The following is a 115,343-nucleotide window of genomic DNA, read 5'->3' as shown; positions in this document are numbered from 1 at the left end:
TTTGAAACGCTGAAGGGCTGGATGGAATCCATGCCGACGGGCATCGAGGGCCGCAGGCAGATGCCGCAATTCAACCTCACCGACGAGGAAATCCGGGATCTCGCCAATTTCCTGATCTGGACCGACAAGATCGACGCCCAGGACTGGCCGCCGAACGACGCCGGCTGATTTGAACGCTGAAGGAACCTCAAGATGAAATATCAATCTCAGAAGGTCGCACTGGCGTATTTCGCCGTTGCGCTCGGTCTGTTTGCCGTTCAGGTCCTGGGCGGTCTGCTGGCCGGATATATCTACGTTGCTCCGAACTTCCTCTCCGAACTGCTGCCCTTCAACATCGTCAGGATGCTGCACACCAACAGCCTGATCGTGTGGCTGCTGCTCGGGTTCATGGGATCGGCCTATTTCCTGATCCCCGAAGAGGCGGAGCGGGAAATCCACTCAACCAAGATCGCCTACCTGCAGCTCATCATCCTCGTGGTCGGCACGCTCGGTGTCGTGCTCACCTATGTCTTCAACCTGTTCGAAGGCAACTGGCTGCTGGGCAAGGAAGGCCGCGAGTTCATCGAACAGCCGAAATGGGTCAAGGTCGGCATTGTCGTTGCCGCGCTGATGTTCCTCTACAACATCACCATGACGGTCTTGAAAGGCAAGAAGACCGCCATCACCAACATCCTGCTTCTGGGCCTGTGGGGCCTGGCGCTGCTGTTCCTGTTCAGCTTCTACAATCCGAGCAACCTGTCGCTCGACAAGCAGTACTGGTGGAACATCGTCCATCTGTGGGTTGAAGGCGTCTGGGAACTGATCATGGCCTCCGTGCTCGCCTACCTGATGCTGAAACTGACCGGGGTAGACCGGGAGGTCGTCGAGAAATGGCTTTACGTCATCGTCGCCGCCGCCCTGTTCTCCGGCATCCTCGGCACCGGCCACCACTACTACTGGATCGGCACACCCGGTTACTGGCAGTGGATCGGCTCGATCTTCTCCTCTCTGGAAGTCGTACCGTTCTTCGCGATGATGGCCTTTGCATTCGTCATGGTCTGGAAGGGCCGGCGGGACCATCCGAACAAGGCCGCGCTGCTGTGGTCTCTCGGCTGTGCCACCCTCGCCTTCTTCGGCGCCGGTGTCTGGGGCTTCCTCCACACCCTGCATGGCGTGAACTACTACACCCACGGCACGCAGATCACTGCCGCCCACGGGCACCTGGCCTTCTTCGGCGCCTATGTGTCGCTGAACCTGGCAATCATCTCCTACGCGATGCCGCTTCTGCGCGGCCGGGATCCCTACAACCAGGTGCTCAACATGGCATCGTTCTGGCTGATGGCCGGCGGCATGTCCTTCATGACCTTCGTCCTGACCTTCGCCGGCACCATCCAGACGCATCTGCAACGGGTGATGGGCGAATACTACATGGACGTGCAGGACCAGCTGGTGCTGTTCTACTGGATGCGCTTCGGCGCGGGGGCGGCGTTCGTCCTTGGTGCGCTGCTGTTCATCTACGCGATCGCCTTTCCCAAACGTGAAGTCATCGAAGCGGGCGAAGCCACCAGCGTTGCAGCGGAGTAGACCTCATGGAAGGAAGTGTATCCCTGGCAAAGGGGGCGGCCACCGCCCCCTTCTACCTGCCGCAATCCGACGAATGCGGCGTGTTCGAAGCCGCGCATAAGAACGGCCTGCCGATGCTGCTCAAGGGACCGACGGGATGCGGCAAGACCCGCTTCGTCGCCCATATGGCGGCAAGGCTCGGCCGCAAGCTCTACACGGTTGCCTGCCACGACGACCTCGCGGCCGCAGACCTGATCGGCCGGTATCTGCTGAAAGGGGGCGAGACCGTCTGGGTCGACGGTCCCCTGACCCGCGCCGTCCGCGAAGGCGCGATCTGCTACCTGGACGAGGTGGTCGAGGCTCGCAAGGACGTCACGGTCGTCCTGCACCCGCTGACCGACGATCGCAGGACCTTGCCGATCGACCGTACGGGCGAGGAACTCCTGGCCGCGCCCGGCTTCATGCTGGTCGCGTCCTACAATCCTGGCTACCAGAACATCCTGAAGACGCTGAAACCGTCCACGCGCCAGCGGTTCCTTTCGCTGGAATTCGATTTCCCGGCTCCGGATCTGGAAATCGATGTCGTCGCCGAGGAAAGCGGCCTGGACCGGGAGCGTGTGACCGCGCTGGTCCGGCTTGCCGGCAAGCTGCGGGCTCTGAAGGGACAGGACCTGGAAGAAGGCGTTTCGACCCGGCTGGTCGTCTACGCCGCCACGCTGATTGCCCAGGGCATGCCGGTGAACCGGGCCGTTCTTGCGGCGATGATCGAACCTTTGACGGACGACGAAGACGTGAAACGCGGGCTCCTTGATCTTGTCACGGCCGTGTTTGGGTGAGGCCAGACCGATGGGCAGGATCGACTTCGAGCCATGGGAACCCGAAGAAACGGTCGGGAAACTGTGGCACGCATTTGCAAGCCGCCTGGATGCGCCCGAGGTGCATCATGGAGCCGCGGTCGACCTCTCCGAGGTCGGCGGGCGGCTTGCTGTCTTCTTCCGCGGACTGGGCGGGGGCCACTCAGTGGAGATCCGGCCCGTGTCCGCGGAAGTTTCACGTCACCGCCTCGGCTTCCTGAGGCGGCTGGGCACCGAAGTGGAAACCGTGCCCCGCGCCAGTTTTGACGGGGAGGTTCTTCGTCTGCCGGCCACCCTTGCCGTGTTTCCCTCACGAGAAGCCAATGCGGCGCTCTACGTCTGGCTGACGGCGCTGGCCGCCAATGCGCCGGCACATGCCGGCGACGCCGATCCTTTGCTTGCGGATCTGAAGATGCTGCAGGCGATCACCGGAATGATCACCAGGACCCTGGAGACCGCACCGGGCCTCCGCGCGCTTCATTCGGCGCTGTGCCATGGGAGCCTGCAACTGCGCCCCGCTGCCTCGCTGCCGTCCTGGGAAGCCCGGATCGAACGGCTGGTGCGCCGCATGCTCGGCGACCCGGCCGACCTGCCCGAGGACGTTCAGGTGCTGAAAGCCAGACTGGAACAGGACGACCTGGGGGGCATCCGCGCGCCTCGGGGCTACAGGCCGTTCCGGCCGGCTCCGGTCTGGCCGGACCTGCGGGATGTGGTCTTTTCCAGCGGTGACGAGGTGGAAAACAGGGAAACGGACGGCACGCCCGAAGAGGGCGGAGACAAGACGGTGCGGGCGCGCCGGCGCCAGGCCGACCAGGCGGAACGGCAGGACAGCCTCATCCTGCACAAGTTCGAGGCGATCCTCAGCTGGGCGGAATTCCTGAACCTCAACCGGCGTGTGGATGACGACGATAACGACGACGCCAAGAAGGCGGCCGACGACCAGGACGAGATCGGTCTCGGCCAGGTTTCCAAATCACCGGCGACCCGGCTGAAACTGCACCTGGACCTGGCACCCGAGGATGTCGACCGGGAGCGGCTGTCCGGAAAGATCCTCTATCCGGAGTGGGACACGCGCAGCGGCCGGTATCTCCCGGACCATGTCTGCGTGCTGACCAGCGTCGCCGAGGCCGACCCGGAACACGGGCAGGTCGCACGGGATCCCCGCGCGGTCCGGCGCATCCGCTCGGTGAAGAAACAGTTCGAGGCCCTCCGGCCGGGCCGCGTAACGACACGCGGCCATCTGGAAGGCGATCGCCTGGACATGGACACCGCCGTCCGCTCGGAGGTCGAACGCATCGCCGGCGGGTCCGGAAACGAAAGGATCTGGCTTCAGACCAGGCCGGAGGCGCGCGATCTGGCCGTCTCGATCCTGCTGGATGTCTCCCGCTCGACCGAAAGCGCGGTCACCGGCAGGGCCGTGATCGACATCGAGCGTGAAGCCCTGACGGCGCTCGCCTGGGGTCTCAATGCCTGTGGTGACGATTTCGCGGTATCGGCGTTTTCCTCCCTGAAGCGCCACCGTGTCTACCTGCAATCCTGCAAACGCTTCGACGAACCGATGAGCAATCTGGTCGAGCAGAGGATCGGTGGCCTGAAGCCCGGTTTCTACACCCGCCTCGGGGCCGCGATCCGCCACGTATCCAGGGATCTGGCCGAGCAGACACGCAAACGCAAGCTTGTGCTGGTGATCACCGACGGCAAGCCGAACGATCTCGACCATTACGAGGGTCGGCACGGCATCGAGGATACGCGCATGGCCGTCCGCGAGGCCCGGCGGCTGGGGCAATCCGTCTTTGGCGTGACCATCGACAAGTCGGCCAAGTCCTGGTTTCCCAGACTCTTCGGCCAGGGCGGCTTCGCCGTGATCCCGCACCCGGACAGGCTGACCCAGGCCCTGCCGCAGATCTACCGCCAGATCGTCGGTGGCTAGTTTGGACGGGCCTGCCCCGAAGCCAGCCTCTAACCCGGCCCCGGACCTTCTGGACCAACTGCCCGGCGAGCTGTTGATGTGGGTGCTGATCGTCAGTGAACTCCTGGTCTTCGGGGCGGGTCTGGCGGCATTTCTCGGCGTCAGGATCACCGATGCCGCAGGGTTCGCTGCAGCACGAGTGCAGCTTCATCCGGAGCTTGCCGGGATCAACACACTTGTTCTGATCACCAGCGGGTTTCTGGCCGCGCGGGCCCTTGAGGCCCGACTGGCCGGCAACCGGACCTCCGCGCGCCGGTGCCTGCTGGGCGCCATGGCGCTGGGGGCGGTTTTCCTGGCAATCAAGTTCCACGAATTTGCCGATCTCGCGGGGCAAGGCATCTCGACGGAGACACATCCGTTCTTCACTTTCTACTATCTGCTGACGGGCTTTCACGCGATGCATGTCCTGGCCGGCATGGCGATCCTGGGTCTGGTCGCCTGGAAGGACGATGCCGCGAACATCGAGACCGGCGCAGCCTTCTGGCACATGGTGGACCTGGTCTGGGTCCTGCTCTTTCCCGTCATCTACCTGCTTGCATGAGGTGGAGATGAAAACCGCCGCCGTTACCCGCGCCTGGCTGCAGCTTCTGCTCTTGAGCGCAGCTTCCGTTTTTCTTGCGGCCTGGAGCGGTGTCCTGCCGGGGCCGACCGCCACCGGCGCGCTCGTCCTTGTGATCGCGTGGCTGAAGGCACGCGTGATCCTGTCGCGCTATCTGGGGCTCTGGCAGGCCCCTTCCTGGCAATCGGGCTTCAACTGGGGGCTCGGCATATATTGTCTGGTGCTGCTCGGCCTTTTTCTCGCGCCAGGCCTTACGCGCTGAACGCGCCGGCCAGGGGAGCGGGCAGGTCGAACTCCTCCAGGACCCGCGCTCTGGATCCGTCAGACATCTTGCGGGCGGTCTTGCGCACGATATCCAGAACCTTGTCGTCCTCGTGCTTGGCGGCGAAGGGGGCGAAGTACCATTTCAGGAAAACGAAGCAGATGGTGTCCTCGAGCGCCTGAACCTCCGGATCCCGCTTGAGGCCTTCCTTGCGCAGCATTTTCGCCGCGGCCTCGATGTCCGTCTCCGGATAGCCCGCATCCCGCATGATACCGCCGACACGCTCCGCGTGGTGCCGCGCGAGGTCCCGGCGCCAGGCATGATACCCGGCCTTGCCCTCGGGGTAGGTTTTTCTCGGCTTGATCCATCTTTCGATATGTTGCCCGCGCGCCGCGATCGTGAGCGCTTCCGACGCGTTAGGAAAAAGCCGGCCGAGTTCCTCGCTCATGCGATGCCCGTAGATGAGCGCCGCCGGCTGGCCGTCCTCCTGGGTGGGATCGGCGGCATTCGCCTTGTCGATGGCTTCAAGAACGTTCTTCAGCATCGCCATCACCCCTTGTGCCAGGCTTCGACGGGATCGGATTCGGAAAAGTCGCGAAGACGTTCGATATCCGCAATCTCGGCATGGTTGCGATTGATATGTACGCCGGCGGCCTTGAGACGTGCAAAGGACCTGGACAGGCTTTCCGGTTTCATGCCCAGCCGGCCTGCGATCAGGAACTTGTCATAAGGCAGGGTCACCTCGCAGGGGCCGGTTTCCTGTTCGCACAATTCCAGCAGGAACTCGGCGACCCGTTGCGGTCCGGTTTGCGCCTTGAGCTGTTCAAGCTGGGACACCAGCGAATGAAGGTGGACAAAGGTGGACGCGACCACGGACACCGCGATGTCCGGGTCCTTGCGCATCGCCTCCAGAAGGGCAACGCTCGGGATGCGCATCACCTCGCAGGCCGTCACCGCCTCCGCCGAAACCGGATAGGCGTGGCCGCGGAAGGCGACGGCCTCGCCGAAGCTTTCCCCCTTTGCGAACACGTTGACGACGGCCTCGCCGCCATTGGGGGCAATCCGGTACAGCTTGACCCAGCCGTCCATGACGATGTGTATGGCCTGGGCGGTCTCGCCCTGCAGAAACAGGGTTTCGCCCCGGTCGTATTCCCGCCAGCTCGACAGGCTGAGCACCATGTCCCGTGTTTCCTGCGGAAAGCTCTTCAGCAGCAGCGAATTCTGGGCGATCTTGCTCTGGCGTTCGGTCGGCATTTTTTCGCATTCCTGGTCAGTACGGCAGCAGAGGTATGCTTTACCTTGTCATATTGCACAATAGGCAAGCGGGGTCACCAGCATTGAAATAGCGTCAGGCAGCCAGTCCGCTTGACTATTGTCATGTAACCCGGCGCAACCCGCAACTATCGTCCCGGCAGGATCGAAAAAGCGGGGACATCATGGACTATCAGGCATTTTTCAAGAACCGCCTTGCCGAACTGAAAGACGCCGGAAACTACCGGGTTTTCATCGACCTGCAGCGTGAATGCGGCAGGTTTCCGCGAGCGGCCTGGACCCACCCGAAAGGCGTCGGCGACGTCGCCGTATGGTGCTCGAACGACTATCTCGGCATGGGACAGCATCCGAAGGTGATCGCAGCCATGCACGAAGCGATCGACCGTTGCGGAGCCGGTGCCGGCGGCACGAGAAACATATCCGGCACGACACATGATCATGTGCTTCTGGAAGAAGAGCTTGCCGATCTTCACGGCAAGGAAGCTGCGCTGGTGTTCACCTCGGGCTACGTGTCCAACTGGGCCGCGCTCGGCACGCTCGCCTCCCAGGTTCCGGGCTGCATCGTCTTTTCCGACAGCCTGAACCACGCCTCGATGATCGAAGGCATTCGGCACTCGCGCGCCGAGAAGGTGATCTGGAAACACAACGACCTGGAAGATCTCGAGGCAAAGCTGAAAGCCGCGGATCCCGACCGGCCCAAACTGATCGCGTTCGAAAGCGTGTATTCCATGGACGGCGACATCGCGCCGATCGCCGCCATCTGCGATCTGGCGGACAGGTACGGGGCCATGACCTACCTGGACGAGGTGCACGCGGTCGGCATGTACGGGCCACGTGGTGGCGGCATCGCCGAGCGGGAAGGCCTGATGGATCGCCTGACGGTCATCGAGGGCACGCTCGGCAAGGCCTTCGGCGTCGTCGGCGGCTACATCGCGGCGTCGGCGGAGCTGTGCGATTTTGTGCGCAGTTTCGCCAGCGGGTTCATTTTCACCACGGCCTTGCCGCCGGCCATCGCCGCCGCCGCAACGGCGTCGATCCGGCACTTGAAGGAAAGTTCCGCAGAGCGGGAGGCCCACCAGGCGATCGTTGCCCAGGTCCGCCGCCGTCTCGACACGCACGGCATTCCCCATGTCGCCAATCCGAGCCACATCATCCCCGTCATCGTGGGCAATCCTGCCAAGTGCAAGTTCCTGTCGGACACGCTGCTGGAACAACACGGCATCTACATTCAGCCGATCAACTATCCGACCGTTCCGAAGGGAACGGAGCGGCTGCGGATCACGCCGTCGCCGGTGCATGATGCCGCCGATGTCGACAGGCTGATCGGTGCCCTTCACGCGCTCTGGAACCAGTGCCAGCTGGCACGGCAGATCCGGGTTGCAGCCTGAGTTTCCCCGCCCTTGACGGATGTCAAGGAGTGGGAGCGTGTTCACCCTTTTGGTGGACCGGCAACCGCAGGGGAACGACTTTCGGCCGGTCCGACACCGAGGCCACGGGACAGGCCGGAACAGCCGGGCAGGCCGGTACAAGGATCGGTCCTGGCCCGGCGCAGTTCGCCTCGAAACCATCGAAACGCTTGTGCCCGGAGATCCGGTCGAAGGCGTGCTTATGAACGGAAAGGATTGAACATGAGATATTCTGTTGCCTGCCTGGCCGCCGCCCTGGGACTGGCACTGGCATCGCCCGCCCTTGCCGACGGCGACGCCGCGGCCGGTGAAAAGGTGTTCCGCAAATGTCAGGCCTGCCATGCCGTCGGCGACGGCGCGAAAAACAAGGTCGGCCCGGCCCTCAACGGCATTGTCGGCGCTCCGGCCGCGCAGGTGGAAGGCTTCAAGTATTCCAAGAGCATGACCGAACATGCGGAAGACGGCCTGGTCTGGGACAAAGAAACCCTCGCCGCCTACCTGACCAAGCCCAAGAAGGTCGTCCCGAAGACCAAGATGTCCTTCGCCGGCCTGCGCAAGGAAGACGATGTCGCCAACGTCATCGCCTATCTGGAAACGTTTCAATAACGTCTGCGGAAAAGGAAGTCGGGACATTCACACCCAGGGCGTTTCCGGACGGAAGCGCCCTTTTCCGTTCCCCCTCCCCACGCGCGGAAACGGGTGTCAGGGCTTGGGCCGGCCTGACAGGGCGGCGGTCAGGCGGGCGTCCTCCAGATAGGGATCCAACCCGAACCGGATGGTTCCCTGGCGCTGGACCCAGACGGACTCATGCGACACGACCGCCATCAGCCCGCCCCGTGCCGGAAAGGTGACGGTATCCCTGCGCGCCATGCGCTGCGTAAGCCCCGCTTTCGGGAAGACGTGCGGTTCGATGATGTCTTCCAGCAGATCAAGGCCGTCCACGATGCCGAAGGCGGATTTCGGCAGATAGGGATTGCAGAACGTCTCTCCCGCGGGCACGTCGTCCAGGTCGAACAAGGACAGTTTCTGCTCCTGCCTGAGGCGATAGGCATACCGGCCGAGCGGGTTCTGCTCCGACGAGGACAGAAAAAGCGTTGCCTCGTCCACGAGCCTCTTGAGCGTGCGCGGACTGGCCTGGTGCCAGGGCAGCGCACTGAGCGGAACATCCGCCCCCTTGCGCCGGAGATAGAAACCTTCCGAGGCGACCAGATCGGGGTCCTCCTGCAGCCGTGGCAGCAGCTCCTGGCCGAGAAACTCCAGAGGCACCTGCCAGGTCGGGTGGAAGGTGACCGCTTCGATGGTCGTGGCCATGGTTGTGTAATTGCGGTCTGGACAGTTTGCGAAGGCCCGCCCCTCCCGGGCGACCCGGCCGTTTTCCAGAAAGACGAAGCGGTTCTCGCCCTTGTTGACGAGAAGCTGCAGCCTGGAAAACTCCGGCGGGATCCAGCGGATCCGTTCCATGGCGTTGGAGACCTGTTCGATACGCCGCCCGACCGGGATATTGAGCGCCCGCACGAGCGCAGGTGTCAGGTTCGCCGAAACGGGCAAACCATAGCGCTGTTGCGCCTGTGCAACCGCAAACGCCGTGCGCTTGTCGAGCACATCGCTGCCGGAAGCTTCCTGCAACAGACCGTCTTCGAGGAGCCTGCGGCGAAGCACAGGAACACGCGCATCGGAGGCACCTGCCAGGAGATCCTCGCCTGGTTCGATGAAGGTGAAGCCTCCTGCCGCGGCAGCATTCAGGAGCAGGCCCAGATGGCCCTTGAGCCGCCGATAGGTATCGTCTTGCGGCTGCCAGATCTCGATGAAACCGTCCAGCCCGTCCGACGCGGTCAGGCGTTCGAGCGCCTGCCGGGTATCGATTTCGTTTCGCGGCATGTAGGCATCTGGATAAAGCACACGCGGCGACACGCGCCCGGCCCTCAGGTCGCTGGCAAAATCCAGAAAATGGGCGGTGAACAGAAGCTCGATCCAGGCAGCTTCCGGCGCTGGCAGGGATGGCCCCATCCGTCGCGCCTCATCTTCGAGCAGCTCGAAGGGATAGTCCTCCGGTCTCAGGCCGTTTGCGGAGGCGGCCCGCATCTGTTCGACCAGATCCCCGCTGCGCGGGTTGCCGTACCAGAGCAGGCCGGCATCGTCGCCCCCGTAGAACCGGGCGATACCTCTCCGCCGTTTTTCGACAATGAGCGGCAGGCGGTCGGGTTGCGACAGGGTCTGGCGGACCGCGCCGAGCACGTCATCGGCCCTGCCCGGCAAGGTCGACAGCAGCAGGACGGGCAGGATCACCAGGACAAACAGGCCATGCCGGCGCGGACGCGATTGCGGTGAAAGCTCTGCAAGGGTCGCAATGTTCATTGAACCGTCCGCCTCCGACAAAACTCGCGAAACATGCGTCCGAGGACAACGGATCCCTCGGCGCCGGTCTCGCGTCTCCCGCATACCATCACCAATTGGGGGACCGGAGGCAACACCTTCGAACCATGCCAACACGGAAGGGAGCAGCCCGATGACACTTGTTCCGGGAAACGGAAGCATCGGGCAGGAAGCTGAGTGCCGCCCACGGAGGAGGCTCACTGTCGAAACGCGAAACAAAAAAGGCGCCCCGCCGGGCGCCCCTTGAGTTCACGGTGGGGTCAGTCACCGACCATTTGCCTTGCGCCAGGCCTCGAAGGCCGTGAGGTGCTCGTCCCGCGTCCGGGGATAAAGGCCGATGATGCTCTGGCCGGCCTTTACCTGTTCGACGACAAAATCCTCATAGGCCGTCATCTCGACCGCTTCATCGGCGACCTCCTCGGCCAGGTGGGCCGGGATGACGATGACACAATCATCGTCACCGACGACAATGTCCCCCGGGAACACCGGTGCATCGCCGCATCCGATCGGTTCGTTGATCGCGATGGCCTCGTTGTTGGTGAGGTTGGTCGGCGAGGACGGCCGTGTGTGATAGGCGGGGATATCGAGTTCGGCAATGACCGCCGCGTCGCGGAAACCGCCATCGGTGACCACGCCGGCGCCGCCGCGCACCATCAGGCGCGTGATCAGGATGTCGCCGGCCGAAGCCGCATTGGCCTGTTTGCGGCTGTCCATCACCAGGACGGACCCTTCCGGACAGGTCTCGATGGCCACCCGCTGGGGATGGTCCTCCCGGCGGAATTCAGTGAGCTGGTTGCGGTCCTCGCGCGCAGGCATGTAACGCAGGGTGAAAGCGGGCCCGACCATGTTCCGGCCCTTCCGGCCCACCGGGTGCACGCCCTGGATCACCTGGTTGCGCAGGCCCCGCTTGAACAGTGCCGTGGCAAGCGTTGCCACCGACACGCCCATCAGTTTGTCACGGGTCTCTTCGTTCATCGTCAAAGTCCTTGTTGCAGGTCGCCCGGCAGCAGCGCGTCAGGCAGGTTCTGGTAGCAGACCGGCCGCAGGAAGCGCCGGATCGAGAGCGTGCCCACGGATGTGGCCCCGAAATTGGTCGAGGCAGGATAAGGCCCGCCGTGAACCATGGCATCGCAGACCTCCACACCGGTCGGAAAACCATTGGCAAGCACCCGCCCCGCCTTGCGTTCGAGCACCGGCATCAGCCGGCGGGCCAGCGCCAGGTCGCCCTCGTCCAGGTGCAGGGTTGCGGTCAGCTGTCCCTCCAGGCTTCGTGCCAGATCTTCCATTTCGTCCGCGCCGCTGACGCGCACGACCAGGCCGAGCGGTCCGAACACCTCTTCGCCGAGCACATGGTCCTCGAAAAACGCGGAGGCATCGGTTTCATAGAGATTGGGATTGGCATTGCGGCCGGCGCTGTCGGTGACAAGGACAGGCCGGACGGCGTTGCCCGCCTCGAAGCGCGCCTTGCCGTCACGATAGGCAGCCGCGATCCCGTCCGTCAGCATGCATTGGCCCTGGACACTCTTGAGGGCTTCGGCCGCCGCCCGAACGAATGCATCGCCATCAGCCCCTTTCTCGACAACGGCAATGCCCGGATTGGTGCAGAACTGTCCGGCACCCATGGTCAGGGAGCCCGCCCAGCCTTCGCCGATCTTCGCGGCGCGGGCCTTTGCGGCCGCCGGCAGCAGGAACATCGGGTTGACGCTGCCGAGTTCGCCGAAGAACGGGATCGGGTCCGTGCGTGCGGCGCAAAGATCGAACAGCGCACGCCCGCCCCCAAGCGACCCGGTGAACCCGACGGCCCGGATCAGCGGATGCTGAACGAGTGCCTGTCCGACATCACGCCTGCCGCCCTGGATCAGGGAAAAGACCCCCGGGTGGACGCCGCATTTCGAAATCGCCGCTTGAACGGCCTCGGCGACGATTTCGCCCGTCCCGGGATGGGCGGAGTGGCCCTTGACCACCACCGGGCATCCGGCGGCCAGCGCCGACGCGGTGTCACCGCCCGCGGTGGAGAAGGCCAGCGGAAAATTCGAAGCGCCGAAGACGGCCACGGGCCCGATCGGCCGCTGAACCATCTTCAGGTCGGGGCGCGGCAGCGGTTGGCGGTCAGGCAGGGCCGCGTCGTGCCGCCGGTCCAGATAGGCACCTCCCAGGATGTGGTCCGCAAACAACCGGAGCTGTCCGGTCGTGCGGCCGCGCTCTCCCTGAAGGCGCGCTTCGGGCAGGCCGGTTTCCTGGCAGCCGATTTGCGTGATCGCCTCGCCGCGCGCCTCGATTTCATCGGCGATGGCGTTCAGAAAGGCTGCCCGCTCCTGCCGCGAGGACCAGCCATAGGTTTCGAACGCTTCCTCCGCCGCCCGGCAGGCGGCATCGACAAGGTCGGGTGTGCCGACACTGAAACTGTGTACCGGCCCGTGCGCGGGTTCTGAATCGAAGGTGGCCGTGCCGGCCAGCCAGGCACCCGCGATCAGGTGTTTTCCATGCGGTTTGAAGGTCTTGTCGAGCATGATCGCTCCTGTGCGATTGTGGGGAGGGCCGAGCCGGGCCCGGTCTGGTTCAATTCAGGGTGCCACCCCGCCGGGTGACCGTTTCAAGGTCGATGCCGAGGGCGTGCCGCACGGCAGGTTTGCGCGACCCGGCACCATCAGAAGATATCCGGCTCGCCCGCGCTTTTGCCGAAACCGCGCTCGAGAAAATCGAAGTCGCACCCCTTGTCCGCCTGGGTCACATGCTGAGAGAACATGTAGCCCCAGCCGCGTTCGAACCGCGCGGGAGGAGGTGTCCAGGCCGCGCGCCGCCGCTCCAGTTCCGCCTCGTCGACCAGCATGTCCAGGCTGCGGTTCGGGACATCGAGCCGAACCATGTCTCCGGTCCGCAGCAAGGCCAGGGGACCGCCGACGAAGCTTTCCGGGGCCACGTGAAGAACGCACGCGCCATAGGACGTGCCCGACATGCGCGCGTCCGAGATGCGCAACATGTCCCGGTGGCCTTTCTTGATCAGGGCTTTCGGGATCGGCAACATGCCCCACTCGGGAAATCCCGGGCCGCCCAGGGGCCCCGCGTTGCGCAGCACCAGGACATGATCCGGCGTCACGTCGAGCGTCTCGTCGTCGACGGCCGCCTTCATTTCCGGGTAGCTGTCGAAGACGAGAGCCGGCCCCTCGTGGCAGTGAAACTTGGGATCGCAGGCAGCCGGTTTGATGACCGCGCCGTCGGGACACAGATTTCCACGCAGAACTGCCAGTGATCCTTCCTGGTAGACCGGGTTCGACAGCGGCCGGATCACGTCGTCATTGTGGACCTGCGCCCCTTCCAGATTCTCTCCAAGGCTCCTGCCGGTCACGGTCAGGGCGGACAGGTCCAGACGCTCCTCGATCTGTTTCATCAGGCCGCGCAAACCGCCCGCATAGAAGAAATCCTCCATCAGGTAGTCCTTGCCGGAAGGGCGGACATTGGCGATCAGGGGCGTGGTCCTGCCAAGGGCATCGAGATCGTCCAGCGTCAGGTCGACCCCTGCCCGCCTGGCCATGGCGATCAGATGGACCACCGCATTCGTCGAGCATCCCGTCGCCATGGCGACCACCGCGGCGTTGCGGCAGGCCGCCTCCGTGACGATCCTGTCGGGCGTGAGATCCTCCCACACCATCTCGACGATCCTGCGACCGCAATCGGCACCCATGCGCTGATGGCCGGAATCGACGGCAGGGATCGACGACGCCCCCGGCAGGGTCAGGCCCATGGCGTCGGCGATCGCGGTCATCGTCGAGGCCGTGCCCATGGTCATGCAGGTCCCGGCGGAGCGCGCGATGCCGCCCTGGATGCCGAGCCACTCCTCGTCGGTGATGTTGCCGGCCCGGCGCTCGTCCCAGTATTTCCAGGCATCCGACCCCGACCCGAGAACCTTTCCGGCAAAGTTGCCCCTCAGCATCGGGCCAGCCGGCAGGTAGATCATGGGAACGCCCGCGGACAGGGCTCCCATCACCAGCCCGGGAGTGGTCTTGTCGCATCCGCCCATCAGCACGACGCCGTCCAGCGGATGGGAGCGGATCTGCTCTTCCGTCTCGATCGCCAGCAGGTTTCGGTAGAGCATCGATGTCGGCTTGGTGAAGCTCTCGTCCACGGACAGGGACGGCAGTTCCACGGCGAAACCGCCGGCCTGGAAAACGCCGCGTTTCACATCCTGCACGCGCTCCTTGAAGTGCGAATGGCAGGTATTGAGTTCCGACCAGGTGTTCAGAACACCGATGACCGGCTTGTTCCGGAAATCGTCCTCGGAATAGCCGAGCTGCATCATCCGGGAACGGTGGCCGAAGCTGCGCAAGTCATCGGGCGCGAACCACCGGGCCGAGCGCAGGTCTTTTGGTTTTTTTTGGGTCATCATTGTCATCCGGTGAAGGCAAATGTCAGCCACACGACGAAGATCGTGAACGCAAGTCCGGCAATCTCCGGCCAGTTGCCGAAGCGGTAATCCTGACGCTCCTCGGTTTCGAACTCGGCACTGGAGATGTCCTCGTCCTGCCGCGTGAGATCCTGATCCGATGGTTTCATGGGTTTCTCCTCAGTCCAGCAGGTTTGGCAGCCAGAGCGCCAGGTCGGGGAAGAACAGCACCAGGAACAGGCCGATGGCCTGCAACCCGATGAACGGCAGAACCGCGGCGAAGATTTCCTGAAGCTGTATATCCTTCGGGGCGACCGACTTCAGGAAGAAACAGGCTGGCCCGAACGGCGGCGACAGGTAGTAGATCTGGATGTTCATGGCGAACAGGACACCGAACCATACCGGATCGAAGCCGAGATCCACCACCACGGGGGCGAAGATCGGCACGGTGATGAAGATGATGGCAATCCATTCCAGGAAGGTTCCGAGCACCATGACGATCAGCATCATCGCGACGATCACCATGATCGGCGCAACGTCCAGCGACGTCAGCAAGCCGCGCAGGAACTCGCCGCCACCGATGCGGTTGTAGATCCCGATCAGCGACACGGCGCCGAGCACCAGCCAGATGATGGAGCCCACCGTGATCACCGTTTGCCGCATGGCGTCGCGGACCATCGTCCAGGTCAGCTCCTTGCGCACGCCGGCAACGACCACCGCGCCGACCGCTCCGACGGCCGCGGCTTCGGTCACCGTGGCGATGCCCGAGTAGATCACGCCCAGGACCGCTCCGATCAGAAGACCCGGCAACGCGACGCCTTTCAGGAACTTCAGGCGCTGGTGGAACGGCAGACCCGTCTCCGGAATGTCGAAGATGGGTGCCAGGGCCGGATTGAGCCGGACGCGGATGAGGATATAGGTGATGAACAGGCTGGCCAGGATCAGCCCCGGCACGGCGGACGCCGCGAACAGCTTGGTGATCGAGACCTGTGCCGCCAGACCGTAGATGATCAGCACGACCGATGGCGGGATCAGCGTCGCCAGGGCGCCTGCGGCACAGATGATGCCGATGGACAGCTTGCGGTCGTAACCGAGCCGCAACATCTGCGGCAGGGCGATCAGGCCGAGCATGACGATCTCGCCACCCATGATCCCGGACATGGCCGCCAGGACCACGGCCACGATGCAGGTCTGCACCGCGACGGAGCCACGGAATCGGCCGCCCATGATCGCCATGGAATCGAACAGGGATTTCGCAATCCCGGATCGCTCCAGCACATTGGCCATGAAGACGAAGAAGGGAACCGCGATCAGTTCATATTTGTGCAGGACCTCGCCGACATTGGCGGCAACGATGAAGAACCCTGCCCGTTCGCCGAAATAGAGGATTGCCGTTCCCAGCGACACGGTCAGCGTGGTGATGCCGAGCGGCACACCCGCCGCCATCAGCGCAAGAAGGGAGACGACGATAAGAAGGGTGATCAGCTCAATGCCCATCGCGCATCTCCCCTTCCGTTCCCTGTGCCCAGCGGATGATGTTTGCCAGAAGTTGCGCGATATAGAGACAGCAGCCGATCAACAGGAGAACCTTCAGATAGGTTGGCTGGAGCGAATTCAGGGCCGTACCCGAATGCTCGGTCCGCTTGAGGACCTTCACGGCCGGATCCCAGAGCGCCATTACGAGAATGGTCAGCGACCCGATCGCGACCAGCATCTGGAACAGCCGCAGGCGGCGCCAGGTTTGCGGGCTGACCAGCCCCTCGATCATGGTGATGGAAATGTGGCGGCGGCGTTCGGTCACGTAACCGACCGCGAGCACCCATGCCGACGCGCACAGGGTCATGGCCAGTTCGGTCGACCACACGGTGGGTCTGTCAAAGCCGTAGCGCAGGACAACCTCAAGTGCCGACACGATGATGCAGGCAAACAAGAGGACGGAGCAGCCCTGGCCGACAAAGACACTTATGCGGTCCATTATACCGGCATAGGTGGCGAGAATACGCTTCATTATCTTCCCGGAAATGTGAAGGTGGGAACGAAGGATGCGGGACGCCCGCCTGTGTGAAACCGGCTGGCGTCCCGTCGGTGGGAGAGACGGGAAGGTTACTTCTTGAAGAGCCCGATCTCGGTCATGTAGGCGATGTTCGCCGCGAGGGCTTCCTTGGCCAGATCGGATTTCTCGGCATAGGCTTCCCATTGCTCGCGGGCGACTTCACGCAGCTTGTCGCGGTCTTCCTGGGCCCAGTCGATCACTTCGATCTTCTCCGAGCCGCTGTCGCGCTCGGCCAGTTCACGGTCCTTCCTGCCCACTTCGTCCGCCATTGCGTACATGGCCTCATACCACCAGTCGCGCAAAGTCTTCTGATCCTCTGCGGACAGGTCATCCCAGACGGCCTTGTTGATCGTGAACTGCATCGACGGCATCGAATGGATGCCCGGATAGAGCGGGTAAGGCGCGACGTCGTGAAGGCCGGTTGCGTCGTTGTTCACATAGGCGGACGCGTCGGCGGCATCCACGATGCCTTTTTCCAGCGCCCCGTAGACTTCGGAAAACGGAATGGAAAGCGGCGAGGCACCGGCGGCCTGGAAGACGGCAGCCGCGAGGCCTTCGGGCGAACGGATTTTCTTGCCTTTCAGGTCTTCGAATGTGCGGATGGGCGTACGGGCCGGGAGGGCTTCACGCGAATAGGGACCGCAGGCCACGACGTGGACTTCACCACCCGTGATCGTGTCGGCAGCCTTCTGCATCATGGCCTCGCCGCCGCCGTCCTTGCAGAAACCGAGCATCTGCTGGGGCGTGTCGTAGCCGGAGATCAGGTCTCCGAGAATTGCGAACGCGGGCTCGCGGCCGGCAAAATAGTTCACCGAGGTGAAGTCACCCTCGAGAACGCCCGCGGCCACGGCATCCGGGGTTTCACGCGCCGGGACCACGGAACCGTTCGGTGTCAACACGATCTCGACCCGGCCGCCGGTCCTCTCCTTGAGTTTCGGCAACCAGTTTTCAGTCAGGTACTGGGTGGAAAAGTCCCCCGCGTTGAACGACGACTGAATGTTGAATGTTTCGGCGTTCGCTTGTGTTGCCAGTGCGGAAACGGTCACCGCGACCAGCGCTGCGATATTCGATTTCATGATTTCCTCCTAATCATAGGCGGGAGCACCCCCGTCTGACTAATGCACTAATATATTAGTGTATCTTTTGCAAGCCTGATGTATTGTGACCCGGAAATCTCCTGGAAAGGGCAGAGAGGAAGACCCGATGAATTTCAAGCCGGCTCACCTTCTTGAGGCGTTCAACGGAAGCGAAGGACACGAGCAGGGAGAGCGGATAAAACGCATCTCCGTGAGCCAGCAGATCCAGGAATCCCTGCGCTCCAGGATCATTTCGCTCGAACTCCATCCCGGCCTGGGCCTGTCACGCGGCGAGATCGCGAAACACTACGGCGTCAGCCAGACGCCGGTGCGTGACGCCATGATGAAGCTGGAGGAGGAAGGGCTTCTCACCATCTACCCCCAATCCAAGACCGAAGTCTCGAAGATCGATGTCGATCAGGCGCGTGAAACGCAGTTCCTGAGACTGTCCCTTGAACTTGAAATCACTCGGAAGCTGGCCCTGGAGAAAGCTTCCGGCAGTACCGCAACGGCGCGGAAAATACTGAGCCTGCAGGAAAAGGCCCTGTCGGACGGGCTCCTGGATGCGTTCGCAGCCCTGGACAAGCAGTTTCACCTGTCGCTGTTTCAATCGGCGGGCGTGGCCAATCTCCACGCGCTGGTCGAGTCCCGGTCAGGCCATATCGACCGCTTGCGCAACCTCAACCTGCCCGATCCGGGGAAGGCGTCGAACATCCTCAAATACCACAGGCTTATTCTTGATTCGATCGAACAGGGCGATGCCCGGGCCTGCGACGAAGCCGTGCGGGCCCACCTCTCTGGAACGCTTGAGAAAGTCGAACAGATCGTCGCCCGGAACCCGGAATATTTCTGACCTAGCAGCCAGGCGGGCAGACAGGCTTCACCTGCTCGCACGGAGCAGGTCACGCAAGCGGCTGACGCCCCGGATGACAAGCAGGGCACGCCAGTAGTTGAAGATGCCTCCGAGCAGGAACAGCACGCTGCCGATGACGTAAAGAAGTGCCAGATAGGCATAGAGTTCCCGGGCGTCCGCGCTGTTCTTCACCGTCCAGAGATACGGTACCGAGGCAACGGCAAACAGGACCGACCCCGTCACGAAGGAAATCGCCGTCAGGTTCATCAGCTGCAGCTTGATCAGGCTGCCGGCGGTCACGATCTGGAGCACGTTCACGACCGCACCGGCGACAAACAGGAGACTGCCGACGACAAAGCAGGTGGCTCCGGCCTCCTCCGCACCAAACCGCTTGAGAAAACACAGGCTGCCGACGATGAACAGAAGTGTCCCCCCGACATAGGTCAGCGCGGCAGCGGCCTCGAGCCGGTCCCACAAGCCCGGCGGACCGGACCGGCGACGCCGCGCATTGATCACTTCGATAAGGTCATGCCCGGTCACCAGCAGGTAGAACAGCGACCCGACGACGAACAACCAGGCACCGACATCCTCATAGGCCTCGAAGGCAGGAAAAAAGAGCACGCTGCCGAAGATGAAGATCAAACCGCCGATCTTGTAAAAGGCAGCGTTGACGCTCTCCCAGAGGAGTTCCTTGCCCCTTGTCGCAGGTTTGGCCGTCAGGTCGAAATTTCTGGGCCGGTTGAGAAAAAGATGAGGCATTGCGGACGAAAAACCCGTGTCTGGAGACAGGACGCGATTTTTCGCGGCCGGCTGGTGCAAAGGACCCGGAGCGGGCGCGCCAGGGCTTCGGGATGATTGCAAAGGAGACGCGGTCAGGCAATCGCCGCCCGTGCCAGGCACGGTCGATCAGGTTCCGCACCGCGAGCGGGGCACCCGTTCCCGGGATCACCCGGCTGCCAGCAGGGAGGAAATTTCGCCTTCCGCCAGAAGGGCCTCGCCATTGCCGCGGATATAGTCCAGCACCTTCTGCATCGCGGGATCCGGAGTGAGGTCGGCCCGATGCAGCACGAACCAGTGCCGGATGATCGGCAGGGGCGCGGCCCTCAAAATGGCCAGGCGACCCGACTTCAGTTCCTCGATCACGGTATGTGCGGAAATCAGCGCAATACCAAGCCCTGCAATCACGGCCTGCTTGATCGACTCGTTCGATTCCATCTCCGTGAAGGTGAAGGTCTGGCCCTCGCTGAGCTGGTCCAGGAAACGCATGGACAGGATCCGCGTCCCCGAGCCGGGTTCACGCATGATGAAGTTCTCCCTCAGGATATCCGCCTTGTCCACTTTGCCGCCCGTGACCAGCGGATGCGCAGGGTTTGCAATCAGGATATGGGGATGATCGCCGATATTGTAGGCGGTCACCTCGGGCTGGCGCGGCGGCCTGCCCATGATCGCCAAATCGATCTTGCCGGAGCCGAGATCCGAAATGGTCCGGTCCCGGTTGCCCACCTGCAGCACCACCTCGATGTCGGGATAGTCCCGTTTCAACTGCGCGACGATCGACGGCGCAAAATACTTGCCCGTGCTGACCACACCCAGCACCACGCGCCCGGCCCGGCCTTTCTTCATGGCATCGATGCTGCCGATCGCCTTGCCCAGTGCCGACAGGGAGGTTTCGTAGGCCTCCAGAAGCGCGTTGCCCGCCGGTGTCGCCTCGAAGCTGCCGGCCCTGGTCCGGTTGACGAGCGCACAGCCGAAATTTTCCTCAAGAACCCTGAGCTGGGTGTGCACCGCGGGCGGCGTCAGCCCCAGAATCTCCGCAGAGCCGCTGATGCCGCCGGTCTTCACCACGGCGGCCAGGGCCCGTAATTGCTTGAACGTGATCGTGTTTATTGGCGTCATTTAATTTTCTTTAATTCAGGTTATGAAGTTTTAAATTCAGTTTACAGCCAGAACCGTGAATATCAAGGCGAGCCCACAAGGACGGGAGGCCTTGATGAAAGCGACACGCCCGGCAATCGAACCGGACCGAATCCCATCGGATGGTTTCGCGCTGATCGACGGCCTTTGCCAGGTCGCGGAGAGCCTATCGCGAACCATTGCCATGGGTCCCCTGACCGGCGGCCTCGGCCGAGAGGTCGGTCAGAACACGGACGGCGATACCCAGAAGGCCCTCGATGTCGAGGCAGACACGGCCTTTTTCGACGCCCTGTCGAATTGCGATGTCCGCTGGTACGCCTCGGAAGAGCGCGACGACATCCAGGAACGGGCACCCGGCGGCCGCTTCGCGCTTGCCATCGATCCACTCGACGGCTCATCCAACATCGACGCCAACGTGTCGATCGGCACCATTTTTTCCGTTTTCCAGGCAACGGATGACGCGGAAGCCTCGTTCCTGCGCCCCGCGAGCGAACAGCTGGCGGCAGGCTATTTCATCTACGGTCCGCAGACCGCGCTTATCCTGACCTTCGGCGAAGGCGTGCAGCATTATGTGCTCGACCCCATCGACCGGCAGTTCAAACTGGCCAACGACCGTCTCGTCATCCCCGCGACCGCCAGCGAATTCGCCATCAACGCGTCGAACTACCGCCACTGGTCCAAGCCGGTCCGTGCCTATATCGACGATTGCCTGGCAGGCGCCGAAGGCCCGCGTGACAAGAACTTCAACATGCGCTGGGTGGCCTCTCTTGTGGCCGAGACCCACCGGATCCTGAACCGGGGTGGCATCTTCCTCTATCCGGCGGACAGCCGGGCCGGCTACGAGAAAGGCCGCCTGCGCAGCGTCTACGAATGCGCGCCGATCGCCTTTCTCGTCGAACAGGCCGGCGGCAGGGCAACCACCGGAACCGACCGCCTGCTCGACCAGGCGGCTGAAACGCTCCACCAGCGCACGCCGTTTGTCTTCGGATCGGTCGACAAGGTCGACCGTGTCACCGCCTATCACGACCTGCCCGACCAGGAAGTCTCTGCCCTGTTCGGCACCCGCGGCCTGTTCCGCGGCTGACATCCACGCCTCCGGGCGCAACAAGATTTTGAAGGATAACCATGTCCAAGAAACATCCGATCATCTCGGTGACCGGCTCCTCGGGTGCGGGCACGACGACGGTCAAGAGCACCTTCGACCAGATCTTCCGGCGGGAAGGCATCCGCACCGTCTCGATCGAGGGGGACGCGTTTCACCGCTACGACCGGACCCAGATGAAACAGGAACTGGACACCCGCAAGAGTGCCGGCGACGAGACCTTCAGCCATTTCAGCTACGACGCCAACGAGCTGGAAAAGCTGGAAGAGGTTTTCCGCACCTATGGCGAGACCGGCGGGGGTGAGACCCGGCACTATGTTCACGACGAGGAAGAGGCCGAACGCTACGGCGCCGCACCCGGCAGCTTCACCGACTGGGCGCCTCTGGAAAAAGGGTCGGACCTGCTCTTCTACGAGGGCCTGCACGGTGCCGTCGTCAATGACACCGTCAACCTGTCGTCCCTGGCGGACCTGAAGATCGGCGTGGTCCCGGTGATCAACCTGGAATGGATCCAGAAGATCCACCGGGACAAGGACCGGCGTGGCTATTCGACCGAAGCCGTAACCGACACGATCCTGCGCCGCATGCACGCCTATGTGCATTGCATCTGTCCGCAATTCACCGAGACGGACATCAATTTCCAGCGCGTGCCCGTGGTGGACACCTCCAACCCCTTCATTGCCCGCTGGATTCCGACCCCGGACGAGAGCCTGGTCGTCATCCGCTTCAAGAATCCGCGCGGCATCGACTTCGCCTATCTCCGGACCATGATCCACGACAGCTGGATGACCCGTGCCAATTCCATCGTCATCCCCGGCGGCAAGATGGACCTGGCGATGCAGCTGATCTTCACCCCGATGATCCTGCGCCTGGTCAACGAATCCAAACGCGCCTGAAGGAGCTTGCCATGAACGTCCATACCCCGACGCAGACCAGCGAAGCCCTGATGGCCAATGCCATTCGCGTCCTGGCCATGGACGCGGTCGAGGCGGCCAATTCCGGTCATCCGGGTGCTCCCATGGGCCTCGCCGATGTCGCCACGGTGCTGTTCAGCCGTTTCATGAAGATCGACCCGTCCGATCCGGCATGGCCCGACCGCGACCGTTTCGTCCTCAGTGCCGGTCATGCCTCCATGCTTGTCTACGCGATCCATCACCTGCTCGGTTATGACGACATGGATGCCGGCCAGCTGAAATCCTTTCGCCAGCTCGGCGCGCGCACGGCCGGCCATCCCGAATACGGCCATGCCAAGGGCATCGAGACCACCACCGGTCCGCTCGGCCAGGGCATCGCCACCGCCGTCGGCATGGCGCTCGCCGAACGCATGATGAATGCCCGTTTCGGCGATGACCTCGTCGATCATTACACCTATGTGCTCGCCGGCGACGGCTGCCTGATGGAAGGCATCAGCCACGAGGCCGTCGACCTGGCCGGCCATCTCGGTCTTGGCCGCCTGATCGTCCTCTGGGACGACAACCGCATCACCATCGACGGTCCGACGAACCTGTCGACCTCGATGGACCAGGCCCGGCGTTTCGAGGCTGCCGGCTGGCACGTCCTGAGCGTCGACGGCCACGACGCCGAGGCGATCGCGAACGCCATCGCCACGGCCCGGGAGGAAACCGGCCGTCCCTCGATGATCGCCTGTCGCACGGTGATCGGCAAAGGTGCCCCGACCAAGGCAGGCAGCCACAAGGTCCATGGCGCACCGCTCGGTGCCGAGGAGATTGCCGCCGCCCGGACTGCCCTGGACTGGGCAGCACCCGCATTCGAGATCCCGGCCCCGATCAAACAGGCCTGGGAGGATGTCGCGGACCGGGGCCGCAAGGCGCGTCTTGCCTGGGAAGCCCGCAAACAGGACCATCCCCTGAAACAGGGTTTCGACACCGCCCTAGCCGGGCCCGACACCGGGGCACTTGCCGCGGCCATCGCCGCGCACAAGGAAAAGCTGAGCGCCGAGGCGCCGAAGCTGGCCACCCGCAAGGCTTCCGAACTGGCACTGGAAGTCGTCGCGGCAGCCTTGCCGAATGCGATTGGCGGCTCGGCCGACTTGACCGGCTCCAACAACACGCGGACCGGCGGCATGCGCGCCGTTTCCCGGGACAATTATCGCGGCAGCTACCTGCATTACGGTATCCGCGAACACGGCATGGCGGCGGCCATGAACGGCATCGCCCTCCATGGCGGGTTCTTTGCCTATGGCGGCACCTTTCTCGCCTTTGCCGACTATTGCCGCCCGGCCATCCGGCTCTCCGCCCTCATGGGCGTACCCGTTGCCTATGTCATGACCCATGACAGCATCGGTCTTGGCGAGGACGGTCCGACCCACCAGCCTGTCGAGACCCTGGCATCGCTTCGCGCCATGCCCAACCTCACGGTCCTGCGCCCCGCCGACGCGGTCGAGACCGCCGAAGCCTGGGAAATCGCGGGCACCTCGCGGACGACGCCGACCGTGCTGTGCCTGTCCCGCCAGGGACTTCCGACCCTGCGCACCGAGCACACGATCGAGAACAGGACCCGCCGCGGCGCCTATGTGCTGAAGGAACCGGACGGAGACCGTCACGTCACGCTGATCGCGACCGGCTCGGAAGTCGAGATCGCGCTCGCCGCCGCGGACCTCCTGGCGGTGAACGGCATCAAGGCCGCCGTCGTCTCCGCGCCGTCCTTCGAACTCTTCGCCAAACAGGACCGGGCCTACCGCGCCGCGGTGCTCGGAACGGTGCCCCGTGTCGGTGTCGAAGCTGCGGTCCGCCAGGGCTGGGATGCGCTGATCGGCTCCGACGGCGCCTTTGTCGGGATGACCGGCTTCGGCGCCTCGGCCCCTGCCCCCGACCTCTATGACCATTTCGGCATCACCCCGGCCGCGGTTGCCAATGCCGCGAAGACACTGCTCTAACCTTCGGGAGACCACCATGGCACTCATCACTCTCCGGCAACTCCTCGATCACGCCGCCGAACACGGCTACGGCGTGCCGGCGTTCAACATCAACAACATGGAACAGGGCCTGGCGATCCTGCGCGCGGCGGCCGGCTGCGACGCGCCCGTGATCCTGCAGGCGAGCCGCGGCGCCCGCTCCTATGCCGGCGACATCATGCTGCGCAACATGGTCGCCGCCCTCGCCGAGATGCATCCGGACATCCCCATCGTGATGCACCAGGACCACGGCAACAACGAAGCCACCTGCCTTTCCGCCATCCGCCACGGCTTCACCTCTGTGATGATGGACGGCTCGCTGGAAGAGGACATGAAGACCCCGGCGAGCTACGACTACAATGTCGGGATCACCCGCCGCGTGACGCAGGCCGCCCACGCGGTCGGCGCCTCCGTGGAAGGCGAACTCGGCGTGCTCGGATCGCTGGAAACCGGCGAGGCCGGCGAGGAAGACGGTTCGGGCGCGGAAGGCAAGCTCAGCCAGGATCAGCTCCTGACCGATCCGGACCAGGCGGTCGACTTCGTGCTCGCCACCAAATGCGACGCGCTGGCGATTGCCTGCGGCACCAGCCACGGCGCCTACAAGTTCTCCCGCAAGCCCGATGGCGACATCCTGTCGATGGCCACCATCGAGGCGATCCACCGGAACCTGCCCTCGACCCACCTGGTGATGCACGGCTCAAGTTCCGTGCCGCAATACCTGCAGGATCTCATCAACGAAAACGGCGGCGAAATGCCCCAGACCTATGGCGTACCGGTCGAGGAGATCGAGCGCGGCATCCAGATGGGCGTGCGCAAGGTCAACATCGACACCGACTGCCGCATGGCCATGACCGGGCAGTTCCGCAAGCTCGCCCGTGACAAGCCGGCGGAATTCGACCCGCGCAAGTTCATGATCCCGGCGATGGACGAGCTGGAGACGCTCTGCCGCGATCGCTTCGAACGCTTCGGCACCGCCGGCCAGGCCGGCAGGATCCGGCCGGTCTCCCTCGACGACATGGCCGCCCGTTACGCCTCGGGCGCGCTCGATCCGCAGATCGCCACCTCGCGGGCGGCCTGACATTTTCAAAGAAGAGGAACCTTCATCATGCTCGACAAGGTCAAGACGGTCACCGATGCCAAGAAGAGATATTCCGCCGGTGTCATGAAATACGCCCAGATGGGCTACTGGGAACCCGACTACACGCCGAAGGACACGGACGTGATCGCCCTGTTCCGGATCACGCCGCAGGACGGCGTCGACGAGGTGGAAGCAGCTGCCGCCGTTGCCGGCGAAAGCTCGACGGCGACCTGGACGGTCGTGTGGACCGACCGGCTGACGGCCTGCGAGAAATACCGCGCCAAGGCCTACCGGGTCGATCCGGTCCCGAACAGCCCCGGCGAGTTCTTTGCCTATATCGCCTATGACCTCGACCTGTTCGAGCCGGGCTCAATCGCCAACCTCACGGCCTCGATCATCGGCAATGTCTTCGGCTTCAAGCCGCTCAAGGCCCTCCGCCTGGAGGACATGCGCCTGCCGACCGCCTATGTGAAGACCTTCCAGGGTCCTGCCACCGGCATTGTCGTCGAGCGCGAACGGCTCAACTGCTACGGCCGGCCGCTGCTCGGGGCGACCGTCAAGCCGAAGCTCGGCCTGTCCGGCCGCAACTACGGCCGGGTCGTCTACGAGGCCCTCAAGGGCGGGCTCGATTTCACCAAGGATGACGAGAACATCAACAGCCAGCCCTTCATGCACTGGCGCGACCGCTTCCTCTACTGCATGGAAGCCGTCACCCGCGCGTCTGCGGCGACCGGCGAGGTCAAGGGCACCTATCTCAACGTCACCGCCGGCACGATGGAGGAGATGTACGCCCGCGCCGAATTCGCCAAGTCACTCGGCTCGGTTGTCATCATGATCGATCTCGTGATCGGTTACACGGCGATCCAGTCCATGGCCAAGTGGGCCCGCGACAACGACATGATCCTGCACCTGCACCGTGCCGGTCACTCGACCTATACCCGCCAGCGCAGCCACGGGGTCAGCTTCCGCGTGATCGCAAAGTGGATGCGCCTTGCAGGTGTCGACCACCTTCACGCAGGAACCGTCGTCGGCAAGCTGGAAGGCGATCCGGCGACCACGAAGGGCTACTACGACATCTTCCGCGAAGAATACAATCCGATGGCGCTGGAAAACGGCATCTTCTTCGACCAGGACTGGGCCTCGCTCAACAAGATGATGCCGGTGGCCTCGGGCGGCATCCATGCCGGCCAGATGCACCAGTTGCTGACCTATCTCGGCGAGGACGTCGTGCTTCAGTTCGGCGGCGGCACAATCGGCCACCCGCACGGCATCGAGGCGGGCGCCACCGCCAACCGCGTGGCCCTGGAAGCCATGGTCTACGCCCGCAATGCCGGCCGCGACATCTGGAACGAGGGCCCGGATATCCTGCGGGACGCGGCCGAGACCTGCACCCCGCTGAAACAGGCACTGGAGACCTGGAAGGACGTCACCTTCGACTACACCTCGACGGATGCGCCCGACTATGCGCCGACGCCGGAAGTGTCCCTGTAGGTCATCCCGTTTCACCGCCGCTCAAGCGGCGACCCAAACTTGCGAAAAGGAGCAATCCCATGCGTCTCAGACAGGGCCAGTTCAGCTACCTGCCGGATCTCACCGACGACCAGATCCGGGACCAGGCTCAATATGCCATCGACAACGGCTGGGCCGTGTCGGTCGAATACACTGACGACCCGCATCCCCGGAACACCTATTGGGAAATGTGGGGCCACCCGATGTTCGACAATCCGGATGCCGCCGCCGTGGTGTTCGAGGTCAATGAGTGCCGCAAGGAGCACGGCGGCAAATATATCCGGGTGATCGCCTTCGACAGCAGCGCCGGATGGGAGTCGATCCGGCTGAGCTTCATCGTCAACCGGCCGTCGGACGAACCCGGTTTCCGCGTTGTCCGCCAGGAAGGCGAAGGCCGGATCATCCGCTACACCGTGGAAAGCTATGCCGTTCGCGAGCCCGAAGGCCGCCGCTACGCATAAGCCGTCCACTGCGGGCCGCCGAATCCCGACTTCCTCCACCCGGCGGCCCGCCTTTTTACCGGAGCAGTCCCCATGTCCGTTGATGAAACCACGCCGCCGACCGAAATCGACCTTGCCGCCGCCTATGAGGAAAGCGGTGTCCGCGACATCCTGCAGGAGCTCGACGACACCCTGATCGGGCTCGAACCGGTCAAGCAGCGCATCCGCGAAACGGCGGCGCTGCTGCTGGTCGACCAGGCCAGGCGGCAGTTGGGACTGGCGACCGAGACGCCGACCCTGCACATGAGCTTCACCGGAAATCCGGGCACCGGAAAGACCACGGTTGCGCTCAAGATGGCCGACCTCCTGCACCGGCTCGGCTATGTGCGCAAGGGTCACCTGGTGACCGTGACCCGCGACGATCTTGTCGGCCAATATATCGGCCACACGGCGCCCAAGACCAAGGAAATCCTCAAGAAAGCCATGGGCGGTGTGCTGTTCATCGACGAGGCCTATTATCTCTACCGCCCCGAGAACGAACGCGACTATGGCCAGGAAGCGATCGAGATCCTGCTGCAGGTCATGGAGAACAACCGCGACGACCTTGTCGTGATCCTGGCCGGATACGGCGACCGGATGGACCGTTTCTTTGAATCCAATCCCGGCTTCCGCTCCCGGATCGCCCATCATATCGACTTTCCGGACTATTCGGACGAAGAGCTCTTGAAGATCTCCGAGGGCATGCTGGCCGAGCAGAACTACCGGTTCGATGACGACGCGCGCCGGGCCATGGCGGACTACATCCCGGCGCGCAGGGCGCAGGCGCATTTCGCCAATGCCCGCTCGATCCGCAACGCCCTCGACCGGGCGCGTCTGCGCCAGGCCAACCGCCTCTTCAGCGAAGCCGCTGGTCCGGTCGATGCGACTGCGCTCTCAACCATCCGCGAAGCCGACATCCGGGCCAGCCGTGTCTTCCGCGGCGGCCTTGACGCGGACCGTCCCGTTCGACGGGACGCAGCCGAATGATCCCCTTTCCATTTCAATACGGTGAAACCAGATGACCTTTAGCCGATCCATCAAGATCGCCCCGTCGATCCTGTCCGCGGACTTTGCCGATTTCGGCCGGGAAATCGCGGCAATCGAGGACCAGGGGTGCGACTGGGTGCATGTCGACGTGATGGACGGGCATTTCGTGCCCAACCTCACCTTTGGACCACAGCTGTGCAAGGCGATCCGGCCGCATATTTCCACGGTCATGGACGTGCATTTGATGATTGCCCCCGTCGATCCTTATATCGAGGCCTTTGCCGAGGTGGGCGCCGACGTCATCACGGCGCATCTCGAAGCCGGCAGCCATCCCCACCGGACGTTGCAGGCGATCCGTGCAACAGGCAGGAAGGCGGGCCTGGCACTGAACCCCGGAACGCCGGTGGAGGCCGCCGCCCCGCTTCTGGACCTGACCGATCTGATCTGCGTCATGACGGTCAATCCCGGCTTTGGCGGTCAGTCCTTCATCTCCAGCCAGCTCGACCAGATCCGGCGGCTGCGCGCGCTGATCGGCGACCGGCCGGTCCATATCGAGGTCGACGGCGGCGTCGATCCGGCCACCGCGCCGCTTGTGGCCGAAGCCGGTGCGGATGTGCTGGTCGCCGGTTCCGCCGTCTTCCGCGGCGGGTCCGTGGAAACCCCGGACAGATATGGCGCAAACATGCGCGCCATTCGCGAGTCCGCAAACGCGGCCCTCTACCAGGCTGCCTGAGAGATCGGCCACACCAGGTGCGCCGGGTGCGCCAGTTCGCTATGATCGCGCCGAGTCACCTGTCCGGCACCGGACCTTGCACAGGAGGGATCCCCCATGGCCGCCACCCCACCCGTTTGCGATTTCGGCTGGAAAGCCCCGTCCTTCGAACTGCCCGCCACCGACGGCAGGACCTACAGCCTGACCGACATTGCCGGTCCGAAGGGCACCCTGATCATGTTCATCTGCAACCACTGCCCCTATGTGGTCGCGGTCAGGGACCGGATCCTGCGCGATGCCCGTGACCTTGCTGCGCTCGGCATCGGCGTTGCCGCCATCAGCGCCAATGACACCGAAGCCTATCCGCAGGACAGTTTCGAGAAGATGACCGAGCTTGCGGAGAAGGAGAATTTTCCCTTCCCCTATCTCTTTGACGAGGACCAGTCGGTCGCCCGGGCCTATGACGCCGTCTGCACACCTGACTTCTTCGGTTTCAATGCCGCTCTGGAGCTTCAGTATCGCGGCCGCCTGGACGCCTCGCGCAAGCAAAGCGGTCCTCCGGACCTCCGACGCGATCTTTATGAAGCCATGCGTCAGGTGGCCGAAACCGGCAAGGGTCCGGAAGACCAGATCCCGTCCATGGGCTGTTCCATCAAGTGGAAGGCCGCATGACACCGATCCTGATTTTTGACCTGGACGGCACGCTGATCGACAGCGCGCCGGATCTCCATGCTGCTGCGTCCCGGATGCTCGCCGCCGAAGGCCTGCCCGAACTGCCGCCTGAAACGATCCGCTCCTTCATCGGCAACGGCATTCCGGTGCTGGTCGACCGCATCATCGCGGCAACGGCCCTGAACCCGGACGACCGCGACCGTCTCGTTGCCGGCTTCCTCGCCGATTACCAGGCGCATGCCACCGACCTGACCGTGCCGTATCCGAATGTCCGGGACAGCCTCAGCACGTTGAAACAGTCAGGCCACAGGCTTGCAGTCTGCACAAACAAGCCGGAAGCACCGGCGCAAGCGATCCTGCAGGATCTCGGCCTGGCACATTTCTTCGACGATCTTGTCGGCGGCGACAGCCTGTCCTCCCGCAAACCCGACCCGGAAGGCCTGAACGTCCTTCGGGATCGCCTGGGTGACGGCCCGGTGGTCTATGTCGGCGACAGCGAGGTCGATGCAGAAACCGCACGGAAAGCAGGCGTGCCCTTCGCCCTGTTCACCGAGGGGTACCGGAAACGCCAGGTCTCCGAGCTGCCGCACACTGTCAGCTTTCAGGATTTCAGGGATTTGCCGGATCTCTTGGAGAGCCTTCTCGCCGCACCGGTCTGATTTTCTTCGTCCGTCCTTCCCGGTTCGGCCGGGATACGTCACGCCGGTGCCGACAGGCTCTGGCGCTACACGCGCCTTGACACAATTGATACATTCGCCAAGGCCAAACTGAAAAACCGGCCGTGTAGGCAGGGATGCGGGCTGTCTAAACAGCCACGCAGGCAGGACGGATTGGGATCGGATGTTGCAGCAGGGGGACAGCGGTGCGGTTGGCGCGGACGACGACCGGACCAGACGGAAGCTCCTGGAGGAGGCCGTCGATGGGCTGCGCGAGGGCTTCGTGCTCTACGATCAGGACAGGAAACTGATCTTCGCGAACAGCCGCTACGCGGACATGCTGGGCCCGCATCGGCACCTTCTGGTGCCCGGGACACCGATGCTGGACATCATCGGCGCCGCCGTCGGCAGCGGACACATAACGATTGTCCGGGGACCGGAGGGCGGGCTCTCCGATCTTCTCGATGCTCTGGAGGCTGCCGGCACGCTCAAGGTCGAGATCAGGGTCGCCGACGGCACCCAGCGGGAAATCACTCTGGCGCGCCTCGCGGAGGGCGGCATCGTCGCAACCGTCCTCGACATCACGGAGCAGCGTACCGCCCAGGCTCGCGCCCGGGACCTGCTCCACGGCGCCATAGAAGCGGTCGATTTCGGCATCGCGCTCGTCGACGACGATGAACGGCTGGTCTTTGCCAACGCCAAGTTCCGGGAGATCGGCGACCCGAACGGCAACCTGCTGGAGGCCGGGCGGACGATGCGTGAAATCCATGCCGGCGCCATTTCAACCGGGCAGTTTCCCCTGCCCGCCTGGACGCCCAGCCGGGAAGTACTGGACGAACTGGACAGGATGATCCGTCAGGCCGCCAAGGGTTTCTCGGTGCCGAACAACCAGGGCCGGGAAATCGTCGGCAATGTCTATGAGACCGCGCTGCAAGGCCGGATCCTGACCATCGAGGACGTCACCGACCAGTTGCGCGCGGAGCGGCTCTTCACGGACGCGGTTGCGCGACTGCCGGTCGGGGTCGCGATCGAAGGCGCGGACGGCCGTTTCACCCATTGCAACGATGCCTTTGCCGCCCCGTTCCACATGACCGCCGAGACGATCCTGAACCTCTCCGATGCCGAGCGGATCGAGGTCCTGTCCCCCCAGGTCGCGACGATTGCCGGCCGCGACGTCGGCGACCTGGCAGCTGAGCTGTTCGCGGATGCTGTCCGGCGCCAGCGCGAAACACTCACGCCGATGGAAGTCAGTTTCCGGAACGGCCGGCACTATCTGGTGGAACGCGCGATCACCCAGGACAATGGCCGCGTGGTCGTGGTCACCGACATCACCGCGCTGAAGGAATCGGAAAACCGCAGCCTGCGGACCCTCAACGATGCCATCCAGTCGCTCGATGAAGGCCTGGTCCTGTTCGACAGGGACCTGAATTTCGTGCTTGGCAACCGGCTCTACGACGAGATGTTCTTCAGCGAGATCAAGCCGCCGGAGCAAGGGGAAAACCTTGTCGGCATGATGGACCGGCTGATCGACGGCGGCGTCATGCTGGTCCCCGAAGGCTTCGAGAAAAACGCCTATATGAGCGAACTCGACCGGCTGGTGCGGAACTATGCCAAGAAGGAAACCATCACGCTTGGCGGCGGTCGCATCCTGCTGGCGTCCGCCCATCATACCGAACTCGACGGCTATCTCGTCTCCTTCATCGACATCACCGAGCAGCGCCGCGCCGAGGAGGAGCAGCGCGAGGCCGACCTGTTGCTGCGCAAGATCGTCGAGGCCTGCCCGGCCAATTTCCTGGTCTCGCGGATCGAGGACGGCAAGATCATCTATTGTCCGCCCGCCTCGCGCGACCGCTTCGGCGAAATCGACTCGACCCTCAGCTTCTTCCTCTCGCCCGACGACCGCAAACGCTATCTCAACGCCCTGCTGCCGACCGGCTCACTCGACGATTACCGGGTTCAGTTCCGCCGTGCCGACGGTTCGATCATGGAAGGGCTGACGGCCGCGCGCGTCACCGACTACAAGGGCGAGAACGTGATCGTCTCGTCCACCCGCGACATTTCCGACCTGCTCGCCATGCAGGAAGAGCTGCAGAAGCAGCGTGACATTGCCCACCAGAGCGAGAAACTCTCCGCCCTCGGAGAACTCCTGGCCGGTGTCGCCCACGAACTCAACAATCCGCTCTCGATCATCGTCGGTTATGCCCAGATGCTGGAGGGGCGGCTCGAAGATCCGGTCCTTTCGAAACGGGTCGACCGGATTGCAGAGGCCGCAGACCGCAGTGCCCGGATCGTCAAGACGTTCCTGGCGATGGCGCGGCAGCGGCCTGCCAGGATCGAGCCCTGTTCCCTGAACGAAATTGCCGCCGTCGCGCTCGAGGTTGCCGGCTACGGTCTCAGGGCAAACGGAACGCGCATCGTGACGGAGTTCGACGACACGCAGCCGGCGGTGTCCGGCGACGCCGACCAGCTCATCCAGGTTGTCACGAACCTGATCGTCAATGCCGAACATGCCCTCGCCGGGCTTGGTGAAAAGGGCATGCTGACGATCGCGTCCAGGCACCTGGCCGATGACGACCAGTGTGTTCTGGAGGTCCGCGACAACGGACCGGGGATCCCGGAGGACATCAGGGCGCGCATTTTCGAGCCGTTCTTCACCACCAAGGATGTCGGCGAAGGCACCGGCGTCGGCCTCGCCTTCAGTCACAGGATCGTCGATACCCATGGCGGCACACTCGAAGTCACCTCCGCGCCCGGTACGGGCACGAGTTTTTTCGTCAGGTTGCAGGCCACGAGACCGGAAGCCGATGAAACGTCCGCGGCGCTGCAATCCGGCGGGACGGTTGGCCGCAAGCGGGTGCTCGTGGTCGATGACGAGGCCGACGTCGGCGAACTGATCGCCGATCTCCTGGAAGATCTCGGCTGTCAGGCCACCCTGGCGGGCGACGCGCGCGAGGCCCTGAACCTGCTGTCCCGTTCGGCTTTCGACCTGATCCTCAGCGATTTCAAGATGCCCGGCATTGACGGAGAGGCCTTCTACAGGACCCTTCAGGAACACCAGCCCGCCTATACCGGCCGGATCGGTTTCGTCACCGGCGATTCCATGGGCAAGGCAGTCACACGGTTCCTGACCGAAAGCGAATGCCCCTTCATCGAAAAACCGATCCTGAAAGAGGAACTGGCGAACCTCCTGAAAACGCTCAGCGGCGGAGACCAAGACGCATGACAAGCCCTTCCGTGAACCGGACTTCCAGGCAGATCCTGGTGTGTGACGACGAGCCCCACCTGCGCGAAATGGTCGCCGAATACCTGAGCGAGCGCGGCTACGCGGTCACCGAGGCACCGAACGCCGCCGAAATGTCGAAGCTCTTCGAGACGTTTCAGCCAAACCTGATCATCCTCGACGTCAACATGCCGGGAACCGATGGTCTGACCGCCCTGCGCGAGTTGCGCGCCACCTCGACCGTGCCCGTGATCATGCTGACGGCGGCAAGCGAAGTGGTCGACCGCATCGTCGGCCTGGAAATGGGCGCCGACGACTATGTCGGCAAACCGGTCGACCTGCGCGAACTGGAGGCGCGTATCAAGGCCGCCCTGCGCCGGCAGGCCTTCAGCGACAACGAGCAGCAGCACAAGGACCGGCAAGCGGGAACGGTCCAGTTCGGCCCCTGCCGGCTGGATCTCGACGGAGCCAAGCTGTTTGGCGCGGACGGCGACGAAATCGCCATTACCGCCATGGAATTCAGCCTGCTCAGGGTCTTTGCGGAAAACCGCGGCCGTGTCCTCAACCGGGACCAGCTGCTGGAGCAGGCGCATGACAAGGGCTGGGAACCCTTCGACCGCTCCATCGACCTGCGCATCTCCCGGCTTCGCCGCAAGATCGAGATCAATCCGACCAAGCCGGAAACGATCCGCACGGTTCGGGGGATCGGATACGTGTTCGATTGATTTTTCGGCGCTCAGCCTCGCCAGGCTGCTGAACCGTTCGGCCGGACCCTGCCACTTGTGTCAGCAACTGGTTCACCACGGTCCGGCGACCCTATCTGCACAAAAAGTATACTTGCCAAAAAGATTTGCAAATCGGAAATTCCCTCACTAGCTTGCCATGCCTGTGCAATGCGAAAAAGGCGCGCCCATGAGGCTGCGCCGATGTAGCAACTGGAGAAGTTCATGTTTTACAGCAAGATTGTCGCGGCTGCGTTTGTGGCCCTCGGGACAACGACAGCGGCCGCCAGCGCCCAGACCGCCGTCCCTTTTGCCCTCGACTGGAAATTTGAAGGCCCTGCCGCACCCTATTTTGCTGCAATCGACAACGGCCATTTCGAGGACAAGGGCCTGAGCGTCGAGATCACCGCCGGCTCCGGGTCCCTGGATGCCATTCCGAAAGTGGCAACCGGCGCCTTTCCCATCGGCTTTGCCGACATCAACAGCCTGATCAAGTTCGTTGACCAGAACCCGGGCGCGCCCGTGATCGCGGCCATGATGATCTACGACAAGCCGCCCTTTGCGGTCATCGGCCGGAAATCGCTGGGCGTCGAAGGCCCGGGCGACCTCGCCGGCAAGGTCCTCGGCGCGCCGCCGCCGGACGGAGCCTGGGCGCAGTTCCCGATCTTTGCCGCCGAAAACGGCATCAACATGGACGACATCAAGGTCGAGCCCGTCGGCTTCCCAACCCGCGAGCCGATGCTGGCCGAAGGCAATGTCTCGTCGATCACCGGCTTCTCGTTCAGCTCCTACCTGAACCTCGTCCGCCTCGGCGTTCCGGAAGAGGACATCTCGACCATCCTGATGGCCGATCACGGTCTCGACCTCTATGGCAACGCCGTGATCGTGAACACGGAATTCGCCGCCGCCAACCCGGAGATCGTCAAGGGCTTCCTTGAAGCGGTCGCCATGGGCTGGAAGGACGCCATCGCCGACCCGGCAGCCGTCATCCCCTCCCTGGTGGAGCGCAACCCGGCCGCCGACGCCGCCCTCGAGCAGCGCCGCCTGCAGCTGGCGATCGACGCCAATGTCGTCACGGATTACACGACCGCCAACGGCATGGGCGGCATCGACGACGATCGCATGGCCAGCGCCATCAAGCAGATCGGCATGGTCTACGACTTCCAGAACGAGCCGGATGCCAGCCTCTATTTCACGGACGCCTACCTTCCCGAAGGCGGTTTCCCCCTGAAATAAGACAGCGTGGGGGCCAAGCGCCCCCACCATCAAGGATCCCATGACAGCTTTGATAGAAATAAAGGGCGTGCGCCATGCCTACGCGACCGCGGCCGGCCCTTTACCCGTCCTCGACGGACTCGAGGTCTCCGTTGATGAAGGCGGCTTTTGCGCGGTCGTCGGTCCGTCCGGTTGCGGCAAGTCGACACTGACCCGCCTCATCGCCGGACTGATGCGCCCGGATGAAGGCGAGGTCTGGCTGCATGGAGAACGGGTGCGCGGGCCGCGCTCGACCGTCGGCATGGCGTTCCAGAACCCGGTACTGCTGGAATGGCGGTCCATTTTGAAAAACGTGATGCTGCCGCTGGAGATCGTTCCCAACGGCCTGAAAGGTCAGGCCGCGGTTGATCGCGCGCGGCACCTCCTGTCCCTCGTGGGCCTGGAAGGGTTCGAGGACAAGCGCCCGTCCGAACTCTCGGGAGGCATGCGCCAGCGCGCCTCCCTGTGCCGGGCCCTGGTGCACCAGCCCGAGGTCCTGATCCTGGACGAACCGTTCGGCGCGCTGGATGCCTTCACGCGGGAGGACCTTTGGCAAACCATGCATGACCTGAAGGCGAAGGAACCCTTCACCGGCGTCTTGATCACCCACGACCTGCGCGAAGCCATTTTCCTGGGCGACCAGGTTGTCGTCCTGTCCGGACGCCCCGCGCGCACGCAATACGTCATGGACATCTCCCGCTCGGCACCCGCCGACCTGGAAGATCTCTACACTGCAGAATCCGCCGAACGCCTGACAATCTTGCGGCACCAGATCGAAATCGCTCAGGGCCGCGTCCCGGATGAGGCCATGTCATGACCGGACGCCTGCGCTCCCTGACCGTTCCGCTGGTCGCAATCCTTGTCTTCCTGCTTCTGTGGGAGGCCCTGGTCTGGCTCAACGGCTGGCCTAACTACAAGATGGCGTCGCCCAGCGACCTGTGGCCGGCCTATACCCGCTACTGGGAGCTGTTCCTGGTGATGGGCTGGCAGACACTCTGGCGCACGGTCGTCGGCCTGCTGCTCGCCGTGATCGTCGGCATCGCGTTCGGCATGGTCATGGGCTTCTCGCGCACCATGCGCGAGGCACTCTATCCGCTGCTGGTCGGGTTCAACGCCATTCCCAAGGCAACGGTGGTTCCGATCGTGGCGCTGATGTTCGTCGGCGCGCATGATTTCAACACCATCCTGATCGCCTTCATGATTTCCTTCTTTCCGATCGCCGTCTCGGTGTCGATCGGCCTGTCGACGCTGGAACCGGAATACCGCGACATCCTGAGATCCCTGGGCGCCTCGCAAACCACGATCTTCTGGAAAATCGCCCTGCCGAAGACGCTGCCCGAATTTTTCGGCGCCCTGAAGGTGTCCGTGACCTTGGCCTTCATCGGAACCAACCTGATGGAGATCGTCAGCCCGCACGGCAGGGGACTGGGCGCCCTGTTCGACAGCGGCAAGACCAACTCGGACTACCCGCTCATGTTCGCCGTCCTGATTGCGCTGGCCGTGCTCGGCATCGTCCTCTATTACATTGTCGTCGGCCTCGAGAAGATCTTCGCGGGCTGGGCGGAACGCGCCCCGGGGTAGATCCCTCCGGCAGGGACGCGCATCTTGCCTGGCCGGCAGCGGGTTACGGCCGCGCCGGCCGGCACACGTGGCCTCCAGGCGGGCATCCAGGCGGGCCCGGCCTGACCTCTTCGCCGCCAGCCCGGACATCCGGCTGCACTCCGACCCTTGCCGCAAGATCGCGTATATCTGGCACGCAACCTGCAAGCAGGTGCGGGACGCTCACTCGAAAAGGAAATCCAATGGACCGGAAATTCGTCGTGGCTGCCGCCCAGCTTGGCCCGATCGCCCGCGGCGAGACCCGCGCCAGTGCCGTCAGGAGACTGTGTGCGCTGATGCGCGAGGCCCACGGTCGCGGCGCCAGGATCGTCGTCTTCCCCGAGCTCGCCCTGACAACGTTCTTTCCGCGCTGGTACATGGAAGACCCCGCCGAAATTCACGCCTGGTTCGAAACGGCCATGCCGAATGAAGCGGTGCGGCCGCTATTCGACCTTTCGGCGGAACTCGGCATGGGATTCCACCTTGGCTACGCCGAACTCACCCCGGAAGGGCGCCAGTTCAACACCGCCATCTATGTCGAACGCGGCCGGATCGCCGGAAAATACCGGAAGATCCACTTGCCGGGACACAGGGAGAACGAGACCTGGCGCCCCTTCCAGCACCTTGAGAAGCGCTACTTCGAGAAAGGCGACCTGGGCTTCCAGGTCTTTGACGCGGAGGCGGGCAAATTCGGCATGTGCATCTGCAACGACAGACGCTGGCCGGAAACCTGGCGCATGCTCGGCCTGGGCGGGGCGGAACTGGTGATGCTCGGCTACAACACCCCCCTGCACTATCCGCCCGCCCCCGAGCACGATCACCTTCAGTACTTTCACAACGAACTCTCGCTGCAGGCCGGCGCCTATCAGAACGGAATGTGGGTGGTGGCGGCCGCAAAGGCGGGCCGCGAGGAAGGCTGTGACCTGATCGGAGGCAGCGCAATCGTCGTGCCCACCGGGGAAATCGCGGCCCGCGCGGTCACCCTCGAAGACGAAGTCATCACGGCGACCGTCGACCTGGATCGCTGCGCCGAGCTTCGCAAAAACGTTTTCAATTTCAAGCTGCACCGCGAGCCTCAGGACTACCATCTGATCACCGCACCCAAGACCTGACCCGTCACGCCCGCTCTCCGCCGCCGGTCGAATCCAGGGCTGACAGGCTGTCCCTCGGCGCCTCTTTGGCCCGGCGAACATGCTTCATTTCGCGGCGAAACAATTAGGCGATTGCACATAAAGTAGTCAGTATTCATTATTGCTTCATTTGAGTGCATTTCCGGCTTGACCGGCCCTCGGACCATGAGCTTAGCTTGCCGAAACAAGTGCTGATCTTGTTGCTCCGGAGCGTGTCGACATGACCGAAATTCACGAAAAGACGAAAGCGCTCAGCCTCAGGATCAACTGGTTCGTGGAGCGGTTCTGCGTCTTCCTGCTCGTGGCGCTGGTGCTGGATGTCTGGCTCGGCGTGCTGGTGCGCTACGTCATCCCCCTGCCCCTCACCTTCACCGAAGAACTGGCGCGATACCTGATGATCTGGATGGCACTGCTGGCAGTGTCCTCCGGTATCATCTACCGCGAACATATCGGCGTGGAGTTCCTGTTTTCGCGCTTTCCTCCGGCGGCACGCCGGTTCGTTTCGGTCGCGTTTGACCTGATCGCCTTTCTCTTCTTCTTCGCGCTCCTCTACTACGGCATCGCCTTTGCCGAGCGCGGCTTTTCCCGGATGACCATGATCTACGCCATACCGAAAGGCTATCCGTTCATCGGCGTGCCGCTGGCAGCCGGCCTGGCCTGCATCCAGCTGGTCCTGGTGGCCCTGCATGACTGGACAGCGCCAAGGGCACCGGAAAGCCTGGGGGCAGCCAATCCGGACGTGGGCGAGGAATAATGGGCATCTACCTGGTTCCTATCGCCTTTTTCGGCTTTCTCGCGTTCGGAATGCCCGTCGGCTTTGCCATCGGCGTTGCCGGCATGATCGGCATCATCGACATGGGCCCACGGTTCATGACCATGGCACCGGACCGCATGTTTGCCGGGCTCGACCTGTTTCCGTTTCTGGCCATGCCCTTCTTCATCCTGGCCGGCGAGATCATGAACCGCTCGGGCATAACGCAAGGCCTCGTCAAGCTGGCGGACACACTGGTCGGCTGGCTGCGGGGCGGAATGGCCCATTCCAACATGGTCGCCTCCGTGATGTTCGCCGGCATCACGGGCTCGGCAACCGCGGATGCCGCGGCCTTCGGCAACACCCTCGTCCCGGCGATGCAGAAGGCCGGTTACAGCCGCTCCTATGCCTGCGCGGTGACGGCTGCCGGGTCGATCATCGGCCCGACCATCCCCCCGTCCACCCTGGCCATCATCTACGGCTCGATCATGGGTGTGTCGATCGCCGGCCTGTTCGCGGCGGGCATCCTGCCGGGTCTTCTGATCTGCGGCATCTGCATGCTGGTTATCGCGCTGAACGCAAAACGCAAGAACCTGCCGGCCGGCGGCCCGCGCCCGACGCTCTGCGCCGTCTGGGCCGCTTTCCGGGAAGGGTTCCTCGCCGCCCTTCTGCCGGTCTTCATTCTGGGGTCGATCCTCGGCGGCTTCGCCACACCGACGGAAGCGGCGTCCATAGCCGTCGCCTATGCCCTCTTTGTCGGCGGGGTGATCTACCGCAAGCTCACCTGGCAGGACCTTTACGAGGTCTGTGTCAGGACCACCCGCATCACCGGCGTGATCTTCCTGATCATCGCCTCGGCCACGATCCTCGGCTGGTGGATGACCTTCAACCAGGTCCCCCAGGCGATTGCCCGCGCCATGCTGTCCATTTCACAGGAACCCGCAATCATCGTCGGCCTGATCCTGATGCTCCTGCTGCTGATCGGGCTGGTGATGGACATCAACGCAACGCTGATCATCCTCGCGCCGGTGCTGGCGCCGCTGACCGTCCAGATCGGCATGGACCCCGTCCATGCGGGCATCATGATCATTCTCGCGCTGAACATTTCCCTGATGACGCCACCGGTGGGCGCCTGCCTTTTCGTGCTGGCCTCGGTGACCGGGGAAAAGGTGGAGGGGATCACCAGGGAGCTCTGGCCCTTCATCCTGGCCGAAGTCGCGATCCTTCTGGTCATTGCCTACTGGTCGGATCTCACCCTCTTCATACCCCGCCTTCTCGGACTTTGACCTCCCAACCGCTCTCGATAACAGGAGAAAAACCATGTCGTTCCTCAGAAGCACCGCAATCGCGCTCACGGCGGCCGTCGCGCTGACCGGACAGGCCCTTGCGGCGGACATCACCATCCGCCTCGCGCATCTCAACCCGGAAGATCCGACCCAGAGCCATTCCGGCGCCATGGCTGCCGTGTTCAAGTCGCTTGTGGAGGCCAACTCCAACGGCGCAATCGAGGTCCAGCTGTTTCCGAACGGCCAGCTCGGCAAGGACAACGAGGTCATCGACCAGGTCCGCACCGGCGTCGTTGAAAGCACGATCTCCTCGTCCGGCGGTCTTGCGCAGCACTACCCGCTCGTCGGCGTCTTCGACATTCCCTTCGCCTTCCCGAACATCGGCGTCGCCACGCGCGTGATCGACAAGGACAGCGAATTCGGCAAGAAATTCGTCGCCGACCTGGAAAGCAAGACCGAGCTGAAGGTGCTTGGCCTGCTGGATTCAGGCGGGTTCTTCGCCTTCACCAACTCCAAGGCCCCGATCACCTCCGTCGAAGACATGGAAGGGCTCAAGATCCGCACCATGACCCTGCCGACGCATGAGGCGATCATCTCCTCTCTCGGCGGCAAGCCGACCCCGCTGCCGTGGGCGGAGGTCTACACCGCACTGCAGACAGGTGTTGCGGACGGGCAGATGAACCCGGTGCCGATCATTGCCTTCGCCAAGTTCGACGAAGTCCAGAAATACCTCTCGATCACCAACCACGTCATCACGCCCTATGTCTGGACGATCAACTCCGATTTCTATGACGGGCTGGCACCGGAATACCAGACGCTGATCAACTGGGCGGCGGAGGTTGCCACCGATGCCGGGCGCTCCGCGTCCCGCGTCATCGAGGCCTCCGACAAGGGTCTGCCGGCCCTTGCCGCGAAGATGGAAGTCAATGTCGTCACCCCGGAAGAGCAGGCGAAATTCGCTGAAGCCGCCCAGCCGGCCGTGCGCGCCCTCATCGAGGAGCAATATGGCGCCGAAGGCATCGAAATGCTGGATGCCCTGCTGGGATCGATTGAAAAACAGAACAATTTCTGAGACATGGCCAGAGGCGGCAAACGCCGCCTCTGGCCACACGGAAGGACGTCGGAATATGCTTGAAGAGTACCGCCTGGTTTCGAACCGGACGGCAAGGCGCGATGCGCCATGGACCCCCGCCCAAAACGACATTCTCTCGGACAAGGCCTATGCGAACGCATTCGAGGCCGTGTCCAACTGGCCCGGCTACGCACCGACACCGCTTGTTTCCCTGAGTGAAATCGCTGCCGAATTCGGCGTTGCCTCCCTTCACTACAAGGATGAGGGTTCCCGGTTCGGTCTGGGCAGCTTCAAGGCTCTTGGCGGCGCCTATGCCGTTGCCCGCCTGCTGCAAAAAGAACTTTCCAGGCGGCTCGGTCGCGAGATCTCGATGCAGGAAGTGACCGACAGGGCCCATCCGGAAGCCGGGGACATCACGGTCTGCTGCGCAACGGACGGCAACCACGGCCGCTCGGTCGCCTGGGGCGCCGAACGGTTCGGGGCACGCTGCGTGATCTTCATCCATGCGACCGTGTCGGAAGGCCGCCGCGCGGCGATCGCGAAATACGGCGCCGAGGTTCGCCGTGTGTCCGGAAACTACGACGAGTCCGTGCGTGAAGCACAGCGCACGGCAACCGCGGAAGGCTGGTTTGTCGTCTCCGACACCTCCTATCCCGGTTACCTGGATGTGCCGCGCGACGTGATGCAGGGCTACGAGATCATGGCAGCCGAAGCGCTGCGTGCACTGCCGGAACCGCCGACCCACGTGTTTGTGCAGACCGGCGTTGGCGGCATGGCGGCGGCCGTCGCGGCCCAGGTCAAGCGCCAATTTGGCGACACCCGTCCCCGGGTCATCCTGGGCGATCCGCTGGAGGCGGCCTGCTGGCTGGCAAGCTTCGAGGCGGGCGAACCCGTCGCGGTGGAAGGTGATCTCGACACGCTGATGGCGGGCCTTGCCTGCGGAGAGGTCTCGCTTCTCGCCTGGGAAGTCCTCAAGGACCATTGCGATGCCGCAGTCGGCATTCCGGAAGCGTCCGTGGGCCGCTGGATGCGCCGCCTGGCAAGACGCACGCCCCCGGTAACCGCAGGCGAATCGGCCATTGCCGGCCTTGCCGCGGCAGAGGCCTGCTGCCTCGATGCGGCGTGGCGCAGGCAACTGGACCTGAACGAGGGCTCGCGGCTGCTTGTCTTCGGCAGCGAAGGCGATACCGACCCGGAGGTCTACCGGGCAATCCTCGAACAGGCTGACTAGGCTGTAGTGACAGATTAACGATTGGCAGCGCCGCCTGAAAATCGGGTCATATCAAGGAGCATGGAGGACGGACATGCGGGGCATATTCGACGACATGCGACGCAGAAATGACCCGATTTTCGGACGGCCCCTTCGGGGTTGGTCCAGGATCGTCCCTGAAGGCGTTGGAAATGCTCGAAAGTGCGCTGCACTTCCTTGCGCTTTCCGCCTGTTCAGGAAAACGATCCTGACCCCAACGATGCCAGTCGTTAATTTGTCACTACAGCCTAAGGCCAGGAACCAAGAAACCCCGCGTTTCCGGGGAAACACGGGGTTATCTTGAACGGATCAGGTCATCTTCCGACCTGTCGCCCGTCTCAGTTGCCCAGACATTTTTGCAGCATTGCCGCGTCCGGGTGGGCCGCGTTCGGGCCGAATTCGGCATAGCAGCCCGTGGTCCAGGCAACGGCCTTGTTCTTGCCGCCATAGGATCCGTCCGGCACTGCGTTCTGCTGGCTGCCATTGCCGGAAACGCGCAGCGGCTTGGCCGGCTTGACCGTCATGCCGCGGGTCTTGATCTTGCCGGCCTTGAACGGCGAAGCCGGCTTGACGCCGCCATGGCTGGCGCAGGCGACTTCGTTGCTGATCGCGTCGTCCGGACCGAAATTGTAGACGGTGCCGTCATTGCAGGTGACGCTGCGGTCAGCCGCCTGGGCGGACACCGGAACGGACACGGTGAAGACCGTGCCGACGGCAAGGGCCGCCAGAGCGGTCAGAAGGGTGTTTTTCGCTTTCATGTGCATCTCTCCATCTTGGGCGCGTCAGCTTCCCTGCTGACGATACGAAGATGGGAGCCCTGCTTATCTGATTGATTTCGCGAAAGATTTCAATTGTATCAGCGGTTTCCAATTGATTGCCACAACCGAAAAAAGCCGCGCCGAAGAACCCGGTCTTCATACGCGGCAGTTCAGGGAGCAAACCAGGTGGGCCGCCCCTGAGGGCAGCCCCGGGCTTCCGGACATCAGATCAGGAACAGGTCGTTCACCGTCAGGTCGACATGGCCGAGCACCTGGAAGGACAGGTCGGCCTCAAGGCCGAAACCGTCACGCACATGGACATTGGTGACCGCGCCGAACTGGTCGTCCTGGACCAGTTCGTAATACGCCTCTGCGCCCGGCGTGTTGGAGAAGCCGGCCTGCTCACCCAGGAAGTCTGCGAAGAAGCCCTCGATGACAATCAGGTCACCGCCCTGGACAAAATCTCCGATCACGTCCATCGGCCCCGAGGCCCCGCCGCTGTCGCCGGCCGCGAAATAGAAAATGTCGAAGCCGGTGCCGCCATGCAGGTAATCGCCGATGTCGCCTGCGCTGTTGCTGCCGCCGGTGATATGGTCATTGCCGGCTCCGCCATGGATATAGTCGTTGCCGCCATCGCCAAAGAGCCAGTCGGCATCGCCGCCGCCAAGGATCTGGTCATTTCCCGCGCCGCCTTCCATCTCGTCGGAGCCGTCGCCGCCCTGCATCAGGTCGTTGCCTGCACCGCCGTCCATGGTGTCGTCACCGGCGCCGCCATCCATGACATCATTGCCGATATCACCGACCAGCACGTCCAGGCCCGCACCACCGTCCATCTGGTCGTCGCCGGCACCACCCTGCAGCAGGTCGTTGCCGAGGCCGCCGAAAAGCTGGTCGTCGCCGTCGCCGCCCAGGATCGTGTCCCGGCCGTCATCGCCCCAGAGCGTGTCGTTGCCATCGCCGCCTTCGACCCGGTCGTCACCGTCACCGGCACGTACCACGTCCCTGTCAAAGCCGCCGTCGATCCGGTCGTTGCCGGAGCCGCCATGGATCTGGTCCTTGCCGTGGCCGCCGAGCAGCACGTCATTGCCTGTGCCGCCATTCAGGTAATCGTCGCCGACATCGCCCGACAGGACATCATTGCCGGCTTCACCGTAAAGCCGGTCATTGCCGCGCCCGCCCACGATCAGGTCGTTGCCGAAGCCGCCATGGGCCGTGTCATTGCCGTCGTAGAGGAAGATGTCGTCGTCCCCCCAGAGGCCGTAGGCCCGGTCGACGCCGTTGGTGCCGTGGAATTCATCCTCACCCGCATAATCGATCCAGAAATTGATCGGCGACAGGTTCAGGCCCAGCCCGTTCTGCAGGGGGATGGCCCCGCCAAGGCCACCAAGTAAACCGATGCCGCCATAGCCGCCGAAGGACCAGGCGACATCGGCGGCTTCACCGCGCTCCATCGTTCGAACGCCATCGGCGCCGCCCGCCAGATCGCCACCGCGACGAACGGATCTGTCTTCCTCTTCCGGACTTGCGGCGGGATCATTGGCACCGTCGTCATCACCGCGCGCGGACCTTTCCACCGGTGCACCGGCGTCGCTCCCCTCCATCCAGTCGGACCAGGCCGGACCGAGTTTTTTGTTCCAGCCAAGTGTCTTGGAATAGGGTGTCAGCAATCGGAAGCTCATGTCGTTTGTCCTCTGTGTCTGGCGGCCAATAGCCGAGATCGAATTGGGTGCTGCCAGGCAAAAACCTGGCGCCCACTGCACAGAAGATCGCTACCGGACGTATCCGCCGGACGTTGTCTTAGAGGCAAAACTGTAAGGATTGTATCGGAGCCGCCTGCCCAGCGCGAACGCCTGACACATCTGTTACAATGGATACGTTCCGCGAAGGCGGGTCACGCACCCTGCGGCACCGACCTCCAGCAATTTGCCGATGCGATTTCAGGCCGGTGTCGTGGCGATTATGCCGTCATGACGCAATTACGCTATTTGGCCCCGCTTTCAGTCGCGATACTGCCGTCAACACATGGAATTTCGGAGCACGCGCCGACGGCAGGACCGATACCGGGTCCGGCATGCCCGCCGCGGGGTTTCGAAGACACGACAGAGGCGGGACGATAGGATCTCGCGTCCGGTTGATGGAAAAGGAATGAGACATGTCAGCATTTCCTGACAAGGCACAAATTGTCATCGTCGGTCTGGGCGGCATTGTCGGCGCCTCGGTCGCACATCACCTGATCGAGCGCGGCTGGACCGACATTGTCGGCATCGACAAGTCGGGCATTCCGACCGACATCGGCTCGACGGCCCACGCCTCCGACTTCTGCTACACCACCAGCCACGACTACCTGTCGGTCTGGACCACGCAATATTCCATCGAGTTCTTCGACAAGATGGGCCATTACGCCCGCGTCGGCGGCCTGGAAGTCGCCCGGACCGGCGACGATGCCTGGATGGAGGAAATCAAGCGCAAGGTGACTTCCGGCAAGGCCTTCGGCACCAACGTGCGCCTGGTCGAACCCGCAGAGATCAAGGAAAAGTTCCCGCTGATCGAGGAGGACATGGTCCAGGGCGGCATGTGGGATCCGGATGCGGGCCTCGTCATTCCACGCTCGCAGACCGTTGCCGGCAAGCTGGTCGACGAAGGCGAGAAGAGCGGCAAGCTGAAAGCCTTTGCCAACACGCCCGCCCAGTCTCTCATCGTCGAGGACGGCCACATCAAGGGCGTCAAGACCCATCGCGGCACGATCATGGCGGATCATGTCATCGTCTGCGCCGGCCTCTGGGGTCGCCTGATCGCCGAGATGGTCGGCGAAGACCTGCCCGTCATGCCGGTCGACCACCCGCTGACCTTCTTCGGCCCGTACAACGAGTTCGAGGGCACCGGCAAGGATATTGGCTTCCCGCTGATGCGCGACCAGGGCAACTCCGCCTATATGCGCGACACCGGCGACCCGAAGACCACCGAAGGCGGCCAGATCGAATGGGGCTACTATGAGCCCAACGAACCGCGCATGTGCCATCCGCGCGACATTCTGGAAAAGGATCAGGCCCGCCTGTCACCCTCGCAACGCGACCTGGAAATGGAACAGGTCATGGAGCCGCTGGAACGCGCCATGGAACTGACGCCGATCCTTGGCGAGATCGGCTACAACGAAGGCCATTCCTTCAACGGCCTGCTCCAGGTTTCCGCCTCCGGCGGTCCGTCCTGCGGCGAAAGCCAGAAGGTGCGCGGCCTTTGGTACTGCGTCGCCATCTGGGTCAAGGACGGCCCGGGCTACGGCAAGCTGATCGCCGACTGGATCACCGACGGACGCACCGAAATTGACCACGCGGCCATCGACTATTCGCGTTTCTACGCACATCAGATGACCGAGGAATATATCGAGAACCGCTGCTACGAAGCGGCGCAGAAGATCTATTTCCCGGCGGTCCATCCGCGCGAGCCCTATGTCTCCAGCCGTGGCGTCAAGCGCTCGCCCTTCTATGAGCGCGAAGTCGAGCTTGGCGGCTATTTCATGGAGCTGGGCGGTTGGGAACGTGCGCATGGCTACGCGGCCAACGAGCCCCTCCTTGAAAAATACGGTGACCAGGTGCCGGTGCGCGAGAACGAGTGGGACAACCGCCACTTCTGGCGCGTCTCCAATGCCGAGCAGCTCGCGCTGAGCGAGGATTGCGGCCTCATCAACCTGTCGCATTTCTACATGTTCGACGTCGAGGGCCCGGACCATGTCGAGCTGCTGGAATGGCTGTGCGCGGCCAAGATCGGCGGCGACAACAACGTCGGCAAGGGCATCTACACCCACTTCCTCGACGACGAGGGCAATGTGCGCGCCGACCTGACCGTGTTCCGCATGGAAGACCGCTGCCGCATCGTCGACGGCGCCGATGCCGGCCCGCGCGACTACCACTATGTCAAGCGCATGGCCGCCGACAAGGGCTTCGACGTCACCGTCACCGATGTCAGCGAGAAGTTCACCACCATCGGCATCTGGGGCCCGAACGCCCGCGAGAACCTGAAGAAGGTGGTCGCGGACCCGGCCGGTCTCGATCCGGAAAACTTCCCGTTCGCGGCGATCCGCCAGATCGAGATCGCGGGCAAGTCGGTGATGGCGCTGCGCCTGTCCTATGTCGGCGAGCAGGGTTGGGAACTGCACATGAAATACGAGGACGGCCTCGCCGTCTGGGATGCCCTGCGCGGCATCGGCGTCATGGCTGTCGGCGTGGAAACCTACGCCAACTCCCGCCGCCTGGAAAAGTCCCTGCGCCTGCAGAACGCGGACCTTCTGACCCAGTACAATCTCTACGAGGCGGATCTGGCCCGTCCGAAGGTCAAGGAAGCCGATTTCCGGGGCAAGGCCAAGCACCTGGAATACCGCGCCCGCGACAAGCAGCCGGCCATGCTGTGCACCCTGGTGATGCAGGAAAACACCGACGCCAGCGGTGTCAGGCGCTATCCGGTCGGCACCATGCCGGTTCAGGATCCGGACACCGGCAAGACCCTCGTCGACAGCCTGGGGCGCATTTCCTATACGACCTCGGTCGCCTACGGCCCGACGATCGGCAAGAACATCATTCTCGCCTATCTGCCGCAGGACTATTGCGAAGTCGGCCGCAAGCTGAACGTGGAGTATTTCTCCGAGACCTATCCGGTCGAGGTCGCCGGTGTCGGCTACGCGCCGCTCTACGACCCGGAAAACCTGAAACCTCGGTCCTGAATGAAATTGCCCCGGAAGACACCTGTCTGCCGGGGCAATGTTCCATGAAAATCGAGAACAGTGCGAACAGTGCGCCTGTCAGCCGCCTGATCGCGAAAACGCCTGGTGATTACTGACTGGCCCGGCGGTAACAGCCGCCCTTTTTGCCGAAACCCGTGAATGTGCAGACATAGGGTGACCGAGCGTTGGTCGCGTAGCGGGCCTTGGTCGGTTTCTTCGCAAGTTTGCGCAGCACGGTGCCGACATTGACGCCCTTGTTCACACCCGATTCAGCGAGAGCGCTGGTCGGTGCGGCACCGACAAGAAGGCCGATACTCAACGCGCAGACCATCGATACGGATCTCTTGGTGGCAGGCGAACCGGAGCGTTCACTCTTGATCTTGATAGATTTCATCGGTCGCAAGCTCCTTTTGAAGATGACCCGTTCATGGTCCTCCCCAGAGATTAACAAAGCCTATTTTCAATAGTTCGAAATTTCCGGCATAATGCACAAAACATTTCGCTGCGTCACTTTGTACCATGCCAGCGATAGGCAGTCCGGACAATGTCGGCCAGATCGCGGAAGCGCGGCTGCCAGCCCAGACGCTCCTTGGCCCGACCGGCATCGGCAACAAGCACGGCAGGGTCCCCGGGCCGCCTTTCGGCAAACTCCAGCCGCACATCCCGTCCCGTGACGTCTTCCACTGCACGGGCAACCTGCAGGACCGAGGCTCCCTCGCCCGTGCCGAGATTCAGGCAGGCAGAGCCTCCGCCGTCCTGAAGCGCCTGCAAGGCACGCACATGCGCATCTGCAAGATCGGACACATGTATGTAATCCCGGATACAGGTCCCGTCGGGCGTGTCGTAGTCGGTTCCGAACACCTTGAAGACCTGCCCGGACGGTTCGCTTGCCCGGATCGCCAGGGGGATGATCCGGGTCTCGGGGTCATGATCCTCGCCAATCTCGGCCTCCGGGTCGGCTCCCGCGGCATTGAAGTATCGCAAGGCCATGAAGGAAAGATCATGCGCCGCGCTGAAATCCTTCAGCATCTGCTCGACATGGAACTTGGTCCAGCCGTAGGGATTGATCGGACAGGACGGCGTTTGCTCGTTTATCGGAACCTGCTCGGGCACTCCGTAGACGGCGCAGCTGCTTGAAAACACGAAATGGGGAATGCCGTGGTCGCGGCAGGCTTCCAGCAGAGACAGGCTGCCCGCAACATTGTTGCGATGATATTTCCCGGGATCCTCCACCGATTCCCCTACATAGGCATAAGCGGCGAAGTGCAGCACGGCGCCCGGCGCATGCTTGCGCATCACCTCGTCGAGCCGGCGGCGGTCCAGAATGTCACCATGTTCGAATGCGCCCCACTTGACGGCATACCGATGTCCCGTCACCAGGTTGTCATAGACCACCGGCGTATACCCGGCCTGCTTCAGGGCCTTGCAGGCGTGGGCGCCGATATAGCCGGCCCCGCCCGCAACCAGTACCGTCCTGTTGTCGCATTGCATTTTTCTGGATCCTGTCACTGTCAGAGCTTTGCTGACATTTCGATTGAACCGGACTTCTTTCCGACTTGTTAAATATCCTCTGAACTAATTCGGTTTCGACGATACCCCCCGCCCGGGAACCGGACGATTTGCTTGATCGCTGCCGGAGAAATTCCCACATAGGGTAATGGCGCGTCGGTGAAGACAGGCAAGACGCAGCCAGGACAGTCGATCAAAGGGGCTCGCATGCGAACAGTAGGCAGTATTCTGACCCTTCTTCTGCCGCTGGCGCTCCATGGGCCGGCACAGGCAAAGGAAACGGCAGGACAGGCCCCCGGTCAGTCCGGGTCTGCGGAATCCTTTGTCGAGGCTCTCGACAGGAACGGCATGTCCTTCGGTGTCTATGACCCCCACTCGGCCTTCAAGGGTGAGCGGGACGTCGATATCGAACACATGTTCGTCTACTGGCAGGCTCTGGATGTCGATGCCCTGCGCAGCCGTCTCGACTACGCATCGCAGCATGCCCGCAAGATGATGGTCACGGTCGAACCCTATACCCGTGCAGTCAACTGGCGCGACGGCGGCGAACACCTTTTCAAGGACATCGTCTCGGGAAAATTCCGGAAGGAAATCACCCGTGTCTGCAGCGAACTGGCCGGTTTCGACGGGTCGGTGCTGGTGCGCTGGGGTCATGAAATGGAGGACCCGACCGGCCGCTATCCCTGGGCGCGAAAGGACAATGAAGGCTTCAAGTCCGCCTTCCGCCACTTTGTCGGCAGTTGCAAGTCCGTCGCGCAAAATGTTTCCTTCGTCTGGTCTCCGAAAGGAGAGAAGAACCTGGCTGATTACTATCCCGGCGACGACGTCGTGGACCTTGTCGGCGTATCGCTCTGGGGCCTGGAGAAGATGGACGAGAAATACTACGGCGGCTGGCGCGATTTCAGTTCCACATTCACCGAGAAATACGACCGCGTCGCTCAGTTCGGAAAGCCCGTGATCATCGCGGAACTTGGCGTTTCCGGTAAATCGGACTACCGCGAAAACTGGTTCTCGAACCTGTTTGAGACCGTGTCCTCGTCTGAGCATTTCCGGCAACTGCGCGCGATTGTCTATTTCAACGACAAGGAGCCCCATTACTGGCCCCTCGGCCTTGGTTCTCCAGACTGGAGGCTTCCGGGAGCCTCCAGCTGGTTCTCAACCGCCAAACAGGCTGCAAAAGGCTTTTACTAAGGGGTCCCTTCTCGAGCAGAAGTCCTGCGGCACACCGTTTTCGGCGATGTATTGTCTGTTGCGCTCGAAGCTGGCCGTGACCTGGTCTCCCGCTTTCAGCTTGTTGATCTCGTCGCCGCTCCTGCGGGGCGTGTGCGCGAAAATGTACCACTCCCCGTCCGGCCAGCTGCGCTGGTAGTTGTTCCTGCCATCCGTGCGATGCTGAAAACACGTCGTCGCAATGGCCGCGCCGTCCGTGGCGTGCCATTTCGCCCGGAAGCAGATCCTCCCATCCTGGGTCATGAACCAGTTGCCGTCGCCGAAGGAGGCGGTTCGGCCGCGTCTGACCCAGGAAATGAAGCGCCGTTTGTGGGCCTGGAAATAGCCGGCCCCGTCCTCCCAGATCCAGGTCCTGTTGTTGTAGATGCGGAAGAGTTCGTCGACGGTCATCGGCCGGGCGCTTTCCGCCGCAAGGGTAACGGGGTCTTTCTCGTCCTCGACCTTTTCGGCAGCCTGAACTGCTCCGCCAGCGCAAAGAAGAACCGCAAGACCCAAGGCGCGTGTCAGCGATTTGAACATTCCGGTTGGTCCTCTAGCGTCTGTTGGGATAGGAGGGACGATCCCGGATCACCCGCCAGTCCGGCAGACCCAGTCCGTAAGGCCATTCCCAGACTTCCTTGTCATTGAAATAGACGACTTCCTTGAGCTCCGGATATTCCGGGTAGTTCAGGTCCGCCTCCATCACCCAGTCACGCACGTAATCCAGGCCACCTTCGTAGGCGAGTTCGGCCACCCAGATGGGTTTTCCGTAGTCCACCGTCAGTTCGTAGCCCTGTTGCACCGACTCGGCAAAACTTCTCGTTGCACCATATTCGATCTCGTCATAGCGCTCCAGCCCGAGAACGGTCAGACCGACCAGATCCAGATGTTCATCGCCTGGATAATAATCCTGCAGATCCTTTTCCCCCCTCGGGGACCACATCATCTGCGCTCCCGGCAGCATTTCCCGCACGATCGCGGAAACCCGCCGGAACGCGGCGATATAGTCTTCCGGTGCCCATTTGGACCACGGAAACCGGATAAAGGGGTTGTCCATTTCCTGGGCCCAGCGGATCGTGATCGGGCTTTGGAACCCCTGCAAGACACTCAGGATCGCCCTCAGGTTGGCATCCCTTTGACCGGAAATGATCAGATCGCGAAGCTGCCCCTGGGAAACGTTCCAGTCCAGGGCCCAGGACCAGGGCTCGATGGTCACCAGGATCTTGCGGTTTCGCTCAAGCGCATAGGCGTCGGCTTCGGGCAGACCCGCCAGATCGACATCTTCCCAGGGCAGGAACAGGTGTTCGGTCGCAACCCGGCGGTCGTCGGTGAAGTCACCATAAGGGTCGTAACACCCGAACTTGGGGCCGTCCGGATAAAGCACGGGCCGTTTGTCTTTTCTCAGATCCCGGCCTTCAACAACGGTTTGCGCGCGCGCGGCCGGCACCCCCATGCCGGCGGTCGCGGCGGCCGCGGCCCCTGTTACCAGAAGTTGCCGCCTGGATAGTCTTGGATGTTGGCTCACCATCTGCTTACGCCTCTCGTCGAACCGCTGCGGAGTTTTGACACCGCCGAAACTGATCCGGCTGAACGCGTCCCTGCGCTTTCTGTACCGGCAATTCCAAGTGTGCCTACCGCGGCGGTGATTTCATTGTTTTGAATCAAGTGAAGTGCGTCCCTGCCCGGGCGGCGCGACGTCCATGGGCACGGTCTGCGTTTCGGCCTGCCCGAACCCGCGCCATTCGACCCGGTAGCGTATGATCGTCCGCCCCGAGCCCTGACCGGCCCCGGCAAAGCCGAACACTGTTTCGGTCAGTGAGAAGGCACTGACCCCGGTCATCATGGCCGAAACGCCCTTGGCCGAGTGCTGGTAAGTGGCTCCGCCAACGACGCCCGCAATCAGGAACAGGCAGAACACACCGGCCAAACCGCTCCGGTCGAAAGAGACCACTGCGGTACCATTCTCGCGGCCGTGCCGCATCAAAATGACAACAAGCAGCACACAATAGGCTGCGGCATTCACGAGATTGTAGAGATAGAAGCCCGCCGCTGTTCCGGGTTCCCTGACAACCAGCGCGGTGCCTCCGGCAGCCAGGGCCAGCACGACATAGGGCGCCAGGAACAGGAAGGACAGGCCTTCCTTGTGGGATCCGCCTTTCGGAGTGATCTTGAAATCGCGCTTCTGCCCGGTCGCGACATCCCAGAGCGCGGCAAGAGCACCGAGCAGCGACCACGGCCAGCGCAGGAACATGAAGGCCATGCCCTCCCAGCTGATGATCCTGGCGTCGCGCGGGCGGAACAGCCCCGTGGACCGCCAGAAATAGGCAAGAAAGATCAGGGCCAGGCCGACCGGGAGTACATGAAGCTGAAACTCGAGAAAGGTCACATTGGCGAATTTCTCGCCGGACAGGAGTGCGTAGATGGGCAGGAAAAACATCAGCGCCATCATCACCGAGAACAGCGGGTACCACATCTGCGAGAACAGAAACTGGAACCGGATGCGCCCTGACAGGTTCGGCACATAGTCGGGCGAGTATTTCAGCAAGATGGTGACCAGGCTCCGGGACCACTGGAACTCCTGGACGGCCAGGTCGGCGAAGGTTTCCGGACCTTCGCCATGCGCGATCGCATCGACGGCATGAACGCCGCGCCATCCGCCTGCATTCATGAGCAAGGTGGTCGAATGGTCTTCGGCCAGTTCCGGCCCCAGCCCGCCGACCTGTTTCAGGGCTGCGGTGCGGACCGTGTAATGCGATCCGATGCACAATGGCGCCCAGCCGGAATTGTAGCCGGTTTGCAGCGCTCCGTGCATGCTCGCTTCCACGAAAAGCCGGCCCCGTGCCGCCCAGCTGAGGTCCGCATTCGTATCGCAGATGCTGGGTGCGGACACATATCCGACCGACGGATCGCGAAACGGCGCGACGGCATGCCTGAGATACTCCGGATCGGGTGCGTGGTCCGCATCGAACTGGCTGACGAAGTCATAGTTCTCGTAGCCGTAGTGATCGTAGAAATAGGCAAGGTTGCCTTCCTTGCACCGGGTCCGGCGCGGCCAGTCCGGCCGATGATAGTCCTTCACGCCGCGCCGCGTCGAGACGCGGATGCCGTGTTCAGCGCACCAGCTCAGGGTTTCCGGTGTCGGATCCTCGTCGGCGAGCCACGTGTCGTGCGCCACACCCTTCTGGGCAAGCGCCGCCTTCAAGGTCTGCTTCACGACGGACAGGGGCTCGGAGGGGGCCTTGGTCACGATCATGGCCACCCGCGCATTGCTCGGCACCGACGCCGGTTCCACAGGAATACGCGCACGTGAGAAGATGACAACAAAATAGACCGGTATCAGCGTGACCCACAGCAGGACGACCGTCACCAAGACGTAACGGCTGACGGAAGCAACATGTTGCGGATCGAACCACCACTGCCAGAAAAAGAAGAGACTTGCGATCCAGACGGCTATGCCGATCCGGTTCAGCCACATCCGCCGACCGGTAAAAACCGGACGGAAGAACGCGTCATCGACCCGCTCGGCCGTCCTGGTCGTCGCCCCGTTCGGCCCGGGAAGGCCCGTGCCTCGGCGGTATGTCGCTTGAACGTCCGACATCTGCGCAGCCTTCGCTCCCGCCTCGTACGTCCGCTCAGCTCGAGGCCATCAGCCTGGGCTGATGCGGAGCCCTGTCTCCGCTTGCCTGTGCGGCGTTCAGGGATCCGCGGAAATAGGCGATGGTTTCCTTGACCCCCTCGACCAGGCCGACCCTCGGCTCCCAGCCAAGTTGTTCTGTTGCCCTGGAAATGTCCGGACGGCGGACATGAGGATCGTCGATGGCATCTGCCAGGTAGACAAACTCGGATTTCGAGCCGGTCAGTTCGACAACCAGATGCGCAAATCCGAGTACGGTGGTTTCATAGGGACTGCCGAGATTGATCGGGCCTGCATCCGCACGGTCCTGATCCATGAAACGGACAAGCCCTTCGACGAGATCATCGACGAAGCACATGGACCTCGTGTGGGACCCGTTGCCGTAGATCGTGATATCGAGGCCCTGCAGGGCTTCGATGATAAAATTCGAGACGACGCGACCGTCGTCCTCGCGCATGCCGGGGCCATACGTGTTGAAGATCCTGGCGACACGCGTGTCGACACCGTACATCCGACGGTAGTCCGACATCAGTGTCTCCGCGCATCTTTTGCCTTCGTCATAGCAGGACCGCGGTCCCATGGTGTTGACGCAGCCGCAATAGTCTTCCTTTTGAGGATGCTCTTTCGGGTCGCCGTAGATCTCCGACGTGGAAGCCTGAAGAATGCGGGCGCCATTCACCCTGGCAAGTTCAAGCAGATTGCGCACCCCGACCACGTTGGTCAGTGTCGTCTTGACCGGGTCCGCCTGGTAGGCCGGAGGGGACGCCGGGCAGGCGAGATTGAAAATCTGGTCAACCGGGAGATCCATCGGCTCGACAATGTCGTGCTTCACGAACCTGAAGGCAGGAAACGCGGACAGTTCGTCAACGTGTTCCGGCATTCCCGTGCTCATGTTGTCGAGGCAGATGACTTCATGACCATCCTGAAGCAGGCGCCTGCACAGGTTCACGCCGATGAACCCGGCGCCCCCCGCAACCAGCACGGTCGCTTTCGTGTTCCTAGACATGTCCAAGCGTTCCTCGCGCACAGAAAGCCCGACACACCCGCTTGTCGCGGTTTTTCCGGGCAGCTGCCCGAAGGATCTGATGCATCGCGGCACAGTGTTTCTTGTTATTGATTCAAACTTTCACTCATTTGAATTTAAATGAATATCGAATTTCAGGCGCCAGATGTCAAGTAAGTATATATATGTAATACTTCAACCACTATTGATTGTATTCCAAGTAAAACTATCACCATGACGCGAGATGCAAGAATTAACAAGAAGTAAATCTCAGAAACTAAATCTTTGATTGTATCTGCTATACCAATTGCTTCGCCCGGAATCGCTGTGCGATCCCGGGCGCAGTGAATCAACACTGGCAATGTGATGGATGTCAGCGCGTTCCCGGGTGCTCGCCCTCATCCGCCAGCGCCGACAGCGCCTCGAACGCACCCGGCCCGGCCGCCAGGACGGGTCCGCTCTCCAGGATAGCCTCCCCGTTGACCGGAAACGGCCGGTACCTGCCTCCGGCTTCCGACACCAGGCAATAGCCGGCCAGGCAATCCCAGGCATGCATGGACGGTTCATGGAAACCGGCAAGGCGTCCGGCAGCGACCATGGCCAGCATCTGCGCGCCGGATCCCGTGCGGATGTAATTGCCGCCTGCCGCCATCAGACCGCTGATCAGTGCGCCGACCCTCTCCGGCGGGATCGCATGGTTCGCACCGATTCCGGTCAGGCTGTTCTGCAAGGTCATCGACGCGTCAAGCTTGAGCGGCATGCCGTTGAGCGTGGCACCGGCGCCGGTCATCGCGGCGAAGGTCTCGTCGTCACAGGGAACCCGGATCACGCCCGCGGCAAGATCGCCCTTGTAAAGAAGCGCAATGGAAACGCACCAGTTGGAGTGCCCATGAACGAAGGCGGATGTGCCGTCGATCGGATCGACCACCCAGGTATAGCCGCTGCCGCTTTCCTCAAGACCGTGCTCCTCGCCCAGAATGCCGTCATCGGGAAATGCGGCCGCGATCCGCTCCCGGATCAAGGTCTCCACGTTGCGGTCCGCGATCGAGACCACGTCCTGGAGACCGCCCTTGACCTCGATGGTCAGTTCTTTGCGGCGGCGGAAATAGTCGAGGGCAACGGTTCCCGATTCCTGGGCAATGTCCCTGGCAAGGTCGAACCGGGCCACGAGACCGGAACGTGCCTCGGGCGCGTTTGCTGTCTGCAAGGTCATGTCAGGCCTCGATCAGTGCCAGGCCGCGGTTTCTGAACCCGAGAGAAACAGTGGTCTTCGGGGTCAACGAGCGCTCGACGGCGTGGTCGATGACAAAAAAATTGCCCACCGGCGTCTCGATCTCGTATTCGACGTGGTCCCCGAGATAGGCCGCCGTCAGGATCTCGCCGCCGAGGCCGGAACTGTCCTCCGGATTGAGCACCACGGCTCCGGGGCGCACCGCGAGCCTGGCCTTGCCCGAAGAGGCCTGGCGCGCGCGCAGCCGATGCTGGAGACCGCCGACATCGATCAGAGCCTGATCGCCCTCCCGGCCGATGATTTCGCAGGAAACAACGTTTGCCTCCCCCATGAAATCTGCGATGAACTCGGACACAGGCTCCTCGTAAAGTTCCCGCGGCGCGCCTTCCTGGGCGATGCGCCCGTCCTTCATGACCACGATCCGGTCGGAGACGGCAAGCGCCTCGTCCTGGTCATGGGTCACGTAGACGGCGGTAAAACCCAGCCTCTGCTGCAGCTCGCGGATTTCGGTCCGCACCCGCCGGCGCAAACGCGCGTCGAGATTGGACAGGGGCTCGTCCAGCAGCAGCACCTGCGGGTTGAGCACCAGGGCGCGGGCGACAGCGACGCGCTGCTGCTGGCCGCCGGACAGCTCTGCCGGCAGGCGGTGCCCCATGCCCGCAAGGCCGACCTGCGTCAGCCCCTCCTCGGCACGCTCGCGGGCCTCCCTCTTTTTGAATCCCGATGATTCCAGCCCGTAGGCAACGTTGTCGAGCGCGTTCATGTGCGGGAAGAGGGCGTAGGACTGGAACACCATCGAGACATCCCGCTCATGTGCCGGCATCATCGTCACATCGCGCCCGCCGATCAGGATCCTGCCGGAGGTCGGATGTTCCAGCCCCGCCAGCATGCGCAAGGTGGTGGTCTTGCCGCAACCGGACGGACCGAGCAGGGTCACCAGCGTGCCTGGCTCGATGGTGATGGAAAGGTCCGGGATGGCTGTGAAGCTGCCGAAGTCCTTGCGAATGTTCTCGAAGACGACGGAACCGGGTTTCAGGGCGCTCATGCGGTTTTCTCCTGCGCGAAGCGGAATTTGCGGGATTTGGATACGCCGGCAACACGGTTCTCGCGGCGCAGGCGCCGTTCGCCGACCAGCAGCTGGAAGCCGGCGATGACCGTGATCATCACGAAGATCAGCATCGAGGAATAGGCGATCGCGATGCCGTATTCGCCGTTCTCGACCAGGCCGACAATGTAGGAGGTCGCCATGTTGTATTCGGCGCTGACCAGGAAAATCACCGCGCTGATCGAGGTAATCGCCCGGACGAAGGAATAGACCAGCGCCGCGGTGATCGCGGGCCTGAGCAGCGGCAGGATCACCTTGCGCAGGGTCCGGGCGCTGTTGGCCCTGAGCGTCAGCGAGGCCTCGTCCAGGCTCTTGTCGAGCTGGCTCATGGCGGCGATGCCGCCTCGGACGCCGACCGGCATGTTCCGGAACACGAAACAGGCGACCAGGATCAGCGCCGAGCCGGTCATTTCGAGCGGCGGCAGGTTGAAGGCCATGATGTAGCTGATGCCGATGACCGTCCCCGGGATGGCGAAGCTCATCATGAGGGCGAATTCGAAGGCATTCTTGCCGGCGAATTTCTGGCGCACGATGATATAGGCGGTCAGAAGCCCGACCGCTGCCGTGAGCGGCGCGGAAATCAGCGCGATTTCCATGGTCGTCCAGAAGGAATTCCAGGCAACGCCGGTCCAGACCAGGCCGCCCTCCCCGAAACCGACGGAAAAGGCCCGGGCGTAGTGCTCCAGGGTCAGTGAATTGTCGAGACCCCAGGTCTTCACGAATCCGCCGACCAGGATCATGCCATAGACGACAACGGTGAAGCCCATCCAGGGCAGCACCATGCCGTAGACAGTGATCGACAGGCTTTTCGGCAGGCCCGCATGGGCACCGCTGTCGCCCTTGCCGGTTACAGTGGCGAAGTTCTTGCCGGACAGCCACAGGCGCTGCGCCAGGAAGGCGGACAGGGTGAAGGAGAGCAGGATGATCGCAAGGACCGCGGCCCGCGACGGGTCGATCTGCGATCCGACGACCGCGAAGAAGATCTCGGTCGACAGCACGCCATGGCTGCCGCCGAGGACCAGCGGATTGCCGAAATCGGCCATGCTCTCGATGAAGCCGATCAGGAAGGCATTGGCCAGGCCCGGTTTCATCAGCGGCAGGGACACCCGCCAGAACGTGCGCCAGCGGTCGGCGCGCAGCGTCTGCGAGGCTTCCTCCATCGACGGGCTGACGCCTTCAACCACCCCGATCAGCACCAGGAAGGAGATCGGCGTGAACGACAGCACCTGCGCAATCCAGATGCCGGTGAGGCCGTAGAGCCAGCGGCTCGGCTCGATGCCGAACAGCACGTCAAGCGCTTCGGTAACGACGCCGGACCGGCCGAACAGCAGGGTCAGGGCAAGGCCGATCACGAAGGGCGGCGTGATGATCGGCAGCACGGTCAGCAGCCTGAGGCCTTTCTTGAAGGGAAAGCGCGTGCGCGTGGCCACCAGGGCAAAGGCAAGGCCGAGCACCGTCGAGCCGAGACCGGACATGACGGCCAGGAACAGCGTGCGCCAGGCGACACCGCAGCGGTTGCCGCCGATGACGCAATCAAGGCTCCAGATGGCCGGATCCTGCATGTTGCGAATGAACCCGTCCGGCTTGAACGAGCCGTCGAAATCCTGGACCGACCCGGCGAACATCGAACCGATCGGATAGAAGATGAAGACAGCGACCAGGAAGATCAGGACCGAGATCGATCCGACAACAAAGGCGTCACCCTTCATGAAACCGCGTTCCGCAAGGCCGAAGGCGATATAGAGCACGAAGATCAGCGAGAGCAGGATGGCACCCGCGCCCATGGCGGGCTGCCCGAGCGGCAGGGCTCCGAAGGCGGTTTCCGGGAAGGTCCAGGCCCAGCCGCCGAAGCTGATGGCAAGTCCCTGCAGGGCCATGAAAAGGATACCGGCTGAGCCGGTTGCAACCAGCAGCTTGCCGCGGGTCTCGGCCTCCCCCAGAAACCGGGCGCTGCCGCCGATCAGGAACAGGACCAGGGCGATGGCCAGCCAGATACGGCCTTCGAAAAAGATCTGCAGCAGGCCGGGCGCAAGACCGGACGCCGACGGAAAATCCGAGAGCCATTCGAAGGCGTAGAAGCCGCCTTCCACCCGGTACCAGGGCACGAAAAGAAAGGCGAAGAACCCCAGCCCGAGAAGAGCGTTCAGCCGTTTGTTGCCACTGAGCATGGCCACCCCTGTTCTGGTATTTCGAGAGCAGTCGCCCCCCACGCGTGTCTCCCGAACGATGGGCCAACCGACCACAATTCCGAAAGGTGCACGGCTGGAGTCCGCTGCATTTCAGAGCGATGCACGGGTGAGACCCGCGGCACTTCGCGATGACGTGCGGGTGAGACCCGCGGCACTTCGCGATGATGTGCGGGTGAGACCCGCACCGGGGCTATCAGGCTCCCGGTGCGGATCCCCGCGGGTGACGGGATCAGTTGGCGATGGCGCCAATCTCACGATCCCAACGCTCCAGGAGGCCCTTGCGTGTGTCCGGGTTGCCGTAGGTCGCGAAGTCGTAGTCGATCAGCTTGATGTCCTCGAACTTAGGCGCTTCCGGCGGCACCTCGGCCGAGGTGTTGGACGGAAGCTGGAACGACTTGGCGTCCTTCATGCGCGACTGGACGTCCGGCGACAGCGCCCAGTCGTACCAGACCTTGGCATTGTCCATGTTGCGGGCACCCTTGACGATCGACATGGAGCCGATTTCGTAACCGGTGCCTTCGCACGGCGCGATGGCCTTGACCGGGAAACCGGATGCCGCCTGCGCGATGGCGTCATGCATGAAGACGATGCCGAGACCGGTCTCGCCGCGAGCGGCCGCCTTCACCGGGGCCGAGCCGGACTTGGTGTACTGGGAAACGTTGTCGTTGAGTTTCTTCAGGTATTCGAAGGCCTCGTCCTCGCCCATGATCTGGACCAGCGATGCCAGGGCGGTATAGGCGGTTCCCGAGGAGTTCGGGTTGGCGACCTGGACTTCGCCTTTCAGTTCCGGCTTCAGGAGATCGGCCCAGCAGACCGGTTCCGCCACACCCTTGTCCTTCAGGATGTCGGTGTTGTAGCCCCAGCCGAGCGCGCCGGCATAAACGCCGACCGTCTTGTAACCCGAGCTTTCCGCCTGCTTTTGCGCCCACTCGTGCAGCTCACCGAGCTTTTCGGACTTGTATTCCGCCGTAAGGCCCTCGGCCGCCGCCTGCAGGTGCGGATCGCCGGTGCCACCCCACCAGATGTCGGTCTTGGGGTTGCGGGATTCAGCCCGGATCTTGGCATAGCTCTCGCCCGAGGACAGGCGGACCATGTTGACCTTGATGTCGTGCTTGGCCTCGAAATCTCCCTGAAGCTGTTCGCAGATCACCACATCGGCGGAACAGATGACGTTGAGGTCGCCGGCCGCCTGCGCGGCCGACACGGAGAAGGTCGCCGCCGTTGCGAGCATGGCGATGGAAAGGGATTTCAGTGACATGTTTTCCTCCACTTCTGGCTTTCAGCCTGGTGTCTGCACATGATCGGCAGACTGTTTTTCAGCCCTGGGGGCTGGGGTCTTGATCGGGCAGCAGGCACACGTCTCCCGTTCGGAGCCGCTGCGGCGGTCCGTTGCCCGGTCAGATACTGGTGTCGAAGTCCGATCCTTTACTGGGTCAAGGCGGAACCGGTGCCCTGCAGCACCTCTCTGTCGAAACGGTCGAGCAGCTTCCGCCTTTGATCGGGTGAACCGAACGTGGCGAAATCGTAGTCGACCATGCGGATAAGCGAGATATCGGGCGCCGCCGGCGGCAACGCGGCCCGTGCGTTCGAAGGTATCTGGTTCTGCCCCGAGGCCGCCCCTGTCGCCTGACCTTCGGGGCTCATCGCGAAATCGACAAACCGGTGGGCACTGGCCAGGTTCTTTGCGCCCCTGACGATGCTGACGGCACCGATCTCGTAACCGGTCCCCTCGCAGGGCGCGACGATCACCAGCGGTGCACCGGCCAGCTTCTGGGTGACGGCATCATGAATGAAGGAAATGCCTATCCCCGTCTTGCCGCGGGCGGCTGCCTTGACCGGCGCCGCGCCCGAGGTGGTGAACTCGGGGATGTTGTGTGCAAGCGCGGCCAGGTAGGCGAAGGCCTCCTCCTCGCCCAGCAGCTGGATCAGGGTCGCGAGCACCGTAAAGGCCGTGCCGGACGATTTCGGATTGGCCATCAGCACAAGGCCGCGGTAGCGCGGGTCGGTGAGGTCCTTCCAGCAGGACGGCGTCGAGATATCCCGGGCGTCCAGAATGTCGGCATTGTAGGCAAAGCCCAGCGCGCCGGCATAAACGCCGGATGCCTTGCCGCCGGACATCTGGAAGAAATTCTGCGCCCAGGGAAGCGCGTCCCCCCCATGCGCGGGTGTGTAGGTCTCCAGAAGGTCTTCCCCGGCCGCCTGCAAATGCGTGTCGCCGGTCCCGCCCCACCACACGTCGATATGCGGATTGTCCCGTTCGCTGCGGATCTGGTCGAGGATCTCTCCTGTGCTCCGGCGTTCCATGGCGACCTCAAGGCCGGTTTCGGCCTCGAAGGCCGTTTCCATGGTCGAGCACCAGTCTTCGTCAACGCCGCACAGGACGTTCAGGTCCTGCGCCGAAGCTCCATTGAGCGCGGCACACAGCCATATGGCCGCACCCGCTGCGAGTGGCGTGACAAATCTCATGTTTCCTCCCAGGCCGAGGCTGCGCCCCGGTTGCTCACTACCATGGCAGAAGCACCTGTCACCGCAACAGGAGTTTGGTTACCGTTGTTTCGCCGGAAAAGAAAAAGAGTTACAATTGTTACAAGCCTTACAAATGTGACAAACACTTGAAAAACCTAGGCTTTGCATATCGACACGCCGTGCATATGATGTCCTCCGGGAGGACACAAGATTGCTGAATGAAGGCATCAGTATCCTGATCGTGGAGGACGATCCGGATATGGCTGAACTGATATCGGATCTGGTCGAGGCCGAGGGCTGGCTGCCCGTTGCCGTCCGGTCCGCCGAGGAAGCCGCCGGCAGTCTCGCCGAGCGGGACTTTCACCTTGTTCTGGTTGATCACAATCTGCCCGGAATGTCCGGCCGGGTGTTTGCTCAGAAACTGCGCTCGCGGACCGATATCGGCATCGTCATGGTGACGGCAGCGGGAAGTGCCGCGGAACGGGTTCTCGGACTGGAGACCGCGGCGGATGATTATGTCGTCAAACCGTTCGAGCCCATCGAGCTGACCGCCCGCATCAAGGCCGTTCTGCGGCGATTGCACCCGGCGATGAAGGGCGACAAGGATCCGGTGACGGTTCATCACGAGCCGACCGCGCTGAGGCTCGGTGACTGGGTGATCGACCTGGTCAACAGAAAGGCCGTGTGCACGTCACATCCGTCCAGGACCTTGACCTCCTCCGAGTTTTCCTTGCTCGAGATACTGGCGGCAACACCGAACGAACCCGTCAGCCGGACGACCATCCTGGAGCAGCTGGGAGCGGAAACCGATCGCCTCATCGACCGCAACGTCGATGTTCTGGTCCTGCGCCTGCGCCGCAAGATCGAGCGCAACCCGGATCTGCCGCAGCACATCAAGACCCGTCGTGGAAAGGGCTATATCCTGCATCAGGATCCGGCCCAGCTGCCCGGATGATCAGCCGTTCGCGTCTTTCCTCGATCGCCTTCCGGCTGCCGGCGGCCATTGTCCTGATCTGTGTCGTCGCCTTTGCCCTGTCGGCCATCGCGATCTACGGACTGTTGAAGGCCCGGGAGGAAACCGCGGCCTACGGCCTCCAGGCCTATTCCAGCCTTGCCGACGCCGCTCTCGTCTCGCGTCAGGTGTCGGACCTGGTGTCCAGCGCTCCCTTCCTCATGAACGCGACCTCCCCCTACACGGTGTCCTCCAAGAGCCGCGCCCTTGTCGAACAGGTGGATGCGCTGCTGGAGGCCTTGCCGGACTATCCGCCCGACAAGGAAGCCTACAGAACGGCCAATGCCGAGGTCTCCAGCCTGCTCGGGCAGATCCGGACCCAGACCCTTGCGCTTGCCTCCAGGGCCGAGACCGCCCAGAACTTCAAGGAAGAGGTCTCCTCCGCGCTTGGCGTGATCGCCGTCGGCGAGACGATCGCCCAGAAGCAACTCAGCCAGCGGCTCAATGCCATCGTTCACTCCGTCTCAAGCGCCGGCAGCCTGTTCCAGCTCGGCGAGCTGCGCCGCCGCTATGTTGCCGAGACCGGACAGCCTCCCTTGCCCGAAGAGGCTCTGCAGCCCTACGAGCGCGTATTCGCGGCCCAGACCCGCTACCTCATGGAAATGTTCGGCGTGCGCACCGCGATCGCGAAACTGCACGATGTTGCCCGCGAACTCTCCTTTGCGACCGAAACCCAGTCCGAGCGGGTGACGCAAACGCTGAATCGCGATTTCCAGTCCACGTCGGCAACGCTTCAGCAGCTCCTGATCATCGTCGCGGCCGCCTCGCTGCTGGTGCTGACGATAGCCGCCCTGTCGATCCGTTCGGCGATCCGCGTCTCCCGGGGCATCGTGTCGCTGTCCAGCGGCATGAATGCCCTGGCAAAAGGTCAGAAGGATGTCGGCCCGCCCGTCTACCAGGGTGACGAGACCGAACTTCTTGACCTTCAGCAGTCCTTTCAGGCCTTCAAGGAAAGCGTGGATCGCGTCACCCGCTTGAGACGCACGGCGGAAGCCGCCGCCCGCACGATCCGTTCGACCTTCCGGAGCATGAACGAAGGCATCGCCATCTTCGACGCCGCCGGCCGGCCCGTGACAATGAACCGGCGCGTCATCGAGCTGATCGGCCACAAGGGCTCGGCACGCAAACTGCCTCTTGTCGACTTCCTGTCTCCCATACCCGAGATCCAGACAGATCTGTTGCCCGGCGGCAGGAACGGACAGCCCCTGGCGGAACCTGTTTCCGTGCGTCACCGGTCGGCGACCGGCAGGGTGACCGAGATCTCCCTTTCCCACCAGAGCGACGACGGCGTGGTTTTGCTGGCCCGGGACGTCACCCTGCTCGACCGGCAGGAAGCCGAGGCTGCCAAGGCACTGCGGCTCGACGGAATCATGCGCCTGACCCACCAGCTCAGCCACGAGGTCGGCAACACCATCGGCATCATCACCGGCAGTCTCGGGCTTCTGGAGCGCGACGGCGGCTTCAGCAGCAAGCAGCAGCGCAACATCACGCGCATCCGCAAGGCCGCCGACCGCGGCCGGTCGCTGGCGAGCAGCATGCTGACCATCGGCCGTCAGCAGCCGATCAATTTCAGCCGGATCGAGATTTCATCGGTCTTGCGCGGCATGGCAGACATCCTGGAGATCGCCATCGGCGAGGAATGCGGCCTGACGCTCGAGCTGGACGAAAACCTGCCGCCGCTTGTCCTTGATCCCGAGCTTTTCGAACAATCCGTGCTCAACCTGTGCCTCAATGCCGCTGCGGCAATGCCCTCTGGAGGGTCGGTCGTTCTGAGAAGTTTCGCCCAGGAAGACAGCATCGTGGTTTCGGTGACGGACACCGGTATCGGCATGAGCCGGGAAGACGTCGACAAGGCCTTCGAACCCTATTTCACCACGCGAACCGGAAAAGGCGGCGCAGGCCTTGGGCTTGCCGTCGTCTACGGCTTCGTGCGCCAGAGCGGCGGACGGGCGACCATTCGTTCCGAGCTCGGCAAGGGCACCACTGTCGAGCTTCGCTTTCCGGTTCACCCGGAAACCGCTGCGCAGGACGTACCGACATTCGAAGAACACGTCTGACGGGAGCGCCGCAAGGCGTCACGCCGCTTGGGGATCCAGCATCTCCTGCAGGGCAGCCCCCGCTGCGCTCCAGTCCGGCCCGACAGCGGTAACGATCCGTGTCACCGAGGGATACCAGTGGCTGCCTGTGCCTTCCCCGGCCCAGTACCATTCATGATTTTCCTGAAGCAGGGCGATCCCCTTGCGCCCGAGCGCACCGGCGACATGCAGCGGCAGCCCGTCCGGACCAACGACCAGATCCAGGCAATCGACCACGTTGACCAGATCGCCGAGCCCCTTGAGCGCCACGCCGGCATCAAGCGCTCCGGGCCAGGCCCGAAGCTGGTGACGGCTGTCGTCGAATTGCAGGCTGATCGCATGCACGGGCAGATCCGCCAGCGCCTCGCGCATGTGGTCCACCAGCAGGCCCGGTGCCCTTGTGTCCCAGAATACCCCGATCCGGGGCTTTCCGTCTGAGGGAAGCGCCGCGTCCCATTGGGCCCGCCGCTCCGGATCCGGGGCCAGATAGGGGGCGAAGACCGACTTGTCGGGCGCATAGAGGACCGTGCGGGCGGTGAGGTCGGCAAGGAGCTCAGGTTGCGCTCCCGGTTGCGACGTCCAGTGGACCCGGTCGCCGGCCGGCAGCCGGTGCCACAGGCTTTCCAGATGAGAATCGCCAATCATCTCGACCTGCCCCTCCCCGGCCCAGGCATTGACGAAACGCATCAGCACAAGTTCGTCCAGCAGGGGCGCGCGCGCAGGCAGGCCGACGCTGAACGGCGGCACTGGTCCTCCCTCCGGCAGGTTGCGCCGTGCCGCCCAGGATGCCCAGCCTTCGCGCGACCGCCCGAGGACATGAAGTGCTTCCTCGCGCAGGCTCAGGACCGCGGCGCTGCCGGCCAGCTCGGCGGAGAGCTTGTCGCTGAGATCGAGCAGCTGCCGCCAGGCCCCGGCCTTTTTCAGGACTTTCAGGAAACCGGCCATCCGGCCGCTGTCCTTCGGGTCCTTGCGCAGCCATTTGGCGCCATCGGCAAGCGCCCCGGCCACGTTGCCCCGGGCGATTGAAACCTCCGCGGCGCACAGAACGATTGGCGCAAAGTCCGGGAACCTCGCCTTGAAGCGATCCGTCAGTTTCTGCGCTTCCCCAAGCGCACCCGAGGCCAGGTAGACTCGTGCCAGGGTGACGGCGATATCCGGATCCTGGGGCGCCTCGAGATGGGCTTTTGTCGCCAGGGAAGCAGCGGCTTCGAAATCACCGGTCAGGGCACGGACATGCGCCAGCGCGGCAAGCGCGCGCACATGATCGGGATCGATCTCAAGGGCCTTGTCAAGCAGCGCTGCCGCTTCCGTCAGGTTCTGGCAGGCCAGCGCCAGCGTCGAGCCGGCAACGAGCACCGCCGGATCCGCCGGGGCGAGACCAGCGGCACGGGATAGCCACCCTTGCGCCTCGCGAAGATCTCCCCGCTGCAGGTGGATCTGCCCCAGCAGCAGGATGGCCGGCAGGTGACCCGGCGACTGTGCGGCCACCGTTTGCAGGTGCTCCAGCGCGTCGGGCAGGCGGTTTTCAAACAGGGCCAGGCTGGCCAGGTTGGTCAGGATGACCGGGTCGTCCGGGCTCAGGTGAAAGGCGGCCAGCAGATGTTGTTTCGCCTCCGCGACGTGCCCCGCCTTGAGCTGCAGTGCACTCTTTGCGATGAGCGCGCTCGTGTTCTGCGGATGGCTTTCCAGCACCTGGTCGATCAGGAAGCCGGCGTCCTCGAACTGGCCCTTCTGGATCAGTTTCTCGGCGGCCCGGCACTTTTCGGTGGATGTCAGGTTCATGTGTCGCGCGGACCACCGGTCGTCAGGTCAGGATGTTCATGCCGGTTGCAATCTTGATGCTGGCGGCGCTGAGCACGGCGCTTGCATCCTTGACCTCGGCTTCCTTGGTCTTCACCTCAACGGCTGTGGCCGCGACCTCGACGCTGGTTGTCTCGATCTTGAGGTTGGTCGCACCGATGCCGATGCCTGTCGCGCCGATCTCGATAGCGGTCGCGCCGATCTCGATATTGGCCACCGAAATGCCCACCAGCATGCTGATCTCGATGCTGACGGAGAAGGAAATCGCGAAGGCTGCGGCAATCTGGAATTCGAAAGACCCGCCGTAATACTCGTCTGTGGTCCAGCCCTCATAACGGCTATGGCTGGTACCAGTGGTAACGTCGATGGCGTCCTTGAGCTGCGTTTCCCAAAGGCCTTCGCCGCTGAGTTTTGCCCAGTAGCTGCTGCCGACCGTCATCTTGACGCCGTCGTCGCTTTCCAGGTTGATCTTGTTGTTCGATTTCAGAAGGATGTCCTTGGTCGAGCCCGGATCCTGGTCCGTGTAGCTGCCGGTCGAGATCACGTAGCTTTCGCCCGAATGCCGGCTGAGACCTGTTGTCTTGACGTCGTTGGTGCCGGAGATGGTGGTGCTGCTGTTGCCGTCGATGGTCTCGTCCAGGTTCCCTTCGATATAGATATCTAGGTTGGACTTGTACTGGTGATAGGCATCCTCGTTGACAAGGAAAAACAGGCCGCCGGTCGTCTGGATAAGCGCTCCGCGTGCGGCAGCGTCCATATGGTCGGGTGACCGGTCCCCCTCCTCCGACGCATCGTATTGGCCGATCCGGAGAAAACTGCTGTTGTCCTTCGTTTCCGTCGTTTCATCCGACGCACTCTCGTCCGGGATCAGAACCGTTGTGTTCAGCACCTCGTCCGAACTGGTCACTTCATAGTCGGCGTCGTCAACTGTCTCGGAAGAAGTCATGCCGGGTTCCTTTCAAGCATTTGCCGTGTCTAAGGTGTCGGAGCGGACGCTCAGGACAAGACCAGGCAAGTGAACTGTGCCGGGGTCAGGGTCATTCCGGCGGAATTGGTCGAATTCTGGATGGTGGTGTCGGTCAGGCGCGTTGCCGGGGAAACCCCCATGAACACGTTGACGGAGCTGGTGACATGGGTGCTGGGACCGACAATGGTTCCCGACGCGACGCCGAGCATGGCGCCCGTTTCGTCACCGCTCGTCACCGTTGTGGTCGTCAGCAGGTTATGCGCAAAACCGCCACCGACCAGCACGGTAACCGCGTTGGGAACCGCCACCGACGACACGGCGATGTTGACATAGGGGGTCGGCACGGTCGCGGTGCCGACATAGGTGTTGCAGACATCCATGAGGCCGAGGCTCATGCATCCGAGCTGATTGTTTACAAACACGTATCTCGCTCCTCGGGCCCGGCCCTGTTGGTCCGTTGCGCCCTATTGGTCTGTCGCGACGGTGCGCGGATTGTAAATCTCGCGGATCAGGCGCACCTGATCCGTTTGCCGCACAGTTCCATGCGACCCGGCCGTCAGGGTCGCGTGGACACTTGCGTTGTGAAAGTCGGCAAGATCCAGGTCGGCGCGCGAGAGGTCCGCCCCGTCCAGATTGCAGTTCGAGAAATTGGCGATGTTCAGGTTGCTGCCGGCAAAGGAAGCACCACGGCAGTCGGCGTGGTCGAACTGGGCCTTGTCGGACGTGCTCGCGGTCAGGTCCGCGCTTCTGAGATCGCTGCCGCTGAAATTCGCCATGGACAGGCGCGCGCCGGAGAACACCGCGTTCTGCAGATTGGCGTTGCAGAACAGCGCCATGTCGGCAATCGCTTCGGCAAAGGAACAGCCGGCGAGCTGGCTGCCCATCAGCAGGCTGCCGGTGAGATCCGCACGCTCGAACTGGCAGCCCTTCATGTCGGTTTCCATGAACGTGCATTGCATGATCGGCGTGTCCGAGAAATCAAGGCCCGTCATGTTGCACTTGATGAACATCGCGGACTGGCAGATGACATCCTCGAAGTCAGCGTCCGACAGATCAATTCCGACAAAGACCGTTGCCTCGAGCAAGGCCTCGGACAGTGTAATGCCTTTTGTGTCACACTCGACCACGGCGCTGTTCAACAGCGCCGCCCCGCCCAGATCCGCAGCCTTCAGGTCCGACTTGACGATCTGGCAGGCGATCATGTTGGCCCCGGTCAGGCCAACTCCGGCCAGCGCAGTTTCCAGGAAGGACGTCTTTTCGAAACGGCAATTGGCGAGCTTGGCCCCGGTGAGATCGCTCTTGACGAAAATGGCCCGTTCAATCTCGTTTTCACCGAAATCCGCCCCCTTGAGGTCGCATTCGGTAAAGACACAGCGGCTCATGTCCGCTCCCCGAAGGACGGCGCCGGTAAAACGGGTCCTCAGAAAGGTCCCCCCCGCGAGGCTCACTCCGCTGAGATCCGCACCGGAAAAATCCGCATCGATGACCGGTTCGTCATAACGGATGAAGTCGGCCAGTTCGTCGAGGGAAATCACTGGCGGGCCTCCAGGTTCGTAAGCACGAGATTGGACCCTGTCAGGTCGGCAAATACGAGTTTCGCCTCGGAGAGATCCGTCCGGAAAAAATTGGCGGAGCGAAAGCTCGCCTCCGCGAGATCGGCCCCGTGGAACCCGGCGCCCAGAAGATTGGCGCCGAAGAAATCCGCCTTTTGCGCATTGGCAAAGGAGAACATGGACCCGTTCCAGGACGAAAGCCGCATGTCCGCCAGTTTCAGATCGGTTCCGGACATGTTGCACCCGTGGAAGATCGCCTTGAAGAACCCGGCGTCGCTCATCCGTGCATCCTGGAACCCGCACTTGGTAGCATGCGCCTCCAGAAAGTTCACGCTGCGCATATCCGTCTTGCCGAACCAGCCGCATTCATCGAGCAACGCGTGACACATCTTCACGGCATGGAAGCCGACACCGGCAAACGTCACCTTCTTCATCATGGCGCCGCAGCAATCGGACCGGTCGAGGTTACAGGACAGGAAGTTGCTTCTGTCCATCCGAAGCTGCTCGGCGTGAAGACCGCTCATGCTGCAGTTGACAAAGGAACAGCTGTCGATCGCGGCCCCCGTGAGCACCGCCCCCGTGAACTGGCAATTGACGAAAGTGCAGTCCTTGATAACGGCACCGGCAAAATCGCAGCCGGAGAAATCGGCGGCGACGACCTTGCTGCCCTCCAGCCTGGCTTTGCCGAAGTTTGTCCTTCTTGCCTGAACGCCGGAAAGGTTCGCTCCGGAAAGGGTGGCGGCGGACAGATCGGCCTCGTCCAGCAAGGCTCCGGCAAGAACCGTTTCCTCGAAACGCGCGCTGCGCAGATCGGCTCCGGTCAGATCGCAGCGTTCCAGAAAGCTGCCGGTGAGGTCCGCTGCGGAAAGCGCGGCAGACGCAAGAGACGCTCCGGCCAGATCCCGCCCTGCCAGAGTGCGGCCTGCGGACAAATGGTTCCTGATGTACTGGCCGAAGAGCTTCGCGGCTTCAATTCCGAGGGGTTCAAGCGGCGCGATCGGTTCGGCCGCCATCCGGCGCGCGGTTGCCAGCGTCGTGTCGACCGTGTCCTGCGCCCGATCCAGTTGCTGGTGCGCGGTCGCGCCGGGATCCTCGATGGACGCGTCCACCGGTTTGACGGCTGAGATCGCGGACTTCAATTTGTCCGACGGCAAGTCCCCTTCCCCGGCGAGGTCCGGGAACGTCTCTGCCAGGAAGCCGTCCAGTTCACCCGGCTCAGCCGTGGCAGCTTCGGCGCCCGGGCCATCCATTGCGGCCGCACTCTCCGCTGATTCCGGTTCAGCAAGATCGGCAGGCCCCACAAGCGGGGTGTCCGGCATGCGGCCGAGCAGGTCCCGGGCAGGGGCCAGAAGCCCCGCAGCGGTGCCGTCCTCGAATCGGACCCTGGCGCCCTCGAAGGCCGCCTGCGGATCTTTTTCGCTCAAGGCGGCGATGTCCGGCGTGGGCGCGGAATCATATTGTGCAAGCAGCCTGTCCAGGTCGTCCTGGGGAACCAGCTCTTCGATGGCCGGCAGGAACCCCTTGCCCGTGCCGACGGAATGTCCGAGCTCCTCCATCTCGCCCAGGCTGGCAGGCGGCATGACCGGGGGCGTGACACCAAACTGCTCGACCAGACCGGCAAGTTCCGCGCTCACCATGTCGGCCTTGAGTTCCGCTTCCCGGCGCAGATCTTCCGCATCCGAAATCAGGCGCGCGAAATCGACATCCCCGCGGGCGATGTCCTCGTCCGTCGGCAGGATGAACGGTTTCAGGTCCGGCTTTTGAATGGCCGGAACCAGCGCTGCGGGCAAACCCTGTTCGGCAAACCGCCTCTCCAGGCTCCACTGCCGGCCTTCGACCCACAGATCCTGCCGCTCGGTTGCCGCTGCAAGCCGGTCGGCCTCCCGGCGCTCGATATCCTCCGGTGCCTCCTGCGGCGACAACTGACTGTCCGCGAGGAGGTATTTCTTTCCCTCCTCCGGGTCGGCCCGGAGTGCATAGACAGACTGATAGTGGTCGGCGGAGCGGGGTGCATCCTTCAGCCACTCATAGGCAACCATGACATCGTTGATGTCGCGACCGTCCCGGTCGCCGACGGCCAGCACGCCGCGATTGACCACGACACCCTTCATCTCCGACCCGAGGATCCAGACCGTGTCGGTGTGCATCGGAATTTCCGTGAGCCGGTCCGGTGCGGAAGCACGGTTGACAAAGGCACGGGCCCTGACGCCTGGCAGCCGCGAGTGCACATCCGGCCGGGACTCGGACATGCCCACCACTCGAACCGGCTCCGTGCCCTTGAAAAAGCCCTCGACCTGCTGATCGCGCATGGCGGACAGGAAATAGCGCGGATCGAAATCCTCCGGCCAGTCGGGCATCCGATGCGCCACCCAGGCCTTGTCATATGTGCCCGCCAGCGCCATGCGGGCGGGATCGTCCATCGGCAACGGTCCGACCAGTGCGGGGGCCGGCTTGTCGTCAATCTCCCGGATCTCCGCGCCGGCCAGTTCCACGTTCGGCAGTCGCAGATGAGGGATCTCGCCGAAAAGCTCTGCAGCGGCGGCTCCCTGGCCGGCGGGGTTCGCGGCAAAGCCCTCGCCGCCGAAGGCCCGGTCGGGTGTCAGCGGCATTTCGGTGAAGGGACGCGGATCGGTAAAGACCGGCCCTTCCGCCCCCGCCTGCCAGGTCCGGTCGCCGAAGACGGACAGCATCCGGCTTCTTTCGCCAACCGTAACGGCAACATGCATGGCCTTGACCGGTGCTTGCGACCGGGCCTGTCCCGCGATCAGGAACTCGCCGAAGGGTTTGGGATAGGCAGCGTCAAAGACAGTCCCTTTCGGCAATTCCTTGGCAACCAGGGGCCACATCGCCGTTTCCGCCAGAATGTCCGTCGGGTCCAGCAGGTCGAACAGGGTGAAGGTCGAGACGATGAAGAGCCCCTTGCCCTTGTGGGGCATGGTTTTGGTCAGAAGACCAAGTCTCAGGGGTTTCATGACACGCATTCACAGATCCTCGAAAAAGGCAGAAACGGTTGGCCGGACCGGTCGTCCGGTCAGCCCATGGAAATGCGCTTGCCGTCGAGACGAATGTCTTCCTTGGCCACGGTAAGCGCGGACCCGGCCTGGGTGAGTGCGACGGTATCGGCCTGGGTCTGGATGCTGCCCGCCCGTAACTGGTCCGTTTCCACCACCCGGTCGACCCGGTTCCGGGTCTTGGTCGAGGTGGTCTCGAAACTGGCGAGCTGCGTCTTTGCGTTGGTGACGATGTCCAGCATCGAGGTCATCAGCTTCTTGCCGACAAGGGCGAGCTGGCGGCTGCTCATCAGCATGCTGTCGAACCGGAACGCAAGGCGCTTGCCGGTCGCCTCCAGCCCCTCTTCCGCATCGATCCGCAAATTGCCCGCAGACAGGACAAAATCCTGCCGGGTGCCGTCGTTGCGCAGGGCATTGATATGAAGGGCTTGCGCCTCTTCCTCGGACCGCAAAAGCACGTCTGTTATGAAGACGCCCTCCGCGGTGGAGAGCAGCGCGACGGTGTCGGAAACCCGTGGCTCGACCAGGCAGGACACTGCCCGGCGTGCGCGAACCGGCTTTCCGGAGACAAGAAGGTCGAACATTCCGGAGTCCTGGCCGGCTTCACCGCCGGTGACCGTGCCGGTGACCGCCTTGTCCTGATGTCCGGCCTGCGCTGCTATCAGGTTCTGCGGGAATGCCGTGTCGTCCGTGTCCAGCGCGGCTCCACAGGCTTCCGCTTTGGTCTGCAATCCCATATTCACCTCCAGCGCTGACTCGAACCGCATGCACCCGAAAGGCTGCGGCGACACCGGTAGACCGGCGGCGATTCCAAGAGTTCCCCAGACCGCTTATAAAGGTCAAGGGTTATCAGGAGCTTTTGCAGTGACCTGACGGCAGCAAATTCGAAACGAAGTGAATTCGGAAGTATTTAGTCTAATTTTCCAAACGGACCGGCATCAGGACGGCGCGGCTCCGCGACGGCACCGCCGGGCTAGCTCTCCCGCTCAGCTTCGCTTGACGGTGCCGTCGGCAACCCAGGCATCGAACACATTGAGCGCGGCGTCGCAGAAAGCCGCGTCGTTGATATGCGCATCGACCTCCGTGACCCGGATCCGGCCCGCCGACACCGCGCGGGTCTCCTCGATGAACGCGGCGAGGCCTTCCGGATCATGCGCCTCCTCGCCTTCCCTGTCCCACGCCTCGATGCCGCAGAGCGGCAAAAGCAGATGCGACGGTCCGGAAGCCGCTTCCACGCGGGCGACCAGTTCCCGCGCCCATCGGCGCCGTTCATCCGGGTTGAACACGGAGCTCTTGATCAGGCGGTTGTGCTCGTGGAACGGCCGGTCGGCATATTGCGCCGGGATCTCCTGCCAGCCGGCGAAGTCGACCAGGTCGAGGGCCCCCGGCGCGACGATCTGCGGCGTTCCGTTCCTGCCTGCATTGGTCAGCCGGTCCGGCCCGCTGCTCACCAGGGACCCGGCCAGCATGTTGCCGAATTCCTGCAGGCAGAAATCCATCACGCAGCAGAAGGCGCCGTCACGCGCCAGCGTCTCGAAAGCCATGCCGCCCATGCCGGTGGAATGGAACACGGCCACCTCGTAACCACGCTCTTCCAGCGCGGGCTTGAGCACCTTCATGTAGGACAGGCAGCTGGAGCCGAGCGAGGTCATGCCGACCAGCGGTTTCGACCGGTCCGGCGGCTGCGCGGCATTGGCCGCGCCGAGCACGGCACCGGCCGCCTGCGCCAGCGACGATTTGCAGATGCCGTTGAGCCCGTAGAGCCCGCCGGCCCACAGGATCATCTGGATGTCCGGCGCCAGTCTTTCCGGAGGGATCAGCGGCGAAAAACTGACCGTCGAGACGATGAATTTCGGGACCCCCATCGGCAGGGCCTGGGCGCAGTCGAGTGCCAGGTCCGTGCCCATGGTGCCGCCAAGCGCGATCATGCCGTCGAACCGTCCCTCGGCGTGGCCTTCGGCGACCAACCTGGCAGCGCCCCGCGCCATCACCTGAAAGGCCCTGTTCTCATCGCCCTGTGCGATGACCTCCCCGATCGACATGCCGCCGGCCTCGGCCACCTCGTGCTTTGAAATTCCGGTGGGCGTCTCGGGATCGCCGAGCACGCTGACATCCATCGTCAGCACCTTGCCGCCTTGGGCCAGAATCGTCTGCTCGATGAACTCCAGCTCCGCATTCTTGGTGTCGTAGGTGCCGATGGACAGGATCGTCTTGGTCATCTCGGGGCCTTCTTCTTCACAGCTGGATCCAGGCGGTTTTCAGATCGACATACTTGTCGAGCGCGTGCAGCGACTTGTCGTGACCGTTGCCGGACTGCTTCATGCCGCCAAGGGGTACGGTCAGGTCCGACCCACCATAGGTGTTGACGTGAATGACGCCCGAGCGGACAGCCCTGATCATGCGATGCGCGCGGCCGAGATCCGCCGTCCAGACCCCGGCAGCCAGACCGTAGTCGCTCGCATTGGCCATCCGGATGGCCTCGGCTTCGTCCTTGAAGGAAGTCACGGCAAGAACGGGCCCGAAGACTTCCTTTTGCGCAATCGTGTCCGATGGCTTCACACCGGTCATCACGGTCGGCGCCATATAGTAGCCGCCGGTGTCCTGAAGGATGCGCCCCCCGCCGGTACGCCGCTCGGCGCCCTCCGCTTCCGCGGTCTCGACGAACGCCAGATGGCTTTCGAGCTGCGTCAGGGAATGCACCGCGCCGATCTGGCTGGAAAGATCGAGCGGGTCGCCCACCGTCAACGCCTCGGCCTGCCTGCAAAGCGCGGCGACGAAGTCGTCATGGATTTCCTCCTGCACCAGCAGACGCGAGCCGGCGACACAGACCTGGCCGGAATTGCGGAAGATCCCCGCGGCCGACACCTTCGCGGCCTTTTCAAGATCGGCGGCATCATTGAAGACGATGTTCGGTGACTTTCCGCCGAGTTCCAGGTAGCAGCGCTTCAGGTTGGAGCGGGCGGAATATTCGAGCAGCCGGCGGCCGGTCGCACCCGACCCCGTAAAGACGAGAATATCGACCTCCATGGACAGCGCCAGCGCCTCGCCGACCACCGCACCCGACCCTGTCACCACATTCAGAACCCCGTCGGGGAGGCCGGCCTCTGATGCCAATTCCGCGATCCTGAGCAGGCTGAGCGAAGCGGTTTCGGCGGGCTTCAGGACAACCGAATTGCCCATCGCCAGCGCCGGCGCCAGTTTCCAGGCACCGATCATCAGCGGGAAGTTCCAGGGCACGATCGCGCCGACGACGCCGACCGGCGCCTTGTGCACCAGGGCGAGCACGCTGTCCGCGGTCGGGGCGACCTCGCCATAGACCTTGTCGAGCGCCTCGGCGTAATAGCGGAAGGTCGCCGCCGCCGACAACGCCTCGGCCTTGTAGGCCATGGAGATTTCCGTGCCGTTGTCACGGACCCCGAGAACGGCGAGTTCCAGGGCGTCCCTTTCGATCAGATCGGCAAGTTTCAGGAGCACCTTCTTGCGCTGCGCGGGCGCGGCGCAGGACCAGCGGCCATCCTCGAAGGTCTTCCGCGCGGCAGTCACCGCCCGGTCCACGTCCGTGGGCGAACCGGAGGCAATGCGCGTGAAGGCCCTGCCGTCGATAGGCGACACCACGTCGAGCGTCTCTCCGGACATCGAAGGCACACTCCGGCCATCGATGAAATGCCCCCGGTCGGACACGGATGCGTGGCGCAACGGATCGATTGCGGATTGGTCGAACATCCTGGGGTCAGCCTTGTTGTGTCGAGAATTCGGTGTCTGTTTCGCCCGCTTCCCGCGCGCGGCGCGCCTTGTGCTCGCGGATCACCGCGCGCACATGCAACACCAGGATCAGCAGGATCATCACGAAGAGAAAGGCGGCGATCGGCCGGTCGATGAAGTCGAGCGGTGTGTTCACCCGCGCCATGGCGGTGCGCAGCTTCACTTCCATGATACCGCCGAGCACCATCCCGAGGATGATCGGCACAATCGGAAGATTGAGCCGCTTGAGCACAAGGCCGAAGACGCCGAAACCGGCGGCAATGGCACAGTCCGTCACCGAATTCCTGAGCGAATAGACCCCGACGAAGGACAGGGTCAGGATCATCATGCCGAGGAACCGGGTCGGGATCTGGATGATCTTCAGGAGAAGCCCCGTCGAGGACAGCAGGAAGGCCAGCACGATCACGTTGAGCACGATCAGCGCCAGGTAGAGCGCGATGACAAAATCCAGCTGTCCCTGGAAGAGCTGCGGTCCGGGCACGACATTGTGCACGTAGAAGACGGACAGCATCATCGCCGTCAGCGCCTCGCCCGGAATGCCGAGCGCCAGCAGCGGGATCATTGCCGCGCCGGGCACCGCATTGTTGGCGGCTTCGGAGGCGATCAGGCCTTCGGGCGCCCCCTTGCCGAACAGGTCCGGTGTCTTCGAGGATTTCTGGGCATAGGTGTAGGACAGGAACTGGGCGGTGAATTCGCCGACGCCCGGGATCATGCCCATGAGCACGCCGAAGCCGGAGGAGACGAAGGCGACCCGCTTGAAGGCAAAGAGTTCCCTGAGGCCGGAAAACAGATTGCCGCCGACCCTGGCCGACCCCGGATGGTGCTCCCTGTCCACCAGAAGCAGCAGCGCCTGGGAAATCGCGAACAGGCCGAGCACGACGACGATCAGGTCGACACCGGAGGTCAGCCAGCTCTGGTCGAAGGTGAAGCGCTTGGTGTACTTGGCCGGTTCCAGGCCGATGGTGCTCAGGAGAATGCCGAAGGACGCCAGCATGCCCGCCGCAAAGACCTGGCCGCGATGGGCCACGACCACAAGGATGATGCCCATCAGCGCCGCCAGGAAGATCTCGCGGCTGCCGAAATGCGGCGCGATCATCGCCAGCAGCGGTGACAGCACGATCAGGCAGACAATGGAAAAGATGCCGCCGAAGAAAGATGCCGAATAGGCCAGCGACAGCGCGCGGTGCCCCTCACCCTTTTTCGTCATCGGATAGCCGTCATAGGTGGTCAGGGCGTTGACCGCGGTTCCCGGCGTGTTGATCAGGACGGCGGGGATGGCACCGCCATACATGGACGATCCGTAGACGCCGAGCAGCAGCGTCAGGCCGACGATCGGCTCGAAGGCGAAGGTCGCCGGCAGCAGGATCGCGATCGCCACCGCGGCTCCGACACCCGGGATCGCGCCGATGATCACGCCGCCGACGGAACCGATGACAAGGGCGACCAGCACCTGCCACTGGGCAAGCATGGAAAGGCTGGAAAGGAGAATGTCCATCCGGTCCTCACAGATAGAGCAGGGCGAAGGCGCGCAGGCCGTCCGGCAGCGCCTCGTAGATGTGGCCGGCCGGGATCTTCACCTGCAGGACCGCCCGGAAGATGACGACCACGGCCACGCTGAACCCCGCCGCCGCCGCCAGGTTGACCCGCGTCGCCTCACCGACCCGGAAGGTCAGGAAGATCGAGAAGACGAGTGTCGCCGGCAGGTAGCCGATCCGCGGAACCAGCAGCACGTAGGCCAGGAAATAGAGCACGTATTCCAGCGACTGCAGCCAGAAGCCGACTTCCCGCCAGCGCCCCGGAATGCGCCTGGAACACAGCGAGCCTATGAAATGCAGGCTGGCGAAGATCACCATGCCCGTCACCGCGACCGCCGGCCAGAACCGGGGCTGCGCATACCAGTTGGTGCGCTTCGCCCACACGGTCTCCCCGGGCAGCTTCCAGAGCAGGAACAAGGCAAATGACAGGAACAGCACCGCGAAGACGATATCGCCGGGACGGCGATACCGCCTGAACAGTTCCTGGAGCGTCTTGATGCGCGCCACGTGCAAACCTCCGGCAGCGTGGGCCGGCCCCGTCGGGCGCCGGCCGGTTTCGCATGACTTACTGCTCGAGCAGCTCGCCGATCTTGCCGAGAACGGCCGCGTCGGCCTCGATCTGCTGCTCGGATTCCTCCGGGTTCTGCCAGTAGATCAGAACGCCCGTCTGGCCGATCAGCTCAAGCGCCTCGGGCTTTGCGAGCGCCGCCTGGGCCGCCTTGGAAATCTTGACGCGCGCGTCTTCCGGCACATCCTTGTGAACGAACAGGCCGTTCCACAGCGCCACGGACAATTCCGGATTGATTTCCTGAACGGTCGGAGCGTCCGGCGTCAGCGCCGTGCGCTCCTTGCCGATGCTGGCCAGGATCTTCACCTCGCCCAGGCAGGGCTGGATCAGCTGAAGCGTGGTGTTGATCACGTCAACGTCGCCGGAGGCCAGCGTGTTGCAGTTGAGTTCGTCGAAGGCCGCCTCGCTGGCGAAATCGAACCCGGACGTCTTGGCTGCCGCGAAGGTGATCTGGGTCGGCGGCAGCGGTCCACCGAAATGGCCGAGAGCCACGTCGTTGTCCTTGGCGTAGGCGGCCAGTTCTTCCCAGGTGCTGTAGGGCGCATTCGCGCCGGCGGCGATGACGAACGGATAGGTCATGAAGATGCCGATCGGCTCGAACGGGTTCGGCGTCAGTTCAGGGATGCCGATCTGCGGCCCGCCGATCGGCACGTCGGTGACGAAAGAGCCGATGGTGTAGCCGTCCGCCGGCGCCGTTGCGACCTCGACAGCCCCCGGGAAGGGCCCGCCACCGCCGCCCGGCTTGTTCACCACGGCCGCCGGCACGCCGTACATGTCCTGGAACTCGTCCGCGATCAGTCGGGTAAGCACGTCTTCCAGATCCCCCGGAGGCCAGGGCACGATGAAGGAGACGGGTTTTTCCGGATATTCGGCCACGGCGGCCGTCACGGACATCAAGGTCGCCGCCGTCAGGGCGATGGCATGTCTTTTCATTTCAAGTCCCTTTCTCTGGTCAGGTGACAGCCGGACATTGGCGCCGGTCTTGATCTGTTTTTATTTATTTTGTTAAATATTGTGATCTTAAATAATCTTGTGTCAACCTCCGAAATACGAGAGGATGCCTCGTCAACGCCTCTCGATCGGTTCATATATCAAACCATTGGTATCAAAAATATATTGTTTCAAATGAAACTACATGTCAAGATCAATACAACTGGCAAATGCGATCTCCGGACCGCGGCACTTGCATCACGACAAGAACGGAACCTTCTTTCGATGGGAACGATCACCAAGGCGCTGAACCTGCTGAACCACTTTTCCGCAAGCAGGCCGGAAATCGGGCTGACCGAATTCCGCAAGCTCTCGGGCCAGGACAAGGCAACCGTGCACCGCCATCTGGTGGAGCTGACCGCCAACGGTTTCCTGGAACAGAACCCGGGCACAAAGGGCTACCGGCTCGGCCCGGCGATCCTGCGCCTTGCCGCCGTGCGCGAACGCCTGTTCCCGGCCCGCACCCTGGTCGCGCCGCTGGTGGAACAGCTCGCTGCGGAACTCGGCGAACTGGTGCACGTATCCCTGCGCGAGGGCAATCACCTGTCGCCGCTCTATCACCACGACGCCCTGATCCACGGCACCAGGGTCTATTTCGACGAGGCGGAACTGCTGCCGCTCCACGCCACGGCCTCGGGCCTTGCCATGCTCGCCTTTGGCCCCGACCAGCTTCTGGCCGATCTGCTGAAAAAGCCGCTCAGGGCCTGGACCAGCCATTCGATCACCGATCCGCAAGTGCTGAAAGACGCCGTCGAGAAGGTCCGCGAAGACGGCATCGCCTTTGTCGACCAGGGGTTCGAGACCCATGTCTCCTCTTTCGCCGCCCCGGTTTTCGGCGACCGCCTGGAAGCGATCGGCACCATCGCCGTCGCCGCGCCGACCGTGCGCATGACCGAGGATCTCAAGTCGAAAATCCGCCGGGACCTGATCAGCACCGCGGCGGAGGTCACCGACAAGCTCGGCGGCCTCGTCCCCACCGACCTCAAGAGGATCTGGCACCATGCCGCATGATCACAAGGCCCTGGTCCTGGATTTCGGCGGCGTCGTCACACGCACTCTTTTCGAAACCCATGACCTGACCGAACAGGCGCTCGGCCTTGCACCCGGGACACTTGCCTGGCGCGGCCCTTTCGACCCCGCAACCGACCCCTTGTGGCAATCCATGCAGGCTGACGAGATCTCCGAGCGCGACTACTGGCGCACAAGGACACGTGAAGTCGCGGACCTGACCGGCCGGCCCTTCACGGAGATGGCGGACTTCGTCAAGGCCGCGCGCGGCGCCGATCCGGATGCAGTGATGCGTCCCGAAGCCCTTGCCGCCATCGAGACCGCCCGCAGCGCCGGCTGCAGGCTGGCGATCCTCTCCAACGAGCTCGACCTTTTCTACGGTCCGGAATTCCGCGAAAAACTCGCGTTCCTGAAGGATTTCGACGTCATCGTCGACGCCACCTACACGAAGATCCTGAAACCCGACCCCCGTGCTTATCAAACCTGCCTGGACAGGCTGGGCCTGCCCGCCGCGTCCTGCGTCTTTGTCGACGACCAGTTGCGCAACATACGCGGCGCCGAAGCCGCCGGCATGCAAACGGTCCATTTCGACGTTCTCAACCCACGCCGTTCATATGACGACGCGCTGCGCCTGCTCGGCCTGCCGCTGCCCGTAAAAGGAGACATGACATGAAGGATTCCAACTTCCTGAAGGAAAACAATGCCCGCCATGTCTGGCATCCGATGGCGCATCCGGCCGACAGCCAGGCCAACCTGCCGACCATCCTGACCGGCGGCCGCGATGTTTTCATCACCGATGTCGACGGTCACGAGGTCATCGACGCGGTCGGAGGATTGTGGAACGTCAATCTCGGCTATTCCTGCGCCCCGGTGAAAGAGGCCATCGCCGCGCAGCTGGAAGCCCTGCCCTATTATTCGATCTTCCGCGGCACCTCCAACGACAAGGTGATCGAGCTTTCCTACGAACTCGCCGAGTTCTTCGCCCCCGACGGCCTCACCCGCGCCTTCTTCACCTCCGGCGGATCGGACAGCGTCGAGGTCGCGCTCAAGCTGGCGCGCCAGTATCACCGCATCCGCGGCGAAGCCGGCCGGACCAAGTTCATCAGCCTGAAAAAGGGCTATCATGGCACCCATTTCGGCGGGGCCAGCGTCAACGGCAACGGCAAGTTCCGCAACGCCTACGAGCCGCTGCTGCCGGGCTGTTTCCATATTCCGGCCCCCTACACCTACCGCAATCCGTTCAACGAAAGCGATCCGGAAAGGCTCGCGCAACTCTGTGCCGCGGCACTGGAGGATGAGATCGCCTTCCAGGGCGCCAACACCATTGCCGCCTTCATCATGGAGCCGGTGCTCGGCGCCGGCGGCGTCATGCCGCCCCATCCGAGTTTCATGCCGATGGTGCGCGAGATCTGCGACCGTAACGGCATTCTCCTGATCTCCGACGAGGTCATCACCGCCTTCGGCCGCACCGGCAGTGAAAGCGGCGCCCGTCACTGGGGCGTCCAGCCGGACCTGATGTGCACTGCCAAGGCGATCACCAACGGTTATTTCCCCTTCGGTGCCGTGATGATCGCCGGCCGCGTGGCCGAAGTCTTCGAAAAGGACACCAGCGGCATCGCCTCCATCGACACCGGCTACACCTATTCCGGCCACCCGGTCGGCGCCGCGGCCGCTCTTGCCGCCCTGAGTGAAATCAAGCGCCTCAAGGTGCACGAGAACGCCGCTGTGCGCGGGCCGGAACTGCTCGGCGGCCTGAAAGGGCTGCAGGAACGGTTCGAGGTGATCGGCGACGTGCGCGGCGAAGGCCTGATGTGCGCCATCGAGCTGGTTTCAGACCGCGCCAGCAAGAAGCCGGTCGGCAAGGACGTGCCGCTGACATTCCAGAAGGCCGCCTATGAGGATGGCGTCATGATCCGGGTCTCCGGCAACAACGCCATCTTCTCGCCACCGCTGGTGCTCACGACCGAGCATGTTGCCAAGATCCTGTCGGCGGTGGAAACGGGGCTGAAGGCGGTGTCGGGCTGAGAGCCGAAGAAAAAGGCGTTTTCCCTGACTTCTCCTGATGGTCATTCCCGGCTTCATGTTCAGACTTGAGAGATGGTTTACGCCTGTTCGGGGACATGGTTTACACCTTTATCTAGTTCTCAGGTCGATTTGTGCGACCCTGTTCGCACCGAAAAAGACTTCGAACATGTCGGTTTGTTTGCCCTGACGAATAGCCAGGGCTTGCCCCTTGAATGCTTTGGGAACAAACCAGTTCCGCCCCTTGAAACGGATCTGTGCCCTCGTTTTGGGGACCTTTCGAACGATTGATCCTTCTGGGTAGGTGACATTGGGAAGCGAAGATGGCCGGCGTCGTTTTGATGGCCGATAGCGGCTGGCAGGCACTTCACCATCCAGTGCTTCGTGCGGCCGGTGGTGATTGTAGACAAGGCGCCAGTCGTCAAAGGATCTGCAACGTGTTCAGGAGCGAGCTGCCGACCCTTCGAGACGCGCGCAGGCGCGCTCCTCAGGATGACGCTGAAGCTGGAAACAACTGCCATAACCAAAGAGAAGATTGATTGCGTTTTTGCCCACCAGACGCGCAGGTGGCGACAAGACCTTTGCGGCTGCCAGAGCTGAAACAACGCTGTCTCAACACACATCATCGTCATCCTGAGGAGGGCCGGAAGGCCCGTCTCGAAGGAGCGGCTGCTTGCTCCGGTGCGTGCCGCCCGACCCTTCGAGACACGCGCGAGCGCGTTCCTCAGGATGACGCTGAAGCTGGAAACAACCGCCCAAATCGAGGACCTAAAGCTTCTGGAATTCCTCCAGGATATCCAGGAGCTGCGCCAGTTTTTCCTTGCCGATCACCTCTTCGATCCGCTTGGCGATCGCCTCGGCGTCGCCGAGCTTGTCCTCGATGATTGCCCGGCCCGCCCCGGTGATCGCGACGGTCTGCCTGCGCCGGTCTTTCGCGTCCGCCTGACGCGTCACCAATCCCTTTTCCAGGAGGGTCTGCACGATCCGGGTCTGGCTCGGAAGCAACAGGCAGGCCCGCTCCGCCAGGGTCGAGGCGTCCTGTGGCCCGAATTCCGCCAGTACGCGCAGGATGCGCCATTGCTGTTCGGTGATGCCACTGTCGGCGAGCATCTCGCGGATCGGCACCATCACCTTTTCGCGTGCCCGGATCAGGGCGATCGGAATGGAGCGTCTGGTCGAAGGCAGCGCGCCGCCAACGGGGTCTGTCGTTTCTGTCATGCAAGGTCCATAGCGGTTCAGCCGATTATTTAACATAATAAGTTTGACAAGTGAGCCGCAATATATTTAACATAACAAATATTGCGCTGTTAAGGAAAACCGATGCCGCACATCACGCTCGAATATTCCGCCAACCTGGAGGCGCGGACCGACATTCAGGCCCTGTGCGCCCACCTGCGGGCAGAAGCGGCGGCCATCGAGGCCTTTCCGATGCCGGGCCTGCGCGTCAGGGCCGTGCGGTGCGATCACTATTCCATCGCCGACGGCGATCCGAAGCACGGCTTCATCGACATCTCCGTGCGCCTGCGCGCCGGGCGCCCCGACGCCGTCAAGCAAGACGCCGCCCGGCGCCTGTTCCAGGCTGCAAAAACCTTTCTGGAACCGGTGCTGGCCACCAGCTCGCTCGCCCTCTCCCTGGAGATGCGCGACATCGATCCGGAGCTCTCGCCCAAGACGGGCACCATTCGCGACCATTTGGGGACTGCTTGAACCATGTCCGACCTTGATACCAATATCGGCAAACTCACCGGCTACCTGGCACGCTTTCGGGAGACCGGTGTCCTGAACCAGATCGGCGGTGAAGCCGTTGCCGCCGCATCCGGCGCGACCTTCGAGACGCGCTCCCCCGTCGATGAAAGCCTGATCTGCCAGGTCGCCAGAGGCGGCGCCGCCGATATCGATGCCGCTGCAAAGGCCGCCAAAGATGCCTTTCCCGCCTGGCGCGACATGGCCGCCACCGAGCGCAAGAAGATCCTGCACAGGATTGCCGACGGCATCGTCGAGCGGGCCGAGGAAATCGCGCTGTGCGAATGCTGGGACACGGGCCAGGCCCTGCGTTTCATGTCGAAAGCCGCCCTGCGCGGCGCAGAGAATTTCCGCTTCTTCGCGGACAAGGCACCGGGCGCACGGGACGGCCAGGCATTGCCCTCGCCGACCCTCATGAACATAACAACACGTGTCCCCATCGGCCCGGTAGGTGTGATCACGCCGTGGAACACACCCTTCATGCTGTCCACCTGGAAGATCGCACCGGCCCTCGCCGCCGGCTGCACAATCGTTCACAAACCGGCGGAATTCTCGCCCCTGACGGCACGCATCCTGATGGAGATCGCGGAGGAGGCCGGCCTGCCGAAAGGCGTCTGGAACCTGGTCAACGGTTTCGGCGAGGATGCCGGCAAGGCACTCACCGAACATCCCGACATCAAGGCCATCGCCTTTGTCGGCGAAAGCCGCACCGGCTCGATGATCATGAAACAGGGCGCAGACACCCTGAAACGGGTGCATTTCGAACTCGGCGGCAAGAACCCGGTGATCGTCTTCGATGATGCCGATCTCGACCGGGCGCTGGATGCGGCGATCTTCATGATCTACTCGCTCAACGGCGAACGCTGCACCTCGTCGTCCCGCCTGCTGGTGCAGGACACCGTCGCGGATGATTTCGAGGCAAAACTCATTGAGCGTGTCAACAACATCCGCGTCGGACATCCGCTCGACCCCGGGACCGAAATCGGCCCGCTGATCCACAAGACCCATTTCGACAAGGTCACCGGCTACTTCGACATCGCACGGCAAAACGGCGCGAAAATTGCGGCCGGCGGCACACGTGTCGGTGACGAAGGCTGGTTCGTGCGGCCGACCCTGTTCACCGGTGCCGACAACACGATGCAGATCGCCCAGGAGGAAATCTTCGGCCCGGTCCTGACCAGCATCCGTTTCTCTTCCGAAGACGAGGCCCTCGCGATCGCCAACGACATTCCCTACGGCCTCACCGGCTATGTCTGGACAAACGACCTGACCCGGGCCCTGCGTTTCACCAACAGCCTGGAGGCCGGCATGATCTGGGTGAACTCGGAAAATGTCCGCCACCTGCCGACGCCTTTCGGCGGGGTCAAGGCCAGCGGCATCGGCCGCGACGGCGGCGACTGGTCGTTCGACTTCTACATGGAACAGAAACACATCGGCCTTGCGACCGGTCAACACGCGATCCCGCGCCTTGGTGCAAACTGAGCAGAAAACCGTTCTGGGAGGAACACATGGGAGAAATCGTTCTTGCAGCCAAGATGACGCATGTTCCGACAATGCTGATGTCGGAGCAGCCCGGACCGGTTGAAGGCAAGCGCCAGCCGGCCATCGACGGCCACTATGAAATCGCGCGCCGCGCGAAGGCACTTGGCGCCACCACCGCCATCGTCTGCGACACCCACTGGGTGATCAATGCCGGCTTTCACATCAACGCCAACAGCCGCTTCGAGGGCCTGTTCACCTCGAACGAGTTCCCGCATTTCATCCAGGACCTGCCCTACGACTATGAGGGCAATCCCGGGCTGGGCGATGCGATCGCGAAGGAAGCAACGGATCGCGGCGCCTACACGCTGGCGCACCACCTCGACAGCCTGGAACTGGAATACGGCACGCTGGTGCCGATGCGGTTCATGAGCCGGGAACACGGGATGAAGGTGGTCTCCGTCGCCGCCTGGTGCACCGTGCATGGCCATGACGAAAGCCGGATCGTCGGCGAGGCCATTCGCGCCGCTGTCGAGGCCAGCGATGAAAAGGTGCTGCTGGTCGCCTCCGGTTCGCTGTCGCACAAGATCTGGGCGAACAGGGACTACGCCGCCAACAACGGCACCTTCACGATTTCCTCCGAGTTCAACCGCCAGGTCGACCTGCATGTGCTCGACATGTGGAAACGCGGCGACCACGCAACCTTCCTGAAGATGCTCTCCGAATATGCCGAGCATTGCTGTGGTGAAGGCTCCATGCACGACACCGCCATGCTCTACGGCGCGCTCGGCTGGGACGGCTACACCGCCGAGTGCGAGGTTGTCACCGAGTATTTCCCGAGTTCCGGCACCGGCCAGACCAACGTCATCTTCCCGGTCCAGTAAACAAAGAAAAACGCCATGCCCATTCCCGCGCCCAATCTGTATCCGCCCTTCAACATCGTCCGCCTGAGTCACGTGGAACTGGCGGTCACGGACCTGTCCAGAAGCCGCGCGTTCTACGTCGACACGCTCGGCCTGCAGGTGACCGACGAAAGCACCGACGCCATCTATCTGCGCGCCATGGAGGAACGCGGCCACCATTGCCTGGTGCTGCGCAAGGCACCTGAGCCGAGCGCAAGGGATCTCGGTTTCAAGGTCTTCAGCGAGGACGATCTCGACAAGGCCGAGCACTTCTTCAGGGCAAAAGGCCTCCCGGTCGACTGGGTCGAACGGCCCTACCAGTCCCGCACCTTTCGCACCCGCGACCCGCACGGCATTCCGCTGGAATTCTATTCAAAGATGGACCGCCTGCCGCCGATCCACCAGCAATACGCCCTCTACAAGGGTGTTAAGCCGCTCCGGATCGATCACTTCAACTGTTTCTCGCCCGATGTCGATGCCTCGGTCGCCTTCTATAACGAACTCGGCTTCCGGGTGACCGAATATACCGAGGACGAGGAGACCGACCGGCTCTGGGCCGCCTGGACCCACCGCAAGGGCGGCGTCCACGACATCGCCTTCACCAACGGCCGCGGCCCGCGCCTGCACCACACCGCCTTCTGGGTGCCGACCCCGCTCAACATCATTGATCTGCTTGACCTGATGGCCACCACCGGCTGGGTCTCCAACATCGAGCGCGGCCCCGGCCGCCATGGCATTTCCAACGCCTTCTTCCTCTATATCCGCGACCCGGACGGCCACAGGATCGAGATCTACTGCTCCGACTACCAGACCGTCGACCCGGACCTGGAGCCGATCAGGTGGGACCTGAAGGACCCGCAGCGCCAGACCCTGTGGGGCGCCCCGGCTCCGAAGAGCTGGTTCGAGGAAGGCTCGCTCTTCGAGGGAACCGATGTCCTGGCCCCGAGCCTTGCGGCCCAGCCGATCGTTGCGCCATAGGGAGTGCCGAGGAGCGTTGACCATGAACTGGACCGACTTTACCGGCTGGAGCCGGCGCTTTGCCGACTGGACGGCGGACTACCATCGTTCTCTCCGCACCCGCCCCGTGCGCGCGCAGGTCGCTCCGGGCCGGATCCTGGACGCGCTCCCGGAGGCGCCGCCCGAACTCGCCGAGGAGATGGAAAAGATCTTCACCGATTTCGAGAAGATCGTGTTGCCGGGCATGACCCACTGGCAGCACCCCCGTTTTTTCGCCTATTTCCCCGCCAACGCCTCGCCTCCCTCCATTCTGGCCGAGCAGCTCGTCACCGCCATGGCGGCGCAATGCATGCTCTGGCAGACCTCGCCCGCGGCGACGGAACTGGAAACGAAGATGATGGACTGGCTGCGCCAGGCCGTCGGTCTTTCCGGCGCTTTCACCGGTGTCATCCAGGACAGTGCCTCCAGCGCGACGCTCGCCGCCGTCCTGACCATGCGCGAACGGGCGCTCGACTGGGACGGCAACAAGTCCGGTCTAGCCGGACAGAAGACGGTCCGCGTCTATGCTTCCAACGAGGTGCACACCTCCATCGACCGCGCCATCTGGATCTCCGGCATCGGCGCGGACAACCTGGTGCGCATCCCGGTGAAGGGGCCCAGGCGCTCCATGGACCCGGACGCCCTGAGAGCGGCCATCGATGCCGATATCGCCGCCGGCCACCTGCCCGCTGGCATCATCGCCTGCACCGGCGGCACCGGCGTCGGCGCCTCTGACGATGTTGCCGCAATTGTCGCCGTTGCGAAGGAACACGACCTCTACGTCCATCTCGATGCCGCCTGGGCGGGCGCGGCGATGATCGTCCCGGAATTCAGGGACCTGTGGACCGGAGTCGACGGCGTCGATTCCATGGTCTTCAATCCGCACAAGTGGATGGGCGCCCAGTTCGACTGTTCGGCCCATTTCGTCCGCGATCCGGAGGACCTGGTGCGCACGCTCGCGATCCGGCCGGAATATCTGAAAACCCATGGCCAAGACGGCGTCATCAACTATTCGGAATGGTCCATTCCGCTCGGCCGCCGGTTCCGGGCCCTGAAGCTCTGGTTCCTGATCCGCTCCTACGGCCTGGAGGAATTGCGCCGGCGCATCCGCAACCACGTTGCCTGGTCCTGCAAGCTGGCGGATCGCCTGCGCGCCGAACCGGATTTCGAGATCACGTCCGAGCCGGTGCTGTCGCTGTTCAGCTTCCGTTATGCGCCGACGGGGGCCGCAGATCTCGACACGCTCAATCAGCGGCTCGTCGATGCCATCAACGATGACGGCCGCATCTACCTGACCCAGACCCTGCTCGACGGCGCCAAGGTGATCCGCTTCCAGGTCGGCCAGTTCGACTGCACCGAAGACGACGTTGCCTATGCCTACGACGTCATTACTGAAATTGCCCGGAAGATGGAGCCCAAATGACCCGCCTTGCGACCTACAGCGTCAACGGTGAGACCTTTTACGGAGCGGTAAGTGCCGAGGGCATGATTGCCCTCTCGCCGCTTTTCCCTCAATGGCCGACCCTCTATGACGCCATCCACGCGAACGGCCTGCGGGACCTGGTCACGGCGGCAAAGGGCAAACCGGCCACGCATGCCGACTTCACCTATGAAATGGTTTTGCCGAACGCTCCGCGTATCCTGTGTGTCGGCGTCAACTTCCCCGACCGCAACGCGGAATACAAGGACGGCAGCAGCCAGCCGAAATACATGTCCCTGTTTCCGCGTTTTGCCAGCGGCTTCACCGGTCACGGGCAGCCACTGATCCGCCCGCCGGAAAACCACACGCTCGATTACGAGGGCGAAGTCGCCATCGTCATCGGCAAGGCCGGCCGGCGCATCAGACCCGAAGACGCCTATGACCATGTCTGCGCCCTGACGCTCTGCAACGAAGGCACCATCCGCGACTGGGTGCGTCACGCCAAGTTCAATGTCACCCAGGGCAAGAACTGGGATTGCTCCGGCGCGATGGGCCCCTGGCTGGTGCCGTTCGACGATCCGGCCCAGCTGGACGAAGCGCGCATTCTCACCCGGGTTAACGGCGAAGTCCGCCAGGACGATTACCTGAAGCGCATGACCTTCCCGGTCCGCGAGGAGATCGCCTATATCTCGACCTTCATGACCCTTCAGCCCGGCGATATCATCGTCACCGGCACGCCGACCGGAGCGGGCGCGCGCTTCGATCCGCCAAGGTATCTGAAACCCGGAGACGTGGTCGAGATCGAGGTCGAAGGGATAGGCATCCTGCGCAACGGTGTGGAGGACGAAAAATGAGTCTGACAGACACGGACATTGCCGGGGCAGCCGCGGATCTTCTTGCCGCCGAAAAATCCCGCGACCAGATCGGCCTCCTCACCCGGCGCCATCCGGACCTCGACATGGACGGTGCCTATGCCATCCAGAAGGCCTTCGCTGCAGCCAAACTGGCTGAAGGCCGCAAGGTGATCGGCTGGAAGATCGGCCTGACCTCGAAGGCCATGCAGGACGCGCTCAAGATCGACATCCCCGACAGCGGCGTTCTCTTCGACGACATGCTGTTCGAGACCGGTGCGACCGTGCCGGCCGGCCGCTTCATCCAGCCCCGCATCGAGGCCGAAATCGCCTTCGTGATGAAGGCTCCGCTCGCGGGCGAAACGGTCACCCGGGAGGAGGTCCTGGCGGCAACGGATCACGTCTGCCCGAGCCTTGAAATCCTCGACACCCGCATCCTGCGCGCGGACCCTGAAACGGGCCAGACGCGCAAGGTCTTCGACACGATCGCCGACAACGCCGCAAATGCGGGGCTTGTTCTCGGTGTGGAGAAACACGACCCGCTGGCATTCGACCTGCGCTGGACCGGCGCGATCGTCGCGCGCAACGGCGAGGTCGAGGAAACAGGCCTCGGCGCGGGGGTCCTCGACGATCCGGTCGAAAGCATCGTCTGGCTGGCACGGCGCATGGCCGGTTACGGCCAGACCATCGAGGCCGGTCAGGTGATCCTCTCCGGGTCCTTCATCCGCCCGGTGGAATGTCCGTCCGGTTCAAGGATCCATGCCGATTTCGGACCGTTCGGATCCGTCTCCTGTTCTTTTGCCTGAAGGAAGTTTCATGCCTGCGCCCGAGAACCTGTTCAAAGCCGCTCTCAAGAATGGCCAGGCCCAGATGGGCTGCTGGGTGGGCCTTGCCGACGCCTACGCCGCCGAGATCACCGCCACGGCCGGTTTCGACTGGCTGCTGATCGACTGCGAGCACGCGCCCAACGACCTGCGTTCCATGATGGCCCAGCTCCAGGTCGTCGAGGCTTCAAGCAGCAAGCCGGTCGTTCGCCTGCCCGTCGGCGACACCGTCCTGATCAAGCAGTTCCTGGATGCCGGGGCCCAGACGTTGCTGGTCCCGATGGTGGAAAGCCGGGATCAGGCCGAAGACCTGGTGCGTGCGGTGCGCTACCCGCCGAACGGCGTGCGCGGCGTCGGCTCGTCGCTGGCCCGGGCCTCGCGCTTTTCCGCCATTCCCGACTACCTGAAATCCGCGGACCGGGAGATCTGCCTGCTGGTTCAGGTGGAGAACCGCGCAGGCCTCGCGGAGCTGGACGGCATCCTGTCCGTCGACGGCATCGACGGGGTCTTCATCGGCCCGTCTGATCTGGCCGCCGACATGGGCCATATCGGCGAGCCGATGCACCCGGACGTGGTCTCGAGCATCATGGATGCCCTGACCCGGACCCGTGACGCCGGCAAGGCGCCCGGGATCCTGACCACAAACCGGGATTTCGCGCGCACCTGCCTCGAGCTCGGCGCCCTGTTTGTCGCCACGACCATCGATGTCACCCTCTACGCGGCCGCGATCCGCCAGGCGGCCAGGCAGGCGCTGCAGCTCCGCGAAAGTCTCCCGGAAGACTGAATGCGTCAGAAAATGAAACTGTCCATATCCAGCGAGGCGTGATTGCTCAAGAGGGCCACGTCCACCGGACCGCCCTCGCCTGCCGGGTCCAGGACGGAGACAATCGTTCCGATGCTCGTGGATCGAATGCCGATATAGCTGTCGAACAATTCCCCTGCGGAGGCCTCTAGGCCTGCAAAAAAGTCACTCAGGTCAAGGCGGTCATTCTCACTGGATTTGAAATCCAGGACCGTGTCGCGGTAGTCGTCGGTCTCGAGGAAGACGAACGTGTCGGCACCGGAACCACCCTGCAGTTCATCGCGCCCCATGCCGCCGGTCAACTGGTCGGCATCCGCACCGCCATAGAGAAAATCGTAGCCGTCGGCACCTAGCAGCACATCATCGCCGTTACCGCCGCTGAGATAGTCGTTGCCGGCTCCGCCATCCAGTCTGTCGAACCCGTCATTGCCGTAAAGGACATCGTTGTTGCCGCCGCCCGACAACTCATCGTCGCCGCCGCCGCCGCCAAGCCTGTCTTCTCCGGCCTCACCAAAAAGGACATCATTGCCGGCATTGCCGAACAGCAGGTCCTTGCTGTCACCGCCGTAGAGAACGTCTTCACCGTCCCCTCCTTCAAGGCGGTCGTCACCTGATCCGCCGTAAAGCGTGTCGTCACCGACCCGTCCTTTCAGGGTATCGCTGCCCTCGTCGCCGTGCAGCGTGTCATTGCCTTCGTCGCCACTGAGGTAATCGTCCCCCGTGCCGCCGTAAAGAATATCGTCGTCTTCCCGGCCATAAAGCGCATCGTCGTCCTCCTCACCCCACAATATGTCCGCGCCGAGGCCGGCGGAGATCTTGTCGTTTCCGACACCCCCGTGGAAGATATCGTTGCCCAGGCCGCCGTTGAGATAGTCGTTCCCCGCCCCGCCGAGCAGAGTATCGTCACCCTCACGGCCGATCAGCCGGTCGTCGCCCTCACCGCCATCGACGGTGTCGTTGCCCGTGCCGCCGTCGATATAGTCGGTGCCGCTGCCTCCGGAGAGGCTGTCAGCCCCGTCCTTGCCGTAAAGACGGTCATCTCCCAGGCCGCCGTAGATGAAGTCGGTTCCAGCGCTGCCCACCAAGGTCTCGTCGGCATCCGAGCCGAACTGGTACCAGTCAGCCCCGTCTACAGAATTGCCGTCATAAATCGCGACCGGTGCCTCGACCGTGCCGCTGCCGAACCCGAGTTCCAGCAGTTCGGCAATATCCGGAAGGAGAAAATTGTCGAGGACGGTTTGCAGCCGGGGGTCGTCGGGATTGCTGACATTGCCGGCAATGTCGTTGGCGGCGATGTAATCTGCCTCGGCAAAATCGGGATTGAAATAGAAGTATTTCTCGACCCCTTCTGGAACAATGAAATTGTTGCCGGAGATATCGTTTCCAGTGGCGATGGTGAACTCCTCGCCCGACGGCGAGGAGAACTTGACGGCATTGATGGAACCTTCGCTGTAAACAAGATTGCCCGTCACCAGATTGTCCGTTGCCGCCTGATAGGTCTCGCTGCCATTGCCAATGTAGAGGCCTGCCTGCGTCGGATTGACGATGATGTTGTCTTCCACGGTCGTTCCGGTCCCGAAGAGACGTATGGGCCGGGTTTCGACAAGGACATTGTCTTCGATGATGTTGTCGCCGCCATTGCGAACTGTGGGTGCCGCATCCATGTCGAGAAACAGGTTGTTGCTCACTGTGTTGCCGCCGACCTTTATGGATATGACTTCGACGTCGCCATTGGTCCGGTAAAAGGTGTTGTTCTGGATCACGGTCTGCAGGTCGATTTGCGGCCCGTCGCCATACCAGCTCCCGTCAGGGCCGGCGATCTGGATGACCTCCTGCCCGTTGTCGGACAGACGCTCGATGTCGTGGAAATAGTTGTTTTCGACCAGCGAGCCTGTCGGCTGTTCATCCGCGCCGATGTCTCCTGCCCTGATCTTCAGCGTGATCGATGTCGAGCCGGATACCTCGTTTCCGCTGAAGACCGTGTTCTGTGCCGTACTGTGGATCTGGACAATATGCGATCCGGTATTGGCCGCATCCCCGCAATCGATGAAGCTGTTGCCGGAAATCTCGACACCGTCGCCATAAACATCGATCGCATGGTCCCCCGTCTCCTTGAAAGTGAACCCGGAAACCTGGGTGTAGTCACCAGCCAGCGAGATCCCGACATTTCCGGTGAATGTCACATTGCCGCTCTCGGCAAGTATCCTGATTGGCTGGTCGCCAGACGAATTCAGCCCTTCGGGGACGTCAATGTTAACGTCAGTATAAGTCCCCTCCCTGATGACAATATCCGTCCCCGGCTCCAACTGCTCAAAAAATGAGCTGCCTAAGCTTAAATATTCACCACCACCGACAAATATAACAGGCATCTATCACCTCATGAATGCTCACTGAGGCGAACCTAACAACAACAAAATACGGAAAATATTCTTTTGGAACTCGTAATATATTTAAAAGAGGGAGGAAGAATTAATTACCAGTTAATTTTCAACTGCATTGAATTACGAGATTACTCCCTCGTGCCGCCTGGTCGGGGATACCTTTCTCAGCGCAGAGGCCAGCGAAATTCCGCTGACTGAAAGGACGGGAAACCGGACCTCCACATGCGGTTTGCTGCGGGATCTCCAATGGTTGGGCGACGTTCGAAACCCGGGTGGACCCGGCAACGTGAACACCCTGGTTTGAAGGCTGCAGAGCAAGGCACACCTTGGTCATATAAACGCGCTGGGTGAGGGAAAAGGATCCAGGGACATTTCCGCCACGCCACCCTTGGACTTACGTTGCGGCAAGTCTGAAATCAGGGTCTTTTTCGAACCAGCTCTGCAAAATTCGGTCTTACGGCAGCTCTGCTATGCAAAAATTGGAGTGAAATTCTTGATTTGCCGCATTGAATTCTTAACTTCCGTCGCTTAAGTGTCGCGTTAGATTAAACAGCCATCATCCTGCACAATTGGCAGGCATCCCAGGAGGTCGGCATGACCCGTGATGATCTCATTCGTGAGTATAAAGAGCACAGCGGAACGTGGCCGGCCCTGGTCGGTATCTACGCGGTCATTGTCGGCGCAATGGTTCTGTCCGGCTATATGATGGTCGGCTGAAGACGCGCGTCTGACACTCCGCATAGAGTTTCAAACACCCCCGGATCGATGATCCGGGGGTGTTTGCTTTTGCCTGGCAATCTGCCTGCGGCAGATCGGATCACACGTCGGCGGCTTCGCCGATGGCGTCCGTGCCGCGTTCCTCGAGCAGTGTCGTCAGCCAGTTCGGGTCCATTTCGGGAACCGACGACAGCAGCAGATCCGTGTAGGGGTGATGCGGCGGCGTGAACATTTCGTCCTTCGGCCCCTGTTCGACCACCTTGCCCTTCTGCATCACCACCACTTCGTCAGCGATCGAGCGCACGGTCGCCAGGTCGTGGGTGATGAACATGTAGGCCAGGTTGAACTCCTGCTGCAGCCGGTCGAGCAGCTTCAGGATCCCTTCTGCGACAAGCTGGTCAAGCGCACTTGTCACCTCGTCGCAGATGATGAAGGCCGGATCCGCCGCCAGCGCCCGGGCGATACCGACACGCTGCTTCTGGCCGCCGGAGAGTTCCGGCGGATAGCGGTTGTAGAACTTGGACGGATCCAGCTCGATCAGGTCGAGAAGCTCGTCCACCCGGCTCTTCAGTTCCGCCCCGTGCAATCCGCTATAGAACTGCGCCGGCCGGCCGATGATCTCGCTGATCCTGATCTTCGGATTGAGCGCAGTATCCGCCATCTGGTAGATCATCTGCGCCTGGCGCAGCTGGTCTTTCGTACGGTCGGTATACTTGGCCGGCAGTTCCTCGCCGTTGAAGAGGATCTTTCCCTTTGTCGGCGGCAGCAGGCCCGTGATGCAGCGTGCGGTGGTCGACTTGCCGGATCCTGATTCCCCGACCACGGCGACGGTCATGCCCGGATAGATGTCGAACGAGACATCGTCGAGCACCTTGGTCTTGCCATAGGCCGCATCGATGCCCTGCACCGAGACGATCGGCACGGCGTCCGGTCCCGTGGGGCGGGACTTTTGCGGACGCTTGAAGCTGCGCACGGCCCAAAGGCTCTTGGTGTAGTCTTCCTTCGGCTTGTCGAGCATTTGCGCGGTCGGCGCTTCCTCGACTTCCTCGCCCTTCAGCAGGACCTTGATCGTGTCCGCCATCTGCGCAACGACCGCAAGGTCGTGCGTGATGTAGATCGCGGCCGTGTTGAACTGGTCGACAATGTCGCGGATCGCGGCCAGAACCTCGATCTGCGTGGTCACGTCCAGCGCGGTGGTAGGCTCATCGAAGATGATCAGGTCCGGCCGGCAGGCCATCGCCATGGCGGTCATGGCGCGCTGAAGCTGTCCGCCCGAAACCTGGTGCGGATAGCGGAAACCGATCTCGCTCGGATTGGGCAGACGCAACCGCTCATAGAGCTGCATCGCGTCTTCCTGCGCCTCGACCCGTTTGGAAATGCGATACTGGATCGGCGCTTCCGTATGCTGGTCGATGATCTTGTGCGCCGGATTGAACGAGGCCGCCGCCGACTGGGCCACATAGGCAATGCGCGAGCCGCGCAGCGCCCTGAGGTCACTTTCCGGCGTGGTCGTCAGCTCCATGCCGTCGAACTCGATGGAGCCGCCGGAGATCCGGCAGCCATCGCGCGCAAAGCCCATGGCAGCGAGGCCGATGGTCGATTTGCCGGCCCCCGATTCCCCGATCAGGCCGAGCACCTCCCCCTTGTGCAGGGTGAGATCGACACCGTGGACAATCTCGATCCACTTTTCGTCGGAATACCCTTCGATACGAAGATCCCTGACTTGAAGCAGGACGTCTTTCTTTGGAACCATGCTCAAACCTCCTTCAGGCCGGAGGACCGGAACAGCATCCAGTCGACGACAAAGTTGACCGCGACCGTGAGCAACGCGATGGCGGCTGCCGGGATCAGCGGCGTGAGTTCACCGAACGAGATCAGCGTGGCGTTCTCGCGCACCATGGAGCCCCAGTCGGCGGTCGGCGGCTGAATGCCGAGGCCCAGGAACGACAGACCGGCGATCAGCAGGAAAACGAAGCAGAATTCCAGGCCGAATTCGGCGATCAGCGGTGCGGTCGAGTTCGGCAGGATCTCCCTGCGGATCAGGTACCACGTGCCTTCCCCGCGCAGCTTGGCTGCCTCGATGTAATCCATCACCACCACGTTTCCGGCGACCGCGCGGGTCAGGCGGAAGACACGTGGCGAATAGATCACGGCGACAACGATGACGATCACCGCCAGGTTGGTCCCGAAGATACTCAGCATCAGGAGCGCGAAGACCAGCGAGGGCACGGACATGATCACGTCCGCGAAGCGGCCCATGAACTGGTCGAACCAGCCCCCCTTGGTCGCCGCGAGTAGACCCGCGAAGGCTCCCATGAAGAAGGCAAGTCCGGTCGCGAGCAGCGCCAGGCCGACCGAGTTGCGGGCACCGTAGATGATGCGGCTGAACATGTCGCGGCCAAGCTGGTCGGCCCCGAGCAGCATGGTTTCATCCGGCGGCGCGAATGCCGACGAAATCACCTGTGCCTCGCCGAAGGGCGCGATCACCGGCGCGAAGATCCCGGCAATGGCATAGGTGAAGATCACGAACATGCCGAAGGCCGCCGTCAGCGGTGCCGTCCTGAGCTCCTTGGCCACGCCTTCCGGCGTGATCAGGATCAGGAATTCGCGGAACGCATAGGATGTTCCCGCCGCGAGGGCCAGCAGACCGGCGAATGTGGTTATGAGCCGGAGCGCCGGAGCGCCGCCGACGATCCCGGTGACAAACGAAACGAGGGTCAGGGAGAAGATCAGCAGGAAAATCTCCCGCCGTTTGAAATAGGCTGCGAGACAGGACGCTCCGATCAGCAGCGCATAATATCCGATAACGAATGTGCTCATGTCGCTGTCCTCACTTCGGGTGCCGCAGGCGCGGATTGGTCAGGATCGCCCCGACATCGGCTGCCAGATTCAGCAGGATGAAGGTAGCGGCGAAGATGAGACAGCAGGCCTGCACGATCGGGAAATCGCGCTTGGCAACCGCGTCCACCAGAAGCTGGCCGATGCCGGGATAGACAAAGACCACTTCCACCAGGACCACACCGGTGATGAGATAGGCGAGATTGAGCGCCACCACGTTGATGATCGGCGCCCAGGCATTGGGCAGCGCGTGCTTGACGATCACCTTCCAGGGCGGAACGCCCTTGAGCCTTGCCATTTCGATATAGGGCGAGGCCAGAAGGTTGATGATCGCCGCCCGGGTCATGCGCATCATGTGCGCCGTCACGACCAGGACCAGCGTCAGCGCCGGCAGGAAGGTCCGGTGCAGAAGATCCGCAAAGGACATGTCAGCGCTGAGACTCGCAATTGCCGGGAAGTAGTTGGTCTTCACGGCGAGATAGAGGATCAGGATGTACCCGAGAAAGAACTCCGGAGAGGAGATGGAGGTCAGGGTGACGACGTTGGCAACCCGGTCGAACAGGGTGTTGCGCAGCAGCGCCACGATCACGCCGAGAATGATGGAGATCGGCACAGCGATCACCGCGGCGTATGTCGCCAGGAACAGCGTGTTGATGAAGCGGTCGCTGATGGCGGCGCTGACGCGTTCACCGGAGACCAGGGAAACGCCGAAGTCACCGGTCAGGGCCCCTGCCAGCCATTGGAAATACCGGAAAATGGCCGGCTGATCGAGGCCGAGTTTTTCACGAAGCGCGGCAACCGTTTCAGGTGTTGCCCCCTGGCCGAGAACGGCCTGCGCGATGTCGCCCGGCAGCAGCTCGACCGCAAAGAAGATCAGGATTGAAACCACGAAAAGCGTGATCACACCCAAGCCAAGTCTCTTGAAGACCAGCCGTAGGATGTCCCCCATTTGTCCCTCCAGAATAGGAAGCCCGGCACCCCTCATAGGATCTGCGGGAATTCTTTTCCCGTAGCCCTAAGGCCGGACATCAACCGGGCGGTTCTGTTCTGCGGTTCTGATTTGCCTTGGCAGAGCCACCCGACATGAAAACGGCTTCACCCCCGGCAGGGGGTGAAACCAAGAAGGGGGCGGCGGTTTCCCGTCGCCCCCATCATCTTTATCAGGATTCGAACCACCAGCGGCTCGCGGCGCGTGCGCCGTCATTTTCCCAGCTGGCCGCCAGGTTTTCCGGCGTGCCGACCTTGGAGCTGTTGGCGTAGACGAAGTTGTTGAAGAACGGAATGATGGTTCCGCCGTCGTCCTTCGCCAGGATCGCCATCTCGCGATACATTTCCGCGCGCTTGGTGTCGTCGAGCTCGGCCTTGGCCTGCAGCAGCAACTCGTTGAAGCGCGGGTTCTTCCAGCGGGATTCATTCCACGCCGCATCATCCTTGTAGGCCAGCGTGTACATGACGTCCGGCGTCGGACGCGCCCCCCAGGACACCAGGCAGAACGGCTTTTTCAGCCAGACATCAGAGTAGTACCCGTCGTTCGGCTCGCGCACGACATTGATGTTGATGCCGGCAGCCTTGGCGTGCTCGGCGTAGAGAACCGCCATGTCGACCGCACCGGCATAGACGCTGTCCGCCGTGCTGAGGCTGATGGACAGCCCCTCGGCGCCGGCCTTCTTCAGGAGCGACTTGGCCTGGTCCGGATCATAGTCGTTCTGCGGAATGTCGTCCGGCCAGTAGGGCTGTGCCGGCGAATGGTGGAAGTCGTTGCCCTTGGTGGCCGCACCGAAAGCGATCTTCTCGATGATTTCATCGCGGTTCATCGCCAGTTTCAGGGCGTTGCGGACATCGACATTGTCGAACGGCGCCGTGTCGCAGAACATCGGCAAGGTGATCGCACCCGCGGACGGGATGTTGTGGATCACGATGTTCGGGTTGCGCTGCAGGAGACCCATCGTCTTGAGTTCGATGAGCGACACGGCATCCACGTCACCGGTCACCAGCGCCGTCTGGCGGGCATTAGGATCGTTCAGCGTGATCAGGTCGACCTTGTCGAAATAGGCGCCTTCGCGGTGCCAGCCATCGTGACGGCTGAGGCTGAACTGGACGCCGAACTCGCCGTTGTCGATCTTGTAGGGGCCGGTGCCGTCGCCGGACTGCCAGTCGATCGTGCCGTCGTCATTCGCCGGGCAGATCGCCATGTGGTAGTCGGTCATCAGCCACGGGAAATCGGCATTGCCGCCGGACAGCTTCACGACAACGGTGTAGTCGCCGTCCTTGGTAATGTCGGTGACATCGGACAGGAGCGCCTTGGCCGCCGAAGTGGTCTTTTCACCACGGTGGTGGTTGAGCGACGCGATGACGTCGTCCGCAGTCAGCTTCTTGCCACTGTGGAAGGACGCGTTTTCTGTCAGCTTGAAGGTCCACTCGGACGCATCCGCGCTGGCTTCCCAGCTGTCGGCGAGATCCGGGCCGAGCGAGCCGTCGCCCATGATCATGGTCAGGTAGGAGCGGTGCGTGTGCGCCAGGAAGATCATCACGCGGGTCAGATAGGTGCCCGGGTCATGGGAATCGGAAGTGTTGCCGTCATGAATACCCCAGCGGAACGTACCGCCGGATTTCGGCTGCGCCTTCGCCTTGGTCGACCACAGACCGGTCGCCGTGGACGCCGTCAGACCGGCCAGTACGGAGTAGCGGATGAATTCACGCTTGGTGATCCCGCCCGTACGGGCCGCCTGTTCAAGGCGTTTGAGCATCTCTTTGTCTTCGGACTTTGTCATTTGTCTCCCCTTCTGGATTATTGAAAGCCGATTGTATCCACTTTCCCAAACGTAGCATCGGCGGTTTCGGAAGATCCGTGATGCTCATTTGCGACATTTGTCTAGCAAAACACGAACTCCCCTGCTTCGGCCACCCCTTTGGGAAAATTCATCATTTAAAATTTTTAATGTTGGTTCAGAGCCCCAATATTGTGCATGGCAGCATTCTTTTGTTCAGCCTCGGACATCGAAGCGATCATCGAAAATGCAAACCGCCTATATTTTCATCTATTTTCCTTTTTCTGGAGCTGATCTTGTCGCAAGAAACCCTTTATTTCCCTGACGTCCCCGGCTTCTTGCTCCGATCACGAGCCGTTCCCGCCGAGACATGATTTTGCCGCCATGCCGGCTCCATTTTCCCGGGCATCTGCCGGTTGCCGTCAGTGCGCGGATCAACCTCTGAGACATGCCCGAGCGGTCTGCGGAAACGCATCTCTCCCGCATGGTTTCCACGAGCGGCCGACACTTCCTGGCACCGTGCATCTCAGACATCCGTTATTTCCGGCCGTATGCCGGTCCAGGCACCCAACTCCCCGTGAGCCCGAGGGGCTTCAGACAGCGTTGCGAGGAAGAGGCTGGAAGCAGGGTGGATGGCGAAGACAGACGGCGCATCACGGCGCGTGACAAGACCGGTGACCGCACCAGCCGCGGGCGCATCGGCCGGCTTGCCGCCCCCGGCGACGAAGTCCCTGACCTGATCGCGCCTGCACGCCGGTGAAGAATTGGTCGGGTGGATCGCGGTCCTGCCTTCACAGGCGCCTTCGAAAGGGCTGGCGCCACCCCTGAGAATTGCGTCCGGGCGGGGCACGCCTATGGTCCTCGATACGACGCAATCGGCCCGGTTTGACAGCAACTTGGGCGTGTCCAAACAGCACACATCCATCTCAGGATGATCTTCGTCCGCCTCGCGGCGGAATTTCCGGGCCACGGTGTCGAATCCTGAGCGGCTGATGTTCTCGGCAGCAGTGCCGCCCATGGCCCCAAGACCGAAAAACCCGACTGTCACCAAATGCCCCCGCATTGTTTTCCGGAACGCTAGACCCGTGGACAAATTCGGTAAAACAATATTGTCTGAAGAATGGTATTAGTTTTTCCAATACCGCTACAAGCGCGAGCGACATGACGGACATCGACACGAAATTCCTGAGATCCTTTCTCTCCGTGGCCTCCGAGGGCAGTTTTTCGAAAGCGGCCAACCGGCTGGCCTGTTCGCAGGCAACCATGTCCCAGCGCATCCGCGCGCTGGAAAACCAGCTCGGTTCCGCCCTGTTCGAGCGTTCCTATCATCAGGTTCGCCTCACTCCGGCGGGTCTTGATCTGCTGCCGCATGCCCAGGCTCTGGTCGACCGCCATGACCTTCTCCTGGATCATATCCAGGAAGGATCCGTATCGGGCAGTGTGCGGCTCGGCACGGCCGAGGACTATGCCCTGCCGATCCTGCCCAAGTTGCTCCGCCAGCTGCGCTATCAGTTTCCGGGGATCGAGCTCACCATCGTCAGCGCCGTCAGCGCCAGCCTGCAGCAGCAAGTCGAAGCGCGCAGCCTGGACATGGCCATCGTCACGCTTCCCGCTCCCGTGCGTTCTGCGAGAATACTGGCTGAACCGGCCTTGTGCTGGGTGGCTGCCACCGATTTCGAACTTTTGCCGGACCAGCCCTGGCCGCTCGCCTTCTACCCCGAGCCCTGCGTCTTCCGGCAGGTGGCGATTTCGACATTGAAGGCCAATGGCACACCGTTCCGTGAAGCCCTGGTCAGCACCAGCGGCCAGGTCGTGCGCTGCGCCGTTTCCGCCGGCATGGCCATCACTGTAATGGCGGACGGCATGATCCCGGACGGCATGGTCAAGCTCCAGCCCGGCGGCGCTCTGCCCGAACTGCCCCGCACGCACATCCAGCTGATCGAGCGCGGCGAAGGCCTCAACAATGCAGCCCGGCAGGTTCGGAAACTTGTCCTGCGAGCCTATTGAGCCGCCCGGACGCATCACATGTCGTAAAATGCAGCCGCTGTTCGGTTTCCGGCAGGCGCCGCCCCCGATCGAGGTGCAGTCTGGTCATCACAACGACAAGACTGGAGAGACCCATGAGCGTCGCAACACGCAGCCGCAGCGGTGGCCGGGCCGGCCGCCGCGCCATCCGCACCGCCCCCGACCATGCCATGCTGCCGGGGCTGACACGCAAGCTGCCCCTGTGCGAACCACTCGACCCGGACCAGATCGAGCGCCTCGACGATGCCTCCATGAAAATCCTGGAGGAGGTCGGCATCGTCTTCCGTGACCCGGTTGCGCTCGACGACTGGACCAAGGCGGGGGCCAGGGTTGACGGCGAGCGGGTCTATCTCGACCGGGGCCTGGTGCGCGAGCTGATCAGCACCATTCCGTCCAGCTTTACCTACCATGCCCGCAATCCGGAGAAGAACGTGCCGCTCGGCGGCAACCGGTCGATCTTCGTGCCGATGACCGGCGCGCCGTTCATCCGCGATCTCAACGACGAGCGCCGCAATCCGACGCTCGCCGACCTCGCCATGTTTCACAAGCTCAGCCACATGCTGCCGGCGCTGCATTCCAGCGCCCATCACATCGTGGAACCCTACGACCACCCCATCAGCCACCGCCACCTGCGCATCACCTATTCGTCGATGAAGCATTCGGACAAGACGTTCATGGGCATGACGACAAGCCCGAAGAATGCCGAGGACGTCATGGACATGTGCGCCATACTCTTCGGAGAGGACTACCTGGAAAACCACCCGGTCACGACCGGCAACTGCAACGGCAACTCGCCGCTGGTCTGGGACGAGACCATGCTCGGGGCCATGCGCGCCTTCTCGAGGCGCAACCAGCCGGTTCTGTGCTCGCCCTTCGTGCTCGGCGGCGCCAACACGCCCGCCTCTGTTGTGCCGGCCGTCGTCCAGCTCAACGCCGAGGCCCTGAGCGCGCTCGCCTATACCCAGGTGATCCGCAAGGGCACGCCGGCCATTTACGGCCATTACCTGTCGACCGTGTCGATGAAGTCCGGCGCGCCGATGGCCGGCACGCCGGAAATCAGCCTGATGAATTTCCTGATCGGCCAGATGGCCCGCCATTACGGCGTTCCGTGGCGCACCTCGGGCTCTCTCGGCGGTGCCAAGACCTTCGATGCCCAGGCAGGCTACGAGAGTGCCGCCACCCTGAACGCGGTCATCCATGCGGGCGCCAACTACATCTGGCATGCCGCCGGCTGGAACGAGGCCGGCATGCATTGTTCGGTCGCCAAGTTCATCGTCGACGCGGAGCAGTGCGCCATGGCCTACCGCATGGCGGAAGGCCCGCGCTGGGACGATTTCGACGAGGCGCTTGCCGCCGTGCGCGATGTCGGCCCGGGCGGGCACTATCTCGGTCACCCGCACACCCAGGAGAATTTCCAGCGCGCCTTCTTCATGCCCGAGATGTTCGACAACAACTCCATCGAGCAATGGAAGGCGGAAGGCGGGGTGGAGATCACCGAACGCGCGCTCAACCACGCCCGCAAGCTCCTGTGCGAATACGAGGAACCGAAGCTGGACGAGGCCAGGAACGAGGCCCTGCTCGACTATATCGCCCGGCGCGAACGCGAGATTCCAGCCGAAGATGCCCTCAACCAGGACCACTGATCCTCCACCTGTCCGGGAGGGCTTGGATGCGCATTGCCGAGATCCACATCTACCGCCATGAACTGCCCGTCAAGGACGGACCCTATGTGATGGCCTCGACAGTGGTGTCGTCGCTGACGACGACGCTGGTCAAGCTGGTCGACGAGACCGGCACCATTGGGTGGGGCGAGACATGTCCGGTGGGGCCCGTCTATGCCCCCGCCCACGCGGACGGCGCGCTTGCCGCCATTCGCGAAATTGCTCCGGGTCTGGTCGGCCCCGACATTTCGGGGACACGCGCGTTTCACCGCCTGATGGACAGGCGGCTCAACGGCCACAACTATGCCAAGGCGGCTTTCGACATCGCGCTGCACGACCTGCTCGGCAAACGCACCGGCTTGAGTGTCGCGGGGCTGCTGGGAGGCCTGATGACGGACCGGGTTCCCTCCTATTTCGCCTCGGGTGTCGGCTCGCCGGAGGACATTGCCCGCGTCGCCAGCGAAAAGGCCGCGCAAGGCTACCGCCGCATGCAGATCAAGGTGGGCGGCCGCGCGGTGGAACTGGACATCGAAACCATCCACAAGGTCTGGGAAGCCGTCGGTGACCGGATGCGGCTGGTCGTGGACGGCAACCGCGGCTGGACATCCCAGGAGGCTCTGCGTGTCAGCCGCGCCTGCCTCGACATTCCCATTGTCCTTGAACAGCCTTGCAACACCATCGACGAGGTTGCCCGTATTCGCAACCAGCTCGGCCACGGGGTCTATCTCGATGAATCCGCGACCGACCTGTCCGCCGTCGTGCGCAGCGTGAGCGAAGGCGTATGCGACGGCTTCGGCATGAAGATCACCCGCATCGGCGGCTTGCAACCAATGTCCGTGTTCCGGGATCTGTGCGAGGCTGCGGCCCTGCCGCACACCTGTGACGACAGCTGGGGTGGCGATATCATCGCGGCGGCCTGCGCGCAGATCGCGGCAACGGTTCATCCGAAATTCCTCGAGGGCGTCTGGATCGCCGAACCCTATATAGACGGTCATTACGACCCGGACAGTCCGGTGAAAATCGTTGACGGTCACATCCGTGTCCCGCAAGGCCCGGGGCTGGGCGTCACGCCGGACGAAAGCCTGTTCGGCGCGCCAGTCGCGTCCTACCAGTAAGGCGGGTGCATGCGCGCGAGCACGACGACACTCATCCTTGAAAGGCGGAGCGAATGGCCGACTTCATCGCATCGACCACGGTAGCATCCGCCTGCCCCGATGTTCCGATGACCAGGCGGGAGACGGGCATTTCCGGGAATCCCAGCCCATCTCCCAGCACCTTCAGGTGCGGGCCGGCCGAGGACCTGCCGAGCAGGCCGATGGCAACGCCCGCCTCGACCGCTGCCGTCACCCCGGAAACGCTCTGGCTGGAAAAGACGACCCGGTAAGGTTGACCGCGTGCCTCAAGCGCGGCAATCGCCGCCTCCCGCCACCAGCAGGCCCGGTCGAACAGGGCCACCGGCACCGGATCCACAGCAAGAAGATCCTGGTGATGCGAGGCAACCCAGCAGGTCGGATCCTCGTGGATCACCTCTTCTCCCGGTTCCGGTGTTTCAACTTCGTAGACCGCCAGATCGAGCAGCCCCTTCCTGAGCATCCCGGGAAATTCCGTGCTCAGCGAGCAGGTCACCTCCAGCTCCACCTGCGGATGGGACTGGACAAAGGCGCCGAGGATCCGCGCCAGCCTGGCCCGGCCATGGTCGTCGGGAATGGCGAGGCGCAGCTTGCCGCGCAGGTCGTCGGAAGTCAGTTCGCGCAGCATGCCATCCAGTCGGCCGGTTACCTCCCGTGCGACCGGCAACAGCCTTTGCCCGGTTTCGGTCAGGCTCACGCCGCGCCCCGTGCGCTCGAAAACGGCCCGCCCGAGAACCTCCTCGAGCCGCATGATCTGCAGGCTGGTCGCCGACTGCGATCGGCCGATCAGGTTACCGCCCTCGGTGATGCTGCCCGTGCCGGCGACGGCCAGAAACGTGCGGAGCAGCTCGCTGTCGAGTGTATTCATCTGATTTTTCAATATCCGATATTGGAGATATTCGTTTTCCTGATAATGACATCACGCCTATGCTGCGGCCGTCAACCACAGGAGGCCCACTTGGCAGACCGGACCGCATCACCAGCTCCCCTCTTGGCCCGTCCGCTCGTGATCGCCGCGGGCGTGCTTGTTGTTTCCGTTGTGGCCTGGCTCTGGCCCCGGTTCTCATGGAACGGTGTTCTGTTTACTTTGCAGGGACTGGTCGATGTCGCCCCCCTCGTCATTCCCGGCATTGCGCTCACCGCCTGGATCATGGCCAGTGGCGCCGACAGGATCCTGTCCCGAGCCTTCGAAGGCCGCCTGTTTCGGTCCGTTCTCGCGGCATCGGCGATCGGCGCCATCACGCCGGTCTGCGGCGTCACCGTACTGCCGCTGATGGTCGGGTTGCTCGCTGCCGGGGTTCCCCTCGCCCCGGTCATGGCGTTCTGGCTGTCCTCGCCGGTGACCGACCCGGCCATGCTGGCAACGACGGCAGCCACGCTCGGTTTTGCCTTTGCCCTCGGCAAGACCGTGGCGGCCTTCGGGCTCGGCCTCTTTGGCGGCACGGTGACGGCTGCGCTCAGCGGCAGCAAAAGCGGCCAGACCGCCCTGCGCAGCGGCGGGCTTGCTGCGTCCCTGGTCACTTCCTGCGGCTGCGGCCCCAGAACGTTCGAGCCGCGTGTCTGGCAAGACAGGGACCGGCGCCGCACCGTTGCCCGACAGGCCTTCGCCACGACGCGGCTGATCCTGATCTGTCTGATCCCGGCTTTCTTCGCAGAATACGCCCTCAACGCCGCGCTGACCCCTGGATCTCTCGCAGCCTATGTGGGCGAAGACACCTGGTGGGCCATTCCTGCCGCCGTCTTTGTCGGCGCCCCCGCCTATATCGACGGCTATGCCGCCCTGCCTCTCACACGCGGCCTGATCGACAACGGCATGGCGCCGGGCGCCGCCATGGCCTTCCTGGTCTCCGGCGGCGTCGTCAGCATCTGGGGGGCGCTGGCCATCTTCCCGGTGCTCCGGATACGGCCATTTCTTCTCTATCTGGGCCTGGCGGTGACCGGGTCCCTGCTGGCGGGCTACGGATTTGGCTGGGTTTATTGAGGCTATCGTACACGCTCTCAGGAATGTGTAGCCTGTCCTTCGAGACGGGCCTTCGGCCCTCCTCAGGATGACGCAGAATGGGTGGAGAAGTTGTGATTTGATTATGGTCCGGGAGGCAGAATTTCGGGTGACTTAGCTGGCGCAAAAACTGTTTTAAAACAAGGGTTCCCGAACCCCAAAGCGTCATCCTGAGGAGGACCGTCAGGTCCGTCTCGAAGGATCCGCAGCTTGCTCCCTCGCACGTGACCCATCCTTCGAGACGCCGCTGACGCGGCTCCTCAGGATGACGCCGAGTGGGTGGAGACGCTGTGATATGACTACGGACCGAGAGGCAGAATTTCGGGTGATTTCGCCGGCGCGAAACTGCTCTCAAGAACAAGCCCTGCCAAACCCCAAATCGTCATCCTGAGGAGGACCGTCAGGTCCGTCTCGAAGGATGGGCAGCTTGTTTCCAAACACGTGGCTGATCCTTCGAAAGGTGCGCAAGCGCACTCCTCAGGATAACGCTGAGAGGGTGGAGATTCTGGGAAATTATTCCTCCGCCGCACGCCATTCCTTCCAGCGCAGCAAGGCATTGGCACCGATCTCCCGGAACGGCTGTGGCGGCAGTTTCTTCGGGCGGGCTTCCCGCTCGAAATGCCGGGTGATGTCGCTTGATACGCCACAGGCCAGCTCCGCCGCGCCAATTCCCGTCAACGTGCCGCGCGCGGTGCCGAGGCCGTTCTGGACGCAGCCGGAAAAGACTCCCTTTTCCAGTTCGCGCATCACGGCAACACCGTTGAGGCTGAGGCACAGGTGGCCGGCCCATTTGTGTTCCATCTTCAGCCCGCCAAGCTGCGGGAAGCGCTGGTCGAACTTGCGCTGCATCACGTGTGCCGCCCGGTCCAAATGCGCCTGTGACAGGCGCATGTCCGGCTTCAGCACTGCGCAGGTCCGGGTGACGATCCGGTTGCCGCCCTGGCCCGTGTCGATCCGGCGCAAGGTGGTGCCCATCGGGTCGGACGGCGTGATCCCCCACCGCGCTCGGCCGCCGAGTTTCTTGAGCGCCTCCGCGTCGAGTTCCGGCGTCATCACCGCGAACAGGAACAGCTGCATCAGCCGGTTCCGCTCGAAACCGAAACTTTCCAGGTGGCCGTTTACCGTCAGGATGATCCTGTCCGTCGAAACGCCGCCCTTCGGCGTTGCCACACGCCAGCCTGCCCCGTTCCTGGAAAACGTGGTCACGGGACTGTTTTCGAAAACCTTCACGCCGTCACGCCGCAAACCCGCGGCCAGGCCGCGTATGTAACCGGCCGGCTGCAGCATCACCGTGCCGGGCGTATACAGCCCGGCGCGATAATGACCGCTGCCGGTCAGGTCCCTCATCTGTTTGCGGTCGAGCAGCTCGTAATCTTCACCCAGGCTTTGCAGATGCGCAGCATAGCTGCGGTTATGCGCCTCGGCCTTGGCACTCGCCGCGCCGTTGACCTTGCCGGCCGGGTCGAAATAGTTCGCATCGATCTGGTAGTCCGCAACCGCGTCCCCGGCAAAGCCGATGGCCTTCCGGTTGAGGGCGATCAGCGCCGTGTCGTCACCCGCTCCGGCATAGTCCTGCGAGGTCAGCTCGTGCGGCAGGTCGATCATGAAACCGGAATTGCGGCCAGCCGAGCTGTCGGCAAGCGGCAGGGCGTCGAGCACGACGATCTTGAGGCCGCTGTCGATCTGCGTCAGACGCCGGGCCGCCGACAATCCGGCGAAGCCGGCACCGATAATCGTGATGTCCGCACGGATGTCATCCGTCAGCACTTCGGATGCCGGAGGGTCCGGCAGGATCCGGTTCCAGGCCGCCGGCCCCTTCAGGCAAGGCAGGGAAGTGGCGGCCCCGCGGGTCATCCCACAGCCTCGTCCTCGTCGTCGGAGAGATCCAGCCAGATCGTCTTGATCTGGGTGTACTGGTCATGGGCGGCGAGGCTGTTGTCGCGCCCGCCGAAGCCGGACTGTTTGAAGCCGCCGAACGGCGTGGTGATGTCGCCCTCGCCGAAGCAGTTGACCGTCACCGTGCCGGCCCGGATCGCCCGGGCCCCGCGCAGGGCCTTCCGTGCGTTGGACGTGAAGATCGACGCCGCCAGGCCGTAGTCGGTGTTGTTGGCCATTTCGATGGCTTCGTCGAAGCCGCCCACCGTCAGCACGCTCAGCACCGGCCCGAAGATTTCTTCGCGCGCGGCCTTCGAATGAGCATCGACCTCCAGAACCGTCGGCTCGACATAGGCCCCGTCATGACTGTTGCCGCCCATCAGCACCGTGGCATCGGTGCCGAGATAGGAGCAGACCTTGTTGAAATGGGCACTGGAAACCAGCGCGCCGACCCGGTGCTCCGGATCGAGCGGGTCGCCCAAGGTCCATTCGCGGGCATGGGCCAGGATGCGCTCGACAAGCGCATCCTTGATCTCCGCCTCGACAATCAGGCGAGAACTGGCCGAACAGTTCTCGCCCATGTTCCAGAAGGCGCCATTGACCACATGGGCGGCAACCCGGTCGAGATTTTCCGCATCCTTCAGGACCACGCTCGGGTTCTTGCCGCCCATCTCCAGGACGACTTCCTTCAGATTGCTGTCGGCGGCGTAATGCAGGAAGCGGCGGCCGGTCTCGGTTGACCCGGTAAAGGACACCATGTCGACATCCATGTGGCGCCCGAGCGGCTCGCCGACCTCCGGGCCGGAGCCCGGCACGACGTTGAAGACACCGCGCGGAATGCCTGCTTCCATGGCAAGCTCCGCAACGCGCAGGGCGGTCAGCGAGGTTTCCTCCGCCGGCTTGACGATCACCGAGCAACCGGCGGCCAGAGCCGGGCCGATCTTCCAGGCCAGCATCAGCAGCGGGAAGTTCCAGGGCAGCACCAAGCCGACCACACCAACCGGCTCGCGCACGATCATGGCGATGTGGTCGTCCGAGGCCGGCGAGACCTGGTCGTAGATCTTGTCGATCGCCTCAGCATGCCATTTCAGGCAGTGGATCGTCTCGGGTAGATCCACCGTCTCACAGTCGAAAATGGTCTTGCCACTGTCGAGACTTTCCATCACCGCGAGTTCGCGCCGGTTGCGTTTGACGAGCTTGGCAAAGCGGATCAGAACGTCCTTGCGTTCCGACGGATGCAGTTTCGACCAGCGTCCGTCCTCGAACGCCTCGCGCGCCTTTTGAACGGCAAAGTCGACATCCTCCGCACCGCAGGCGGCAATCTCGGCCAGGGTCTCTCCGGTTGCCGGATTGAGGCTTGCGAAGGTCTTGCCCGACACCGCCGGACGATAGCCGCCGTCGATAAACGCATTGGTCGGCAGCGTCAGCCTGGCGGCGAGCGCCTTGTATTCGTCACGTGTCAGAAGATCGGTCATGGTCATGCTCCCGCCGTGATGTCTTCGATGGTGGATTTGAGAACGCGGACGACCTGGTCCAGCTGGCGCTTGTCGTCCTTGTTGAGTGCCTTCAGCGGCGGCCGCGGCGGTCCGGCATGAAGCCCGCTCATCTCGACACCGTGCTTGACGCACTGGATGAACTTGCCGCCCTGTTCGAGCACGCGCATCAGCGGCATCATCGCCGACATGATCCGACGCCCCTTGGTGAAGTCGCCCTCGACGGCACAGGCCCTGTAGAGCGCGACATGTTCTCTCGGCAGGAAGTTGGAACCGGCGCAGACCCAGCTGCGCGCACCCCAGGCAAAGAACTCCAGCGCCTGGTCGTCCATGCCGCAGGACATCTGGATATGCGGATAGTCGCGCGCCAGCAGATGCACCCGGTTGATGTCGCCGGAGCTTTCCTTGATGGCGCAGACATTGCGCGAGCGGCCGACCCGGTCGAGGAACTCCTCGCCCATGTTGACGCCCATCCGGCCCGGATAGTTGTAGAGCATGATCGGCAGGTCGGCGGCCCGGTCGATGGTGAGCACGTTGAGTGCGTTCTCCCGCTCCGTCGGCACCGAATAGGGCGGCGTTGCGACCAGAATGGCCTCGGCGCCCATCTTCGCGGCCCCCTCCGCCAGCTCGATGGAATCGGGCGTGCGCATGGTGCCGGTTCCGACGATCAGCGGCAGGCGGCCGCCGAGCTTGTCCTTGGTGAAACGGGCGAGGTCCAGCCGTTCCTCCACGGTCTGGGCATAGTTCTCGCCCGTCGAGCCGCCGGAGATCAGGCCATTCACACCGCTTTCAACAAGGTGATCGATCACCTTTCCAAGCGCGCCCCAGACGACAGTGCCGTCCGGGTCATAGGGCGTCACGACAGGCGTGTAGATGCCCTCGAAGGTCATGATGGGTTTCATGTCGATCTCTCCGGCTTCAGGCGGATTTGAGTTTCGGCGGCTGGCCGAGCGGTGCTTCCAGCCCGGCGGGCATGACGAAGAGCTCGATCTGGTCGCGCGACAGCGCCCAGTGCTCGAGCGCCAGCTCGGCGGCCCGGTCTTCGTCGCCCTGTTCGATCGCGGCGATCATGTCGTCATGCTGCCGGCAGGCGAGCGACAGGCGCTCGTCCGTGGCGCCCCCCTTCTGCCGGAAGAAGGTCATGCCGATCCGTGTGTGATCGATCAGCAGCCGGTCGAGGCTCGCCAGCAGGTAGCTGTTGCCGGCCATCAGGCCGGTGATGCGGTGAAAACGGTCGTTGGTGAGGGCCCGGGCAGTGACATCCCCGGAGGCCATGGCGGCCCGGAAATCTTCCTGCGCCGCCTTCAGGTCCCCGATCTGCTGCGGTGTCGCGTTCTGGGCCGCGAGGCGCAGGATTGCGCTGTAGATCAGTGGCGCCGCCAGGAAGAAGTCCCTGAGCGTGTAGTGGCTCATGTCGGAGACACGCGCGCCGCGATTGAGCTGCAGACTGACATAGCCCTCGCCGGCAAGCTGCTGCAGCACCTCGCGCAAGGGGGTGCGCGACAGGCCGTAGCGTTCGCAAAGCTCCGTTTCCTCCAGCGCGCTGCCGGGCTTGCGCTCCAGGGTCAGGATCGCGCGTTTCAGATCTTCGTAGGCGACTGTCTTGGCCGTTCCGCGGACAGGAGGCATCGGACCGCTCCGTTTCGATTTTGGTTGACTGATTTGTATACATCATGAATACAATATCAACACAATAATTATACAAAGACGCCGGCCGCTCGAAACGGCCCAAGGCGACAGGCTCCGGAGAAAAGCGACATGTCCAGAACGCGCGACGTCACCTTCCTGCTGCTCGACGATTTTTCCCACATCGCCTTTGCCTGTGCCGTCGAGCCCTTGCGGATCGCCAACCTGCTTCAGGGCGAGGAAATCTATCGCTGGCGGGTGGCATCGGTGAATGGCGAACGCGCGGTCTGTTCCAACAGGACGGTTACCCTGGTCGATCAGGGTCTTGCCGATCTGCCGCTGCGCAGCAGCCTGTTTCTGGTGACCGGACAGAATGTCGGTGACCGGGCAACACCGGAGGTGCTCGCCTTCCTGCGCCGCGAACGGGCGCGGGGTACAAAGATCGGCGCCATCTGTTCCGGAGCCTATGTGCTGGCCAGGGCCGGCCTTTTGAAGGACCGCCGCGCGGCCATTCACTGGTCGTTCCATGACAGCTTTCAGGAGAACTTTCCGGACGTGGAACTGTGCCGCAACGTCTTTGTCGCCGACGAGACCTTCGTCACCGCCTCGGGCGGCACCGCCGCCGCCGACCTGATGCTGCACCTGATCGGCGAGACACACGGCATGGATCTGGCCGCCGCGATTGCCGACATGATGGTCTATTCCGGGGTGCGTCCGGCGGACGCCTCACAGCAGATCTCGCTGCAGGCCCGCCACGGCATCCGCAATCCGCATATTGCCGAGGCGATCCGTCTTCTCAACGAAAGCGCGCCCTACTACCTGCCGACCTCGGAGATCGCCCGCAAGATCGGCATCTCGACACGGCAGCTGGAACGCCTGTTCCAGAAGCACCTGAAAGTCTCGCCGAAGAAATTCGCCATCCAGCAGAAACTGACCCGGGCCCGCAACCTGCTCCTGCAGACCGAGCAGTCGGTCTCGGAAATCGCCCTGGCCTGCGGCTATGAATCGCCCTCGCATTTCATCCGCACCTACCAGAACCGCTTCGGCGTCACGCCGCACACCCAGCGGGTCTGCGCACCGCGTGCGGACCCCCTTCGGCAAAGTGCCTAGGCAAGAAAAGCAATCCAATTGAGTTGAAATGACCGCCGAGCCAAAACCACGATCGTCATCCTGAGGAGCGTGCCTGCGCACGTCTCGAAGGAGCGGCCCAACACCTCTTGAGCAAGTTGCCGCTCCTTCGAGACGCCGCTTCGCGGCTCCTCAGGATGACGCTGAATTTGAGGCTAACATACTCCAATAAGGAGTCGTCTGCATCTCGCAGAGGCATTGTCTGCAGAGTATCTCTTTCGAAGGAATAGCCTGAAAACAAAAGCAATTTACAAACGCTGCAACTCCCACCAACCTCATCCTGAGGAGCGCGCTTGCGCGCGTCTCGAAGGAGCGGCCACACACTTTTTAACAAGTTGCCTATCCTTCGATATGCCGCAATGCGGCACCTCAGGATGAGGCTGCATGTGCAACCCGCCCCATGCGGCGGCGCAGGCAGCCTTAGCCCAGCACGACCACCTTGGTGCCGACACTGACCCGGTTGTAGAGATCGATGATGTCCTGGTGCCACATGCGGATGCAGCCGCTGGAGGCGTTGGTGCCGATGCTGGACGGCTGGTTGGTGCTGTGGATCCGGTAGAGCGTATCCTTGTTGCCCTGCCAGAGATACAGCCCGCGGGCGCCAATCGGGTTGCTCGGCCCGCCTTCCTGGCCGTCCCGGTATTTTTCCAGCTTGGGATCCCGCTCGATCATTTCGTCGGGCGGGAACCATTTCGGCCATTCCCGCTTGAACTGGATCACGGCTTCGCCGTTCCAGGCAAATCCCGCGCGGCCGACGCCGATCCCGTATCGGATCGCCCGGCCACCCGGCTGCACCAGGTAGAGAAACTTGTTTTTCGGATCGACGACGATCGTTCCGGACGGGTACTTGCTGGGATAGAAAACCACCTGCCGGAGATATCTCGGATCGAAGTTCTGATACTTGATCGCGGGCAGGGAGAACCCGCCGTCCGTGGTCGCGGCATAAGCCGTGGCATAGTCGGGCGTCCCGTCGGCCAACGGTGTCAGGCCGGCCTGTATCGTCGACTTCTGCTCGCTCTGGCATGCGGCCAGCAACAACGGAATTCCGGCAACAAATGCGCGGCGGCTAATTTTCAACGCCATATTCGCGTCCTTTCAGCGGCACACCGGCAACGGCGGCTCCAAAGTGTCCAGGGTCAGTACCCCCTAATTTGATTGAAATGGCGCAACAAACGGCGATGAGCTGCAAGGAAAAGCGCGACAAGCGGGCTTCCTGCCCGGTTGAGCGCTTTGACACAGCAGATCGAAGCCGTTTTTGCGTCCCTCCGGGATAGGGTGAATTTGCCCGGCAACGTCGTTGCAAATCTTTGCAAACCGGACGGTTTCCTGCAGATTTGCGCCTCGTATCCGAACAAATTCATCCCTACCATTTCATTCAAATTAGGGGGGCCTGAGCCTGATGAAACATGGAACTAAACACGCGATCCGAAGAAGAAAGCAACATCATTATGGTAAACAGATGTTTAAGAAGGCACAGCCCGTGAAACCTGACCAGCGCGGGATCAGGCGCTCAGCCGGTTCCTGCAGGCAATCAGATCCAGCTGGGAAACCGGCACCAGGGCGCCCCGGCTGCCGATCACATGCGCGGCAAGGGCACATCCGGCCCGGACGGCTTCCCTTGCCCGGCCGCGCTCAAGATACTCCACCAGAAAGGCGGC

Annotated in this window: 100 protein-coding genes (2 of these 100 running past the window's edge); 50 read left to right on the top strand and 50 right to left on the bottom strand. The window is 62.9% G+C overall.

What is annotated here, in order from left to right:
• The 6 genes in view from O6760_RS14240 to O6760_RS14215 are tightly spaced (at most 24 nt apart) and all read left to right on the top strand, a layout consistent with a single transcriptional unit that may run on beyond the window.
• Positions 1-168 carry the 3' end of a c-type cytochrome gene (locus tag O6760_RS14240; RefSeq protein ID WP_269586021.1) on the top strand. The gene continues 285 nt to the left of window position 1, outside the view, so 168 of the gene's 453 nt are visible here — the last part of the coding sequence; its start codon lies beyond the left edge, outside the window; it ends in the stop codon at positions 166-168.
• 24 nt (positions 169-192) lie between these two features.
• Entirely contained in the window at positions 193-1,563 is a 1,371-nt protein-coding gene (locus tag O6760_RS14235; protein ID WP_269586020.1) for a cbb3-type cytochrome c oxidase subunit I, read from the top strand.
• A gap of 5 nt (positions 1,564-1,568) precedes the next feature.
• The gene (locus O6760_RS14230; protein WP_269586019.1) at positions 1,569-2,378 is read left to right on the top strand and encodes a CbbQ/NirQ/NorQ/GpvN family protein; all 810 of its coding nucleotides are present in this window, start codon (positions 1,569-1,571) and stop codon (positions 2,376-2,378) included.
• Positions 2,379-2,388: 10 nt separating this feature from the next.
• Positions 2,389-4,326 carry a nitric oxide reductase activation protein NorD gene (locus tag O6760_RS14225; protein WP_269586018.1) on the top strand — a complete coding sequence of 646 codons (1,938 nt, stop codon included), beginning with the start codon at positions 2,389-2,391 and terminating at the stop codon, positions 4,324-4,326.
• 1 nt (position 4,327) lies between these two features.
• Complete coding sequence (locus O6760_RS14220) at positions 4,328-4,906, top strand: cytochrome c oxidase subunit 3 (protein WP_269586017.1); 579 nt, start codon at positions 4,328-4,330, stop codon at positions 4,904-4,906.
• A gap of 7 nt (positions 4,907-4,913) precedes the next feature.
• Entirely contained in the window at positions 4,914-5,186 is a 273-nt protein-coding gene (locus O6760_RS14215; protein ID WP_269586016.1) for a cytochrome C oxidase subunit IV family protein, read from the top strand.
• On the opposite strand, the gene O6760_RS14210 is transcribed toward O6760_RS14215, so the two are convergent.
• Positions 5,176-5,730 carry a DUF4202 domain-containing protein gene (locus O6760_RS14210; protein ID WP_269586015.1) on the bottom strand — a complete coding sequence of 185 codons (555 nt, stop codon included), beginning with the start codon at positions 5,728-5,730 and terminating at the stop codon, positions 5,176-5,178. The genes O6760_RS14215 and O6760_RS14210 overlap by 11 nt on opposite strands.
• Positions 5,731-5,735: 5 nt before the next feature.
• Positions 5,736-6,440 (bottom strand): Crp/Fnr family transcriptional regulator, encoded by a 705-nt coding sequence (locus tag O6760_RS14205; RefSeq protein WP_269586014.1) that lies wholly within the window; start codon positions 6,438-6,440, stop codon positions 5,736-5,738.
• 182 nt (positions 6,441-6,622) lie between these two features.
• On the opposite strand from O6760_RS14205, the gene hemA reads away from it, so the two are divergent.
• The gene (gene hemA / locus O6760_RS14200) at positions 6,623-7,846 is read left to right on the top strand and encodes a 5-aminolevulinate synthase (protein WP_269586013.1); all 1,224 of its coding nucleotides are present in this window, start codon (positions 6,623-6,625) and stop codon (positions 7,844-7,846) included.
• Positions 7,847-8,086: 240 nt separating this feature from the next.
• Complete coding sequence (locus O6760_RS14195) at positions 8,087-8,470, top strand: c-type cytochrome (protein WP_269586012.1); 384 nt, start codon at positions 8,087-8,089, stop codon at positions 8,468-8,470.
• A 96-nt stretch (positions 8,471-8,566) separates the two neighbouring features.
• Here O6760_RS14195 and O6760_RS14190 read toward each other — a convergent pair whose 3' ends face one another.
• The 8 genes from O6760_RS14190 to dctP all read right to left on the bottom strand — a co-directional run bounded on the left by O6760_RS14190 (position 8,567) and on the right by dctP (position 17,747).
• Complete coding sequence (locus tag O6760_RS14190) at positions 8,567-10,219, bottom strand: hypothetical protein (protein ID WP_269586011.1); 1,653 nt, start codon at positions 10,217-10,219, stop codon at positions 8,567-8,569.
• 282 nt (positions 10,220-10,501) lie between these two features.
• A complete protein-coding gene (locus O6760_RS14185) occupies positions 10,502-11,212 on the bottom strand; it encodes a ribonuclease activity regulator RraA (RefSeq protein ID WP_269586010.1) in 711 nt (236 codons plus the stop codon).
• Between the two features lie 2 nt (positions 11,213-11,214).
• Positions 11,215-12,747: an aldehyde dehydrogenase (NADP(+)) gene (locus O6760_RS14180; protein ID WP_269586009.1), complete on the bottom strand. Its 1,533-nt coding sequence runs from the start codon at positions 12,745-12,747 to the stop codon at positions 11,215-11,217.
• Positions 12,748-12,884: 137 nt separating this feature from the next.
• Positions 12,885-14,618, bottom strand: a complete 1,734-nt coding sequence (gene araD, locus O6760_RS14175; RefSeq protein ID WP_269586277.1) for an L-arabinonate dehydratase — start codon at positions 14,616-14,618, stop codon at positions 12,885-12,887.
• 5 nt (positions 14,619-14,623) lie between these two features.
• On the bottom strand, positions 14,624-14,788 hold the full coding sequence (locus O6760_RS14170; RefSeq protein ID WP_269586008.1) for a hypothetical protein: 165 nt from the start codon (positions 14,786-14,788) through the stop codon (positions 14,624-14,626).
• Between the two features lie 10 nt (positions 14,789-14,798).
• Entirely contained in the window at positions 14,799-16,115 is a 1,317-nt protein-coding gene (locus tag O6760_RS14165) for a TRAP transporter large permease (RefSeq protein ID WP_269586007.1), read from the bottom strand.
• Positions 16,105-16,626 (bottom strand): TRAP transporter small permease subunit, encoded by a 522-nt coding sequence (locus tag O6760_RS14160; RefSeq protein ID WP_269586006.1) that lies wholly within the window; start codon positions 16,624-16,626, stop codon positions 16,105-16,107. The genes O6760_RS14165 and O6760_RS14160 overlap by 11 nt, the downstream gene beginning before the upstream one ends.
• Before the next feature lie 95 nt (positions 16,627-16,721).
• Positions 16,722-17,747: a TRAP transporter substrate-binding protein DctP gene (gene dctP / locus O6760_RS14155; protein WP_269586005.1), complete on the bottom strand. Its 1,026-nt coding sequence runs from the start codon at positions 17,745-17,747 to the stop codon at positions 16,722-16,724.
• Positions 17,748-17,874: 127 nt separating this feature from the next.
• Here dctP and O6760_RS14150 point away from each other — a divergent pair, with 127 nt between their 5' ends.
• On the top strand, positions 17,875-18,600 hold the full coding sequence (locus O6760_RS14150; protein WP_269586004.1) for a GntR family transcriptional regulator: 726 nt from the start codon (positions 17,875-17,877) through the stop codon (positions 18,598-18,600).
• Positions 18,601-18,627: 27 nt separating this feature from the next.
• On the opposite strand, the gene O6760_RS14145 is transcribed toward O6760_RS14150, so the two are convergent.
• A complete protein-coding gene (locus O6760_RS14145) occupies positions 18,628-19,359 on the bottom strand; it encodes a YrhK family protein (RefSeq protein ID WP_269586003.1) in 732 nt (243 codons plus the stop codon).
• A 186-nt stretch (positions 19,360-19,545) separates the two neighbouring features.
• Positions 19,546-20,496 carry a LysR family transcriptional regulator gene (locus O6760_RS14140; protein WP_269586002.1) on the bottom strand — a complete coding sequence of 317 codons (951 nt, stop codon included), beginning with the start codon at positions 20,494-20,496 and terminating at the stop codon, positions 19,546-19,548.
• 94 nt (positions 20,497-20,590) lie between these two features.
• Between O6760_RS14140 and O6760_RS14135 the strand changes: the two genes are divergently transcribed.
• From O6760_RS14135 to O6760_RS14040, 20 genes are all read left to right on the top strand, one after another.
• The gene (locus tag O6760_RS14135) at positions 20,591-21,598 is read left to right on the top strand and encodes a class 1 fructose-bisphosphatase (protein WP_269586001.1); all 1,008 of its coding nucleotides are present in this window, start codon (positions 20,591-20,593) and stop codon (positions 21,596-21,598) included.
• A gap of 41 nt (positions 21,599-21,639) precedes the next feature.
• A complete protein-coding gene (locus O6760_RS14130) occupies positions 21,640-22,512 on the top strand; it encodes a phosphoribulokinase (RefSeq protein WP_269586000.1) in 873 nt (290 codons plus the stop codon).
• Between the two features lie 11 nt (positions 22,513-22,523).
• Positions 22,524-24,512: a transketolase gene (gene tkt, locus O6760_RS14125; RefSeq protein ID WP_269585999.1), complete on the top strand. Its 1,989-nt coding sequence runs from the start codon at positions 22,524-22,526 to the stop codon at positions 24,510-24,512.
• A gap of 16 nt (positions 24,513-24,528) precedes the next feature.
• Positions 24,529-25,608 (top strand): class II fructose-bisphosphate aldolase, encoded by a 1,080-nt coding sequence (gene fba, locus O6760_RS14120; RefSeq protein ID WP_269585998.1) that lies wholly within the window; start codon positions 24,529-24,531, stop codon positions 25,606-25,608.
• A gap of 27 nt (positions 25,609-25,635) precedes the next feature.
• The gene (locus O6760_RS14115; RefSeq protein ID WP_269585997.1) at positions 25,636-27,099 is read left to right on the top strand and encodes a form I ribulose bisphosphate carboxylase large subunit; all 1,464 of its coding nucleotides are present in this window, start codon (positions 25,636-25,638) and stop codon (positions 27,097-27,099) included.
• 59 nt (positions 27,100-27,158) lie between these two features.
• On the top strand, positions 27,159-27,578 hold the full coding sequence (locus tag O6760_RS14110) for a ribulose bisphosphate carboxylase small subunit (protein ID WP_269585996.1): 420 nt from the start codon (positions 27,159-27,161) through the stop codon (positions 27,576-27,578).
• A 72-nt stretch (positions 27,579-27,650) separates the two neighbouring features.
• The gene (gene cbbX, locus O6760_RS14105) at positions 27,651-28,583 is read left to right on the top strand and encodes a CbbX protein (protein ID WP_269585995.1); all 933 of its coding nucleotides are present in this window, start codon (positions 27,651-27,653) and stop codon (positions 28,581-28,583) included.
• 31 nt (positions 28,584-28,614) lie between these two features.
• Positions 28,615-29,316, top strand: a complete 702-nt coding sequence (rpe, locus tag O6760_RS14100) for a ribulose-phosphate 3-epimerase (RefSeq protein ID WP_269585994.1) — start codon at positions 28,615-28,617, stop codon at positions 29,314-29,316.
• Positions 29,317-29,412: 96 nt separating this feature from the next.
• Positions 29,413-29,967, top strand: a complete 555-nt coding sequence (locus O6760_RS14095) for a thioredoxin family protein (RefSeq protein WP_269585993.1) — start codon at positions 29,413-29,415, stop codon at positions 29,965-29,967.
• Positions 29,964-30,626, top strand: coding sequence for a phosphoglycolate phosphatase (gene gph, locus O6760_RS14090; RefSeq protein WP_269585992.1), 663 nt, complete (start codon positions 29,964-29,966; stop codon positions 30,624-30,626). The genes O6760_RS14095 and gph overlap by 4 nt, the downstream gene beginning before the upstream one ends.
• 181 nt (positions 30,627-30,807) lie before the next feature.
• Positions 30,808-33,846: a PAS-domain containing protein gene (locus tag O6760_RS14085; protein WP_269585991.1), complete on the top strand. Its 3,039-nt coding sequence runs from the start codon at positions 30,808-30,810 to the stop codon at positions 33,844-33,846.
• Positions 33,843-34,568 carry a response regulator gene (locus O6760_RS14080; protein WP_269585990.1) on the top strand — a complete coding sequence of 242 codons (726 nt, stop codon included), beginning with the start codon at positions 33,843-33,845 and terminating at the stop codon, positions 34,566-34,568. Before O6760_RS14085 ends, O6760_RS14080 begins: the two co-directional genes overlap by 4 nt.
• A 222-nt stretch (positions 34,569-34,790) precedes the next feature.
• On the top strand, positions 34,791-35,801 hold the full coding sequence (locus tag O6760_RS14075) for an ABC transporter substrate-binding protein (RefSeq protein ID WP_269585989.1): 1,011 nt from the start codon (positions 34,791-34,793) through the stop codon (positions 35,799-35,801).
• 40 nt (positions 35,802-35,841) lie between these two features.
• Positions 35,842-36,636 (top strand): ABC transporter ATP-binding protein, encoded by a 795-nt coding sequence (locus O6760_RS14070; RefSeq protein WP_269585988.1) that lies wholly within the window; start codon positions 35,842-35,844, stop codon positions 36,634-36,636.
• The gene (locus tag O6760_RS14065; protein ID WP_269585987.1) at positions 36,633-37,400 is read left to right on the top strand and encodes an ABC transporter permease; all 768 of its coding nucleotides are present in this window, start codon (positions 36,633-36,635) and stop codon (positions 37,398-37,400) included. The genes O6760_RS14070 and O6760_RS14065 overlap by 4 nt, the downstream gene beginning before the upstream one ends.
• A gap of 221 nt (positions 37,401-37,621) precedes the next feature.
• On the top strand, positions 37,622-38,530 hold the full coding sequence (locus O6760_RS14060) for an N-carbamoyl-D-amino-acid hydrolase (protein WP_269585986.1): 909 nt from the start codon (positions 37,622-37,624) through the stop codon (positions 38,528-38,530).
• 238 nt (positions 38,531-38,768) lie between these two features.
• A complete protein-coding gene (locus O6760_RS14055; RefSeq protein WP_269585985.1) occupies positions 38,769-39,302 on the top strand; it encodes a TRAP transporter small permease in 534 nt (177 codons plus the stop codon).
• Complete coding sequence (locus O6760_RS14050) at positions 39,302-40,585, top strand: TRAP transporter large permease (RefSeq protein ID WP_269585984.1); 1,284 nt, start codon at positions 39,302-39,304, stop codon at positions 40,583-40,585. Before O6760_RS14055 ends, O6760_RS14050 begins: the two co-directional genes overlap by 1 nt.
• Before the next feature lie 34 nt (positions 40,586-40,619).
• Positions 40,620-41,657 (top strand): TRAP transporter substrate-binding protein, encoded by a 1,038-nt coding sequence (locus O6760_RS14045; protein WP_269585983.1) that lies wholly within the window; start codon positions 40,620-40,622, stop codon positions 41,655-41,657.
• Between the two features lie 55 nt (positions 41,658-41,712).
• A complete protein-coding gene (locus tag O6760_RS14040) occupies positions 41,713-42,888 on the top strand; it encodes a diaminopropionate ammonia-lyase (protein ID WP_269585982.1) in 1,176 nt (391 codons plus the stop codon).
• Between the two features lie 356 nt (positions 42,889-43,244).
• Here the strand turns inward: O6760_RS14040 and O6760_RS14035 are convergent, their stop codons facing one another.
• Positions 43,245-43,664, bottom strand: a complete 420-nt coding sequence (locus O6760_RS14035; RefSeq protein WP_269585981.1) for a hypothetical protein — start codon at positions 43,662-43,664, stop codon at positions 43,245-43,247.
• A gap of 224 nt (positions 43,665-43,888) precedes the next feature.
• A complete protein-coding gene (locus O6760_RS14030; protein WP_269585980.1) occupies positions 43,889-45,343 on the bottom strand; it encodes a calcium-binding protein in 1,455 nt (484 codons plus the stop codon).
• Positions 45,344-45,816: 473 nt separating this feature from the next.
• On the opposite strand from O6760_RS14030, the gene O6760_RS14025 reads away from it, so the two are divergent.
• Positions 45,817-48,378: a GcvT family protein gene (locus O6760_RS14025; RefSeq protein ID WP_269585979.1), complete on the top strand. Its 2,562-nt coding sequence runs from the start codon at positions 45,817-45,819 to the stop codon at positions 48,376-48,378.
• 109 nt (positions 48,379-48,487) lie between these two features.
• On the opposite strand, the gene O6760_RS14020 is transcribed toward O6760_RS14025, so the two are convergent.
• Together O6760_RS14020 and galE are read right to left on the bottom strand one after the other, a co-directional pair.
• Positions 48,488-48,772, bottom strand: a complete 285-nt coding sequence (locus O6760_RS14020; RefSeq protein WP_269585978.1) for a hypothetical protein — start codon at positions 48,770-48,772, stop codon at positions 48,488-48,490.
• Positions 48,773-48,885: 113 nt separating this feature from the next.
• Positions 48,886-49,869 (bottom strand): UDP-glucose 4-epimerase GalE, encoded by a 984-nt coding sequence (gene galE / locus O6760_RS14015; protein WP_269585977.1) that lies wholly within the window; start codon positions 49,867-49,869, stop codon positions 48,886-48,888.
• Positions 49,870-50,094: 225 nt separating this feature from the next.
• Between galE and O6760_RS14010 the strand changes: the two genes are divergently transcribed.
• Complete coding sequence (locus tag O6760_RS14010; RefSeq protein WP_269585976.1) at positions 50,095-51,078, top strand: glycoside hydrolase family 26 protein; 984 nt, start codon at positions 50,095-50,097, stop codon at positions 51,076-51,078.
• On the opposite strand, the gene O6760_RS14005 is transcribed toward O6760_RS14010, so the two are convergent.
• The 9 genes from O6760_RS14005 to O6760_RS13965 form a co-directional block, all read right to left on the bottom strand.
• On the bottom strand, positions 51,043-51,636 hold the full coding sequence (locus tag O6760_RS14005; RefSeq protein WP_269585975.1) for a DUF995 domain-containing protein: 594 nt from the start codon (positions 51,634-51,636) through the stop codon (positions 51,043-51,045). The genes O6760_RS14010 and O6760_RS14005 overlap by 36 nt on opposite strands.
• Positions 51,637-51,649: 13 nt before the next feature.
• The gene (locus O6760_RS14000; RefSeq protein ID WP_269585974.1) at positions 51,650-52,624 is read right to left on the bottom strand and encodes a glycoside hydrolase family 26 protein; all 975 of its coding nucleotides are present in this window, start codon (positions 52,622-52,624) and stop codon (positions 51,650-51,652) included.
• 120 nt (positions 52,625-52,744) lie between these two features.
• Positions 52,745-54,694 (bottom strand): glycosyltransferase family 2 protein, encoded by a 1,950-nt coding sequence (locus tag O6760_RS13995; protein WP_269585973.1) that lies wholly within the window; start codon positions 54,692-54,694, stop codon positions 52,745-52,747.
• A gap of 34 nt (positions 54,695-54,728) precedes the next feature.
• Positions 54,729-55,736: a UDP-glucuronic acid decarboxylase family protein gene (locus O6760_RS13990; RefSeq protein ID WP_269585972.1), complete on the bottom strand. Its 1,008-nt coding sequence runs from the start codon at positions 55,734-55,736 to the stop codon at positions 54,729-54,731.
• Between the two features lie 370 nt (positions 55,737-56,106).
• The gene (locus O6760_RS13985; protein ID WP_269585971.1) at positions 56,107-56,946 is read right to left on the bottom strand and encodes an inositol monophosphatase family protein; all 840 of its coding nucleotides are present in this window, start codon (positions 56,944-56,946) and stop codon (positions 56,107-56,109) included.
• 1 nt (position 56,947) lies between these two features.
• Positions 56,948-58,009, bottom strand: a complete 1,062-nt coding sequence (locus tag O6760_RS13980; RefSeq protein ID WP_269585970.1) for an ABC transporter ATP-binding protein — start codon at positions 58,007-58,009, stop codon at positions 56,948-56,950.
• Positions 58,006-60,237 carry an ABC transporter permease gene (locus tag O6760_RS13975; protein ID WP_269585969.1) on the bottom strand — a complete coding sequence of 744 codons (2,232 nt, stop codon included), beginning with the start codon at positions 60,235-60,237 and terminating at the stop codon, positions 58,006-58,008. Before O6760_RS13975 ends, O6760_RS13980 begins: the two co-directional genes overlap by 4 nt.
• A 250-nt stretch (positions 60,238-60,487) precedes the next feature.
• Positions 60,488-61,489, bottom strand: coding sequence for an ABC transporter substrate-binding protein (locus tag O6760_RS13970; RefSeq protein WP_269586276.1), 1,002 nt, complete (start codon positions 61,487-61,489; stop codon positions 60,488-60,490).
• A gap of 194 nt (positions 61,490-61,683) precedes the next feature.
• Entirely contained in the window at positions 61,684-62,724 is a 1,041-nt protein-coding gene (locus O6760_RS13965; protein WP_269585968.1) for an ABC transporter substrate-binding protein, read from the bottom strand.
• 259 nt (positions 62,725-62,983) lie between these two features.
• Here O6760_RS13965 and O6760_RS13960 point away from each other — a divergent pair, with 259 nt between their 5' ends.
• Together O6760_RS13960 and O6760_RS13955 are read left to right on the top strand one after the other, a co-directional pair.
• Positions 62,984-63,679 carry a response regulator transcription factor gene (locus tag O6760_RS13960; protein ID WP_442969925.1) on the top strand — a complete coding sequence of 232 codons (696 nt, stop codon included), beginning with the start codon at positions 62,984-62,986 and terminating at the stop codon, positions 63,677-63,679.
• A complete protein-coding gene (locus O6760_RS13955) occupies positions 63,676-65,793 on the top strand; it encodes an ATP-binding protein (protein WP_269585966.1) in 2,118 nt (705 codons plus the stop codon). The genes O6760_RS13960 and O6760_RS13955 overlap by 4 nt, the downstream gene beginning before the upstream one ends.
• Before the next feature lie 18 nt (positions 65,794-65,811).
• On the opposite strand, the gene O6760_RS13950 is transcribed toward O6760_RS13955, so the two are convergent.
• The 11 genes from O6760_RS13950 to O6760_RS13900 all read right to left on the bottom strand — a co-directional run bounded on the left by O6760_RS13950 (position 65,812) and on the right by O6760_RS13900 (position 79,940).
• Positions 65,812-67,593, bottom strand: coding sequence for a tetratricopeptide repeat protein (locus O6760_RS13950; protein ID WP_269585965.1), 1,782 nt, complete (start codon positions 67,591-67,593; stop codon positions 65,812-65,814).
• A gap of 22 nt (positions 67,594-67,615) precedes the next feature.
• Positions 67,616-68,557 (bottom strand): hypothetical protein, encoded by a 942-nt coding sequence (locus O6760_RS13945; protein ID WP_269585964.1) that lies wholly within the window; start codon positions 68,555-68,557, stop codon positions 67,616-67,618.
• Positions 68,558-68,607: 50 nt separating this feature from the next.
• Entirely contained in the window at positions 68,608-69,000 is a 393-nt protein-coding gene (locus tag O6760_RS13940) for a DUF4150 domain-containing protein (RefSeq protein WP_269585963.1), read from the bottom strand.
• A gap of 42 nt (positions 69,001-69,042) precedes the next feature.
• Positions 69,043-70,113 (bottom strand): pentapeptide repeat-containing protein, encoded by a 1,071-nt coding sequence (locus O6760_RS13935; protein ID WP_269585962.1) that lies wholly within the window; start codon positions 70,111-70,113, stop codon positions 69,043-69,045.
• On the bottom strand, positions 70,110-73,112 hold the full coding sequence (locus O6760_RS13930) for a DUF2169 family type VI secretion system accessory protein (protein ID WP_269585961.1): 3,003 nt from the start codon (positions 73,110-73,112) through the stop codon (positions 70,110-70,112). The genes O6760_RS13935 and O6760_RS13930 overlap by 4 nt, the downstream gene beginning before the upstream one ends.
• Positions 73,113-73,162: 50 nt before the next feature.
• A complete protein-coding gene (locus O6760_RS13925) occupies positions 73,163-73,879 on the bottom strand; it encodes a DUF3540 domain-containing protein (RefSeq protein ID WP_269585960.1) in 717 nt (238 codons plus the stop codon).
• A 249-nt stretch (positions 73,880-74,128) separates the two neighbouring features.
• Complete coding sequence (locus tag O6760_RS13920; protein WP_269585959.1) at positions 74,129-75,361, bottom strand: Tm-1-like ATP-binding domain-containing protein; 1,233 nt, start codon at positions 75,359-75,361, stop codon at positions 74,129-74,131.
• A gap of 16 nt (positions 75,362-75,377) precedes the next feature.
• Positions 75,378-76,865 (bottom strand): aldehyde dehydrogenase, encoded by a 1,488-nt coding sequence (locus O6760_RS13915; RefSeq protein ID WP_269585958.1) that lies wholly within the window; start codon positions 76,863-76,865, stop codon positions 75,378-75,380.
• Positions 76,866-76,872: 7 nt separating this feature from the next.
• Positions 76,873-78,399, bottom strand: coding sequence for a tripartite tricarboxylate transporter permease (locus O6760_RS13910; RefSeq protein ID WP_269585957.1), 1,527 nt, complete (start codon positions 78,397-78,399; stop codon positions 76,873-76,875).
• Positions 78,400-78,406: 7 nt separating this feature from the next.
• Positions 78,407-78,946, bottom strand: a complete 540-nt coding sequence (locus O6760_RS13905) for a tripartite tricarboxylate transporter TctB family protein (RefSeq protein ID WP_269585956.1) — start codon at positions 78,944-78,946, stop codon at positions 78,407-78,409.
• Between the two features lie 58 nt (positions 78,947-79,004).
• On the bottom strand, positions 79,005-79,940 hold the full coding sequence (locus tag O6760_RS13900) for a tripartite tricarboxylate transporter substrate binding protein (protein WP_269585955.1): 936 nt from the start codon (positions 79,938-79,940) through the stop codon (positions 79,005-79,007).
• Positions 79,941-80,222: 282 nt separating this feature from the next.
• Here O6760_RS13900 and O6760_RS13895 point away from each other — a divergent pair, with 282 nt between their 5' ends.
• Genes O6760_RS13895 through O6760_RS13885 form a run of 3 tightly spaced genes read left to right on the top strand, consistent with a single transcriptional unit; the run spans position 80,223 to position 83,030 of the window.
• On the top strand, positions 80,223-81,008 hold the full coding sequence (locus O6760_RS13895) for an IclR family transcriptional regulator (protein WP_269585954.1): 786 nt from the start codon (positions 80,223-80,225) through the stop codon (positions 81,006-81,008).
• Complete coding sequence (locus O6760_RS13890; RefSeq protein ID WP_269585953.1) at positions 80,998-81,678, top strand: HAD-IA family hydrolase; 681 nt, start codon at positions 80,998-81,000, stop codon at positions 81,676-81,678. Before O6760_RS13895 ends, O6760_RS13890 begins: the two co-directional genes overlap by 11 nt.
• Positions 81,675-83,030, top strand: a complete 1,356-nt coding sequence (locus tag O6760_RS13885; protein ID WP_269585952.1) for an aminotransferase class III-fold pyridoxal phosphate-dependent enzyme — start codon at positions 81,675-81,677, stop codon at positions 83,028-83,030. Before O6760_RS13890 ends, O6760_RS13885 begins: the two co-directional genes overlap by 4 nt.
• A 765-nt stretch (positions 83,031-83,795) precedes the next feature.
• On the opposite strand, the gene hpaR is transcribed toward O6760_RS13885, so the two are convergent.
• Complete coding sequence (gene hpaR / locus O6760_RS13880; protein ID WP_269585951.1) at positions 83,796-84,245, bottom strand: homoprotocatechuate degradation operon regulator HpaR; 450 nt, start codon at positions 84,243-84,245, stop codon at positions 83,796-83,798.
• 102 nt (positions 84,246-84,347) lie between these two features.
• Between hpaR and O6760_RS13875 the strand changes: the two genes are divergently transcribed.
• From O6760_RS13875 to hpaI, 8 genes are read left to right on the top strand one after another with little or no spacing between them, the layout of a single operon-like run.
• Entirely contained in the window at positions 84,348-84,734 is a 387-nt protein-coding gene (locus O6760_RS13875; protein WP_269585950.1) for a 5-carboxymethyl-2-hydroxymuconate Delta-isomerase, read from the top strand.
• A gap of 3 nt (positions 84,735-84,737) precedes the next feature.
• Positions 84,738-86,252 carry a 5-carboxymethyl-2-hydroxymuconate semialdehyde dehydrogenase gene (gene hpaE, locus O6760_RS13870; protein ID WP_269585949.1) on the top strand — a complete coding sequence of 505 codons (1,515 nt, stop codon included), beginning with the start codon at positions 84,738-84,740 and terminating at the stop codon, positions 86,250-86,252.
• A gap of 26 nt (positions 86,253-86,278) precedes the next feature.
• Positions 86,279-87,133: a 3,4-dihydroxyphenylacetate 2,3-dioxygenase gene (hpaD, locus tag O6760_RS13865; RefSeq protein ID WP_269585948.1), complete on the top strand. Its 855-nt coding sequence runs from the start codon at positions 86,279-86,281 to the stop codon at positions 87,131-87,133.
• A 15-nt stretch (positions 87,134-87,148) separates the two neighbouring features.
• Positions 87,149-88,129, top strand: coding sequence for a 3,4-dihydroxyphenylacetate 2,3-dioxygenase (gene hpaD / locus O6760_RS13860; RefSeq protein WP_269585947.1), 981 nt, complete (start codon positions 87,149-87,151; stop codon positions 88,127-88,129).
• 22 nt (positions 88,130-88,151) lie between these two features.
• Positions 88,152-89,570: a pyridoxal phosphate-dependent decarboxylase family protein gene (locus O6760_RS13855; RefSeq protein WP_269585946.1), complete on the top strand. Its 1,419-nt coding sequence runs from the start codon at positions 88,152-88,154 to the stop codon at positions 89,568-89,570.
• Positions 89,567-90,421 (top strand): fumarylacetoacetate hydrolase family protein, encoded by an 855-nt coding sequence (locus O6760_RS13850; RefSeq protein WP_269585945.1) that lies wholly within the window; start codon positions 89,567-89,569, stop codon positions 90,419-90,421. The genes O6760_RS13855 and O6760_RS13850 overlap by 4 nt, the downstream gene beginning before the upstream one ends.
• Positions 90,418-91,224: a 2-oxo-hept-4-ene-1,7-dioate hydratase gene (gene hpaH, locus O6760_RS13845; protein WP_269585944.1), complete on the top strand. Its 807-nt coding sequence runs from the start codon at positions 90,418-90,420 to the stop codon at positions 91,222-91,224. The genes O6760_RS13850 and hpaH overlap by 4 nt, the downstream gene beginning before the upstream one ends.
• A gap of 10 nt (positions 91,225-91,234) precedes the next feature.
• Positions 91,235-92,026, top strand: a complete 792-nt coding sequence (gene hpaI, locus O6760_RS13840) for a 4-hydroxy-2-oxoheptanedioate aldolase (protein WP_269585943.1) — start codon at positions 91,235-91,237, stop codon at positions 92,024-92,026.
• A gap of 5 nt (positions 92,027-92,031) precedes the next feature.
• Here hpaI and O6760_RS13835 read toward each other — a convergent pair whose 3' ends face one another.
• A complete protein-coding gene (locus tag O6760_RS13835) occupies positions 92,032-94,413 on the bottom strand; it encodes a chondroitinase-B domain-containing protein (RefSeq protein WP_269585942.1) in 2,382 nt (793 codons plus the stop codon).
• Between the two features lie 606 nt (positions 94,414-95,019).
• Between O6760_RS13835 and O6760_RS13830 the strand changes: the two genes are divergently transcribed.
• Positions 95,020-95,142: a hypothetical protein gene (locus O6760_RS13830; protein WP_269585941.1), complete on the top strand. Its 123-nt coding sequence runs from the start codon at positions 95,020-95,022 to the stop codon at positions 95,140-95,142.
• A gap of 100 nt (positions 95,143-95,242) precedes the next feature.
• Here O6760_RS13830 and O6760_RS13825 read toward each other — a convergent pair whose 3' ends face one another.
• From O6760_RS13825 to O6760_RS13805, 5 genes are all read right to left on the bottom strand, one after another.
• Positions 95,243-96,895 (bottom strand): ABC transporter ATP-binding protein, encoded by a 1,653-nt coding sequence (locus O6760_RS13825; protein WP_269585940.1) that lies wholly within the window; start codon positions 96,893-96,895, stop codon positions 95,243-95,245.
• Between the two features lie 2 nt (positions 96,896-96,897).
• A complete protein-coding gene (locus tag O6760_RS13820; RefSeq protein WP_332306226.1) occupies positions 96,898-97,962 on the bottom strand; it encodes an ABC transporter permease in 1,065 nt (354 codons plus the stop codon).
• A gap of 10 nt (positions 97,963-97,972) precedes the next feature.
• On the bottom strand, positions 97,973-98,929 hold the full coding sequence (locus tag O6760_RS13815; protein ID WP_269585939.1) for an ABC transporter permease: 957 nt from the start codon (positions 98,927-98,929) through the stop codon (positions 97,973-97,975).
• Positions 98,930-99,140: 211 nt separating this feature from the next.
• The gene (locus O6760_RS13810; protein ID WP_269585938.1) at positions 99,141-100,751 is read right to left on the bottom strand and encodes an ABC transporter substrate-binding protein; all 1,611 of its coding nucleotides are present in this window, start codon (positions 100,749-100,751) and stop codon (positions 99,141-99,143) included.
• Between the two features lie 523 nt (positions 100,752-101,274).
• Entirely contained in the window at positions 101,275-101,796 is a 522-nt protein-coding gene (locus O6760_RS13805) for an NAD(P)-binding domain-containing protein (RefSeq protein ID WP_269585937.1), read from the bottom strand.
• A gap of 113 nt (positions 101,797-101,909) precedes the next feature.
• Between O6760_RS13805 and O6760_RS13800 the strand changes: the two genes are divergently transcribed.
• The 3 genes from O6760_RS13800 (at position 101,910) to O6760_RS13790 (ending at position 105,549) form a co-directional block, all read left to right on the top strand.
• The gene (locus O6760_RS13800) at positions 101,910-102,755 is read left to right on the top strand and encodes a LysR family transcriptional regulator (protein WP_269585936.1); all 846 of its coding nucleotides are present in this window, start codon (positions 101,910-101,912) and stop codon (positions 102,753-102,755) included.
• A 113-nt stretch (positions 102,756-102,868) separates the two neighbouring features.
• Positions 102,869-104,416, top strand: a complete 1,548-nt coding sequence (locus O6760_RS13795) for a trimethylamine methyltransferase family protein (protein WP_269585935.1) — start codon at positions 102,869-102,871, stop codon at positions 104,414-104,416.
• A gap of 26 nt (positions 104,417-104,442) precedes the next feature.
• The gene (locus O6760_RS13790) at positions 104,443-105,549 is read left to right on the top strand and encodes a mandelate racemase/muconate lactonizing enzyme family protein (protein ID WP_269585934.1); all 1,107 of its coding nucleotides are present in this window, start codon (positions 104,443-104,445) and stop codon (positions 105,547-105,549) included.
• A 31-nt stretch (positions 105,550-105,580) separates the two neighbouring features.
• Here O6760_RS13790 and O6760_RS13785 read toward each other — a convergent pair whose 3' ends face one another.
• On the bottom strand, positions 105,581-106,432 hold the full coding sequence (locus O6760_RS13785; RefSeq protein ID WP_269585933.1) for a LysR family transcriptional regulator: 852 nt from the start codon (positions 106,430-106,432) through the stop codon (positions 105,581-105,583).
• Positions 106,433-106,522: 90 nt separating this feature from the next.
• Here O6760_RS13785 and O6760_RS13780 point away from each other — a divergent pair, with 90 nt between their 5' ends.
• Positions 106,523-107,545: a permease gene (locus O6760_RS13780; RefSeq protein ID WP_269585932.1), complete on the top strand. Its 1,023-nt coding sequence runs from the start codon at positions 106,523-106,525 to the stop codon at positions 107,543-107,545.
• Positions 107,546-108,076: 531 nt separating this feature from the next.
• Here O6760_RS13780 and O6760_RS13775 read toward each other — a convergent pair.
• The 4 genes from O6760_RS13775 to O6760_RS13760 are packed head-to-tail and all read right to left on the bottom strand — an operon-like array spanning position 108,077 to position 112,560.
• Entirely contained in the window at positions 108,077-109,417 is a 1,341-nt protein-coding gene (locus tag O6760_RS13775) for an NAD(P)/FAD-dependent oxidoreductase (RefSeq protein WP_269585931.1), read from the bottom strand.
• Entirely contained in the window at positions 109,414-110,913 is a 1,500-nt protein-coding gene (locus O6760_RS13770) for an aldehyde dehydrogenase (protein ID WP_269585930.1), read from the bottom strand. Before O6760_RS13770 ends, O6760_RS13775 begins: the two co-directional genes overlap by 4 nt.
• Positions 110,914-110,915: 2 nt before the next feature.
• Positions 110,916-111,821, bottom strand: coding sequence for a dihydrodipicolinate synthase family protein (locus tag O6760_RS13765; protein ID WP_269586274.1), 906 nt, complete (start codon positions 111,819-111,821; stop codon positions 110,916-110,918).
• A gap of 28 nt (positions 111,822-111,849) precedes the next feature.
• Complete coding sequence (locus O6760_RS13760; RefSeq protein ID WP_269585929.1) at positions 111,850-112,560, bottom strand: GntR family transcriptional regulator; 711 nt, start codon at positions 112,558-112,560, stop codon at positions 111,850-111,852.
• A 129-nt stretch (positions 112,561-112,689) separates the two neighbouring features.
• Between O6760_RS13760 and O6760_RS13755 the strand changes: the two genes are divergently transcribed.
• Positions 112,690-113,667, top strand: coding sequence for a GlxA family transcriptional regulator (locus O6760_RS13755; RefSeq protein WP_269585928.1), 978 nt, complete (start codon positions 112,690-112,692; stop codon positions 113,665-113,667).
• A 438-nt stretch (positions 113,668-114,105) separates the two neighbouring features.
• Here the strand turns inward: O6760_RS13755 and O6760_RS13750 are convergent, their stop codons facing one another.
• The gene (locus tag O6760_RS13750; protein ID WP_269585927.1) at positions 114,106-114,768 is read right to left on the bottom strand and encodes a L,D-transpeptidase; all 663 of its coding nucleotides are present in this window, start codon (positions 114,766-114,768) and stop codon (positions 114,106-114,108) included.
• Positions 114,769-115,187: 419 nt separating this feature from the next.
• On the bottom strand, positions 115,188-115,343 hold the 3' portion of the coding sequence (locus O6760_RS13745; protein ID WP_269585926.1) for a sugar kinase. Its footprint extends 783 nt past the window's final position; only the last 156 of its 939 coding nucleotides appear in the window; the start codon falls outside the window, past its right edge; its stop codon occupies positions 115,188-115,190.

The organism is Roseibium sp. Sym1 (assembly GCF_027359675.1).
GTDB lineage: Bacteria > Pseudomonadota > Alphaproteobacteria > Rhizobiales > Stappiaceae > Roseibium.
This window is presented reverse-complemented; position numbering and strand designations above follow the sequence as displayed.

What these genes read in the sequence shown, in the direction of transcription:
- O6760_RS14235 (WP_269586020.1), top strand. Translation starts at nt 193, where the DNA reads ATGAAATATCAATCTCAGAAGGTCGCACTGGCGTATTTCGCCGTTGCG.
- O6760_RS14230 (WP_269586019.1), top strand. Translation starts at nt 1,569, where the DNA reads ATGGAAGGAAGTGTATCCCTGGCAAAGGGGGCGGCCACCGCCCCCTTC.
- O6760_RS14225 (WP_269586018.1), top strand. Translation starts at nt 2,389, where the DNA reads ATGGGCAGGATCGACTTCGAGCCATGGGAACCCGAAGAAACGGTCGGG.
- O6760_RS14215 (WP_269586016.1), top strand. Translation starts at nt 4,914, where the DNA reads ATGAAAACCGCCGCCGTTACCCGCGCCTGGCTGCAGCTTCTGCTCTTG.
- O6760_RS14210 (WP_269586015.1), bottom strand. Translation starts at nt 5,730, where the DNA reads ATGCTGAAGAACGTTCTTGAAGCCATCGACAAGGCGAATGCCGCCGAT.
- O6760_RS14205 (WP_269586014.1), bottom strand. Translation starts at nt 6,440, where the DNA reads ATGCCGACCGAACGCCAGAGCAAGATCGCCCAGAATTCGCTGCTGCTG.
- hemA (WP_269586013.1), top strand. Translation starts at nt 6,623, where the DNA reads ATGGACTATCAGGCATTTTTCAAGAACCGCCTTGCCGAACTGAAAGAC.
- O6760_RS14195 (WP_269586012.1), top strand. Translation starts at nt 8,087, where the DNA reads ATGAGATATTCTGTTGCCTGCCTGGCCGCCGCCCTGGGACTGGCACTG.
- O6760_RS14190 (WP_269586011.1), bottom strand. Translation starts at nt 10,219, where the DNA reads ATGAACATTGCGACCCTTGCAGAGCTTTCACCGCAATCGCGTCCGCGC.
- O6760_RS14185 (WP_269586010.1), bottom strand. Translation starts at nt 11,212, where the DNA reads ATGAACGAAGAGACCCGTGACAAACTGATGGGCGTGTCGGTGGCAACG.
- O6760_RS14180 (WP_269586009.1), bottom strand. Translation starts at nt 12,747, where the DNA reads ATGCTCGACAAGACCTTCAAACCGCATGGAAAACACCTGATCGCGGGT.
- araD (WP_269586277.1), bottom strand. Translation starts at nt 14,618, where the DNA reads ATGACCCAAAAAAAACCAAAAGACCTGCGCTCGGCCCGGTGGTTCGCG.
- O6760_RS14170 (WP_269586008.1), bottom strand. Translation starts at nt 14,788, where the DNA reads ATGAAACCATCGGATCAGGATCTCACGCGGCAGGACGAGGACATCTCC.
- O6760_RS14165 (WP_269586007.1), bottom strand. Translation starts at nt 16,115, where the DNA reads ATGGGCATTGAGCTGATCACCCTTCTTATCGTCGTCTCCCTTCTTGCG.
- O6760_RS14160 (WP_269586006.1), bottom strand. Translation starts at nt 16,626, where the DNA reads ATGAAGCGTATTCTCGCCACCTATGCCGGTATAATGGACCGCATAAGT.
- dctP (WP_269586005.1), bottom strand. Translation starts at nt 17,747, where the DNA reads ATGAAATCGAATATCGCAGCGCTGGTCGCGGTGACCGTTTCCGCACTG.
- O6760_RS14150 (WP_269586004.1), top strand. Translation starts at nt 17,875, where the DNA reads ATGAATTTCAAGCCGGCTCACCTTCTTGAGGCGTTCAACGGAAGCGAA.
- O6760_RS14145 (WP_269586003.1), bottom strand. Translation starts at nt 19,359, where the DNA reads ATGCCTCATCTTTTTCTCAACCGGCCCAGAAATTTCGACCTGACGGCC.
- O6760_RS14140 (WP_269586002.1), bottom strand. Translation starts at nt 20,496, where the DNA reads ATGACGCCAATAAACACGATCACGTTCAAGCAATTACGGGCCCTGGCC.
- O6760_RS14135 (WP_269586001.1), top strand. Translation starts at nt 20,591, where the DNA reads ATGAAAGCGACACGCCCGGCAATCGAACCGGACCGAATCCCATCGGAT.
- O6760_RS14130 (WP_269586000.1), top strand. Translation starts at nt 21,640, where the DNA reads ATGTCCAAGAAACATCCGATCATCTCGGTGACCGGCTCCTCGGGTGCG.
- tkt (WP_269585999.1), top strand. Translation starts at nt 22,524, where the DNA reads ATGAACGTCCATACCCCGACGCAGACCAGCGAAGCCCTGATGGCCAAT.
- fba (WP_269585998.1), top strand. Translation starts at nt 24,529, where the DNA reads ATGGCACTCATCACTCTCCGGCAACTCCTCGATCACGCCGCCGAACAC.
- O6760_RS14115 (WP_269585997.1), top strand. Translation starts at nt 25,636, where the DNA reads ATGCTCGACAAGGTCAAGACGGTCACCGATGCCAAGAAGAGATATTCC.
- O6760_RS14110 (WP_269585996.1), top strand. Translation starts at nt 27,159, where the DNA reads ATGCGTCTCAGACAGGGCCAGTTCAGCTACCTGCCGGATCTCACCGAC.
- cbbX (WP_269585995.1), top strand. Translation starts at nt 27,651, where the DNA reads ATGTCCGTTGATGAAACCACGCCGCCGACCGAAATCGACCTTGCCGCC.
- rpe (WP_269585994.1), top strand. Translation starts at nt 28,615, where the DNA reads ATGACCTTTAGCCGATCCATCAAGATCGCCCCGTCGATCCTGTCCGCG.
- O6760_RS14095 (WP_269585993.1), top strand. Translation starts at nt 29,413, where the DNA reads ATGGCCGCCACCCCACCCGTTTGCGATTTCGGCTGGAAAGCCCCGTCC.
- gph (WP_269585992.1), top strand. Translation starts at nt 29,964, where the DNA reads ATGACACCGATCCTGATTTTTGACCTGGACGGCACGCTGATCGACAGC.
- O6760_RS14085 (WP_269585991.1), top strand. Translation starts at nt 30,808, where the DNA reads ATGTTGCAGCAGGGGGACAGCGGTGCGGTTGGCGCGGACGACGACCGG.
- O6760_RS14080 (WP_269585990.1), top strand. Translation starts at nt 33,843, where the DNA reads ATGACAAGCCCTTCCGTGAACCGGACTTCCAGGCAGATCCTGGTGTGT.
- O6760_RS14075 (WP_269585989.1), top strand. Translation starts at nt 34,791, where the DNA reads ATGTTTTACAGCAAGATTGTCGCGGCTGCGTTTGTGGCCCTCGGGACA.
- O6760_RS14070 (WP_269585988.1), top strand. Translation starts at nt 35,842, where the DNA reads ATGACAGCTTTGATAGAAATAAAGGGCGTGCGCCATGCCTACGCGACC.
- O6760_RS14065 (WP_269585987.1), top strand. Translation starts at nt 36,633, where the DNA reads ATGACCGGACGCCTGCGCTCCCTGACCGTTCCGCTGGTCGCAATCCTT.
- O6760_RS14060 (WP_269585986.1), top strand. Translation starts at nt 37,622, where the DNA reads ATGGACCGGAAATTCGTCGTGGCTGCCGCCCAGCTTGGCCCGATCGCC.
- O6760_RS14055 (WP_269585985.1), top strand. Translation starts at nt 38,769, where the DNA reads ATGACCGAAATTCACGAAAAGACGAAAGCGCTCAGCCTCAGGATCAAC.
- O6760_RS14050 (WP_269585984.1), top strand. Translation starts at nt 39,302, where the DNA reads ATGGGCATCTACCTGGTTCCTATCGCCTTTTTCGGCTTTCTCGCGTTC.
- O6760_RS14045 (WP_269585983.1), top strand. Translation starts at nt 40,620, where the DNA reads ATGTCGTTCCTCAGAAGCACCGCAATCGCGCTCACGGCGGCCGTCGCG.
- O6760_RS14040 (WP_269585982.1), top strand. Translation starts at nt 41,713, where the DNA reads ATGCTTGAAGAGTACCGCCTGGTTTCGAACCGGACGGCAAGGCGCGAT.
- O6760_RS14035 (WP_269585981.1), bottom strand. Translation starts at nt 43,664, where the DNA reads ATGAAAGCGAAAAACACCCTTCTGACCGCTCTGGCGGCCCTTGCCGTC.
- O6760_RS14030 (WP_269585980.1), bottom strand. Translation starts at nt 45,343, where the DNA reads ATGAGCTTCCGATTGCTGACACCCTATTCCAAGACACTTGGCTGGAAC.
- O6760_RS14025 (WP_269585979.1), top strand. Translation starts at nt 45,817, where the DNA reads ATGTCAGCATTTCCTGACAAGGCACAAATTGTCATCGTCGGTCTGGGC.
- O6760_RS14020 (WP_269585978.1), bottom strand. Translation starts at nt 48,772, where the DNA reads ATGAAATCTATCAAGATCAAGAGTGAACGCTCCGGTTCGCCTGCCACC.
- galE (WP_269585977.1), bottom strand. Translation starts at nt 49,869, where the DNA reads ATGCAATGCGACAACAGGACGGTACTGGTTGCGGGCGGGGCCGGCTAT.
- O6760_RS14010 (WP_269585976.1), top strand. Translation starts at nt 50,095, where the DNA reads ATGCGAACAGTAGGCAGTATTCTGACCCTTCTTCTGCCGCTGGCGCTC.
- O6760_RS14005 (WP_269585975.1), bottom strand. Translation starts at nt 51,636, where the DNA reads ATGTTCAAATCGCTGACACGCGCCTTGGGTCTTGCGGTTCTTCTTTGC.
- O6760_RS14000 (WP_269585974.1), bottom strand. Translation starts at nt 52,624, where the DNA reads ATGGTGAGCCAACATCCAAGACTATCCAGGCGGCAACTTCTGGTAACA.
- O6760_RS13995 (WP_269585973.1), bottom strand. Translation starts at nt 54,694, where the DNA reads ATGTCGGACGTTCAAGCGACATACCGCCGAGGCACGGGCCTTCCCGGG.
- O6760_RS13990 (WP_269585972.1), bottom strand. Translation starts at nt 55,736, where the DNA reads ATGTCTAGGAACACGAAAGCGACCGTGCTGGTTGCGGGGGGCGCCGGG.
- O6760_RS13985 (WP_269585971.1), bottom strand. Translation starts at nt 56,946, where the DNA reads ATGACCTTGCAGACAGCAAACGCGCCCGAGGCACGTTCCGGTCTCGTG.
- O6760_RS13980 (WP_269585970.1), bottom strand. Translation starts at nt 58,009, where the DNA reads ATGAGCGCCCTGAAACCCGGTTCCGTCGTCTTCGAGAACATTCGCAAG.
- O6760_RS13975 (WP_269585969.1), bottom strand. Translation starts at nt 60,237, where the DNA reads ATGCTCAGTGGCAACAAACGGCTGAACGCTCTTCTCGGGCTGGGGTTC.
- O6760_RS13970 (WP_269586276.1), bottom strand. Translation starts at nt 61,489, where the DNA reads ATGCTCGCAACGGCGGCGACCTTCTCCGTGTCGGCCGCGCAGGCGGCC.
- O6760_RS13965 (WP_269585968.1), bottom strand. Translation starts at nt 62,724, where the DNA reads ATGAGATTTGTCACGCCACTCGCAGCGGGTGCGGCCATATGGCTGTGT.
- O6760_RS13960 (WP_442969925.1), top strand. Translation starts at nt 62,984, where the DNA reads ATGGCTGAACTGATATCGGATCTGGTCGAGGCCGAGGGCTGGCTGCCC.
- O6760_RS13955 (WP_269585966.1), top strand. Translation starts at nt 63,676, where the DNA reads ATGATCAGCCGTTCGCGTCTTTCCTCGATCGCCTTCCGGCTGCCGGCG.
- O6760_RS13950 (WP_269585965.1), bottom strand. Translation starts at nt 67,593, where the DNA reads ATGAACCTGACATCCACCGAAAAGTGCCGGGCCGCCGAGAAACTGATC.
- O6760_RS13945 (WP_269585964.1), bottom strand. Translation starts at nt 68,557, where the DNA reads ATGACTTCTTCCGAGACAGTTGACGACGCCGACTATGAAGTGACCAGT.
- O6760_RS13930 (WP_269585961.1), bottom strand. Translation starts at nt 73,112, where the DNA reads ATGCGTGTCATGAAACCCCTGAGACTTGGTCTTCTGACCAAAACCATG.
- O6760_RS13925 (WP_269585960.1), bottom strand. Translation starts at nt 73,879, where the DNA reads ATGGGATTGCAGACCAAAGCGGAAGCCTGTGGAGCCGCGCTGGACACG.
- O6760_RS13920 (WP_269585959.1), bottom strand. Translation starts at nt 75,361, where the DNA reads ATGACCAAGACGATCCTGTCCATCGGCACCTACGACACCAAGAATGCG.
- O6760_RS13915 (WP_269585958.1), bottom strand. Translation starts at nt 76,865, where the DNA reads ATGTTCGACCAATCCGCAATCGATCCGTTGCGCCACGCATCCGTGTCC.
- O6760_RS13910 (WP_269585957.1), bottom strand. Translation starts at nt 78,399, where the DNA reads ATGGACATTCTCCTTTCCAGCCTTTCCATGCTTGCCCAGTGGCAGGTG.
- O6760_RS13900 (WP_269585955.1), bottom strand. Translation starts at nt 79,940, where the DNA reads ATGAAAAGACATGCCATCGCCCTGACGGCGGCGACCTTGATGTCCGTG.
- O6760_RS13895 (WP_269585954.1), top strand. Translation starts at nt 80,223, where the DNA reads ATGGGAACGATCACCAAGGCGCTGAACCTGCTGAACCACTTTTCCGCA.
- O6760_RS13890 (WP_269585953.1), top strand. Translation starts at nt 80,998, where the DNA reads ATGCCGCATGATCACAAGGCCCTGGTCCTGGATTTCGGCGGCGTCGTC.
- O6760_RS13885 (WP_269585952.1), top strand. Translation starts at nt 81,675, where the DNA reads ATGAAGGATTCCAACTTCCTGAAGGAAAACAATGCCCGCCATGTCTGG.
- hpaR (WP_269585951.1), bottom strand. Translation starts at nt 84,245, where the DNA reads ATGACAGAAACGACAGACCCCGTTGGCGGCGCGCTGCCTTCGACCAGA.
- O6760_RS13875 (WP_269585950.1), top strand. Translation starts at nt 84,348, where the DNA reads ATGCCGCACATCACGCTCGAATATTCCGCCAACCTGGAGGCGCGGACC.
- hpaE (WP_269585949.1), top strand. Translation starts at nt 84,738, where the DNA reads ATGTCCGACCTTGATACCAATATCGGCAAACTCACCGGCTACCTGGCA.
- hpaD (WP_269585948.1), top strand. Translation starts at nt 86,279, where the DNA reads ATGGGAGAAATCGTTCTTGCAGCCAAGATGACGCATGTTCCGACAATG.
- hpaD (WP_269585947.1), top strand. Translation starts at nt 87,149, where the DNA reads ATGCCCATTCCCGCGCCCAATCTGTATCCGCCCTTCAACATCGTCCGC.
- O6760_RS13855 (WP_269585946.1), top strand. Translation starts at nt 88,152, where the DNA reads ATGAACTGGACCGACTTTACCGGCTGGAGCCGGCGCTTTGCCGACTGG.
- O6760_RS13850 (WP_269585945.1), top strand. Translation starts at nt 89,567, where the DNA reads ATGACCCGCCTTGCGACCTACAGCGTCAACGGTGAGACCTTTTACGGA.
- hpaH (WP_269585944.1), top strand. Translation starts at nt 90,418, where the DNA reads ATGAGTCTGACAGACACGGACATTGCCGGGGCAGCCGCGGATCTTCTT.
- hpaI (WP_269585943.1), top strand. Translation starts at nt 91,235, where the DNA reads ATGCCTGCGCCCGAGAACCTGTTCAAAGCCGCTCTCAAGAATGGCCAG.
- O6760_RS13835 (WP_269585942.1), bottom strand. Translation starts at nt 94,413, where the DNA reads ATGCCTGTTATATTTGTCGGTGGTGGTGAATATTTAAGCTTAGGCAGC.
- O6760_RS13830 (WP_269585941.1), top strand. Translation starts at nt 95,020, where the DNA reads ATGACCCGTGATGATCTCATTCGTGAGTATAAAGAGCACAGCGGAACG.
- O6760_RS13825 (WP_269585940.1), bottom strand. Translation starts at nt 96,895, where the DNA reads ATGGTTCCAAAGAAAGACGTCCTGCTTCAAGTCAGGGATCTTCGTATC.
- O6760_RS13820 (WP_332306226.1), bottom strand. Translation starts at nt 97,962, where the DNA reads ATGAGCACATTCGTTATCGGATATTATGCGCTGCTGATCGGAGCGTCC.
- O6760_RS13815 (WP_269585939.1), bottom strand. Translation starts at nt 98,929, where the DNA reads ATGGGGGACATCCTACGGCTGGTCTTCAAGAGACTTGGCTTGGGTGTG.
- O6760_RS13810 (WP_269585938.1), bottom strand. Translation starts at nt 100,751, where the DNA reads ATGACAAAGTCCGAAGACAAAGAGATGCTCAAACGCCTTGAACAGGCG.
- O6760_RS13800 (WP_269585936.1), top strand. Translation starts at nt 101,910, where the DNA reads ATGACGGACATCGACACGAAATTCCTGAGATCCTTTCTCTCCGTGGCC.
- O6760_RS13795 (WP_269585935.1), top strand. Translation starts at nt 102,869, where the DNA reads ATGAGCGTCGCAACACGCAGCCGCAGCGGTGGCCGGGCCGGCCGCCGC.
- O6760_RS13790 (WP_269585934.1), top strand. Translation starts at nt 104,443, where the DNA reads ATGCGCATTGCCGAGATCCACATCTACCGCCATGAACTGCCCGTCAAG.
- O6760_RS13785 (WP_269585933.1), bottom strand. Translation starts at nt 106,432, where the DNA reads ATGAATACACTCGACAGCGAGCTGCTCCGCACGTTTCTGGCCGTCGCC.
- O6760_RS13775 (WP_269585931.1), bottom strand. Translation starts at nt 109,417, where the DNA reads ATGACCCGCGGGGCCGCCACTTCCCTGCCTTGCCTGAAGGGGCCGGCG.
- O6760_RS13770 (WP_269585930.1), bottom strand. Translation starts at nt 110,913, where the DNA reads ATGACCGATCTTCTGACACGTGACGAATACAAGGCGCTCGCCGCCAGG.
- O6760_RS13765 (WP_269586274.1), bottom strand. Translation starts at nt 111,821, where the DNA reads ATGACCTTCGAGGGCATCTACACGCCTGTCGTGACGCCCTATGACCCG.
- O6760_RS13760 (WP_269585929.1), bottom strand. Translation starts at nt 112,560, where the DNA reads ATGCCTCCTGTCCGCGGAACGGCCAAGACAGTCGCCTACGAAGATCTG.
- O6760_RS13755 (WP_269585928.1), top strand. Translation starts at nt 112,690, where the DNA reads ATGTCCAGAACGCGCGACGTCACCTTCCTGCTGCTCGACGATTTTTCC.
- O6760_RS13750 (WP_269585927.1), bottom strand. Translation starts at nt 114,768, where the DNA reads ATGGCGTTGAAAATTAGCCGCCGCGCATTTGTTGCCGGAATTCCGTTG.